This window comes from Marinococcus sp. LNHM5E3-2.1, assembly GCF_056034365.1.
The window spans coordinates 113,172-220,531 of record NZ_JBQLIB010000003.1; the positions used below are offsets into that span (position 1 = coordinate 113,172).

The 107,360-nt window shown below is 46.8% G+C and carries 96 protein-coding genes, 7 tRNA genes and 1 riboswitch (1 of these 104 only partly in view); of the genes, 43 read left to right on the top strand and 60 right to left on the bottom strand.

Annotation, left to right across the window (positions count from 1 at the left end; translation table 11 throughout):
* The 6 genes in view from gvpN to ACTRXH_RS06235 are tightly spaced (at most 27 nt apart) and all read right to left on the bottom strand, a layout consistent with a single transcriptional unit that may run on beyond the window.
* Positions 1-853 carry the 5' portion of a gas vesicle protein GvpN gene (gvpN, locus tag ACTRXH_RS06210; protein ID WP_474278231.1) on the bottom strand. The gene continues 221 nt to the left of window position 1, outside the view, so only the first 853 of its 1,074 coding nucleotides appear in the window; it begins with the start codon at positions 851-853; its stop codon lies beyond the left edge, outside the window.
* Positions 854-858: 5 nt separating this feature from the next.
* Positions 859-1,476 carry a gas vesicle protein GvpO gene (locus ACTRXH_RS06215; RefSeq protein WP_474260945.1) on the bottom strand — a complete coding sequence of 206 codons (618 nt, stop codon included), beginning with the start codon at positions 1,474-1,476 and terminating at the stop codon, positions 859-861.
* 6 nt (positions 1,477-1,482) lie between these two features.
* The gene (gvpO, locus tag ACTRXH_RS06220) at positions 1,483-1,797 is read right to left on the bottom strand and encodes a gas vesicle protein GvpO (RefSeq protein WP_474281284.1); all 315 of its coding nucleotides are present in this window, start codon (positions 1,795-1,797) and stop codon (positions 1,483-1,485) included.
* 27 nt (positions 1,798-1,824) lie between these two features.
* Positions 1,825-2,094 carry a gas vesicle structural protein GvpA gene (gene gvpA / locus ACTRXH_RS06225; RefSeq protein WP_022794406.1) on the bottom strand — a complete coding sequence of 90 codons (270 nt, stop codon included), beginning with the start codon at positions 2,092-2,094 and terminating at the stop codon, positions 1,825-1,827.
* 13 nt (positions 2,095-2,107) lie between these two features.
* On the bottom strand, positions 2,108-3,082 hold the full coding sequence (locus ACTRXH_RS06230; protein WP_474260944.1) for a hypothetical protein: 975 nt from the start codon (positions 3,080-3,082) through the stop codon (positions 2,108-2,110).
* A 25-nt stretch (positions 3,083-3,107) separates the two neighbouring features.
* Positions 3,108-4,103, bottom strand: coding sequence for a hypothetical protein (locus ACTRXH_RS06235; RefSeq protein WP_474260943.1), 996 nt, complete (start codon positions 4,101-4,103; stop codon positions 3,108-3,110).
* Between the two features lie 628 nt (positions 4,104-4,731).
* On the opposite strand from ACTRXH_RS06235, the gene cobA reads away from it, so the two are divergent.
* From cobA to ACTRXH_RS06255, 4 genes are all read left to right on the top strand, one after another.
* Entirely contained in the window at positions 4,732-5,907 is a 1,176-nt protein-coding gene (gene cobA / locus ACTRXH_RS06240) for a uroporphyrinogen-III C-methyltransferase (protein ID WP_474260942.1), read from the top strand.
* A gap of 49 nt (positions 5,908-5,956) precedes the next feature.
* Positions 5,957-8,386 (top strand): nitrite reductase large subunit NirB, encoded by a 2,430-nt coding sequence (gene nirB / locus ACTRXH_RS06245; RefSeq protein ID WP_474260941.1) that lies wholly within the window; start codon positions 5,957-5,959, stop codon positions 8,384-8,386.
* 18 nt (positions 8,387-8,404) lie between these two features.
* A complete protein-coding gene (gene nirD, locus ACTRXH_RS06250) occupies positions 8,405-8,731 on the top strand; it encodes a nitrite reductase small subunit NirD (protein ID WP_474260940.1) in 327 nt (108 codons plus the stop codon).
* Positions 8,732-8,844: 113 nt separating this feature from the next.
* A complete protein-coding gene (locus ACTRXH_RS06255) occupies positions 8,845-10,386 on the top strand; it encodes an MFS transporter (RefSeq protein WP_474260939.1) in 1,542 nt (513 codons plus the stop codon).
* Positions 10,387-10,613: 227 nt separating this feature from the next.
* Here ACTRXH_RS06255 and nasC read toward each other — a convergent pair whose 3' ends face one another.
* Together nasC and nirB (ACTRXH_RS06265) are read right to left on the bottom strand one after the other, a co-directional pair.
* Positions 10,614-12,767 (bottom strand): assimilatory nitrate reductase catalytic subunit NasC, encoded by a 2,154-nt coding sequence (nasC, locus tag ACTRXH_RS06260; RefSeq protein ID WP_474260938.1) that lies wholly within the window; start codon positions 12,765-12,767, stop codon positions 10,614-10,616.
* Positions 12,760-15,120 (bottom strand): nitrite reductase large subunit NirB, encoded by a 2,361-nt coding sequence (gene nirB / locus ACTRXH_RS06265; protein WP_474260937.1) that lies wholly within the window; start codon positions 15,118-15,120, stop codon positions 12,760-12,762. The genes nasC and nirB (ACTRXH_RS06265) overlap by 8 nt, the downstream gene beginning before the upstream one ends.
* Positions 15,121-15,359: 239 nt before the next feature.
* On the opposite strand from nirB (ACTRXH_RS06265), the gene ACTRXH_RS06270 reads away from it, so the two are divergent.
* The 8 genes from ACTRXH_RS06270 (at position 15,360) to ACTRXH_RS06305 (ending at position 22,810) form a co-directional block, all read left to right on the top strand.
* Positions 15,360-16,235: a Cof-type HAD-IIB family hydrolase gene (locus ACTRXH_RS06270; RefSeq protein ID WP_474260936.1), complete on the top strand. Its 876-nt coding sequence runs from the start codon at positions 15,360-15,362 to the stop codon at positions 16,233-16,235.
* A gap of 299 nt (positions 16,236-16,534) precedes the next feature.
* A complete protein-coding gene (cyoE, locus tag ACTRXH_RS06275) occupies positions 16,535-17,473 on the top strand; it encodes a heme o synthase (RefSeq protein WP_474260935.1) in 939 nt (312 codons plus the stop codon).
* A 162-nt stretch (positions 17,474-17,635) separates the two neighbouring features.
* The gene (locus tag ACTRXH_RS06280) at positions 17,636-18,484 is read left to right on the top strand and encodes a DegV family protein (RefSeq protein ID WP_474260934.1); all 849 of its coding nucleotides are present in this window, start codon (positions 17,636-17,638) and stop codon (positions 18,482-18,484) included.
* Positions 18,485-18,561: 77 nt separating this feature from the next.
* Complete coding sequence (locus ACTRXH_RS06285; RefSeq protein WP_474260933.1) at positions 18,562-19,398, top strand: STAS domain-containing protein; 837 nt, start codon at positions 18,562-18,564, stop codon at positions 19,396-19,398.
* Positions 19,399-19,635: 237 nt separating this feature from the next.
* Positions 19,636-20,685 carry a Delta(5) desaturase DesA gene (desA, locus tag ACTRXH_RS06290; RefSeq protein ID WP_474260932.1) on the top strand — a complete coding sequence of 350 codons (1,050 nt, stop codon included), beginning with the start codon at positions 19,636-19,638 and terminating at the stop codon, positions 20,683-20,685.
* Between the two features lie 84 nt (positions 20,686-20,769).
* Complete coding sequence (locus ACTRXH_RS06295; RefSeq protein ID WP_474260931.1) at positions 20,770-21,891, top strand: sensor histidine kinase; 1,122 nt, start codon at positions 20,770-20,772, stop codon at positions 21,889-21,891.
* Between the two features lie 14 nt (positions 21,892-21,905).
* On the top strand, positions 21,906-22,499 hold the full coding sequence (locus ACTRXH_RS06300) for a response regulator (protein ID WP_474260930.1): 594 nt from the start codon (positions 21,906-21,908) through the stop codon (positions 22,497-22,499).
* A 98-nt stretch (positions 22,500-22,597) separates the two neighbouring features.
* Positions 22,598-22,810 carry a DUF896 domain-containing protein gene (locus tag ACTRXH_RS06305; RefSeq protein WP_322526655.1) on the top strand — a complete coding sequence of 71 codons (213 nt, stop codon included), beginning with the start codon at positions 22,598-22,600 and terminating at the stop codon, positions 22,808-22,810.
* Positions 22,811-22,865: 55 nt separating this feature from the next.
* Here ACTRXH_RS06305 and ACTRXH_RS06310 read toward each other — a convergent pair whose 3' ends face one another.
* Both ACTRXH_RS06310 and ACTRXH_RS06315 read right to left on the bottom strand, forming a co-directional pair.
* On the bottom strand, positions 22,866-24,068 hold the full coding sequence (locus tag ACTRXH_RS06310) for a Bcr/CflA family efflux MFS transporter (protein ID WP_474260929.1): 1,203 nt from the start codon (positions 24,066-24,068) through the stop codon (positions 22,866-22,868).
* A 158-nt stretch (positions 24,069-24,226) separates the two neighbouring features.
* Positions 24,227-24,607, bottom strand: a complete 381-nt coding sequence (locus ACTRXH_RS06315) for a DUF1516 family protein (RefSeq protein ID WP_474260928.1) — start codon at positions 24,605-24,607, stop codon at positions 24,227-24,229.
* 177 nt (positions 24,608-24,784) lie between these two features.
* Between ACTRXH_RS06315 and ACTRXH_RS06320 the strand changes: the two genes are divergently transcribed.
* Positions 24,785-26,965: a malate synthase G gene (locus ACTRXH_RS06320; RefSeq protein ID WP_474260927.1), complete on the top strand. Its 2,181-nt coding sequence runs from the start codon at positions 24,785-24,787 to the stop codon at positions 26,963-26,965.
* A gap of 147 nt (positions 26,966-27,112) precedes the next feature.
* On the opposite strand, the gene ACTRXH_RS06325 is transcribed toward ACTRXH_RS06320, so the two are convergent.
* Together ACTRXH_RS06325 and aceA are read right to left on the bottom strand one after the other, a co-directional pair.
* The gene (locus ACTRXH_RS06325) at positions 27,113-27,247 is read right to left on the bottom strand and encodes a protein YhfH (protein ID WP_474260926.1); all 135 of its coding nucleotides are present in this window, start codon (positions 27,245-27,247) and stop codon (positions 27,113-27,115) included.
* 30 nt (positions 27,248-27,277) lie between these two features.
* The gene (aceA, locus tag ACTRXH_RS06330; protein WP_298784703.1) at positions 27,278-28,561 is read right to left on the bottom strand and encodes an isocitrate lyase; all 1,284 of its coding nucleotides are present in this window, start codon (positions 28,559-28,561) and stop codon (positions 27,278-27,280) included.
* A gap of 441 nt (positions 28,562-29,002) precedes the next feature.
* Here aceA and ACTRXH_RS06335 point away from each other — a divergent pair, with 441 nt between their 5' ends.
* Both ACTRXH_RS06335 and ACTRXH_RS06340 read left to right on the top strand, forming a co-directional pair.
* Positions 29,003-30,577: a BCCT family transporter gene (locus ACTRXH_RS06335; protein ID WP_474260925.1), complete on the top strand. Its 1,575-nt coding sequence runs from the start codon at positions 29,003-29,005 to the stop codon at positions 30,575-30,577.
* Positions 30,578-30,711: 134 nt separating this feature from the next.
* A complete protein-coding gene (locus tag ACTRXH_RS06340; protein ID WP_474260924.1) occupies positions 30,712-31,761 on the top strand; it encodes an EAL domain-containing protein in 1,050 nt (349 codons plus the stop codon).
* A gap of 94 nt (positions 31,762-31,855) precedes the next feature.
* Here the strand turns inward: ACTRXH_RS06340 and ACTRXH_RS06345 are convergent, their stop codons facing one another.
* The gene (locus ACTRXH_RS06345; protein ID WP_474260922.1) at positions 31,856-33,460 is read right to left on the bottom strand and encodes an L-lactate permease; all 1,605 of its coding nucleotides are present in this window, start codon (positions 33,458-33,460) and stop codon (positions 31,856-31,858) included.
* Between the two features lie 329 nt (positions 33,461-33,789).
* Between ACTRXH_RS06345 and ACTRXH_RS06350 the strand changes: the two genes are divergently transcribed.
* The 3 genes from ACTRXH_RS06350 to ACTRXH_RS06360 all read left to right on the top strand — a co-directional run bounded on the left by ACTRXH_RS06350 (position 33,790) and on the right by ACTRXH_RS06360 (position 37,973).
* Positions 33,790-34,995 carry an ornithine--oxo-acid transaminase gene (locus ACTRXH_RS06350; protein WP_474260921.1) on the top strand — a complete coding sequence of 402 codons (1,206 nt, stop codon included), beginning with the start codon at positions 33,790-33,792 and terminating at the stop codon, positions 34,993-34,995.
* A 17-nt stretch (positions 34,996-35,012) separates the two neighbouring features.
* Entirely contained in the window at positions 35,013-36,560 is a 1,548-nt protein-coding gene (pruA, locus tag ACTRXH_RS06355; RefSeq protein ID WP_474260920.1) for an L-glutamate gamma-semialdehyde dehydrogenase, read from the top strand.
* A gap of 183 nt (positions 36,561-36,743) precedes the next feature.
* Positions 36,744-37,973 (top strand): dicarboxylate/amino acid:cation symporter, encoded by a 1,230-nt coding sequence (locus ACTRXH_RS06360; protein WP_474260919.1) that lies wholly within the window; start codon positions 36,744-36,746, stop codon positions 37,971-37,973.
* 39 nt (positions 37,974-38,012) lie between these two features.
* On the opposite strand, the gene ACTRXH_RS06365 is transcribed toward ACTRXH_RS06360, so the two are convergent.
* Positions 38,013-38,336 carry a 2Fe-2S iron-sulfur cluster-binding protein gene (locus ACTRXH_RS06365; protein ID WP_474260918.1) on the bottom strand — a complete coding sequence of 108 codons (324 nt, stop codon included), beginning with the start codon at positions 38,334-38,336 and terminating at the stop codon, positions 38,013-38,015.
* Positions 38,337-38,443: 107 nt separating this feature from the next.
* Positions 38,444-39,034 carry a protein-L-isoaspartate(D-aspartate) O-methyltransferase gene (locus ACTRXH_RS06370; RefSeq protein WP_474260917.1) on the bottom strand — a complete coding sequence of 197 codons (591 nt, stop codon included), beginning with the start codon at positions 39,032-39,034 and terminating at the stop codon, positions 38,444-38,446.
* A gap of 201 nt (positions 39,035-39,235) precedes the next feature.
* On the opposite strand from ACTRXH_RS06370, the gene trxA reads away from it, so the two are divergent.
* Positions 39,236-39,550 carry a thioredoxin gene (gene trxA / locus ACTRXH_RS06375; protein WP_322526643.1) on the top strand — a complete coding sequence of 105 codons (315 nt, stop codon included), beginning with the start codon at positions 39,236-39,238 and terminating at the stop codon, positions 39,548-39,550.
* A 51-nt stretch (positions 39,551-39,601) separates the two neighbouring features.
* Here the strand turns inward: trxA and ACTRXH_RS06380 are convergent, their stop codons facing one another.
* Positions 39,602-40,564, bottom strand: a complete 963-nt coding sequence (locus ACTRXH_RS06380; RefSeq protein ID WP_474260916.1) for a bile acid:sodium symporter family protein — start codon at positions 40,562-40,564, stop codon at positions 39,602-39,604.
* A 237-nt stretch (positions 40,565-40,801) separates the two neighbouring features.
* Here ACTRXH_RS06380 and ACTRXH_RS06385 point away from each other — a divergent pair, with 237 nt between their 5' ends.
* Positions 40,802-41,530: a YwaF family protein gene (locus ACTRXH_RS06385; protein ID WP_474260915.1), complete on the top strand. Its 729-nt coding sequence runs from the start codon at positions 40,802-40,804 to the stop codon at positions 41,528-41,530.
* 11 nt (positions 41,531-41,541) lie between these two features.
* Here the strand turns inward: ACTRXH_RS06385 and ACTRXH_RS06390 are convergent, their stop codons facing one another.
* On the bottom strand, positions 41,542-43,014 hold the full coding sequence (locus tag ACTRXH_RS06390) for a phospholipase D family protein (protein ID WP_474260914.1): 1,473 nt from the start codon (positions 43,012-43,014) through the stop codon (positions 41,542-41,544).
* Positions 43,015-43,733: 719 nt separating this feature from the next.
* Here ACTRXH_RS06390 and ACTRXH_RS06395 point away from each other — a divergent pair.
* Positions 43,734-44,726, top strand: a complete 993-nt coding sequence (locus tag ACTRXH_RS06395) for a C40 family peptidase (RefSeq protein WP_474260913.1) — start codon at positions 43,734-43,736, stop codon at positions 44,724-44,726.
* A 73-nt stretch (positions 44,727-44,799) separates the two neighbouring features.
* Here the strand turns inward: ACTRXH_RS06395 and ACTRXH_RS06400 are convergent, their stop codons facing one another.
* On the bottom strand, positions 44,800-45,648 hold the full coding sequence (locus ACTRXH_RS06400; RefSeq protein WP_474260912.1) for a Cof-type HAD-IIB family hydrolase: 849 nt from the start codon (positions 45,646-45,648) through the stop codon (positions 44,800-44,802).
* Between the two features lie 181 nt (positions 45,649-45,829).
* Between ACTRXH_RS06400 and ACTRXH_RS06405 the strand changes: the two genes are divergently transcribed.
* A complete protein-coding gene (locus ACTRXH_RS06405; protein WP_474261137.1) occupies positions 45,830-46,273 on the top strand; it encodes an ASCH domain-containing protein in 444 nt (147 codons plus the stop codon).
* 48 nt (positions 46,274-46,321) lie between these two features.
* Here the strand turns inward: ACTRXH_RS06405 and ACTRXH_RS06410 are convergent, their stop codons facing one another.
* A complete protein-coding gene (locus ACTRXH_RS06410; RefSeq protein ID WP_474260911.1) occupies positions 46,322-46,609 on the bottom strand; it encodes a putative quinol monooxygenase in 288 nt (95 codons plus the stop codon).
* A gap of 173 nt (positions 46,610-46,782) precedes the next feature.
* On the opposite strand from ACTRXH_RS06410, the gene ACTRXH_RS06415 reads away from it, so the two are divergent.
* A complete protein-coding gene (locus ACTRXH_RS06415; RefSeq protein WP_474260910.1) occupies positions 46,783-48,456 on the top strand; it encodes a M20/M25/M40 family metallo-hydrolase in 1,674 nt (557 codons plus the stop codon).
* Positions 48,457-48,498: 42 nt separating this feature from the next.
* Here the strand turns inward: ACTRXH_RS06415 and ACTRXH_RS06420 are convergent, their stop codons facing one another.
* A complete protein-coding gene (locus ACTRXH_RS06420; RefSeq protein ID WP_474260909.1) occupies positions 48,499-48,969 on the bottom strand; it encodes an N-acetyltransferase family protein in 471 nt (156 codons plus the stop codon).
* A 21-nt stretch (positions 48,970-48,990) separates the two neighbouring features.
* A complete protein-coding gene (gene ade, locus ACTRXH_RS06425) occupies positions 48,991-50,730 on the bottom strand; it encodes an adenine deaminase (protein ID WP_474260908.1) in 1,740 nt (579 codons plus the stop codon).
* Between the two features lie 74 nt (positions 50,731-50,804).
* Positions 50,805-50,904, bottom strand: a riboswitch (purine riboswitch).
* A gap of 141 nt (positions 50,905-51,045) precedes the next feature.
* Here ade and ACTRXH_RS06430 point away from each other — a divergent pair.
* Positions 51,046-51,549, top strand: coding sequence for a VOC family protein (locus ACTRXH_RS06430; RefSeq protein ID WP_474260907.1), 504 nt, complete (start codon positions 51,046-51,048; stop codon positions 51,547-51,549).
* A 42-nt stretch (positions 51,550-51,591) separates the two neighbouring features.
* Here the strand turns inward: ACTRXH_RS06430 and ACTRXH_RS06435 are convergent, their stop codons facing one another.
* From ACTRXH_RS06435 to sigW, 11 genes are all read right to left on the bottom strand, one after another.
* On the bottom strand, positions 51,592-53,292 hold the full coding sequence (locus ACTRXH_RS06435; RefSeq protein WP_474281236.1) for a methyl-accepting chemotaxis protein: 1,701 nt from the start codon (positions 53,290-53,292) through the stop codon (positions 51,592-51,594).
* A 134-nt stretch (positions 53,293-53,426) separates the two neighbouring features.
* Positions 53,427-53,954 (bottom strand): D-lyxose/D-mannose family sugar isomerase, encoded by a 528-nt coding sequence (locus tag ACTRXH_RS06440; RefSeq protein ID WP_474260905.1) that lies wholly within the window; start codon positions 53,952-53,954, stop codon positions 53,427-53,429.
* A gap of 19 nt (positions 53,955-53,973) precedes the next feature.
* A complete protein-coding gene (locus tag ACTRXH_RS06445) occupies positions 53,974-54,843 on the bottom strand; it encodes an SDR family oxidoreductase (protein WP_474260904.1) in 870 nt (289 codons plus the stop codon).
* A 144-nt stretch (positions 54,844-54,987) separates the two neighbouring features.
* Positions 54,988-55,944 (bottom strand): calcium/sodium antiporter, encoded by a 957-nt coding sequence (locus ACTRXH_RS06450; RefSeq protein WP_474260903.1) that lies wholly within the window; start codon positions 55,942-55,944, stop codon positions 54,988-54,990.
* A 79-nt stretch (positions 55,945-56,023) separates the two neighbouring features.
* Positions 56,024-56,776 (bottom strand): hypothetical protein, encoded by a 753-nt coding sequence (locus tag ACTRXH_RS06455; RefSeq protein WP_474260902.1) that lies wholly within the window; start codon positions 56,774-56,776, stop codon positions 56,024-56,026.
* Positions 56,777-57,053: 277 nt separating this feature from the next.
* Positions 57,054-58,856, bottom strand: a complete 1,803-nt coding sequence (glmS, locus tag ACTRXH_RS06460) for a glutamine--fructose-6-phosphate transaminase (isomerizing) (protein WP_474260901.1) — start codon at positions 58,854-58,856, stop codon at positions 57,054-57,056.
* 542 nt (positions 58,857-59,398) lie between these two features.
* Positions 59,399-60,745 (bottom strand): phosphoglucosamine mutase, encoded by a 1,347-nt coding sequence (glmM, locus tag ACTRXH_RS06465; protein ID WP_474260900.1) that lies wholly within the window; start codon positions 60,743-60,745, stop codon positions 59,399-59,401.
* A 43-nt stretch (positions 60,746-60,788) separates the two neighbouring features.
* Positions 60,789-62,339, bottom strand: coding sequence for a CdaR family protein (locus tag ACTRXH_RS06470; RefSeq protein WP_474260899.1), 1,551 nt, complete (start codon positions 62,337-62,339; stop codon positions 60,789-60,791).
* Positions 62,332-63,150, bottom strand: a complete 819-nt coding sequence (gene cdaA / locus ACTRXH_RS06475) for a diadenylate cyclase CdaA (protein WP_022794289.1) — start codon at positions 63,148-63,150, stop codon at positions 62,332-62,334. The genes ACTRXH_RS06470 and cdaA overlap by 8 nt, the downstream gene beginning before the upstream one ends.
* A gap of 187 nt (positions 63,151-63,337) precedes the next feature.
* A complete protein-coding gene (locus tag ACTRXH_RS06480) occupies positions 63,338-63,976 on the bottom strand; it encodes an anti-sigma factor (protein ID WP_474260898.1) in 639 nt (212 codons plus the stop codon).
* A gap of 16 nt (positions 63,977-63,992) precedes the next feature.
* Entirely contained in the window at positions 63,993-64,559 is a 567-nt protein-coding gene (gene sigW / locus ACTRXH_RS06485) for an RNA polymerase sigma factor SigW (RefSeq protein WP_474260897.1), read from the bottom strand.
* Between the two features lie 251 nt (positions 64,560-64,810).
* Between sigW and ACTRXH_RS06490 the strand changes: the two genes are divergently transcribed.
* Positions 64,811-65,017 (top strand): aspartyl-phosphate phosphatase Spo0E family protein, encoded by a 207-nt coding sequence (locus ACTRXH_RS06490; RefSeq protein ID WP_474281286.1) that lies wholly within the window; start codon positions 64,811-64,813, stop codon positions 65,015-65,017.
* Between the two features lie 129 nt (positions 65,018-65,146).
* Here ACTRXH_RS06490 and ACTRXH_RS06495 read toward each other — a convergent pair.
* The 10 genes from ACTRXH_RS06495 to ACTRXH_RS06540 all read right to left on the bottom strand — a co-directional run bounded on the left by ACTRXH_RS06495 (position 65,147) and on the right by ACTRXH_RS06540 (position 69,617).
* A tRNA-Ala gene (locus tag ACTRXH_RS06495) sits at positions 65,147-65,222 on the bottom strand.
* A gap of 25 nt (positions 65,223-65,247) precedes the next feature.
* A tRNA-Gly gene (locus tag ACTRXH_RS06500) sits at positions 65,248-65,321 on the bottom strand.
* 61 nt (positions 65,322-65,382) lie between these two features.
* Positions 65,383-65,457 (bottom strand) — tRNA-Gly (locus tag ACTRXH_RS06505).
* A gap of 24 nt (positions 65,458-65,481) precedes the next feature.
* Positions 65,482-65,557: transfer RNA gene (locus ACTRXH_RS06510), tRNA-Lys, on the bottom strand.
* Between the two features lie 7 nt (positions 65,558-65,564).
* Positions 65,565-65,649: transfer RNA gene (locus tag ACTRXH_RS06515), tRNA-Tyr, on the bottom strand.
* Positions 65,650-65,652: 3 nt separating this feature from the next.
* Positions 65,653-65,728, bottom strand: a tRNA-Thr gene (locus ACTRXH_RS06520).
* Positions 65,729-65,775: 47 nt separating this feature from the next.
* Positions 65,776-65,850, bottom strand: a tRNA-Glu gene (locus ACTRXH_RS06525).
* Positions 65,851-66,013: 163 nt separating this feature from the next.
* Entirely contained in the window at positions 66,014-67,225 is a 1,212-nt protein-coding gene (locus ACTRXH_RS06530) for a D-alanine--D-alanine ligase family protein (protein WP_474260895.1), read from the bottom strand.
* A 21-nt stretch (positions 67,226-67,246) separates the two neighbouring features.
* Positions 67,247-68,839: a UDP-N-acetylmuramoyl-tripeptide--D-alanyl-D-alanine ligase gene (locus ACTRXH_RS06535; RefSeq protein ID WP_474260893.1), complete on the bottom strand. Its 1,593-nt coding sequence runs from the start codon at positions 68,837-68,839 to the stop codon at positions 67,247-67,249.
* Positions 68,832-69,617, bottom strand: a complete 786-nt coding sequence (locus tag ACTRXH_RS06540) for an alpha/beta fold hydrolase (RefSeq protein ID WP_474260892.1) — start codon at positions 69,615-69,617, stop codon at positions 68,832-68,834. The genes ACTRXH_RS06535 and ACTRXH_RS06540 overlap by 8 nt, the downstream gene beginning before the upstream one ends.
* A 320-nt stretch (positions 69,618-69,937) precedes the next feature.
* Here ACTRXH_RS06540 and ACTRXH_RS06545 point away from each other — a divergent pair, with 320 nt between their 5' ends.
* From ACTRXH_RS06545 to prpB, 5 genes are all read left to right on the top strand, one after another.
* Complete coding sequence (locus ACTRXH_RS06545) at positions 69,938-71,329, top strand: MFS transporter (protein WP_474260891.1); 1,392 nt, start codon at positions 69,938-69,940, stop codon at positions 71,327-71,329.
* A 70-nt stretch (positions 71,330-71,399) separates the two neighbouring features.
* Positions 71,400-72,056: a GntR family transcriptional regulator gene (locus ACTRXH_RS06550; protein WP_474260890.1), complete on the top strand. Its 657-nt coding sequence runs from the start codon at positions 71,400-71,402 to the stop codon at positions 72,054-72,056.
* Positions 72,057-72,172: 116 nt separating this feature from the next.
* Entirely contained in the window at positions 72,173-73,291 is a 1,119-nt protein-coding gene (gene mmgD / locus ACTRXH_RS06555; RefSeq protein ID WP_474281238.1) for a citrate synthase, read from the top strand.
* Between the two features lie 14 nt (positions 73,292-73,305).
* Positions 73,306-74,733, top strand: a complete 1,428-nt coding sequence (locus ACTRXH_RS06560; protein ID WP_474281240.1) for a bifunctional 2-methylcitrate dehydratase/aconitate hydratase — start codon at positions 73,306-73,308, stop codon at positions 74,731-74,733.
* A 14-nt stretch (positions 74,734-74,747) separates the two neighbouring features.
* Positions 74,748-75,665 (top strand): methylisocitrate lyase, encoded by a 918-nt coding sequence (gene prpB, locus ACTRXH_RS06565; RefSeq protein ID WP_474281242.1) that lies wholly within the window; start codon positions 74,748-74,750, stop codon positions 75,663-75,665.
* Positions 75,666-75,694: 29 nt separating this feature from the next.
* Here the strand turns inward: prpB and ACTRXH_RS06570 are convergent, their stop codons facing one another.
* Positions 75,695-76,552: a M15 family metallopeptidase gene (locus tag ACTRXH_RS06570; RefSeq protein WP_474281244.1), complete on the bottom strand. Its 858-nt coding sequence runs from the start codon at positions 76,550-76,552 to the stop codon at positions 75,695-75,697.
* A gap of 172 nt (positions 76,553-76,724) precedes the next feature.
* Here ACTRXH_RS06570 and motA point away from each other — a divergent pair, with 172 nt between their 5' ends.
* Entirely contained in the window at positions 76,725-77,537 is an 813-nt protein-coding gene (gene motA / locus ACTRXH_RS06575; protein WP_022794276.1) for a flagellar motor stator protein MotA, read from the top strand.
* A complete protein-coding gene (motB, locus tag ACTRXH_RS06580) occupies positions 77,530-78,288 on the top strand; it encodes a flagellar motor protein MotB (RefSeq protein WP_474260885.1) in 759 nt (252 codons plus the stop codon). Before motA ends, motB begins: the two co-directional genes overlap by 8 nt.
* 49 nt (positions 78,289-78,337) lie before the next feature.
* Here motB and ACTRXH_RS06585 read toward each other — a convergent pair whose 3' ends face one another.
* A complete protein-coding gene (locus ACTRXH_RS06585) occupies positions 78,338-79,153 on the bottom strand; it encodes an MBL fold metallo-hydrolase (RefSeq protein WP_474260884.1) in 816 nt (271 codons plus the stop codon).
* Positions 79,154-79,649: 496 nt separating this feature from the next.
* Between ACTRXH_RS06585 and ACTRXH_RS06590 the strand changes: the two genes are divergently transcribed.
* The 7 genes from ACTRXH_RS06590 to ACTRXH_RS06620 all read left to right on the top strand — a co-directional run bounded on the left by ACTRXH_RS06590 (position 79,650) and on the right by ACTRXH_RS06620 (position 85,843).
* Complete coding sequence (locus tag ACTRXH_RS06590; RefSeq protein ID WP_322526611.1) at positions 79,650-80,108, top strand: MarR family winged helix-turn-helix transcriptional regulator; 459 nt, start codon at positions 79,650-79,652, stop codon at positions 80,106-80,108.
* Positions 80,109-80,238: 130 nt separating this feature from the next.
* Positions 80,239-81,471 (top strand): DNA polymerase IV, encoded by a 1,233-nt coding sequence (locus ACTRXH_RS06595; RefSeq protein ID WP_474281246.1) that lies wholly within the window; start codon positions 80,239-80,241, stop codon positions 81,469-81,471.
* Positions 81,472-81,557: 86 nt separating this feature from the next.
* Positions 81,558-82,616 carry a M20/M25/M40 family metallo-hydrolase gene (locus tag ACTRXH_RS06600; protein ID WP_474281248.1) on the top strand — a complete coding sequence of 353 codons (1,059 nt, stop codon included), beginning with the start codon at positions 81,558-81,560 and terminating at the stop codon, positions 82,614-82,616.
* 160 nt (positions 82,617-82,776) lie between these two features.
* Entirely contained in the window at positions 82,777-83,139 is a 363-nt protein-coding gene (locus ACTRXH_RS06605; RefSeq protein ID WP_474281250.1) for a hypothetical protein, read from the top strand.
* Positions 83,140-83,170: 31 nt separating this feature from the next.
* Positions 83,171-84,148 carry a Gfo/Idh/MocA family protein gene (locus ACTRXH_RS06610; protein ID WP_474281252.1) on the top strand — a complete coding sequence of 326 codons (978 nt, stop codon included), beginning with the start codon at positions 83,171-83,173 and terminating at the stop codon, positions 84,146-84,148.
* Positions 84,149-84,154: 6 nt separating this feature from the next.
* On the top strand, positions 84,155-84,463 hold the full coding sequence (locus tag ACTRXH_RS06615; RefSeq protein WP_474260879.1) for a hypothetical protein: 309 nt from the start codon (positions 84,155-84,157) through the stop codon (positions 84,461-84,463).
* A 108-nt stretch (positions 84,464-84,571) separates the two neighbouring features.
* Positions 84,572-85,843: a multidrug effflux MFS transporter gene (locus tag ACTRXH_RS06620; RefSeq protein WP_474260877.1), complete on the top strand. Its 1,272-nt coding sequence runs from the start codon at positions 84,572-84,574 to the stop codon at positions 85,841-85,843.
* A 107-nt stretch (positions 85,844-85,950) separates the two neighbouring features.
* On the opposite strand, the gene dhaM is transcribed toward ACTRXH_RS06620, so the two are convergent.
* The 4 genes from dhaM to ACTRXH_RS06640 are packed head-to-tail and all read right to left on the bottom strand — an operon-like array spanning position 85,951 to position 88,449.
* Positions 85,951-86,352 (bottom strand): dihydroxyacetone kinase phosphoryl donor subunit DhaM, encoded by a 402-nt coding sequence (gene dhaM, locus ACTRXH_RS06625; protein ID WP_474260876.1) that lies wholly within the window; start codon positions 86,350-86,352, stop codon positions 85,951-85,953.
* On the bottom strand, positions 86,352-86,972 hold the full coding sequence (gene dhaL, locus ACTRXH_RS06630) for a dihydroxyacetone kinase subunit DhaL (RefSeq protein ID WP_474260874.1): 621 nt from the start codon (positions 86,970-86,972) through the stop codon (positions 86,352-86,354). Before dhaL ends, dhaM begins: the two co-directional genes overlap by 1 nt.
* 7 nt (positions 86,973-86,979) lie before the next feature.
* Entirely contained in the window at positions 86,980-87,948 is a 969-nt protein-coding gene (gene dhaK, locus ACTRXH_RS06635; protein ID WP_474281254.1) for a dihydroxyacetone kinase subunit DhaK, read from the bottom strand.
* A gap of 18 nt (positions 87,949-87,966) precedes the next feature.
* Positions 87,967-88,449 carry a DinB family protein gene (locus tag ACTRXH_RS06640; protein WP_474260872.1) on the bottom strand — a complete coding sequence of 161 codons (483 nt, stop codon included), beginning with the start codon at positions 88,447-88,449 and terminating at the stop codon, positions 87,967-87,969.
* Between the two features lie 180 nt (positions 88,450-88,629).
* On the opposite strand from ACTRXH_RS06640, the gene ACTRXH_RS06645 reads away from it, so the two are divergent.
* On the top strand, positions 88,630-89,076 hold the full coding sequence (locus tag ACTRXH_RS06645; RefSeq protein ID WP_474281256.1) for a DUF4385 domain-containing protein: 447 nt from the start codon (positions 88,630-88,632) through the stop codon (positions 89,074-89,076).
* A gap of 22 nt (positions 89,077-89,098) precedes the next feature.
* Here ACTRXH_RS06645 and ACTRXH_RS06650 read toward each other — a convergent pair whose 3' ends face one another.
* On the bottom strand, positions 89,099-90,274 hold the full coding sequence (locus tag ACTRXH_RS06650; RefSeq protein WP_474281258.1) for an aminotransferase class I/II-fold pyridoxal phosphate-dependent enzyme: 1,176 nt from the start codon (positions 90,272-90,274) through the stop codon (positions 89,099-89,101).
* Between the two features lie 228 nt (positions 90,275-90,502).
* Between ACTRXH_RS06650 and ACTRXH_RS06655 the strand changes: the two genes are divergently transcribed.
* The gene (locus tag ACTRXH_RS06655; RefSeq protein WP_474281260.1) at positions 90,503-91,441 is read left to right on the top strand and encodes an ABC transporter substrate-binding protein; all 939 of its coding nucleotides are present in this window, start codon (positions 90,503-90,505) and stop codon (positions 91,439-91,441) included.
* A 44-nt stretch (positions 91,442-91,485) separates the two neighbouring features.
* Here ACTRXH_RS06655 and ACTRXH_RS06660 read toward each other — a convergent pair whose 3' ends face one another.
* The 7 genes from ACTRXH_RS06660 to ACTRXH_RS06690 form a co-directional block, all read right to left on the bottom strand.
* A complete protein-coding gene (locus tag ACTRXH_RS06660) occupies positions 91,486-92,664 on the bottom strand; it encodes an iron-containing alcohol dehydrogenase (protein ID WP_474281262.1) in 1,179 nt (392 codons plus the stop codon).
* Positions 92,657-94,180, bottom strand: a complete 1,524-nt coding sequence (locus ACTRXH_RS06665) for a sodium:solute symporter family protein (protein ID WP_474281264.1) — start codon at positions 94,178-94,180, stop codon at positions 92,657-92,659. Before ACTRXH_RS06665 ends, ACTRXH_RS06660 begins: the two co-directional genes overlap by 8 nt.
* Positions 94,181-94,291: 111 nt before the next feature.
* A complete protein-coding gene (locus ACTRXH_RS06670) occupies positions 94,292-94,774 on the bottom strand; it encodes a hypothetical protein (protein ID WP_474260864.1) in 483 nt (160 codons plus the stop codon).
* 12 nt (positions 94,775-94,786) lie between these two features.
* The gene (locus tag ACTRXH_RS06675) at positions 94,787-96,214 is read right to left on the bottom strand and encodes an aldehyde dehydrogenase family protein (RefSeq protein ID WP_474260862.1); all 1,428 of its coding nucleotides are present in this window, start codon (positions 96,212-96,214) and stop codon (positions 94,787-94,789) included.
* A gap of 63 nt (positions 96,215-96,277) precedes the next feature.
* Positions 96,278-97,291 carry a LacI family DNA-binding transcriptional regulator gene (locus tag ACTRXH_RS06680; protein WP_474260861.1) on the bottom strand — a complete coding sequence of 338 codons (1,014 nt, stop codon included), beginning with the start codon at positions 97,289-97,291 and terminating at the stop codon, positions 96,278-96,280.
* A gap of 136 nt (positions 97,292-97,427) precedes the next feature.
* Positions 97,428-99,851, bottom strand: a complete 2,424-nt coding sequence (locus ACTRXH_RS06685) for a Lon protease family protein (protein WP_474281266.1) — start codon at positions 99,849-99,851, stop codon at positions 97,428-97,430.
* Positions 99,852-100,005: 154 nt separating this feature from the next.
* Complete coding sequence (locus ACTRXH_RS06690) at positions 100,006-101,238, bottom strand: Nramp family divalent metal transporter (protein ID WP_474281268.1); 1,233 nt, start codon at positions 101,236-101,238, stop codon at positions 100,006-100,008.
* Positions 101,239-101,500: 262 nt separating this feature from the next.
* On the opposite strand from ACTRXH_RS06690, the gene ACTRXH_RS06695 reads away from it, so the two are divergent.
* Positions 101,501-102,391: a C40 family peptidase gene (locus ACTRXH_RS06695; RefSeq protein WP_474281270.1), complete on the top strand. Its 891-nt coding sequence runs from the start codon at positions 101,501-101,503 to the stop codon at positions 102,389-102,391.
* Positions 102,392-102,475: 84 nt separating this feature from the next.
* Here ACTRXH_RS06695 and ACTRXH_RS06700 read toward each other — a convergent pair whose 3' ends face one another.
* The 4 genes from ACTRXH_RS06700 to ACTRXH_RS06715 form a co-directional block, all read right to left on the bottom strand.
* Positions 102,476-102,865: a DUF4181 domain-containing protein gene (locus tag ACTRXH_RS06700; RefSeq protein WP_474281272.1), complete on the bottom strand. Its 390-nt coding sequence runs from the start codon at positions 102,863-102,865 to the stop codon at positions 102,476-102,478.
* 21 nt (positions 102,866-102,886) lie between these two features.
* On the bottom strand, positions 102,887-104,314 hold the full coding sequence (locus ACTRXH_RS06705; protein WP_474281274.1) for an SLC13 family permease: 1,428 nt from the start codon (positions 104,312-104,314) through the stop codon (positions 102,887-102,889).
* Positions 104,315-104,496: 182 nt separating this feature from the next.
* Entirely contained in the window at positions 104,497-105,423 is a 927-nt protein-coding gene (locus ACTRXH_RS06710; protein ID WP_474281276.1) for a peptidoglycan-binding protein, read from the bottom strand.
* Between the two features lie 90 nt (positions 105,424-105,513).
* Positions 105,514-105,837, bottom strand: coding sequence for a winged helix-turn-helix transcriptional regulator (locus tag ACTRXH_RS06715; protein WP_474260854.1), 324 nt, complete (start codon positions 105,835-105,837; stop codon positions 105,514-105,516).
* A gap of 146 nt (positions 105,838-105,983) precedes the next feature.
* Here ACTRXH_RS06715 and fdhA point away from each other — a divergent pair, with 146 nt between their 5' ends.
* Positions 105,984-107,198: a formaldehyde dehydrogenase, glutathione-independent gene (fdhA, locus tag ACTRXH_RS06720; RefSeq protein ID WP_474260853.1), complete on the top strand. Its 1,215-nt coding sequence runs from the start codon at positions 105,984-105,986 to the stop codon at positions 107,196-107,198.
* Positions 107,199-107,360 lie beyond the last annotated feature (162 nt).

Below are 107,360 nucleotides of genomic sequence, written 5' to 3' on the forward strand. Positions count from 1 at the left end.
TCGCCCAATCCAGTGCTTTAATAATGGTTTCAGCTTCTTTTTCACTGATGGAAGCTCTTTCTGTCAGGATAGAAACCTGGGCTTCCTTATTCGGATCCTCCACCGGAATTGTAATCATTCTATCAAGGAGAGCATCCTGGGATTTATGCACACCGGCATATTCTTCCGGATTGCTTGTGAAAATTGCTTTAAAATTCGGGTGCACGGTAATAAAGCTTTCGTTACGCTGAGTGCCGTAAAGCGGCAGTATACCTTCTTCAAGTACGGAAAGGAATAAATTGTTTGTAGACGGCAGCGAACGCGTAAATTCATCGTAAATGAGCGTGTGGCCATTTTTTACTGCTTCAAGCAGACGGCCGGTGCTCCACCGTTCTGTAATATGGTCTTCGCGTTTATACACTTTCCGGACGTAATTATCGATTAATTTGTCACTGGTATAACCGATTCTTCCGCCGAGAAGGTCCGTATTCGAGAGGCTTTCATTCCCGTTTAACAGCGTGACAGGCTGGTTAAACCGGCGTGCAAGCTGAAACGAAAGGGTGGTTTTACCTACTCCGGCTGCACCTGTAAAGTGTACAGGATATCCAGAGGTTAAATACTTTTCGGAACGTTCTAAAATCGACTGCATTTCTTCAGTTTCTACGATTTGATCAATCGTACGGATCTTTTGCTGCTTTGACTGTTGTTGTTCTTCAGAGGTCGTTTGCTTCGAATTCGCTGTGGCAGGAGCATTGATCTTTTTTGACTGCCCTCTGCTCTGAGAGCTCCCTTTTTGCTGATTCGTTCTGGAGCTCCCCGATGTGTTGGATGACTTTTTCTGAGTCTGCTGCTTTCTTTCGTTAGTAGTCGCCATATTTTTTACCTCTCTTTTTTCTCAAAAGGAGTACTTCTCGGACGAGTGTTCATCCTTTGATAGGAAGTTATTTTTTGATCCTTGTTCATCGTGGCTTCATAAATCCCAATCAGCTGGTCTCTTCCGTATTTTTGCGTATACTCTTTTTCTTCTACTAGTTCTACTTCAATGTTCCAGCCGTCTCCCGCGTCCATAATAGCCGTGATACGGACTGGTGAGTTCATCGTTTCTTCGAAAAATGAACGGATGGTTTCAAACATATCACTTTTAATAGGGGCAAATGATGCCTCGTCTGACTCTTCCTGTTGAGCTGCTTCTTCATCGGCTTCTTTTTTTGTCTGTTTGGTTTTGGCTGTATTTTTCTTGCTGGCGGTCGTGGTATTATTCACTTCGTCACTTTCTCCTTTATCGTCCGTTTTTTCGTTCTGTCCGGATGATTTCTCTGAAGTTTCACTCGAAGAACCTGATTTCGCCGGGCCTTTAATCTGCTCTTTCGGCTGCTCTTCTCCTTCTTCTTCAGAGGAGAAAGGTTTATACGAGCCGCTTTTGCTGGTTTTCAGTTCCTGGCCCTGGTTCTCTTCAGTAGTTTCTTTTGATTTTGTCGTTGATTGTTTGGCCGCCATGGATACCTATCTCCTTTCTGCCGTTTCAACGTGAGCACTTCTCGGTCTCAGATTCACTCGCTCAAACGATCCTACCTGCTGATTGTTGTTAAGCTTCACTTCATAGACACCCAGAAGCTGGTCATGTCCGTACTTCTGCATATACTCATCTTCTTCGATAACTTCCACTTCTGCAAACCAGCCGTACTCTTCTTCGGAAACCGAAGTAATTCGAAATGGAGGTTTTAAATTTTCTTCAAAAAAATCGTTCAGTGATTTCATTACTTCCTTCATAGTGGTCCCCGCTTTCTTCTTCCAATAGAAATATATCCCGCCATGCAGTCATACGCATGACGGGATTAGAGAAATTTAAGCAAAGTTTAACTGCCCGGCACGCTCATTAGAGTCTGCATCTTCATCGATTTCGCCCTGGACATCGTCGCGGAGCAGTCCGACTGCTTCAGCGTAACGGAGCCAAGTGTCAACACTTGCAATAACGATACGTGCTTCAATTGTGATTAGTTCAATTCCTACCACAGAAATGCGGGCGTACAGGTCGATAACGATACCTTTGTCGAGTATACGGTCAATAACCTCTGCCAAGCTGGAAGAATCTGTACTTTTTTCAATTGTTGCCATAATCTTTCACTCCTTAATCATAATGCTTAATATTTTCTGTTCCTTTAATGGCACTGATGCCTTTGATGTCATCGTAGCTTTTCAGCTTCGATTCCTTGTAGCTCTTGATGTCAGATAAGCCTTTTAGTTCGCTTATACCCTTAATATCATCAACGCCCTTGACCTCATCATAGCTTCTTAACCTGGACTCGCTGTAAGTCTTGATGTTCGACGGTCCCTTGATGTCTTCCATTCCCTTTAGATCGCTTAAGCCTTTTTCGGGCAGCGATCGAAGGATTTTACCGCCCCCTTTCCCGGACTTATTGGAGCCGCCCTGGACGTTGTCCTGCAGCTGCCCTGTAGCTTCACCCAGTTTTTCCTGGGCTTCCTGGCCTTTTTCTTTAGCCTGCTCTACAGCTTGCTGCAATTTTTCCTGGGCTTCTTCCCCTTTTCCTTCCAGTGCCTTCTTTGTTTCCTCTACTTTTTCCTGCGCATGTTCTTTTGCCAGACGGGCGCTCTCCAGGGTATTGAAAAACTTTTTGCCCATATAGGCTGCAGCTACGGCATTGGCAGCCTGAGGGTTATTTTTCACCCCTTTTGTAGCTGTTTTTACCAGTTCTTCTTTAGCATTGCCCTGAATCATGTTTTTCGTTGTTTCTACAGGGTTCAAGTCAGAGATTTCTTCTGCGGTGTCTTTAATAGGCTCAATGAACGTATCTTCTGTCTGCTCATCAAGGAATTCTTTCGTTTTATTAAAGGAAACCCATTTAGCAGCTTTTTGGCCACTGCTTTTCACCTTGTCCAAAAATGATTCATCATCCTCGGAGCTCTTTTCTTCATCAGTGGATTGCTTCCCGGATGATTTATCATCGGATGCTGCTTCTTTGGAATAAGAAGAAAAGTGCGTTTTTTTCCAGGCTTCGTCCGGTACGGAGAACGTTTTTCTTACCTTTGGCTTTGAGCCATCGACATATTTTCCGCCTTCAGTTAATAAAATCTTTTTTGCCATAATTTGGTCTCCTCAAACCGAAGCATTATTTATTTCCATCTACCCGCTTATAGGAGGTCACCTCTAAATGATCATCTACCTGCACCTGATACGTTTCTTTTTTAGACTTTCTGCCTTCTTTATTCAACGCTTCGATTTCTACCAGCCAGTGGCCCTCCTGTTTTTCCGTAGAAGTAATCCGCTGTGGCTCGGCTACATAGTTTTTAAAGAAATCGTTCACGGTATCCATTACGTCCGTCAGGCTGTGGTTCATTTTACTTCCGTTTTGACTGCCGGATTGGTAAGCATCCACTTCAGCTTCGTTCATTTCTTCCGGTCGGCGCTCAAGCTCCTGCGTTAGCGTTGACTCTTCCGCATTTTCTGCACCCGGCTCTGCTGAAGCCGCGCTCTGTTCAAGGCCTGTTGCATCCGTCAGCCGGCGCGCGGCTTTTTTAGAAACTTTTTTTGCCTTTTTCGGAGCGCTGCCCGCTTCCTGTCCTGGCTGCTCTGCTTTTTCAGCTTCATTGGCATTTGTTTGGGCGTTTTTTTGGTCCTGTATTTTCATGCCGGTTTTTTCTACTTTTTCGCCGACAGTATTTTTAACTCCATTTATTCTGCCCTTAGTTTCTTTAACCTTTTTATTTCCTTTATAAACAACTTTGCTCGCGTCAGCCGCCTGTTTGGCTCCTTTAGCTTTTCCTGAAACGGCTTCTTTCGCCTGTTCACCCGCATTTTTTGCGGTATCTTCAGCGCTTTTCTTCTTATTTTCCACGGTGCCTTGCAGCTGTCTGCCCGATTCCTTTACGTTATCTTTCGCCTGCTTTGCTTTATTCGCAGGTTTTTTTGCTGTCTGCTTAAGCTTGGGAGCCTTTTTTTCTTTCTCCTGGTTTTCAGCTGGCTCATCAGTATTTTCTTCCTCAGAAGATTCCTCTGAGGATTGAAGTTTATTTTTCGTCCCTTTAGTGATTAGAGGAAGCGCTCCGCCAATAAGGCTGCCAGCGGCCATCAATCCGTACGTAACTTTATCTTTAGCGTCGGTCACTGTATCTCACCTTTCTTAACGTGAAAATTTAATTTATACGCAAAAACCCTCATCCGGCCAAAGGCTTCATGCTTTTCCAATGAATAGCTGGAAATAAACAGTCATGAATTCGCTGGGCTGGAGAGGGTCTTTAATGTAATCATTTGAGCAATTTCTTCTTAAATTAAGGAGAGAATTGCTCCAATCACAACAATAGCTCCAATAACCATTAAAATTGTACGAATCATGACAAACACTCGCTTTCTCATCTGAATTGAATAACTTCTTTAGTTGAAATTACCTTTTACTTCATGGATCTAAACTTTTTAATGAATTTATTTTTAAAAAAAGTTCTAAATACCTATATTTCTGATTCATATTTTTAACGAGCGTCTAAATTTTTCTTTATTCTTTGGGGCTCAGGAAAGCCATTGTTAGATTTACTCACAAGAATAATGTGGTTTTCGCACTTATATTTATCAAATATTCGTCAGTGCACGTATGAAAAAGTTCAGAAGTACGAAAAAAGGAAAAAGTACGTTAAGTTTTCTTTCACATATGCTGAATTACCTTTTGGCTTTACCTAGAATAAAACTCGTAGTCGAAAAATAAATACTGCAGGTACATATTAAAAGGAAAGAGGTGCAGCATGGGCAGTAATCATACTGGAATCGTCTCATTTGTAGGTGCCGGACCGGGCGACCCTGAATTAATCACCGCTAAGGGGCTGCGCAAATTACAACAGGCCGATGTGGTTATTTATGACCGTCTGGCTCATCCCGGGCTCCTGCTGCAGGCTTCTCCTGATGCGAAATTTATATACTGTGGCAAGCAGCCGTGCCGGCACACGCTCCGGCAGCAGGACATTCACCACGAGCTCCGGGTCCATGCCCGGCGCGGCAGCCGGGTCGTCCGTTTAAAAGGAGGGGATCCGGGAGTTTTCGGAAGAGTCGGCGAAGAAGCCGAAGAGCTTCAAAAGCACCAGATCCGCTTTGAAATTATTCCGGGGGTCACTTCCGGAAGCGCTGCTCCAGCTTACGCCGGTGTTCCTTTGACCCACCGGGAACATTCACGCTCTTACACCGTGGTGACCGGCCACGGCAAACAGCAGGACGGAATGCCCGATATTCAATGGGGCGGCCTTGCTGCTGGTTCTGATACGATCGTCTTTTATATGGGCGTCAAACACGCCGGATGGATCGCAGAACAGCTGATCCAGCAAGGCCGCTCACCCGAAGAATCGGTTCTTATTGTGCAGTGGGGCACCTACGGCAGGCAGCAGTCAACCGCCGCTTCGCTCGCCGGGCTTGAAGAAGCCGTTCACAGAAAAAAGATTACAAATCCGGCAATTATTGTAGTAGGCACTGTTACCGGAATGCACTCCAGAACGCAGTGGTTTGACCCGGGTAAAAAAACCGGGCGGAGCATTGCAGCCTTCACCGCCGGACGTCCCGGGCTTCAGAATTTTACAGATTATCTGCAGGACGAGCAGGCCGCCATTTGCCATACGAATCAGCCGATTGATGCCGGAGGCCTTTCATCAAACACCGAACATGCTCTTTCACGACTGCTTGAAGAGGAGCTGATCGATACTATTTTCGTCCCCGATTATGCCTCCTATCAACAGCTGAAGCCAGGCATTGACCGGATGATAAGCGAACAGCAAACCACTGCTTCTCCTGTGTACATTATTTTTGATAAGGAGGCCTTCCCTTCAGATGAAGCAGATGTGTTTTATATAGATCCTTCACTGCTGCCTGAACAAATGACAGACCAGTTAAACAGCCTTAATTCGTTTTCTGTGAAAACACCGGCCGGCATTTAAACCGGTGAAAATGTCAGAATTATTTAAATTATCTGAGGAGGATTCATTCATGAATAAAGAGCGTCTCGTCTTAATCGGCAACGGCATGGCCGGTATGTACACCATTGAAGAAATTTTAAAGCAGGAGCCGGACCGTTTTGAAATTACGGTTTTTGGCAAGGAACCGCACCCAAACTACAACCGCATCCTGCTGTCCTCTGTTCTTCAGGGTGACAGTGAATTAAAAGATATCGTTTTAAATGATTACAACTGGTATGAAGAACATAATATTACGCTTCATACAGGCGATGAGGTCAAACGTATTGATACGGAAAACAAACAGGTGGAAAGCGCCGGGGGGATTGTGTGTACTTACGACCATCTGATCGTCGCTACCGGCTCCAACCCTTTTATGCCCCCTATCCCCGGATCTGACAAAGAAGGAGTAATTGCCTTTAGGGACATAAAAGATACCGAAACGATGATTGAAGCCTCCAAAAAATATGAAAAGGCAGCTGTAATTGGCGGAGGGCTGCTCGGTCTTGAGGCTGCCCGGGGCCTGCTGAACCTAAACATGGAAACAGAAGTAATCCACATTCAGGATCAGTTAATGGAGCGCCAGCTCGACCCGAACGCCTCCAAAATGCTGAAGCGTGAGCTCGAAGGCCAGGGCATGCGGTTCCACATGGAAAAGCAGACAGAACAGATTTTCGGACGCAAACGCGTCCAGGGACTTCATTTCAAAGACGGGGAATCACTTTACGCCGATCTCATTGTTATCGCTGTCGGCATCCGTCCTAATATTAGCCTTGCAGAGAATTCCGGTCTGGATACAAACCGCGCGATTGTTGTGAATGATTATCTTGAAACGAGCGCTCCCGATGTATACGCCGTTGGTGAATGTGCAGAGCATAACGGCATTGCCTACGGCCTGGTAGCTCCATTGTATGAACAGGGAAAAATTCTGGCTGAGCGGCTCGTCTCCAAGGAACCAACCGGGACCGGCTACCGGGGCTCTCTTACATCAACCAAATTAAAGGTTTCAGGTGTGGATGTCTTTTCGGCAGGTGAATTTGGAGAAGCGGAAGATTTAAAATCTGTGCTTGTCCATGACGACTTTGATGGCGTTTATAAAAAAGTGAATATCCGTGATAACAAGGTGGTCGGAGCTGTTTTATTCGGAGATACCTCCGATTCACCGAAGCTTTTGAACCTGATTAATAAAAAAGAAGACATCTCCGACGTTGGCAAAGGGCTTATCCTCCCTTCCGAAAGCAATGCGCCAATGGAGAGTCCAGTCGTAGACATGGCGGACGAAGAAACGGTCTGCGGATGTAACGGGGTCTGTAAAGGCGATATCGTTTCTGCCATTAATGACAAAGGACTGACTTCCGTCAACGAAATCAAACAGCATACGAACGCTTCACGCTCCTGCGGCGGCTGTAAACCGCTCGTTTCCGACCTGCTGAATGCCACGCTCGGCGACGAGGCTTCCGGTTCCGAAGTGGAGCCGCTGTGCGGTTGTACCGATCTCTCTCACGAGCAGGTCACTGAAGAAATAAAGACTAAGCAGCTCACCCATACCCGCGAAGTGATGAATGTTCTGGGATGGAAGGAGCCTGAAGGCTGCTCCAAGTGCCGCCCTGCCCTGAACTATTACCTGAGCGTTTCGAAACCAGAAGAGTATGAAGACGACTACTCCTCCCGTTTTATCAATGAACGTGTGCACGCCAATATTCAAAACGACGGCACCTATTCCGTTGTTCCAAGAATGTACGGAGGCGTCACTAATTCAGATCAGCTCCGAAAAATTGCCGATGTCGCAGAAAAGTATGAAGTGCCGCTGCTTAAGATGACAGGCGGCCAGCGTATCGACATGCTTGGTGTCAAAAAAGAAGACCTTCCGTCCATATGGGGAGAACTCGACATGCCTTCCGGCCATGCTTATGGAAAAAGTATACGCACCGTTAAAACATGCGTCGGTGAAGACTTCTGCCGTTTCGGTACTCAGGATTCCATCGGGATGGGTATGAGCATCGAACAAAAATATGAACGGCTCAACACTCCCCATAAAGTAAAAATGGCCGTCTCTGCCTGCCCGAGAAACTGCGCGGAGTCCGGTATCAAAGACATCGGTATTGTCGGTCTTGAAGGGCACTGGGAAATGTACGTCGGCGGAAATGGCGGCGTTGACCTCCGGGGCGGCGAACTGCTCGGAAAAATGAACAGTGATGACGAGCTGTTGGATTCTATCAGTGCCTTTCTTCAGTATTACCGGGAGTCCGCCCACTACCTCGAGCGTACCTCCCACTGGATCGAACGCGTCGGCCTTGATCATGTAAAAGCGGTCGTTCTCGAAGATGAAGAGGGACGGGCAAACTTAATTGAGCGCATGGAAGTAGCCCTCGAGCATAAAGGGGAAGACCCATGGAAGGAACTTACGTATAACGAAAAGAAAAAGCAGGAGCTGTTTGAACAGCGTAAAGTGGAGCTCGTTTAATATGAGGGAGGAATAGTGATGAATAGCGTAGATAAACAAAAAGAAGTAGCTGTAGCAACTGTCGATGAAATTACGGTCGATATTCCTAAAGAAGTGATTATTGAAGAAACTTCAATAGCCATTTTTAAGACTAAAGAAAACACCATTTTCGCCCTGGAAAATAAATGCCCTCACAAAGGAGGACCTCTTTCCCAGGGGATTGTCAGCGGAGAACATGTCTTCTGCCCGCTTCACGACTGGAAAATCAGCCTAAACGACGGACAGGCCCAGGGAGCGGATGAAGGCTGTACCGCCTCCTATGATATAAGAATTGAAAACAACATGGTTTATCTGCTTTTAAAATAAATCTTCTTTGCCCGCATCGGCGAACTTCCTGAGAAATAAGTATGCGAGTGTCAGCTGTCAATTGTTTTTTGAATAAACCAAAAATAATTACCCCACCTTAGGAGGTTCTCCTTTTGACTATTAAAGACCTTTTCCGCTTTCAGGATGAACGTATTAAAATTCTTCATTTCTGCTGGTTTGCGTTCTTCATCTCATTTTTCGCCTGGTACAACATGGCTCCACTCGCGACCACTATGATGGCTGACCTTGGATGGCTCACAACTGAACATATCGCCGCCCTCGGAATTATGAACGTAGCCCTGACTATTCCGGCCCGGATCATTATCGGCTCACTCCTCGACCGATTTGGCCCGCGGGTCGTCTTTTCCACACTGTTGATTATTATGGCGGTGCCTACATTTATTTTTGCATTCGGCAGCACCTGGGCACAGCTTGCCATCAGTCGGCTTGTACTAGGAAGTATTGGCGCAAGCTTTGTTGTCGGTATCCGAATGATCGCAGAATGGTTCCCGCCTAAGCACGTCGGATTTGCTGAAGGGATCTACGGCGGCTGGGGCAATTTTGGTTCAGCAGCAGGAGCTATTATTCTCCCGTGGCTCGCCATTACCCTTATCGGAGGCGATGACAGCTGGAGATACGCGGTCGCCTTTACCGGGGTTATCTGCTTTATTTATGGTATTGTTTTCTATTTAAATGTCCGCGACACACCGGAAGGTCACACGCTTATTAAACCGAAGCGGTCCGGTGCCATGGAAGTGAGCTCCTGGAAAGACATGGCTCAACTGATGTTTTGGACGATACCTGTCGGCGGTGCCGTAGCCCTTAGCGCCTGGAGAGTCTTCGATATGGGCTTTATCTCCACATCTATTGTATACGGCATTTTCACAGCTGTAGGTATCGTATTAATTTATCAAATCTATATGATCGTCAAAGTAAACGTTCCTATTATTAAACAAGGCATAGCAAAAGACGATCAATACAATTTCAAAAACGTTGGAGCGCTGAACAGTACTTATTTCGCCAACTTCGGTGCAGAGCTCGCGATTGTATCGATGCTCCCTATGTTCTTCCAGCTCACCTTCTCCCTTACACCGTCCACAGCCGGTCTTATTGCAGCTTCATTTGCCTTCGTGAACCTGCTTGCCCGTCCGCTTGGCGGTGTACTATCCGACCGCCTTGGAAGCCGGCGCAAGGTGATGCTCGTTTACATGTTTGGCATCGTGATCGGCATGTGCGGCATGGGCATGATCAACTCCGGCTGGCCGGTAATACTCGCTGTCCTCATGACGGTCCTTACTTCGTTATTCGTGCAGGGAGGCGAAGGCGCCACCTTCGCAATGGTTCCAATGGTAAAAAAACGGGTCACCGGACAGGTGGCCGGCATGACCGGAGCATATGGAAGCATCGGTGCAAGCGTATATTTAACGCTTTATACGTTCGTCACCCCGAGCCAGTTTTTCTTCATTCTGGCCGGCGGGGCTTTCGTAAGCTTTATCATATGCTATTTTACACTCGAAGAACCGGAAAATTCCTTTGCCGACGACTACTACCTCTCGAAGGAGGATCAGCTGCTTAAAGAAAAAGCAAAAGGAGCGGCCCTCCGCTCGAAGGAAGCCGTTTCCTACGCCAGCCAGGTTTCTGATAAAGACCGCTGAGTGAGGGCCCGGTCCTGGTTTACCAGGCCGGCCCGCGGAGCGTTTCTCTATTAGGGATAAACGCTCCGCGGGCTGCAGAGGCCACTGCCTGCCATGTCAGCCACAAACCCCGACCAGCTCCCGTGCCGTTCACAACCGGTACAGGAGCTGGTTTTTTATTTATTAAATAGACACCATTCCGGCACAAAAAAGAACGCTGTCGATTCCGGCAGCGTTCGTTGTATCTATTATACTTTTTGTTTTTGCGCTTCTGCCGGCTTCATGGAGACTGCTGCCAGCTTAAACCCCGGCATCTGGCATACTGGATCCAGTGTACCTGCAATCAGCCGGTTCACGTTCTGTTTGCCTGCCCAGTGAAAAGGCACGAAGATCGTATCCTTCCGGATGTTTTCCGACCATTGATTTCTAACCACAATAGAGCCCTGCAGAGATTCCAGGGTGACAAGGTCGTTTTCCTTAATGCCGTACTTTTCTGCTGTTTCTGGATGAATTTCGACGAATGATTCAAAATAACGGGCATTTAATCTGGCGCTTTTTCCAGTCTGAACCCCGGTCAGGTAATGCGACATTACCCTGCCAGTCGTTAAATACAGCGGTCTCGCTTCCGACAGTCGTTCTTTAATAATTTCTTTACCGTTTTCTGGAGTAAAGCAGCGGGCTCTGCCGCCATCATGTACAAAAGAGTCATCAAACAGGCGCTGCCTTCCTTTTTCTTCCGGGGAAGGGCACGGCCAGAAAACGCCCTCTTCCTTTTTAATCCGTTCATACGTAATTCCGTAATAATCAGCCGGTCCCCCCTTTGAAGCAAGACGCAGTTCTTCGAAAACATCTTCTGCCGAGCAGTAGCTGAACCACTTTTCTTTACCAAGACGCGAAGCAATCAGCGATAAAATCTCCCAGTCGTGCTTTGCCTGGCCAGGAGCCGGGCGCATTCCCTGTCTCCAGGTCACCCGCCCTTCCATATTCGTAAGCGTTCCTTCATCTTCAATATAAGCGGTCGACGGGAGGACCAGGTCGGCGTATTCCGCCGTTTCTGAAATAAATAAATCGACGACCACTAAAAAATCAAGCGCCTCCAGCCCCTGCTTCACAATAGAGGCGTTCGGGTTGGAAGCGATAGGATTGGATCCTACTAAAAACATCCCTTTAATTTCCCCGTTCTGCGTTTTCTGCATCATTTCATAGGCGGAGACACCTTTTCCGGGCAAATCCTTCTCATTCACATTCCAAACCGCAGCTATATGCTCCCTGGCTTTTGGGTCTTCAATCGAGCGGTACCCCGGAAGCTGGTCAGATTTCTGGCCGTGTTCCCTGCCTCCCTGGCCGTTTGCCTGACCGGTAATCGCTCCGTATCCAGCACCTGGTTTACCGATGTGGCCGCAGATCAGCGCTAAATTAATAAAATGGCGGACAGCCTGGTGCCCGTCAATCTGCTGCTCCACTCCCCGCGCAGTAAATACCATGCCTGTACCAGCTTCGGCGAAGATCGTGGCCGCCTGCTCAATGTCGCCGCGGGGCACATCTGCCCGTCTTGCAAGCTCCTCTACGCTGTACTGGCGCACGTAAGCTTCAAGCTCTTCAGCACCTTCTGTACGGTTCTGCAGAAACTCTTTATTCTGCAGGCTTTTATCAAAAATCACTTTTAAAAGCGCGGTTGTCAAAGACCAGTCCTCCCCGGGCTTCAGCTGCAGATGCAGGTCTGCCATTTTAGCTGTCTCTGTCACCCTCGGATCAATCACAATAATAAAGGATCCGTTCTGTTTCGCCTGTTCAAAATACGGCATAATGGTTGGCTGGCATTCCGCAATATTAGTACCGGCGAGTATAATGCATTTTGAGTTTGGAATTTCCTCAATGCCGTTGGTAAAACCGCGGTCGACTCCGAACGTCTTTGTCGCCGCCGAGGCAGCAGAAGACATACAGAACCGGCCGTTGTAATCAATGTATTTTGTCTGCAGCCCAACACGGGCAAATTTGCCGAGCAGATAGGATTCTTCATTCGTAAGCGAGCCTCCGCCGTATACCGATAAAGCATCTTTGCCGGAGGCGTTTTGAATTTCCTTCGTCCGCTGTTCAATAATATCCAGGGCTTCGTCCCATTCAATGGACTTAAACCGGCCGTTCACTTTTTTCATCGGCATCGTAATCCGGTCTTCATGAATAACGTGCTGGTAGGCGGAGTGACCTTTGACACATAACCGGCCGTGCGTGGTGGGGTTATCCACACCTACGGTTTTATATTTAATGCCTTTTGTAGTGATCTGCTCCACTACTTCCTTTTTACACTGCATACTGCAGAAAGGGCACTGAGCCTGATGCCGGTTTTCTTCGAGCACCGCCGGCTCTATTGTTTGTCCGTAATTGGATCCGAAATCATTCATGAACTGTACTCCCTTCTGGAATCGAAAAATGATACGGCAGCGGCTTCTTCAAACAGACACTTAACTGGTGGAGCAGCTGCTCTCTTGTCTCCGGATCAAAGAGTCCTTCCCGTATATGAATAACGGTCATACGCCCGCACCATCCGGCAAATGATTCCTTAAAAAACGCTGTTTCCCGGTAATATTGAAGCAGCGCCCAAATATACTCTTTTATTTCCATAAAGGTAGGGGCTGAGAACAGAAGCACGGACTTTTCCTCAAAATGAATATGAAACTCCCACTTGTCTTCCATTTTAAGCAGTCCGGCGTCAACGTGATTACCTTCAAGAATTGAAAAACCCTCCAGCATGACAAAACGGAGCGTATCGGGAAAAGGAACAGCTTCCACCGGTTCCTCGAGCTCCAGAGCGTACGGTACCATTCCGGGATTGTGACGCTCCCGGATCCGGTCCTTGAATACACTCTGAACAGCCGTCATTTGAAAACCTGGAAAGTTAAGGAGGGGAATATCCAGGCTGTCACATACCTCCACCACATCTTCGTCCTCTACATAAGGGAGCTGTATGCGTCCGCCCGCTGTAATGTGAAAATAGCTCAACTGGTATTTTTCGATAACGGCATTTAAATTTTTGATCAGCTCAGGAGATATAATTCCTGCCTTCATGATCGGCTGCAGAGTATAGGTCCCATCCGCCTCCAGGGAAATGTACGGCGAATATGTAAATGGCAGCGTTTCATTGCTTGAAAGCTCTCCCTGCTTCATTTGGATCATATATAGATAGTACGCAATGGCAGGCCGGCACATTTCGCAGCCTTCAGACGTTTTCCAGTTTAACGCCTCCATCGCTTCCTCCGGCGTCGACGGTTTTACTTCCATCAGCCGGTTAATCAACGTAGGATGGTCAAGCCCCGTGCATCCGCACAGCGCTTCTGCCTTGTTTTCCGCTTCCACCTTCCCTTCACAGGCAAGCTTCAGCAATCCCTCTGCCATGCTGCTGCAGCCCCCGCAGGAGGTGGAAGCTCCTGTACAGGTTTTCACTTCATCCAGCGTGGTCAGTTCTTTCTCCTGAACGACCTGGATAATGGTATTTTTATTTACATTATTACAGGCACACACCGTGTCAGATCCCGGCATTTCCAGTAGAAAACCGGCCGGCTCGCTGCTTGCTGACAGCAGCTGTTTTTTCTCCGAAGCATTGATTGGTTTGTCCGTCATCACCAGGCTCTTTAACAGATCGCTGTTAGTCGTATTTCCGTAAAGCACAGCTCCCTGGACCGTTTTATGACGAAAAACTATTTTTTTATAAAGCTCATTCTCTTCATCATGAAGCACCCATGATTTTGTAGCTTCATCCTCTATCAGAGAGCCGACAGAAAACAACTCCACCCCGGATATTTTCAGCTTTGCTGAAGTACTTGACCCTTTATAGTAGGCTTTATGCTCGCCGCTTAAACGCCGGGCCAGTACATCCGCCTGTTCGTTCACCGGCTGTACCAGACCGTATGTCCGGCCGTCATGTTCTATACATTCGCCTATTGCGTATATGTGCTTGTCACTTGTCTCCATTTGATCGTTCACGATTATTCCGCGGTTCGTTTCAATACCGGATGCCTCTGCAAGCTTCAGCTGCGGCCGGATCCCGATTGCAAATACCACCATGTCTGCTTCCATGTGTGTCCCGTCCCCAAAAGCAATTCCTGATACCTTCCGGAGCCCCAAAATAGAAGTAACGTCTTTACTCAGCAAAAATTTCACTCCGCGCCGTTCCAGTTTTCCCTGCAGCATGGCGGCAGACTGCCGGTCAAGCTGGCGGTCCATAATGTTATCCGCCCGCTGTATGACAGTCACTTCTGCATCGAAGCGGCTCAATCCATTAGCCGCTTCAAGCCCAAGCAGACCTCCGCCAATAACCAGAATCCGGCGTTTACATTCAGCTGCTTCTACAAGCCTGCGGCAGTCTTCAAGCGTGCGAAAAGGAAATACTCCCTCTTTTTCTACACCTTCCACCGGGGGGATGAGCGGCGATGATCCTGTAGCGAAAACTAAATGATCGTATGAGTGTTCTCCGCCAGCCGTCACGATTTTCTTTTCCTCTTTTAACACATGCTCGACCGGCTCTCCCGGATGAAAAGATATATTATTCCGGCGGAACCATTTATTTGTATAGGTTGTTAAGTCGTCTTCTGTTATTTCTCCATTTAAATAGGATGAAAGCTGAATCCGGTTGTATGGGAGCGTTTTTTCTTTACTGAAAATAGAAATATGCACCCGGGCCGCCCGCTCACGCAGCTGTTCCATTAACCGGATCGCCGCAAGCCCTCCTCCTATAATGACTACATGCTGTTTTTTCATGTTAGAAACCGCCCTCCCGCAGAGCGAAATATGTTTTCCGAAATTTTCATAAGCTACTATCAGTCTGTAGAAACCTTACGAATTCTTCAATCACCTTGTAAGATAAGCTGTCGATGTTTTTATAGTCCCAGCGTTCCTGCTGAAAACAAAAAAGTTGATGACTTAGGTGAATTGTTCGATAATAGGAGGTAATAATTAAAACGGAGTCAACAGACCTGGAGCATATCGGAGGAGAAGAAATGAAACTAATTGCAACGGATATGGACGGAACATTGCTGGATCAGAACGGAGAAATCAGTAAAGAGAACGCCGAAGCGCTTCAGGCTGCTTCGGCACAAGGCATTGATATTGTGATTGCCACAGGGAGAACCTACGAAGCAGCACACAGGCCATTGGCGTCCGCCGGTCTGTCCTACCCAATTATCAGTATGAACGGGGCAGTCACTTACAAAAACCGGAAAGAAATACAGCGTTCTGCCCCAATATCAGAAAGCTCCTGCGAACGAATTTTAACCGTGCATCACGCTGCCGGTTCTTATATTGAACTGTTTACCAGCCAGGGAATTTTCGCCCCTTCAAGAGAAGCATATATGAGTATCGTTGTAGGAATGCTGCAGACCGCGCACCCCGAGCTGACAACAGCTGCAGCAGAACAGTATGCCGAGCGCCGGCTTGAGGATGAAAATTTCCAGTTCGCAGACGATTTCTTTTCAATACTCGATTACGAGGGCCTCGATGTGTATAAAATGCTCGCCTTTTCTTCAGAGGCTTCCGTTCTCGAGCGGATGAAATACGAGCTCCGGGGTGATAACGAGCTCGCTCTGACTTCTTCGGGCATGGGAAACCTTGAATTAAATCATGTACGTGCCCAAAAAGGCTTTGCCCTTCAGGAGTTCGCGCTCGGACGCGGAATCTCCCTTGAAGACGTTATGGCTCTCGGGGATAACTTTAACGATTTGAATATGCTCCAAATGGCCGGCCGGAGCGTCGCCATGGGAAATGCCGTTCCGGAGGTTAAGGAGGCATCCGGCTTTTCTACAAAAACGAATACTGAACACGGCGTCGCTCACGCTGTGCATGACATGCTCCATGAATTAAAAACTAAAAGCAGCTGATAATCCTGCCGTCCCCCTGCCGGACGGCTTTTGTACGGCCGGCCGGGAATAAGCGCACACAAAAGCATTTTTATGGACTCCTGTGCCCGGAACACCCGGGAAGTAACACTTGCCAACACGCGGTTAATGTGAGAATATAATTTTGTTTGCTAAAAGTACGAAGTACATATATATATAATAATTTGTCATGAATCGTTCACAAACAATTGACAAGATAGCGAACTTTTTTGTCAATATCTCTAAATTTAACGACATATGTGATACATTAGTATCGGATGAACACGGTTGGGGGGAATAAAATGAAATCGGAAAATATCGAACGCACGGTTCAACAAGGATCCCTCGCTGCCCCGAAACAGGCACTTCGTAAAGTACTGGCGGAAACGATTAAAACCGGGATTATCAAATCCAATTTAATCGTTATGTTTGCAGGGATTACCCTTGCTTTATATATTCACAACATCGCTTTTTCCGAAAAAATCGGAGCGATAGTCCTTGCCACGCTTGGCTCAGGTCTTGTTATCGGCGCTGCCGGCACGTTTAACAACTTATACGACCGCGACATTGATAAGATCATGGACCGGACGAAGAACCGCCCTACGGCGACTGGCCGGATGCAGCTGAAAAATGCACTTATACTGGGAATTGTTATGACACTTGCAGGCTTAGGCTTCTTATATGCGGCTTCACCGCTCGCCGCCTTCTTCGGATTTACAGGCTTATTCTTTTATGTTGTTCCATATACAATGTGGAGCAAGCGGCGCACGATCTACAATACAGAGATTGGGAGTATTTCCGGAGCAGTGCCCCCGCTTATCGGCTGGGCAGCTATTTCCAATGACTTTTTCCACCCGGCAGCTCTCGGCCTTTTCGTTATTATGGTTTTATGGCAGATGCCGCACTTCTATGCCATCGCCATACGCAGACATGACGAGTACAAAGCAGCAAATATTCCTATGCTTCCAGTAATCAAAGGAAACCGGCGGACCTATATTCAGACAAACGTATACCTTGTTCTGTTAACGCTCTCGAGCTTTCTTTTCCTTCCTGTCAGCAGCTTTATCGTTGGCGTTTCCTTCGTATTAAGCGCGGCCTGGCTTGCTGCAAGCTTTATATGCTACCGGCGGATGGACAGTAAAAAATGGGCAACTACTATGTTTATTTTTTCGCTGAACCATATGACGATTTTGTTCACTGTCGTAATTGGATTTTCTCTAATCTCCCCGTTTTTTAATTAAAGCATGTTCTGGCACCCGCATGGGTCCCGGACATGTTTTTCTTTACCCTCGTTTTTATATGGACCTGCGGGGGTTTCATTCGAATTCCCATACAGAAATATGTATAATATATTCAAGACCGGTGAAAACGTTGTCAAATTAACATAAAAAAAGAGGTGGATGATGACACAGCGCATAGCCTGGATTACAGACAGTACCAGTTCTATCGATGCAGAAACGGCCGCAAAATATAATATTCATATTGTTCCCTTATCTGTTGTGTTTGAAAACGAAAGCTATAAAGAAAATATTGAAATTACAACGGATGAATTTTATGAGCGGCTGCCGCATGAAGAAGTATTCCCTACGACCAGCCAGCCATCTGTAGGCAGTTTTTCCGAACTGTTTGAACAGCTGAAGGATTCTTATGATGCAGGAATTGCCATACATATCAGCAGTCATTTAAGCGGCACTCTTCAGACAGCCCAGCTCGCAGCAGATATGACCGGATTTCCGCTCTTCACTGTGGATTCGAAGATGGGCGCCGGCAGCATCCGCCCGCTGCTGACGAGAGGATCGCAATTAGCAGACGAAGGGCACACGCCGGAGAAAATACATCAGCGGTTAACAGAGATGGCCGGGCACGCCAGAGGCTATCTGCTGCTCGGAAGCCTCGAACAGGCACACAAAGGAGGCAGAATCTCCCGCGGAAAGCTGATCCTTGGCACGCTTTTGAAGATCCACCCTCTTCTTACCTTTGATGGTGGCCAGATTGTTCCTTTTGAAAAAATACGAACCCGGAAACGGGCGGAAAGCCGGCTGCTGCAAATTGCTAAAGAAGCCATAGCCTCCTATCAGGTCGAGGACATGAGTATTATTTATACGACAACGAAGGAAAAAGCAGAGACATGGAAAACAGAGCTGCAGAACCTCTCCCCTGACCTCACGATTCACCTTTGCCCTCTCAGCCCGGTAATCGGTGTTCACGGCGGGGCTGAAACGATGGGAATCATGTGGTATGAATACGGATAAAAAACTTGTGACTTTTCCTTCCAGGCTCTATAATTAGACCAATCCGCACCATACTTTCATTTTGGAGGAAAACGACCGTGCAATTTAATCAGGAAAAAGCCGACGGCTCCTTATACGATTATTTGATTGAGCATATAGATACGATGCGTGGCACATCTTCTGCCGATTCTTTTCCCGACCCCCCTTCCGATGATTATACAAGTCAAAAGCTCGAAGAAATGAAAAAAGTCTTTGCCCAGGAGCTTATTCATGTATTTCAGGAGGAAGAAACCCAGTTTTACGAGCACTTTGAAGAAAAAATCAGTGACATTGTGGAGGAAAATAAGGAAATGTGGCAGCCAATGCTGACCATTCAGGAAGAATTTACTTATTACCGCAACGCCATTTTAGAACAGATCCGCCTGTTTGTTCATCAATATGAGGAATCAATTCCCATCGATCACGTGCTCGACTGGCAGCGCAAAGCACTCCAGGCTTTCGATTACGCCGGGCGGGCGTTCATGAAAGAAGCCATTTATCATATGAACGAACAGATGCAGCTGAAAGAGGCAATGATCATGGAGCTTTCCTCCCCGATCATTTTGATTCAAAAGAAAACCGGCCTCCTTCCGCTCATTGGCCATATCGATGAACAGCGGGGACAGGTTATTGTGGAGCATACGTTAAAGCAGTGCACCGAGAGCGAATTAACACGTCTGTATATTGACCTTTCCGGCGTTCGTGACATCACCACATTCGTTGCTCAGCGCATCATGCAGCTTGCCACCGCCTTAAAGCTGGTTGGGGTAAAGACTACGCTGTGCGGCATGCGTCCGGAAATGGCCCAGACGGCTGTCCAGCTTGGCATCAGCTTTAAAGATATCGATATCGTTTCAGAGCTGACCCATGCACTGCGCACAAACTACGCTTTATAAAACATAAGCCTCTGAGCTCCTAAAGTGTTCAGAGGCTTTGGTCTGCCAATTATTTAAGCAAGGCAAAACCATATATACGATGGCCGATTTTATACATATTCCATTTCCTTCCGCTTCATTCAGCCCGTATATGACATTTGTCATTTTTTCTCCCTGACGTCTATGACTTACAGACGGAGTCAAAATTTTATATTCTATTTATAGAGATACACCCCATAAAGCAGGGAGCGATTAACCATGAGCAGACAAGAACAAATGCAATTGAAAAAAAGTGCTGCCCCTTACGCACATTCTGACCATAAAGCAAGTATTATTCAATTATTTAACTCCATTCTTCCTCTCCTGGCCCTCTGGGCGCTTGCATACGGAGCTTATTTCATATCTCCTTTTATCAGTGCAGCCATTGCGATCGTCGCCGGAGGCTTTGTCGTCCGTACCTTTATCATCTTTCACGATTGCACACACGGTTCATTTTTCAAAAGCAGCAAAGCGAATGACCGGATTGGTACGTTAACCGGGATCATTACTCATTTCTCATACGCAAAATGGAAAAGAAGCCATATGATGCACCATTCCACCAGCGGCAACCTCGACAAACGGGGCACCGGAGATGTTTGGGTCATGACCGTCGAGGAATACCAAAACGCCAGCAAATGGCTCCGGCTCAGCTATCGCATGTACCGCAACCCATTCGTGCTTTTCTTTTTAGGGCCATTTTACCTGTTTCTCGTGGAGAACCGCTTCAACCGTAAAAATGCGAAAAGAAAAGAACGCCTGAACACGTATTTCACCAATATTTCTATTGTAGTTATTTACGCTTTGTTAATCTGGCTTGTCGGCTGGGCTGCTTTTTTCACTATTCAGATCCCTATGCTTTTCACAGCAGGGTTTCTCGGCATCTGGTTGTTTTATGTCCAGCACACATTTGAAGACTCCTACTTTGAAAACGAAGACAAATGGGACTTTGTAAAAGCTGCCGTAGACGGAAGCTCTTACTACGAGCTTCCAAAGGTGCTTCAGTGGATTACCGGCAATATCGGCTACCATCACGTGCATCACCTCAGTCCACGTGTGCCAAACTATAATTTGCCAAAAACCCATGAAAACATTGAACCACTGCAGCAGGCTACAAAGATTACTCTTAGGACAAGCCTCACATCCATTCGGTTCCGGCTGTACGATGAAACAAATAAAACCTTTGTCAGCTTCAAGGAAGCAAATATCCGAAGCAAAAGACAGGCAGAGGCTTCTAGAACCTCTCCAGCACCAGCTGATAAAAAATCTTAAAAACAAACCCTTCTCTGTTACAGAGAGGGGTTTGTTATACTTAATATAAAGAAGTGCTACGCCTCATGAAAAAGGAGCCCGTTTATGCATCACTGGTTCGATATATTTCCAAAAAGTACGGGACTCAGCTTGTACGCCTGGATCATTTTCTGTTTACTGCCATTTTATTTTATTATCCGCTCCGCTACGTACTTTGAAATTACCCTCGGTGTCTTTATGATTCTTCTATTCTTTACAACCTATCGTTTATCTTTCATTAAAAAAGGCTGGACGGTTTATTTATCTGTGAGCATTGAAATGCTGATCAGCATCGGAATGACTCTTTATTTCGGTTATGTTTATTTTTCCCTGTTTTTGGCTTTCTTTATCGGCAATATCCAGCATAAAGCCGGTTTTATCACCTTATACGTTCTCCACCTTATCACTACCCTGACCGCTGTTATTATAGGTTTTTACGTCCAAAATGAACTGTTCATGATGCAGCTTCCCTTTATTGCGATCAGTGTTATCGGCGTCATTCTTCTTCCTTTTAACATCTACAACCGGAATAAGCGTGAAAAGCTTGAAACCGAGCTTCACCAGGCTAACCAACGCATTTCCCAGCTCGTGGTTCTTGAAGAGCGGCAGCGGATTGCCAGAGACCTGCATGATACTCTTGGGCAGAAGCTCTCTTTGATTGGTTTAAAAAGTGAACTCGCAGGAAAATTAATAGACACTAAACCTGAGCGGACTCAGGCAGAGTTAACAGACATTCACCAGACCGCCCGAACCGCATTAAAAGAAGTTCGCGAGCTTGTATCAGATATGAAAGGGGCCAAGCTGAGCGACGAACTCCTCCGCGTAGAAGAGATTCTCCAGGCCGCCGGTATTACTCTTCATGTAACAGGGAGCGCCAGCTTTAACGAAGCCCCGCCTCTCATTGAAAACGTGCTCAGTATGTGTTTAAAGGAAGCTGTCACCAACGTTGTCAAACACAGCGAAGCCACAAACTGTTATATTACGATTGATCAATCAACCACCAGTCTTTCACTTACAGTCGAAGACGACGGCAAAGGCATGTCCTCTGATCAGAAATCGTGGTCCGAAAGCGGTCTGCAGGGTATTAAAGAACGCCTCGGTTTCATCAACGGCCAGTTGGATTATTATTCCTCCGGGGGCACAAAGCTTGCGATTCAAGCGCCCCTGGTCGTTCAGCAAATTAAATGAAGGAGCCGCCAGCTATGATAAGAATAGTGATCGTGGAGGATCAACAGATGCTTTTAGGAGCGCTCGGTTCTCTTCTTGATTTAGAAGAGGATATGGAAGTGGTCGGAAAGGCGGAAAATGGACAGGAAGCTTTGACTCTTATTGAAAATGAGCAGCCCGATGTTTGCATTATGGATATTGAAATGCCGGTAAAAAGCGGGTTAGAGGCTGCAGAGGAACTAAAGGAAAGCACGTGCAAAATTATCATTCTCACCACCTTCGCCCGCACCGGTTATTTTGAACGGGCCCGAAAAGCGGGAATCAGCGGCTACCTTTTGAAGGACAGCCCGAGTGAAGAACTGGCTCAGTCTATCCGCATTATTATGAGCGGGAGAAAAGTCTATTCCCCTGATTTAGTGGATCTTGCATATAACACTGCCGCTACACTTACTAAACGTGAAGAAGAAGTACTCGCTTTAATCGCAGAGGGGAAAAGCACTACAGCCATAGCCCGGCAGCTTTCCCTCACCAACGGCACTGTAAGAAACTATATTTCAGTTATTTTCGATAAGCTTGAAGTAAGCAACCGTGTGGAAGCCGTCACTAAATTTCAGGAATTAAAGCATTAAAGGGCGCCTGCTGCTCCGACTTGCATATGCAGCAGGCTTCTGCTATACTACTTTTATACCATATACATGTATGGGTATAAAAAGAAAGGGGAATTCACATGATCGCAACGCTTCCTCGCATTAATGAACTGGCGAGAAAAAAGGTGAATCAGGGACTGACTGTACAAGAGCAGCAGGAGCAAAAGCAGCTTCGTGAAGAGTACCTTCAGATGATCCGCGGATCGATGGAGGCGACTCTGCTTACCACCACCGTGCAGGACCCGGAAGGTAACGATGTAACACCGGATAAATTAAAAAACATTCAATCCTAAAAGACGCCTGATATAAAAGCCGGCACGCTAAATAAAACAGCGTGCCGGCTTATTTTTATTCTTTTTGCGGGCGTTCACTGAGTGTACTGAAGGCTGTGAGTCCAAAAACAGTCGTAATAAACATAATAAACCCCATTGGGACAGCCGTTGTTTCATCAATACCGGCAAGCGGGGAAACTATCGAGCCAATCAAGAGCGGAAGCATACCGAGCAGCGCGCTTGCACTCCCTGCCCGGTGACCCTGTTTGGCAATTGCCAGTGTAAACGAGCTTGTCAGCACCATTCCCATCGCTGTCATATAAATGAAGATGGGAATGACAAGCAGCGCAAGCGGTCCTTCAATGATTGTCATCACGAGAAGAAAAGAACTTGCGCTTACCGCCGTGATTACGGCTGTGCGCAGCAGTTTGCGTTCAGCAATAATGCCTGCCAGCCGGCCTATTAAAAAGCTGCCGGTGATAATCGCGAGACCGTTGATGCCAAATAATACACTGAATACCTGGGCAGAAACCCCGTAGATCTCCTGATAAACAAACGGCGTGCCGGAAACGTAAGCAAAGCTTCCGCCATGCACGAAGCCAAGCGTTAAGGCATAGCCTATAAAAGAACGATCCTTCCACAGATCACCAATAGTGCGGATCGTATATTTGAGTGAACTCGGCGTCCTTCTTTCCTCCGGAAGAGTCTCCTCGAGCCGAAAACCAATCGTAACGACAATGGCAATCCCTACGGCCGCAAGAAAAAGAAAAATTGTCGACCAGTTTGAAAACGGAAGAAGCAAAATAGCTCCCCCGATCATCGGTGCTGCCATCGGGGCGATAGCATTAATAACCATCAATAAGGAAAAGAACTTTGTCAGCTCCCGGCCGCTGAAAATGTCCCTTACCACTGCCCGTGAAACGACAATACCGGCAGAAGCGGTTAAACCCTGCAGCAGCCGAGCAGCAATCAATATGTATATATTCGGTGCGATTGCACAAATAAACGAAGCAGCCGCAAACAATGTGATAGAAACCAGCAGCGGCTTTCTTCTTCCTTTCGCATCACTAATCGGCCCGACAATCACCTGACCAACTGCAAGCCCTACAAGACAGGCAGTTAAACTAAGCTGCACCATAGAAGCGCGGGCGTTCAAATCTTCCGCTATTCCCGGGAAGCTTGGCAGGTACATATCAATATTGAGCGGTCCAAGGATCGCAAGCATACTAAGAATCAACGCCAGCCCGATCCGCTCTTTTCCTTTTGGATTTTGAATCATATATAAGGAACACCTTTCTACTTGAGATAACCGTGCATTCGCATGCAATTTTACATTTTCTGCATACGTTAGTTATTCTATCCCGTTTCCCTGCTCATGTACACCTCATTTCGCCAGCAGCTCTTAAGCGTCAGCATAAGAGCTGCTCATTACTGGTTTTACTCCATAACGGATATACCAACGGGAAACACTATGCCTAATACGATCGTGAACACAATCATAGAATACGTTAGAAAAGCGAACCTGGGGCGGTGTTCACTGCCGATAATATGATTGAGATGAATTTCCATAAAAATAAGGGTTAACAGTCCTGAAGCAGCTTTTAAAAATATTGCCGGAAAATCCGGTGTCAGTCCTATAAGCAGCCCGCCAGAAATTAATCCAGGCAAATATGCACCCCGGAGTGTGTAATGCACTCCTAAAGCAAATTTGTTTCTTCCCGTCTGGTAAAAAATATTCGCAGAAACGAATAACACGAGCAGGAGGACTATCAATGAAAGGTGAGCCGTAACAAGGAATTGCACTATTTGCGGGGTCATTTTCTCTTCCTTTCTTAACTTTAATTCACAGTGCCTCCACTATACTAAAGAAAAATTCGTTTGACGAAGTTTATAATTTTATATAACAGTATTGATATTTACATAACTGTTATAATACAATGATATTATATCCTGGGAGCAGCTTTTTCTGTTCCCTTACTTTGAAGGAGGAATAGTATGACGACGTATCGATCGGCAGGCAGCCTTCATGTACACCCTTCTTTATATCAATTTATTAATGAAGAAGTGCTTCCCGGCTCTGGATTGGAACAAAAACAATTTTGGCAGGACTTCGGACAGATTGTTCACGATTTGACTCCTGAAAACGAAGTGCTTCTGCACACGAGAGATAACCTGCAGAATCAGATTCACGAATGGCACCAGGCTCACTCACGGTGGGACCCGGATCAGTACCGGACGTTTCTCGAAAGTATCGGTTACCTTGAACAGGGGCCGGACGATTTTCAAATTGCAACTGAGCAAACGGACGAAGAAATATCTATGCAGGCTGGGCCGCAGCTTGTCGTTCCCATCAGTAACGAACGCTTCGCCATTAACGCTGCTAATGCCCGTTGGGGGAGTCTTTACGATTCTTTATATGGAAGCGATATCATCAATGACGAAGGCGGGGCAGAGCAGCAGAAAGCCTATAACCCCGTACGCGGAGAAAAAGTCGTTGCTTATGCCAAACAATTTTTAGATGAATACTTTCCTTTGCGCAGCCATTCCCACAAGAGCGCCACCAGCTACTCGATCGAAAATGGCAGCCTCGAAGTTTCTTTTCAGGATGGCAGCAAGGATCAGCTTCAATATCCTGAACAATTTGCAGGTTATCAGGGCGCCAGTGCCCAGCCGGTAGCCGTTCTTTTAAAGCATCACCGGCTGCACATCGAAATTCAAATTGATTACGGCCACCCGGTTGGCAGGACCGATCCGGCCGGAGTAAAAGATCTGGCCGTCGAGTCTGCGCTCACGACTATTATGGATTGCGAGGATTCTGTAGCCGCTGTAGATGCTGAAGATAAAACGCTCGTTTACCGAAACTGGCTCGGGCTCATTAAAGGAGATATTAAAGCCCATTTCCAAAAAGGCGACAAAACAGTGACCCGTATTATGAACCCCGACCGCAGCTACACGTCTCCTGCAGGCGAAGAATTTACTCTTTCAGGCCGTTCTCTCATGCTGAACCGGAACGTTGGCCATTTGATGACGACCGACGCCATATTGAACAAAAAGGAAGAAGAAATTCCTGAGGGCATTATGGATGGGGTCATTACGAGCTTGATCGCCAAACACGACCTGCTTGGGAACGGAAAATACAAAAATTCCCGCGAAGGCTCCATCTATATTGTAAAACCAAAAATGCACGGTTCTAAAGAAGCTGCCTTTGCAGACAAACTGTTTGACCGTATTGAAGACATGCTCCACCTGGAACGCCATACCTTGAAAATAGGTGTTATGGACGAGGAACGGAGAACAACGATTAATTTGAAAGCATGCATTAAAGAAGTAAAAGACCGGGTAATGTTCATTAACACAGGCTTTCTGGACCGGACCGGAGATGAAATTCACACCTCCATGGAGGCTGGACCGATGATCCGGAAAGGCGAAATGAAAACCTCTGCCTGGCTCGGAAGCTATGAAAAATCAAACGTACAGACTGGACTTGCTGCCGGCTTCGAACAGCGTGCTCAGATCGGTAAAGGTATGTGGGCAATGCCTGAGCAGCTGGCAGCGATGATGGATCAGAAAGACGGGCAGTTAAAAGCCGGGGCTTCCACCGCCTGGGTGCCGTCACCAACGGCCGCCACACTGCACGCTCTCCATTATCATCAGGTCGATGTCCCAGAGGTTCAAAAAGATTTAAAGCAGATCTCTGAATCCCATCTTGATTCTATTTTAACTATACCTGTTGCCGACAGGCCAGACTGGTCCCCGGCTGCAATCCAGGAAGAGCTTGATAACAACGCCCAGGGCATTCTTGGATATGTTGTACGCTGGGTTGAGCTTGGCATTGGTTGCTCTAAGGTGCCTGATATCAACAACGTTGCTCTTATGGAAGACCGGGCAACGCTTCGCATCTCCAGCCAGCATATTGCCAACTGGCTTCACCATCATATTTGCTCCAGGCAGCAGGTAATGGATACATTCAAACGAATGGCCGCTGTTGTAGATGAACAAAACGCCCATGACCCCGAATACCGTCCGATGAGCCCGGACTTTGAACAATCAACCGCCTTTCAGGCTGCATGTGATTTAGTATTCAAGGGGTACAATCAGCCAAACGGCTACACCGAGCCTATCCTGCATAAACGCCGTAGAGAAGCTAAGAATCGTTTAAAAGCAGAGACCAAATAACTGCTTTTCCGCCGCCTCGGGACTTCCACTGTATGGAAATCCTGAGGCTCTTTTTTGTTCCCCACTTCAGTTACTTCTTTTACATATGTATACAGCAAAAAAGCCGGCGCCCTGCTGTAACGCGGGACACCGGCCGTATCTTTTCTGTTATTCTTCAGTTTTACTTAAGCAGTGATCGCACTGGATCATTGGTGTTTCCTGATGCTCTGTCATTTCGCCTCCGCAGTCGCTGCAAATCATTGTCGGTATTTCGCTTTGATACTCCATCGTCGTTTCTCTCATTGGAAAAACCTCCTTATGATTTTTTAATACTTACCGGCTGAACTGACTTGATTCTGTAGAGCCCTTCATCGCTGTTGTGGATGATTTTCCGCTTGAGATGGTAGTTGCTACCTGATCGAAGTATCCTGTACCAACCTCACGCTGGTGGCGCGTTGCCGTGTAGCCATGGTCTTCGTTGGCAAATTCCTTTTGCTGAAGCTCGGAATAAGCACCCATGCCGCGCTCCTTATAGCCGCCAGCCAGTTCAAACATGCTGTTGTTAAGAGCGTGAAAGCCGGCCAGAGTAACAAACTGGAACTTATATCCCATCTCGCCCAGCCGCTCCTGGAAGGTTTCAATTTCCTCGTCACTCAGCTTTGCTTTCCAGTTAAAGGAAGGCGAGCAATTATAGGCAAGCATTTTCCCCGGGAATTTTTCGTGAATCGCGTCTGCAAATTTCTGTGCTTCCTCAAGGTTTGGTTCAGAGGTCTCGCACCAGACAAGGTCGGCGTACGGTGCATAAGCAAGACCTCTTGCAATCGCCTGGTCCAGCCCATTATTCGTACGGTAAAAGCCTTCCTCGGTCCGTTCGTTGCTTCGGATAAATGAGTGATCATAGGCATCAATGTCGCTTGTAAGCAAATCGGCCGCATTCGCATCGGTTCTGGCTACGATAATTGTCGGCACTCCCATTACGTCTGCTGCGAGTCTTGCAGAAATAAGATTCTGGATAGCGGTGCTCGTCGGTATCAATACCTTTCCGCCCAAATGGCCGCATTTCTTTTCGGAGGCAAGCTGGTCTTCAAAATGAACACCGGCGGCTCCCGCTTCGATCATCGATTTGGTTAATTCAAACACGTTCAGACGGCCTCCAAATCCTGCTTCCCCGTCGGCTACGATTGGAGCAAAAAAGTTTGTTTCGTCATTTCCTTCAAGATGCTCAATCTGATCGGCCCGCTGCAGCGCCTGGTTGATACGCTGTACTACATGCGGAACGCTGTTGGCAGGATATAAGCTTTGATCCGGATACATATGGCCAGAGAGGTTGGCGTCAGCGGCAACCTGCCATCCGCTTAAATAAATCGCTTTCAATCCTGCTTTCACCTGCTGCACGGCCTGATTGCCGGTAAGTGCCCCAAGCGCCCGTACGAACGGATCCTCCTGCATTAAATTCCAAAGACGATTCGCCCCCATATCAGCGAGTGTATATTCTACTTTAATCGACCCACGAAGCTTCAATACATCCTCTGCTGAATATGGGCGTGTAATTCCTTTCCAGCGTTCCTCGTTCTCCCAGGCTTCTTCCATCTGTTTTACATCTTCCTGACGAATCATATGTCTCTCTCCTTTTTCTTCAGATTAAACAAATTTGAGATGCAGCTGCGTTTTCTGTTATAGTACAATTTGTTTTGTTGAGACTATATTATAACAGTATATAAATTTCGTCAACTGTTTTATAATAATTTTTTGAAATTTTTATTTCCTTTTATATCAAAGGTTCGCAGGTGCCGATTAAAATGAGTTCTTCTTTTTAACAAATAGAGCACTTAAATACTTTCTGTATTAATACAGAAGAACACTTTTTCTCAAGAAGAATGCTTTTACCTTAAAACCTGCTGGTTTTGCAAAACTTACAGCCTTTTTCATTGACGAAACCAACTGGTTCTACTATGATATGTTCTTTGTGTCGGGCTGCTGAAAATCGATTTTTCAGTCCTGACTTTTCTCTGTCCGCATAAATCTTTACTCCATATATAAAAGAAAGTAGGAATATTTGTGTCTTCACAACCCCCGAATCATTGGAAAAACAATGACTGGCCGGTCACGCTTCTCAGCGGTGGACTGTTGATCTTATTTGTCGTTTTTTCTCTTATTAACGCAGGAGCTGTCGGCCAGTTTGTCACGACCACCTTTAACTGGGCTGTTGCCTTTTTCGGAGCTTTTTGGCAGATTCTTTTACTTGCCACTTTTTTCATCGGACTCTATATCGGCTTTTCGAAATACGGACGTGTACGCCTTGGCAATTTAGCAGAACCGGAATTCAGCTATTTTAAATGGCTTTCCATCATTATGTGTACCCTGCTGGCCGGCGGTGGGGTTTTCTGGGCTGCAGCCGAGCCTATTTATCATTTCATGGATCTGCCACCGGTATTTTCCGGGCTGGAAAGCAGTTCCTCCGAAGCAATACAGCCCGCACTCGCTCAAAGCTTTCTACACTGGGGATTTCTCGCCTGGGCTATTCTCGGAACGCTTAGTACTATAGTGTTAATGCATGCACATTACGATAAAGGCATGCCTCTTCGTCCACGGACGCTTCTTTATCCGGTCTTCGGCGAAAAAATCGCTATTCACAGTCCGCTTGGCACGATCGTGGATGTGTGTTCGATCGTTTCGGTAGCTGCCGGCACTATCGGTCCTATTGGCTTTTTAGGTACCCAGGCTGGCTATGGCTTTGAGACCCTTATGGGGATCCCAAACAATTATCCGACACAGTTTATGATTATTGCCGGTCTTGTAGCTGTAGCTTCTATATCCGCCGTCACCGGTATTCATAAAGGAATTCAGCTTTTAAGCCGGTTCAATGTATGGTTTACGATTGTTCTGATTTTATTTATATTGCTTATTGGCCCGGGCGGCTTCATTTTAGACGCCTTTATCTCTTCGTTCGGGGTTTATACGCAGGAATTTGCACAAATGAGCAGCTTTCGCGGAAACAATGAGTGGCTCGGTTTATGGACGATCTTTTTCTGGGGATGGTTTTTGGGCTATGGGCCGATGATGGCCATTTTCATTACGAGAATTTCCCGCGGAAGAACGATCCGGCAGCTGATTCTAGCCGTGTCTATTATCGCTCCTCTTGTCACAAACTTCTGGTTTACCATTGTTGGCGGTACGGGCATCTTTTATGAATTAAACAACCCGGGCTCGGTTTCAGATGCCCTGTTTGAATCGGGCATGCCTGCTTCGATGATGGCAATCGTGCAGCAGCTGCCTCTCGGAACATTTATCGCTTTCTGTTTTCTATTAGTTACTATTCTTTTCGTTGTGACTACGACGGATTCTATGTCCTACACGATTTCAATTGTAGTCAGTGACAGCGAAGAGCCGCATTCTGCCATTCGTGTTTTCTGGGTGGTTATTATGGGAGCCGTGGCTGCCTGCCTGTTGTTTATCGGTGAAGGCAGCGTGGACGCCCTGCAGTCATTTATCGTAGTAACCGCCGTTCCCGTCTCTCTTATTCTGCTTCCAACGCTCTGGCTCGCGCCGAAAGCAGCCAAAGCAATGGCTCAAAAGCAGGGAATTACAGCATCCTCTTCCGTAAATAGTGAAATAAAAAAAGAAGCACAATAATATGCGCAGAGAAAGGGACACCTCCTTTTCTCTGCTTTTTTATGTTTTTTTCAACAATTTCTTTCGGAATCCGATAAAATAGAGAGAACATAAAGCTATATAAGCGTACGTTTTGAATAGGAGGACCTAAGATCATGAATCAATGCTCCAGCTGCACAGCACTGCCTGATTTGGAATCTTCCGGGTATCTGTTGTTCACCCATACAACCTTCAGTGTGCTCCGTGAGCTTCATTATCACATGCTCCAAAACGGTTACAATTCCTACACTCAGGATAATACGCTTCATTATTACTATTCTGCTGTTCAGACACTCGGCCCTTTTCTGGATTTCATTGAACGCACCCTTCCCGGAGACCCGGCCGAGTTAAAGGGCACCTGGACAGGTAAAGATCAGCAGGCCCATGCGAACATGATTAATTTCCACCAACTGAAAGAGCGGATTTCCCGCCCCTCTTTTATGACTGTCATCAATAATGAGCAGTTCACTCATCACATGCAGCCGATTATTCAATTGAACACCGGTGAAGTAATGGGATACGAATTTCTCATGCGCCCGCAGGCAGATGCTGCCCAGTTCCGCCCGGATCAGCTGTTTTCATTTTCCCAGCAGAGCGGCCTGCAGTCGCTTTTAGACAACCGGGCACGCATTGCGTCTATTAAAACCAGTGCCAAATATCTAAAGCCCGGCATCAAACGGTTTATTAATTTTCTCCCCTCTTCGATCTATGATCCGGACCACTGTCTGCTCTCTACATTTGCAACAGCCAAAAGCTGCGGGATTTCTACAAAGGATCTTGTGTTTGAAGTGGTGGAGACAGAAAAGTTTGATGAGCTCGAACACCTGCTCCGTATTTTTCAAGCCTTTCAATCGTACGGTGTACGTGTTGCTTTAGATGATCTTGGAGCCGGCTACTCGACGATTGATGTTATGGAGGAGCTGCAGCCGCATTACGTAAAAATCGACCGTTCACTAGTCGACCATTGCGATCAGGACATTAAAAAGCAGCAGCGGCTGGAAAAAATCGTTTCACGCGCAGGCAGCTACGGTATTATTACGCTGGCTGAGGGAATTGAGCGTTCTGAAGAATTGAACTGTGTGCGCGAAATTGGATTTGACCTGGCCCAGGGGTACCTGATCGGAAAACCAAGAGCAGTACCTGAATCCCCTTCGATTTCGGGCTAATCAGAATAAACCTTTTTATTTCCCGGGCAATAAAAAGGACCGACGCTGAAAAGCCGGTCCTTTTTGCTGTATTTTTTTGTCCCAACAATCCGCTTTAATGAATAAATAAACTCAGAGCAAACGTCCACAGGCAGACAAATAATAGAAGGTACAGGCTGTATTTGAGCGTCATTTTCATTAGTTGCCCTTCCTTACCTGTCTGTCCCACAGCGGCAGTCGCAATAGCGATGGACTGCGGCGAGATCAGCTTCGCCATTACTCCTCCTGCTGTGTTGGCAGCTACCAACAGTGCCCCATCAACGCCAACTCCCGCAGCAGCTGTCGTTTGAATAGAAGCAAACAACGTATTATTATTTACGACCGATCCTGTCATAAATACTCCAATCCAGCCAAGTACAGGTGATAGGAAAGGAAAGATATTCCCTGTCATAGCTGCTGCTTCCCCCATAGCCATCGTTAGTCCACCATAGGTGGCAAGCTTAGCTACTGCAAGAATGGCACAAATGGTGACAATCGGCAGCCACAGCTCTTTTAATGTCTGCATTAATTCTGCATGCGCCCTGGACCAGTTCATGTTTTTGGCAAATAACACTGTCACGAGCACCGCCAGCAGAATAGCTGTACCTGTAGCTCCGATAAAGTTCAGGTTAAATACAATTCCCTGGCCCGCCGAGCTGCTGTACGTTCCCGGCAGAATAAAACCAAGCACCGCAGGGGAAAGTATGCCGCTGTCTTCAAAAAGCGCTTTAAATCCTGGAAAGCTCCATATCATGATAAAAATCGTCAGCAGATAAAACGGTGACCAGGCAAATACTACCGTCCTCCAAGATCCTTTCGCTTTCGGTTCAGCTCGCACATATTCTTTACCATCAAGGCGGAAAATATTAACCGGTTGCCAGAACCGCTGGAGAATGGCAAGAGCTCCCATTGCTGCCAGGGAAGGAATAATATTGGCAAGCTCAGGACCAGCAGTAACCGTAATCACTGCCTGGAGCACCGTATATGTTACAGCTGTTACCAGGATTGCCGGAAGAGTTTCTTTAACCCCCTTTAACCCGTCCAGAAGAAATATCAGTAAAAACGGAATGCTGAAGTTAACGAGCGGAAGCGTGAGTGCAGTCATCTGTGACACATCCATTGCAGTTATTCCCAGCTGAAGTGTATCAATAATACCTACAGGCACTCCGATGGCCCCAAAAGCTCCGGCTGCGCCGTTGGCAATCAGACAAAGCATAGCTGCCTGAAGCGGCTGAAACCCGAGCTGAACGAGCAGCACGGCACAAATAGCTATCGGTACTCCAAACCCTGCAGCGCCTTCCAGAAAGGCATTAAAACAAAAACCTATTAATAATAATTGCACCCGCTGATCTGCGGAAATCGAAGCGATGCTGTTTTGGATCGTTTGAAATTTCCCTGATGCGACCGATACCTTATACAGCCAGACAGCCATGATAATAATATAGCCGATCGGAAACAGCCCCTGCACAATTCCTTCTGTCACTGCCCCGCCGCTTTGAGCAAGCGGCAGGCCGAAAACTCCCATTGCTATTACAAAAGTAACGCCGAGCGTAAGCAAAGCGGCATAGATGCCTTTCATTTTGAACAGTGTCAGGCATACCAGGAACAATAAAATTGGCACTGCAGCTGCCAGAGCAGAAAAAACAATATTTTGAAACGGATCGTACGTTTCCACAAACATGAAAATCCCTTCCTTCTCTTCATCTCTATATGTGAATCATTTCACATATAGAGCATAACCCAGAGAAGCCACTGGCACAATAAATTTGTGAATGTTTTCACATAAAGTTCTAAATTAAAATTTATTCTTTATTTCACCCAGTATTCGGTTTTTCTGTTTGTAATTAAAGCACTTTAATTTTCAAAAAAGTGCAAAAAAATTAATCACTGCATGCAAAATTTTTTTCCTCTCCTCTCTGTTTCACCAGCTGCTTCCTGCTGTAGGCGCCTTCTGAAGTTGGCACGGTTCTTGCAACTTTTACAGTAACCTTACTTTAGGAGTGGGTATGCATGACAGAAACAATGTCTTCGAGTCAGATCATCGATCAAAACGATAAACACGGTGCCCGGAATTACACACCGCTTCCCATTGTTATTACTGAAGCGGAGGGTATATGGGTGAAGGATCCGGAGGGCCGCTCCTATATTGACATGCTGAGTGCATACTCCGCTGTTAATCAGGGCCACCGCCACCCCAAAATTATACAGGCCCTGAAAGATCAGGCCGACCGGGTGACGCTTACCTCACGGGCATTTCATAATGATCAGCTTGCTCCTTTTTATGACAAAGTGTCAGCCTTAACCAACAAGAACATGGTACTCCCCATGAATACCGGGGCAGAAGCAGTAGAAACAGCAGTCAAAGCGATCCGCCGCTGGGGCTACGAAAAGAAAGGGATTCCGGAAGGGCGTGCGGAAATTATTGCATGCGAAGGAAACTTTCATGGACGTACGATGAGCGCTGTCTCCCTTTCTTCGGAAGAGGAATACAAACGGGGCTTCGGCCCGATGCTCCCGGGTATTAAAATCTTACCGTACGGGGATCTCAAGGCGCTCGAAAAAGCCATTACCCCTCATACAGCTGGATTTTTAGTTGAGCCCATTCAGGGGGAAGCCGGAATTATAATACCCCCTGAAGGATTTCTGCAGCAGGCGTCCGAGCTGTGCCAGGCCCATCAGGTGCTGTTTGCCGCTGATGAAATTCAATCCGGTCTCGGACGCGCCGGTAAAATGTTCGCCTGCGACTGGGACGGGGTTACTCCTGATATATACATTCTCGGAAAAGCACTGGGCGGCGGCGTTTTCCCTATATCATGCGTAGCTGCTAACGAGGATATCCTTGGCGTGTTCACCCCGGGATCCCACGGATCTACATTCGGCGGCAATCCCCTCGCCTGTGCAGTGGCGGCTGCTTCTCTTGACGTGATCGAAGAGCAGCAGCTTGCCGCCCGTTCACTTGAACTCGGAGAGCATTTTAAACGCAGGCTTGCCTCTATCATAAACCCTCATATTAAAGAGGTACGGGGCAGAGGGCTGTTTATCGGCATAGAACTCGATATTCCGGCGCGTGCCTGCTGCGAGCAGCTAAAAGACAAAGGAATTCTCTGTAAAGAAACACACGATACTGTTATCCGCTTCGCCCCGCCGCTCGTTATTTCACAGCAGGATCTGGACTGGGCGGCTGAACGAATTGAAGAAGTGCTTACTGAACTTTAATAATAGGAGGCTTTCAAATGTATACAGCGTACCGTCATGAACCCTTTACCGATTTTACGGATGAAAAGAACCGAAAGGAATTTGCAGAGGCAATAAAAGAAGTGGAAAAAAACCTCGGTCAGGACTATCCGCTGATTATTGGCGGTGAGCGGATTATCACTGGGGAAAAGCTTGTTTCCATCAACCCTGCCAATAAAAAGGAAGTCGTCGGAAGTGTTTCCAAAGCCAATCCCGCATTAATTAATCAGGCATTCGATGCCGCAAGCGAAGCGTTTCAGTCCTGGAGAACGACAAGTGCTGATGCACGTGCGGAGGTCATGTTCCGGGCAGCTGCAAAAATGCGCCGGCGGAAGCATGAATTGTCGGCTACGCTCGTGAAAGAAGGCGGCAAGCCCTGGAAGGAAGCAGATGCCGATGTGGCCGAAGCTATTGATTTCGTCGAATATTATGCCCGCCAAATGCTTGAGCTGAAAAACGGCAAAGCGATTAACAGCCGGGAAGGAGAGTACAATCAATATGTGTACCAGCCGCTCGGTGTGGCTGTTACGATTCCGCCATGGAATTTCGCCTGCGCGATCATGGTCGGGACAACGGTCGCCCCGTTGGTGACGGGCAACACCGTTTTGTTAAAGCCGGCCGAGCCGACCCCTGTCATTGCTGCGAAGTTTGTGGACATTCTGATTGAATCCGGCGTGCCGGACGGCGTCATTAACTTCGTACCCGGTGAACCCGAAGAAATCGGCGACCACCTCGTGGACCATCCGAAAACAGCACTCATCAGCTTCACCGGCTCTCGTGCCACCGGCACACGTTTGTACAAAAAAGCCGCCGAGATTCAGGAAGGCCAGCAGCATTTAAAGCGGGTCATCGTTGAAATGGGCGGCAAAGATACAATCGTCGTCGACAGCGAAGCAGATCTCGACACCGCCGCTGAGGCCATCATTGCTTCCGCCTACGGATTTTCCGGCCAGAAATGCTCGGCAGGCTCCAGGGTCGTCGCTCACCAAGACGTGTACGACGAAGTTCTGAGCAAAGTGGAAAAGCAGGCCAAAGCTTTATCCGTCGGGGATCCAACTTCCTATGACAACTACATGGGCCCTGTCGTCAATCAGAAAGCATTTGATAAAATCACCGGCTATATTGATATCGGCAAGCAGGAAGGACGGCTTGTGGCTGGAGGAAAGAGTGACGACTCCAAAGGATACTTCATTGACCCAACCGTCTTTGCCGATCTGGACCCGAAAGCACGAATCATGCAGGAAGAAATTTTTGGCCCGGTCGTCGCTTTTACGAAAGCGTCCTCCTACGAAGAAGCCATTGATATTGCGAACAATACCGAATACGGCTTAACCGGGGCAGTCATCTCCAATAACATCGACCGTCTGGAATACGCCAAGCTGCATTTCCACGTCGGCAATCTTTATTTCAACCGTAACTGCACCGGTGCCATCGTCGGCTACCACCCATTTGGCGGCTTCAAAATGTCCGGCACGGATGCCAAAGCCGGCGGCCCGGATTACCTCATTCAGCACCTGCATCCAAAAACCATCAGTCAAATGCTTTAAAATGGCTAGTTGTGCTGTCTTATATCTTTTACAAAAGAGTTTTCTCCAACGCGGGAAAACTCTTTTTTATCGTTAATCTCATCCCTCACCTGAGCGTTCATTTTGACAGAAGCATCTGTTTGCTTTAGTTTTTATAATGTTGATTAAACCGATAAGAATTTATTAATAAAGGAGGTTCAACTGGTGAAACACTTGATGAAGCGTTACTTTGATGTGTCGCTGATTGCCAAAATCACAACTGCTCTTATTGCCGGTATCGCTGCAGGTTTTATTTTCGGTGAAGACGCCGCCGTGCTCGCCCCTATCGGCGACCTTATGCTTCGGCTGCTTCAATTTATTATAGTTCCGTTGATTTTATTTACACTGATTGTCGGGGTTAATCAGACTACTATTGGTGGTCTCGGCCGGATGGGAGGCAAAGTATTCATTTATTACCTTCTTACCTCTGCTTTAGCTATCGTGGTAGGCACCTCTGTCGCCAGTCTTTTCAACCCTGGCACCGGCACTACGCTGGATGGGAGCGAAAGCTTTGATACACCGGAAAACCCCGGAGTTACAGAGGTTATATTAAATATCGTTCCTGATAATATCGCCGTAGCCTTTACGGAGATGAATCTTCTGGGCATTATTTTTACCGCCTTTGCTTTTGGCATTGCTTTAACTTATCTGCGTTCATCCTCAAGCTATAAAGAAATGGGCGAGCGTCTGTACCGCGGGGCAGAAGCCTTAAACGAACTTACGCTCACCGTTATGAAAGGCATTTTACAGTTCATCCCCTTCGGCATTTTTGCTATTATCGCTGAAATTGTAGGCAGTCAGGGAGCAAATACGCTTCTCTCCCTCGGTAATTTTATACTCGTGCTGTACATTGCCCTTGCAGTACAGCTTGGCCTTTATATTGTCTTTCTTTTAGCTGCCAAAACTAATCTGGGCGCCTTTTTCCGGGAAGCACGCACCCCTATGCTCACGGCCTTCGTCACTCAAAGCAGCTCAGGCACCCTTCCTCTCACGTTAAACGCTGCACGTGATCTTAGATTAAAGCAGAGCCTTTACGGCTTCAGTCTGCCTCTTGGAGCGACGATTAACATGGATGGGGCCGCCATCCGGGTCGCTGTTTCCGCCGTTTTCGCAGCAAACGTCGTAGGCGAGCCGCTCAGCTTTGTGGCCATTCTCCAAATTGTAATTGTCGGCACACTGGCTACGGTTGGTACCGCCGGAGTTCCCGGGGCTGGCATTATTATGATTGCCACCGTTTTTGCCCAGGTCGGTCTCCCGATGGAAGCAGTAGCACTTTTAACCGCAGTTGATGTACTTGTCGGTATGGGAGCAACAGCTTTAAACGTTACCGGGGACCTCGTCGGAACGAAGCTGATCAACAAAACAGAAAAAACGGGCGATGCTGCCGGAAAATAGCATAAAGCCGCGGCCTCATGGAGGATCCGCGGCTTTATTTTAATCCACCGGGCGTCTTCCCGGCTCCATATCAGAATTGGAGGCCGTCATGACTGGTGTTACCGTCAGGTCGGAATACACCCGGTTTTGACAGGAGAGCCTGATATTTTCATCAGTAATGTCTTTGTTTTCGAGAATCGCGGCTTCTGGAGCTTCCTTCGGCCCGAGTTCTCCTTCATTTACTTCACATCTGCAGGTGGTGCACCTGGCGTTCCCGCCGCAGCGGTGCAGAATATCAACACCATTGTCTTCAAGCGCAAGCACTAATTTTTTTCCTTCTTCCACTTCAAATGTACCGTAGCCTTTTACATTAACTGTTGGCATAATAAACCTCCTCTTTGAAATAAAATGCACGTAAAGCGTAACACAATGAAAAACAGCAAGCCTAATCATCCTTTAATCAGCTGCCCCTTTATGCCTTCCGCATTTTATCACGTTTCTTCATCCTGCTTGAGCGGTACAAACGCTACATATTCGACTACAGAGGAGTTCACTTCTCCCTGACTGTTTTTTTCTATAAGCAGCAGTTCCTGCCCCATTCGGCCGCCTACCGGCACGATCATTTTCCCGGGAGCTGCCAGCTGCCCGACCAGGGACTCCGGCACAGTTTTAGCTGCTGCTGTTACCATAATACGATCGTACGGCGCATGCTCCGGCCAGCCTTTACTGCCGTCACCCAGGCGATACTTAATATTCGTAAACCCTGCTTCCTGCAGGCGCTCCCGGGCCCTTTCCTGCAGCGGTAAAATCCGTTCGACTGTATAGATCTGTTCAGCAAAAGCTGCTAATAGAGCCGTCTGGTAGCCGGAGCCCGTACCAATCTCGAGCACCCTGGAAACGGCATCAACGTCCAGCTCCAGCGTCATTTTCAATACAAGCGATGGCTGGGAGATGGTTTGTCCGTGCCCAATCGATAAAGCCTGATCCCAATTTGCAAGATTTTTGTCTGTATCCATATAAAAACTGCGGTCCATTGCCCGAAAGTAGCTTCGTATTTCTTTATCCCTGTCTTTTTTTGACATGGCGGCCTCCTTTCTTCGTATGTTCCCGAATACATACTCTTTGAGAGCTTTCTTGCTTATATTCTTTTCCCGCATGCTTCATTTTCCATTCCTTCTCTTGAAAAAATTGAACGATCCAAGCATACTTTTAGACAAATAGGGTTATTCGTACTACGATTACTCTATACTCGCAATGAAGCGAAATGAAGGAGGTACTCATCAATGGCTATTGTACACGTATCAGACCAGGACTTTTCCGAACAGATTTCCGAAGGTGTCGTTCTAACTGACTTTTGGGCACCTTGGTGCGGACCCTGCAAGATGATTGCTCCGGTTCTCGAAGAAATTAACGAAGAAATCGGCGACAATGTCAAAATTGCTAAATTAAACGTTGACGAAAATCAGGAAACTGCCGGTAAATACGGCGTTATGAGCATTCCAACACTCATGATTTTCAAGGACGGCGAAATGGTAGAACAAATCGTCGGCTTCCAGCCGAAGGACCAGCTTCAGGGTCTGCTTGAAAAACACATGTAATTTTTCTTTATTAAAAATCCCGCGCTCGATATGAGCACGGGATTTTTTCTCTTACTTATAGTGCTTCCACTCTTTTTCCTTTACAGCCTCTTCCCTCTTCTGGCTTTTTCTCCCCCACCAGGACACGAGCAGCGGCCCGGAGATATTATGCCAGACGGAAAAAATAGCGCTTGGAAGCGCAGCAAGCGGCGTGAAGTGGACCGTGGCCAACTGGGTGCCAAGCCCGGAATTCTGCATTCCTACCTCAATAGATACCGCCCTCCGTTTTGTTTCGTCTAATCCCACCAGCTTCGCCGTTACATAGCCAAGGGCCAAACCAAAGCTGTTATGAAGCACAACCGCTGCAAAAACCAATAGTCCGGTTGCAGCAATATTTTCCTGATTTGCTCCCACGACCCCGGCTACAATAGCAATAATTGCTGCCATAGATACAATTGGAAGCGCCTGAACGCTTTTTTCCACTGTTTTTGGAAACAGTTGTTTAATAATTAAGCCGAGCGCGATAGGTATAATAATGACCTGGAAAATGGACAAGAACATTGCCAGCGGGTCCACCGGCAGCCACTCATTTGCAAACACCAATAGAGCAAACGGTGTCAGAAGAGGAGCGAGCAGCGTCGACACTGTCGTCATAGCAACCGATACCGGAAGGTCCCCTTTGGCCAGATAAACCATAACATTCGAGGCTGTTCCTCCCGGACACGCGCCTACAAGTACGAGACCTGCCGCTATTTCCGGCGGAAGCTGCAGAACCAGGGCAATGATAAAGGCCGCAAGCGGCATAATAACGAACTGTGCAATCACCCCGGTCAGCACCGGCAGCGGCTTTTTCGCCACAATACGGAAATCGGAAAGGTTTAGCGTGAGCCCCATGCCAAACATGATGATCCCGAGTAAAATAGTTATGTAGCCGGTAATTCCTACAAATGCATCCGGCAGCAGATAAGCAATGAACGCAACAACTAACACAAAAACAGCAAAATATTTATTTACAAATATATTCAGGCTGTTCATTCTCCCACCCCATTATTTTCTCTAAATTATGAAATATTTAGCATTTTAACGCTATTACACTAATATTTCAATACTTTAGTGTAAAAAAGGAAAAGGAATACTTTGTTTTTCCTTTACACTATTTATTATTGAAACCAGGCCTGCCCCTGGAGTCGTTTGTTTAAAGAAGAGTGGCTGAGGGAATCCTTCGGCAACGTGTTTACTGATAAAAGAAAAACAATTAGGAGGGGATGAAACGTGTGGTGGTGGAAATTTAATCATGACGGTCCAGCCTTTGAACCTTTTGGTACCGGGCAGCTTATGGTATGGCTTTTTCTCGCCCTCGCCTGTATTGGTCTTATACTTTTTCAAAGCTACCTTCGGCGCGAGCCCTTAGCAAGAAAGACGATAAAGTGGTTTATCATTTCCACCTTCCTCCTTGGACAACTGGCCCTGCAGCTTTTTTATATTACAAACGGCATTTGGAACCCGCGGTTTTCACTTCCACTTAAAGTCAGCGATCTGGCCTGGATAGCAGTCGTTATTATGCTTATAACCGGCAGCCGCTTCTGGACGGCATTCGCGTTTTATGCCGGTACCTCAAGCGCCCTGCTTACTATAGTGTTTCCGGACATGGAACGCTACGGCTTTCCCCATTTTCGGTTTCTTCACTTTTTTATTACACATGCGCTGATTGTGGCAGGCGTTGTTTATCAGCTCGTTGTAAAGCGTACGTTTATTTCCTTTCGTTCCTTGTTTGTCGTTTGGGGAGCCTTGAACGTTGCTGCCGTGGCGGCATTTTTGGTAAACCTCTATTTCGACGCCAATTACATGTATTTAATGGAAAAACCAGCGTCTCCTTCCCCTTACGATTTCTTCGGCCCATGGCCCTATTATTTGCTCACGCTTCAAGCGATAGCGTTAACTGCGTTTCTATGCCTGTACGCAGGGTATCGCTTCGTCCTGAAAAAGTTTCTGCTTTTTTAATTTTTCTGTGTTTAAAACGAAGACATTCCACTCCATTCCTGCAGCCGGTAACGCCAATAAAGCAAACGGGAATCATTTTTATATTTTGTGTAATCCAGCGTGTGCGTGCCATTAGAATTATTCCACAGCCGATGATAATAATCCCGTACGCCTTTCAAGGCTTCCGACTCATTACTGCCGGTAACTACAACATCAGTTTCCAAATTGTAATTATTCAAATTTCTTTTTGTCAGGTTCGCTGATCCACCAATAACTACTGTCTCCTCAGCCTTTTCCATCATCATCATTTTGGCATGATACTGTACCCCATCGGCATGATACCAGCGTATGTTAATACGGCCATTTGATTTCTCCACGAGCTCGTTAGCTGCCGGCTGATTGGGTATGCCTATTTTTTCGCTTCCAAAAGCCTCTTCGTTTATATCCATAATAATATCAATATCAGCGCCACGGTCAGCGGCCCCGATGAGCGCTTCGATGACGTCGCGGTCCGCTAAATAAAACATTCCCATACGTAATTTCCCGTCCATGGGTAATTCGCGTATTTCTCTCAGCACCCGCTCTTTAATTTTGCGCTCTGTTAACAGCTGAACCTCGTACTTCCCGTTTTCTTCCGGCACTTCCACTTTAGAGATGAACGAATCGAATTTTTCCCCTGAGCGGCCCGCCATTTCCACTACTTCTTTTTCTGTTTTCAATAAATCCTTCAGCACAGCTCCTCTGACTTCAAAGCCTGTATTTGCATGATATCCGCTGGCATCGTGAGGATTAGCTGAAGTAACCATTCCTGCCTTTTCTGTAACAAGCGTTTTCCGGTGATTGGCTTTAAAGTTTAAAATTTCCAGATAAGAATGAAGCGTTACATCGGGAGCGTTACTCGTGAAAAAGTTAGGTAGCCATCCCCTCCCCTGGTTTTCAAACCACTGAACAAAAGTCCGGTAAAACCATGAGTAAAACGGATTCGAATCCCTTAATGCGTCCAGCTCCGTAAAAATGACTTCAATGCCGCTCCTTTCGAGCCGCTGAAAATGTTCAGGCGTATAAGCCCCGTAAAAAGTGTTAACCGGGTCAGTTATAACCACTATTTCTATGTCCGGCTCCGCTTCTTTTTTGTCGATTAACGCCTCCGACAAACGCCTCGTTAAAGGGAGGAAATCCACTCCCGCTTCATGGTCGCTGTTAAAGTAGAACATGTCCATCACGATAAACTGGTCCGCTTCTTCAATGTTCCGGATCACTGTATCAAATATTTCTTGTTCTGCCACCTGTGACTCTGTGGAGGAAACGTAGGTATGATCCTCCAAAAAAAGAACATGGTCTGTACGATGCTTTCGCCCCTCATAGGAGACATTCGCAGGCAGGGGCTTATTGCTTCCATAAACAGCGGCCGCGACTACAGCTGAAATAGTGCTGAGTAAAGCCACCAGCATCCACTTCTTTCTAAGAGCGTCTCTCTGAAATATTTTCGGAATTTCTCTTTTCATAACAGTGCTCCTTTTATTGGTTTCGCTTCTCCAATCTTTCTTTAACTAAAATTTTCTGCCAACGAACATTACTGTCTGCCTTTCTCTCTGAACCTTCAATTAGTTTCTTATTCCCGACAGGTTAAATATCAAAATGTAGTTTCTGTATATTCTATTTATAAAAAAGATAATTGGATAGCTACTGGATTATTGCAAAAATAAAACATGCATATTTAACACTTATTATGATTATTCATTTTATATTACGAAAACATTACAAGTATATTACTGTTCACCTTCAAAGGTTTTACTCATTTCCCTTAATAATTGCATGAAAAACGTCATATTACAGTTCGCTTCCATTTTTATACATAGTCTTTTTTACCCAAATAACAGCCTTTAGATTCATTTATTAAAAATTCAAAATATTAATAAAGCAATTGAAATTTTTTGCTTTGATTATTTCAGAATTCCTTTTATAAAAGCCTTTTTATTAAAACTATATTACAAAACTTACACATTATTGAATTGTCTCTCACATTCTTATAGAATTGGGTTTATAGAAAAACACATACTAAAGACTCACAAAAATACATTTAGGAGGTGCAGCTTCACTTCGCTACATCCATTATCCTGTCTACTACTTATACTTATAAATTCCAGTATTCATATCGAAAAACTCATCATTATACTCCTACATATATTAAGACAGCGGATGACCAAGCAGGTGAACACACATAATGAAAAAATACTTATTCGGAACAGCAGTAACAGCAGGAGTACTATTCGCAGGCCCCCAGGCAGCGGATGCAGCAATTGATGATCATGGTTCTTTATCCTATGGTGATGTCAACTCCTCCGTAAATGACCTTCAGGAAGCGTTAAAAGAAGAAGGATACTTTGAAGGCTACACCGGCTCCCGTTTCGGCCCTAAAACACTTCAGGCCGTAAAGGACTTCCAGTCTGCAGAAGGAATTTCCTCTCCTGCCGGCAGCTATTATGGCGTAGCGGGACCTTCGACCCAGGGAGCATTAATGGACGTAATTGGTTCCAGCTCTTCATCGAACACATCGAGCAGCTCGAACTCCACTTCCATTGGAAGCCACGGGTCTTTATCTTACGGCGATCGTAATTCTTCCGTAAACGCTCTTCAAAAGAAATTAAAGGAGCACGGCTTTTTCGAGGGCTACACCGGCTCCCGTTTCGGTCCTAAAACACTTCAGGCCGTGAAGGATTTCCAGTCCGCCACAGGTCTTTCGTCTCCTTCCGGCAGCTACTACGGTGTAGCAGGGCCATCTACGCAGAGCGCTCTGATGGATTACGACGGTTCCTCTGCGAGCAGCTCGAGCAGCAATGAACAGGTAGCCGGCGTTTCAACTGGCACTGGTTCAGACATTGTAAGCACAGCGAAGCAGTACATGGGCACTCCTTATGTTTGGGGCGGAGAATCACCTAGCGGTTTTGACTGCAGCGGTTTTATTAACTACGTATATGATAAGCACGGCAAAAGCATGCCGCGTACAGTTGCATCCATTTACAGTGCAAGCACAAAGGTTTCCAGCCCGTCTGTTGGCGACATCGTTTTCTTTGATACACGAGGCGGCGCATCACACGCAGGTATTTATGTTGGAAACAACGAATTTATCCACGCAGGTGCTTCCACCGGCGTTACTGTTTCAAGCATGAATAGTTCCTACTGGGGCCCGCGTTACATGGGCGCCGGCCAAATTTAAACAGTACCAGCACCAAGAGCCAGAAGATCCCTATAGAAGGGTTCTCCTGGCTTTTTATTTTTTTGCTGGATATTTAAAAATAATTTTCAAGAGCGTACGCCACTCCATTTTCCATATAGCTTTTAGTCACGTAATCCCCGGCCTCAATCACTTCTTCCACCGCATTTCCCATCGCAACACTGGTACCGGCGACTTCAAACATTGGCAGATCATTTAAGTTGTCCCCGATAGCTGCTGTGTTTTCGAGCGGCACTCCCATTTCTTCTGCCATACGGCGCAAAGCGTACCCTTTGCTTACGCTTGGGTGGGCGATTTCAAGCTTTGTAATTCCCGAAGACGTCAGAGAAACGTCTGTGCGCGGGGCCAGCCGGTCCCTCAGTTTTTTTAATCTTTTCCGGTCAAAGGACAATACAAATATTTTGTATATTTCTGCCGTTGCCGGGTTCACGTCCCGGTAGTCTTTCATATAGCCCGTGCCGTGCTGGGCATACTGGATGCCCATCTCCTCTTCCGACCAGGCTTCTGTTACCTCTTCGTCCTCTTCCTGTACGTTTCGCACTTCTGCTCTCAGCCGCTCCTTCCCCTCTTTCAGCAGTATTACTCCCTGGTTCGTATATATCTCGTAGTACCATTTTTCATTTTCAAGCTCGGGGAGCAGCTCTTCCGTAATCCCTTCAGGCATGACCAGCTGATCAATGCTCTCCCCGTCCTGGTACGTCCACGCTCCGTTTCCAACCATCATCGGGCAGTCCAATCCAGCGCGCTTCAAAATATCCTCAGTGTCCTGCAGCGACCTTCCTGAGCAGACAGCTACTGTATCTCCGTTTTCCTGTGCGGCCTTTATCGCCTTCACATTTTCTGCACTGATGGAACGATCTTTTTTAATGAGTGTCCCGTCTAAATCAACAGCGATTAGCTTCATTTCTGTTTTCCTCCAATGTAAGAACGATATAAATCTTTCTTATTTACTTTTATCATAAACTTTTAACGGTGTCGCGAATAAATTTACAGGAGGATTCTATTAATATGCTCTTCAAAGTTATATATTCCTGCAGAAGTATGTTTTAATGAAAGAAAGACCATCACAGAAACGGGGAGTTGCAATGAACCAGGCAGCAGATACTTATTGGAAGAATTTTTGGCAGCAGCGAAACGAGGCCCCTCCCGAACAGGTAACAGCCTGGTCCTTTGGCGTGGATCCCGATGAGCTCGCAGAGCTTGTCGTCTCCGGAATCAAAACGGCTACATGTTCTGCTTACATGTTTTATGAGATAGAAAATGAACCTCTTCCTTCGATAGGGGACTACAGCATCGTTTTAAACAGAGCCGGCGATCCGGTATGTATTATCCAAACCACCAGTGTCAAAATTATGCCGATGAACGAGGTGCCCAAAGAATTTGCTGAGGCTGAAGGGGAAGGAGATCGTTCATATGAGTATTGGTGGAATGCACATGAACAATTTTTTACCGAAGCGCTCGAAGAGGTTGGAGAAATATTCCGGGAGGATATGACGGTCGTATGTGAACGGTTCGAAGTAGTGAAATAAGGAAAAACCAGTAAAAAAGAAGCTGTCGGCAAACAGCTTCTTTTTCGTTTATTCTACGGGCTTTAATTTATACACTTCTCTTGATATGACGAGATTTTCTGTGTTTTCCCGATAGGCCTGATAATGCTCGGTCTGAATATGCTGCTGCACGGCTTCTTCATCCTTCCACTGCTCTGAAAAGATAAATACCCCGTCCTGTGCTTCTGATTCATAAAGAACATATTCTATGCAGCCCGCTTCTGCCCGCGAAGGAGCCAGCACCTTTTTCAGCTCTGTTTTCAATGCTTCCTCTTTTCCCGGATCTGCCTGCAGAAATGCTTTAATGGTTACTGTCATACTTTCTCCTCCTTTATATAGTTATTATACGGCTCTCCTGCCTGTTTCTGCACGATTCAGGACTTGAGGCACAAAATAATCTTTCGCAGGAAAATTCACTTCTTTGCTTACTTTGGAAGATTCATACAGTAGAATAAGAAACAACAGCAATTATTGCGGCGAGGTGATCAGCAGTGTACGAAAATTTAAAATCTCTTACCATAGCAAAACAGGCGGAATATCTTACAGAATATCTGGTGGAGTGGAACAGTGTGAACGCTTCAGATGGAGAAGTATCTATCGCCCGGGAGCTCTACCGCATCCTGCGTACGTTTCCTTATTTTCAACAGTTCCCCGAACGCGTCTGGCTGGAGCCGGTTCACGGGGACCCTCACGGACGCCAGAATGTGTTTGCCTTTATTAAAGGACTGCCTTCTTCAGCCCAGACAATTCTTTATCATTCCCACATCGATACTGTAGGCATCGAAGATTACGGAAACATTAAACATCAGGCCTGTTCGCCGAAAGAACTGCTCCCTTACTTTCAAGGCTATACAAATGATCCTGAAGTGCATGCAGACGCCCTAAGCGGGGACTGGATGTTTGGCCGGGGATCTGTTGATATGAAAAGCGGCATCGCCGTGCATATTGTAAATCTGCTTTATTTCTCGGAGCAACCGGAAGAGCTCGAAGGTAATATTCTGCTTTTACTGAATCCCGATGAAGAAAGCGAGCACTGCGGCCTCATCGGCGCGCTCCCTGTTCTTCGTGATTTAAAGCGTTCCCACGGCCTACAGTACCTGCTCGCAATTAATAACGACTTTATCGCCCCTCTGTATGAAGGGGATACTACAAAATATATCTATACAGGAACCGCCGGAAAACTGCTGCCTGCCTTTTTCGTTTTTGGGCGCGAAGTGCACGTCGGTGATACGCTTGCCGGCGTAGACCCCAATTTCGTTGCCGCTAAACTGACGGAGCGCATTCACAACAATTATGATTTAACCGAGCATATTCCCGGGGAACTGATTCTGCCTCCGACATGTCTTTATCAGCGTGATACGAAGGAAAGCTACACTGTTCAGACTGCTTCAGGCAGCCGTGTGTATTTTAATTATTTTTTATACGAAACCACCGCAGAGCAGGTGACCGAACAAATGCTGCAGGCAGCCAGAAGGGCAGCGGAAGAATCGGAGCAGTACTTTGCTTCTCAATACGATAGATACATCGAGGTGACCGGCATGCCTCCGAAAAATATTTCCTGGGAAATAGACGTTAAGACGTATGAAAACTACCGCCTTGAGTTAGAACAAAAGGGACTCGACACGCAGGCAGCCATTCAAAAACGGCTGTCTGAAACAGCAGGCATGGACCTCCGGCTGCGAAGCTTTGAACTAGTGCACGCTCTGCGTGAGCTTGACCCGGATAAAACACCGCAGATCATTTTCTTCTACGCTCCGCCGTTTCTGCCGCACAATTATTTAACAGACACCAATAGCCGGCACCGGAAAATGAAGACATTCCTCTCCTTTATTCTGCAGAACAACTCGGCCAGTACCGGAGAAATATTTGAGATGCGCAATTTCTTTCCCTATTTATCCGATGGCAGCTTTTTATCCATTCAGGAGTCGGATGCGGAGCTGGAGCCGCTGCTGAAAAACTTGCCGGAGGGAGACACTCTTTATCCGGTGCCGGTCAATGCTATAAAACAGCTGAATATCTCCTCCATCAATATGGGTGTTTACGGAAAAGATGGGCATAAATGGACCGAGAGAGTCTACAAGCCATACTCCTTTCACGTTCTCCCCGGCTTGATCCGGGAGACCACTACCCGGATTCTGCGCGAATTTGCCGCTGTAAAAGAATAAATAGCGAAAGCCGGCTCTCCGTAAAAAGAGAGGCCGGCTGTTTTACAGCTGTTTTTCAAAAAGAATGCGATCCTGCTCTTCTCCGTCGTAGTCAGTATGTACCGGAAGCCCGTTCTCCACTTTATCACCCGTCACCAGGTTAAATCCCATCGCCTGATGAAAAGCCACTGAGCCTTCATTATCAGGAGACGTCACCGCCCGGACGATGCGGCGGCCTTCATCAAGTGCGCAGTCAAAAAAAGCTTCGTACAAGCCTTCCGCGATACCTTCTCCCCGGTTATGCGGATGAACACCGGCGAAATGTATATATGCCTCTTTATCTCTTGTCTGAGATAAAAACCCGACAAGAAAACCTGTCATCCGGCCGTTCACTTCTGCAATAAAGCTTGTTTCCTGAAAATGGTCAAACAGAAACTTCGGCAGCTTACCGGCCATATCTCTTCCGCCCCACCATTCGTTAATAACCTGTTTAACCTTATAGTAATCCCTGGTCTGGGCTCTGCGTATGTGCATGTATACCTCCTCCGTTTCAGTTTATGAATGCTCAGCCTCCACCTTCACGTGTGAAAATGAGCGGAAATCAAACAATCCTTTTGCCGTCATTTTCAGCTCCGGAATCACCGGGAGAGCTAAAAAGGAGAGAGTCAGAAATGGATCGAAATCCCGCGGCGCCCCGAGAGAATCAAGAGCCTGATTCAACAGGTTCAGCCGTTCATATACCTCCTCCCACGGTTCTTCTGCCATTAAGCCCGCGACAGAAAGCGGGAGCGAAGCTGATACTTGTTCTTCCTGCACTACAGCCATTCCTCCATTTGACTCTATCACATGTCTGACAGCCGCCAAAATGTCTTTATCTGACGTGCCGGCGGCAATAATATTGTGAGAATCATGGGAAATGGTGGTCGCAATCGCTCCGGATTTAAGATCGAGCCCTTTAACAATACCAACACCGATATTTTCGCTGGCAGTGTGTCTTTCTATGACTGCTATTTTCAGCTGGTCTGCCTCAGTAGAAATACAAAAATGATCGTCTTCCACAGTTACTTGTTCCTTACGCTCTTTAGTCACTATACTGTTTGGTACAATTTCGATTAAACGACAAAAATCCGAAGCAAGCGGCAGAGCGAGATGATTAGCTTTTACTTCACCTGTATTTATTCCCGGAAGCGATGCTGCAGAAGCCCCTCGCTCCGTTTCTTCCAGTGGCCGGACGTTCGCACTAACCACACGCCCTTTTTTGTATACATTATGGATATTGAATCCTTCAAGATCATCCAGCAGCACAAAGTCAGCCTGATACCCCGGTGCTACCGCTCCGAGGTGTTGAAGACCGAAGCATTCAGCGGCGTTTAATGTCACCATCTGCACAGCCGTCACAGGATCAAGCCCTTTACGGACTGCACGCCTCACAATATGGTCCACACTCCCCTCCTCCACTAAATCATCCACCAGCTTATCGTCGGTAACAAACAGGCACCTTCTCGCGTTCCTTGCCGTAATTGCTGGAAACAGCGCGTCTAAATCTTTAGCGACGGTCCCCTCCCGGATCATTAGATACATTCCAAGATCGAGACGCTTTTTTGCTTCTGCAGCTGTAACACTTTCATGGTCTGTGCGAATGCCTGCAGCCATAAAAACATTGAGGCCTTCGGCCGTAAGTCCGGCGGCGTGACCATCTATGGCCTTTCCTTCTGCAGCACCAATAAGCAGCTTCTCCATCATTGCATCCTTTCCTTCTGCCACAGCCGGGAAGTCCATAACCTCGGCCAGACCCAGCACCTCGGGGTTGTTGATAAATGGCAGGAGGTGCTCTGCTTCCAGGATCGCTCCGTTGCTTTCAAACGGTGCTGCCGGGACACATGAAGGAAGCATCACAAACATATCAAGCTCCGTGCGCGCAGCGTCTTCTATCATGTACTCAATGCCACTAGCACCAGCCACATTGGCAATTTCGTGCGGGTCGGTCACTACCGCAGTCACACCGTGGGAGAGCACGACATTTCCAAATTCCCGGGGGGTCAGAAGGGAGCTTTCAATGTGGACATGACCATCAATCATACCAGGAATCATTATTTTCCCCTTCGCATCAATTACTTCCTGTCCATCATAGGAACCGATGCCTGCAAAGTACCCGTCAACGATGGCCACGTCTCCCTCCATCATTTCACCTGTAAACACATTCACGATCGATGCGTTTCTGACGACTGTGTCTGCAGGCTTTTGTCCTCCGGCTACTGCTATACGGTTTTTCAGCATTTCTTTTGTAGTTTTCATTTTTGCTCCTCTCCATTTTGTTTTTTGAAAAAAAGTCCCGGATCCGGCAATAAAAAAATCCTGATCACAAAGACATGCCGGAGCATTTTCTTTGTAATCAGGATTTTACGGTTCCTGGTAGAGACCCCCGTACCATATTAACAGGGTTATACAGTGACTAATTATTACTTATTTTATCCAAAAGGACAGCCGCCTTCAACTCCCCTGCTATATTTTCTGACACCCCTCTTTCTGTACTGCTTTTAACAAAGCAATCGAGAAGAAATACTCCCTCGAGGGGTACGGTATGATTTACGTATAAGGAGGCGAAAGCTGATGACTCAAATCCAAAAAATCACGCCCAATCTTTGGTTCAGCAATAATGCTGAGGAAGCGGTGGACTTCTACACCGGTATTTTTCCTGATTCCAGAATAAAAAGGGTGGCGCGTTATGGAAAGGAAGGATATGACATTCACGGTATGCCCGAAGGCACCGTTCTGACAATTGAATTCGCTCTGGCAGACCAGGAATTCATTGCTTTAAACGGCGGGGACCAGCCATTTACATTTGATGAATCAATTTCTTTTATCGTCAACTGCAGCAACCAGGAAGAAGTGGATTATTACTGGGAGCACCTTTCCGCCGGAGGTGATGAAAAGGCGCAGGTGTGCGGCTGGCTGAAAGATAAATACGGCGTTTCCTGGCAGGTTGTTCCTGAAATACTAAGCAAATATTTAACCGACACTGACCCTGCCAAAGCAGCGAACGTCATGAAGGTAATGCTCCGGATGAAAAAGTTAAATATTCGCTCTCTTGAAAGGGCTTATGAGAATGCGTAAAAGCACCGGAGCCCTGGGCTTCCGGTGCTTCTTTTGCTGATCTTAAACCTTGAATGAGCGTACGGACTGCCCAAGCTCTTCTGCCATATGTGCAAGGGTGCTTGATGCAGATGATATCTCCTGCATGGAAGCGTTCTGCTCTTCAGAGGAGGCAGCAACATTCTGCGTGTGCTCCATGGACTGGTCGGCGATATCAGCGACAGCCTGGACAGAATGCATCAATGCTTCTGCCCGGGCCGTCATCTGCTCTACAGCTGCTGAGGATTCCTCGAGCTGAACCGCGATGTCTTTAGTTGACACTGAAATCGACTGGAAGGCACTCTCCGCCTCTTTTACCTGACGGATTCCTCCTTCTACGGCTTCTTTCCCATCCTCCATCGATGTGACCGATTCCTGGATGTCTGCCTGGATATCTTTAATAAGCGAGCCAATCTGACTCGCGGAACTGCCGGACTGCTCCGCAAGCTTCCGCACTTCTTCAGCTACTACTGCAAACCCCTGGCCGCTTTCCCCGGCGCGTGCAGCTTCAATAGCTGCGTTTAACGCAAGGAGGTTGGTCTGATTGGCGATATTGGTGATCAGCGAAATAATATCATTTATCTGGCCGGACTTGTTTTCCAATTGATGAATAAACGTCGCAGTATAGTTTGTTTTGTCCTGAATCAATGACATCTGCCCAAGCGTCTGTTGTATAACCCGCGAGCCGTTCTCCGCCGTTTCGACATTTATCGACGATGATTCATTAATTGCATGGATATTTCCTGATATACGATCCATGCCGCCGGAAATTTCGGCGACCAGTGATTTTGTTTCTCCCATGCTCCGGGCCTGGTTTTCTGCCCCGCTGGATACTTCCTGGACCGCACGGGACACTTCGTCCGCGGCCGAGCTTGTTTCCTCCGCACTCGCACTAAACTGCTCAGAGGAAGCCGCTACCTGCTCAGAAGTATCTAAAATTTGTTTTACAAGCGCGCTTAAATTTTCCCGCATTTGATTGTATCCTGCTGTCAGTCGGCCTATTTCATCATCTGAAGGGTCTGAAAGCTCTGTGGTGAAATCTCCCTGCCCCGCTGCTGTCAGGGCGCCGGTCACTCGTCCAAGTCTTTTGGATACCCTGCGTGAAAATAAAAATACGCCCCCAATCGCTGCGATGCCGGTGATCATTAAAACAATTAAAAAGGTAATGAGGGCGTTGCCGGTAATTTCATCAAGTATTTCCTGCGAAGCACCTACATACCACATGCCGATAGGCTCTCCCGCTTCATTGTAAATGGGCTCATACGCTGTTTGATAGCTCGTGCCCACTACGTCTGCTTCTCCTGTATACATTGCTTCATCCTGCAGCACCGTTTCCACCACTTCATCTGAAGCCTGCGTTCCGACAGCACGCTCTCCGTCAAGCATCACGTTTGTCGTTACACGTGTGTCATTCATGAAAATAGTTACGGTCCCCCCGGTCATTTCCCCGATGAAATCAACAATACCGGTGTTTCCGCTGATGGTCGTTTCCCCTTTCATTAAATTCCCATCTTCAATACGCCACTCGCCGGGATATTCACTGTTTATGTATTCATAGCCTAAATTTAAATCGGAAACCGCTTTTTCTACAGCTGTTTCTTCCACACCCTTTTTTATCTGATCAAACGTAATAAAACCAATCACAATAGAAAAACCAATCAGAACTGCAGCCATAATTATGTTCAGCTTCGTGCCAAGCTTAAGCTTTTGTATTAATCTTTTCACCATTTTCCTCCTTAAACTAATGTCTTACTATTATTATCGTAATAACCACCGCATAGTTTATAGGGAAAATGGATTTTTATGGATAATTAAAAACCTCCAGCCAATACGGCTGAAGGGATGAATGAGGCATTCGATTAAATATCTTTATGCGTGAAAATATCATGCTCATCAGTGCTCGTCGAGGAGTACTCCGCGGTTACGGCTCCCTCTTCTCCTGCCTGGAACCAATGCTTTGTATTTGGAGGGATCGTGTATTGATCCCCTGCTGTTAGTATTACTTCGCGGGCTGCTGTAAACTGATCTCTGTCCTGTTCCGGGGGCTTCGCCTTTGGATTTGGAGTCGCTTCTCCTTCTACATACAAATAAACGGTGCCAAATTTACAGCGAAATGTTTCCTGCTTTCCCGGATCTCCTGATTCTACTGGCGGATGAAGATGCTCCGGACACGTCTGGCGCGGAAAGAGCACCCATTCTTTAGCGCAGTACCGGTCCGTATTAATATACACGAACAGCTGCAGACCCAGTTCGTCCAGGCGCCCGAGACCGAAATCATTAATCTGAATCTTCCGTATTTCTTCATCTTTCAGCTTAATATCTGCCAACCGGAAGTAGTCATTTACTTTTCTCTGAACTTCAATTTCTGTTAAATCACTCAGCTTCATGCGGTTCCTCCTGATTCTCTTAAGATGATGTGTACATTCCGCCGTTCACATGAATGCACTGGCCGGTCATATAGGAGCCTTCATCCGACGCAAGCAGCACATAAGGACCCATCAGTTCCGACGGCTGGCCCGGACGTCCCATCGGGGCTGAGGTTCCGAATTCCGCCACCGAATCTTCGTCGAATGTAGACGGGATCAGCGGCGTCCAGATTGGCCCCGGCGCTACCATATTCACCCGGATACCTTTACCGACAAGGTTGGCTGCCATACTTCGGGTAAAGCCGTTAATGGCACCTTTGGTGGAGGTGTAATCAATAAGGTTCGGGTTGCCCGTGTATGGATTAATGGAGGTAGTGTTAATGATAGAGCTTCCTTCTTTTAAATGAGGAATCGCAAACTTGGTCATATGAAAGACTGAATATACATTGGTTTTGAACGTTTTATCCCATTGTTCCAGCGAAATGTCCTGCAAATCGCTCGTTGGAAATTGAATCGCAGAATTATTTACAAGAATATCGAGTTTGCCGAATTTATCCAATGTCTTTTCAATCAACGATTTGCACGTCTCTTCCTCCGAAACATCGCCGGGCAGAAGCAAGGCCTGCACGCCTTCGTTCTCAATCAGTTTTTTCGTTTCATCGGCGTCACTCTGCTCTTCCTCCAGATAATTAATCACTACATGGGCGCCTTCCTTTGCATAGGCAATCGCCACTGCGCGGCCGATACCGCTGTCCCCACCGGTGATCAATGCCACCCGGTCTGTAAGCTTTCCGCTCCCTTTGTAATCGAGAGGCTGGATTGGCAATGGGGTCATCTCTGATTCAATGCCCGGCTGTTCCGGCTGGCTTTGCTTCGGCTGTCCACCCAGCTGCTGTTTATTAATATCCATCTATATCAGTGCTCCTTTTCATTGTTAAGGTAATACTTCTTTTAGTTACCTGCTGACAGGAAATAGTAAACATGTGTAACCAGATGCACCTGGAAATGACATCAAAAAACTGCCCGGAACTTCCAGGCAGTTCAACAATTATATTTAGTTTCGAAGAATAATATAAATCAGGTAAATAATATACGCAGCTGCAAGTACCGCTCCCTCCCGGCGGCCAATCCTGAAATTGGTTCTCGAAAAAACGAGCAGCAACACTGTCAGGATAATCATAAGCGAAATGTCCATAAAAATTTTGCTTTCTACAGCAAGTGGAGAGATCACGGAGGCAGCGCCGAGTACAAAGAAAATATTAAAAATATTGCTTCCGACAATATTACCGATCGCTATGTCTGTTTCTTTTTTAAACGCCGCTGTAATCGATGTAATCAACTCCGGCAAAGAAGTCCCAATGGCAACGATCGTAAGACCGACCAGTGTTTCGCTCATACCAAACGCAAGCGCAATTTCAGTCGCGCTGTCGACCACCAGGTCCCCGCCAAAAATGATGGCTGCAAGTCCGCCGACCGTCAGCAGTATATTTTTTGTCCACGGGGCAATTGGGGAGATCGTTTGGTCAACTGTCTGAGCAGCCCGGTTTCTTCTGGCAACTTCAAATATATAATATAAAAACACGGTAAAAAACAGCAGGAACACAAAACCATCACTGCGTGTAATGACATTTTCACTAAGTGCCTGAAGGGCAGTGTCACTCATTAGAATAAGAAGCGCGACCCCTGCAAGCAGTGTGAAAGGAATTTCTTTTCTCACTGTTTCATTCTCGACAGCGAGGGGGGCGATTAAAGCAGTAACGCCAATCACCAGCGTAATGTTAAAGATATTGCTTCCAATTACGTTACCAAGGGCGACGCCAGCGTTTCCGTCCAAAGCAGCAAGTACACTCACCGTCGCTTCCGGAGAGCTTGTGCCAAAGGCAACAATCGTCAGCCCGATTAAAAGCGGGGACACTTTTAAATTACCGGCAATTTTCGAGGCACCGTCCACAAAAAAGTCGGCTCCTTTAATCAATAGCGCAAAACCAATAAGTAAAAACAAATACGACAACCGCTTCACCCTCATCTCGATGTACTTAATAAAAATTTACTATATCGTCCGCAGAGACTTTTAGTTTCACCAGCCGCTATTATCTTTCGGGAAAAAGAATGTCTATTTCTTCATTCAAATTCTCATGCTGAAAAACCTCTTCTTCGTCCTCTATTATATCAAATGCCTCTTTCACATTTTCGGGAAACTCCCGGTTTAACATGTAGTACTCAAGCAAATCTGCATCCTGGTCGTAATAATACTCTTCAGCTGCAAAACTCAGCTGATCTGAATAGTCCAACAGCTCTGTCAACGTATACTGATAGGCCGAGTGAAATTTTTCATAGCCCTGAGGCTCGTAAACGATCTCTTGTGCTTTGTTTAAAGCTCCGTCGAGAGATAATAATTCTTCATTCGCCCGGTGCCAATAGTCTGAATTTTTATTTTGATTCAACGCTTTCAGCGCTTCTGTAGTTGAAGAAAGCTGAATGCTGATGTATTCCATTTCTTTTAAGATTTCCTGTTCGTAGGCTTCGTTCACCTCGGAGCTATTCAAAGCCCCTGATTCTACAGCAGCAGTTTTAACGTTTTCTTTTTCACTTCTTATTTGACGAAGATCTGCCGCCCCTGACTCAGCCGTTTCTTCTGCAGAGCCCAATGAGACCTTTTCGAGATAAACCTTACTGTCCTGCTGAATTAAGTAGTACATACTGGATCCGCCTATAAGGAGGCCGGCTGCCATCAAAGAAACGACGATTTTTCTTTGTACTGCGATCAGTAAAATAATGCAGGAGGCAACTAATATAAAACCAAAAGCGGTACCAACAACCGGCAGTATCGAAGCTATTTCCACAGTCTTTCCCCCTGAATATGATATTTTCACAGCAGTATATTGTTTTCCCATTTTTGTACATCACTTCAATAGCAGCGGTTAAGTACAATATATCTTCCTTATTATACCTAATACCAGTAAAATTTCCTATAAATTATAGTTATTTCAGCCTAGGTTGATTCAGACTCACATTACCGTTTGTTTTTCTGTGTTATTCAGCATTTCCTTTAAAAAAAGGCCCATTGGATGTCGTCCAATGGGCGCTTAGTGTATATTTGCTATCCTGCCAAACTTTTAGCTATTCGACAGTTACGCTTTTTGCCAGGTTGCGCGGTTTGTCTACATCGCAGCCGCGGTGCATCGCTGCGTAGTAAGAAATAAGCTGCATTGGAATGACCGAAACGATCGGAGTCATCACTTCATGCATATCCGGAAGCACAATATTATCGCCTTCCTGCTGATTGGTTTCCGAAGCAATAACGCACGGTTTCGCGCCGCGGGCCACCACTTCCTGCAGGTTGCCACGCGTGTTTAGGTTCACGTGGTTCTGCGTCGTTACTGCAATGACCGGCGTGCCTTCTTCAATTAACGCAATTGTGCCGTGCTTCAGCTCGCCGCCGGCAAACCCTTCAGCCTGAATATACGAAATTTCTTTCAGCTTTAATGCACCTTCAAGCACAACGTGATAGTCGAGCGCGCGGCCGATGAAGAAGCAGTTGCGGGTTTCACTCAAGTATTCTTTCGCAATGCCTTCCATAACATCTTTTTGGTCACAAAGAGTCTCCATGGCGTTGGCCGCGAGCCCCAGCTGCTGAATAGCATTGAAGTCAGATTCAATACCGCGGGCACGGGCAATGTCCATAGCAAGGATCGACATTACAGCCATCTGCGCAGTGTATGCTTTCGTTGAAGCAACTGCAATTTCAGGACCGGCATACGTATGAAGCGTAAAGTCTGCCTCCCGGGAGAGCGTCGATCCAGGAACGTTCGTAATTGTGATTGACGGATGCCCCTGTTTTTTCACGTTTACAAGCACACCACGGCTGTCTGCGGTTTCCCCGCTTTGGGAGATAAAGATAAACAACGGATTTTCAGAAAGAAGCGGCTGGTTATACAAAAACTCGCTCGCAATGTGTACTTCCACCGGCTTCTGCCCAATTTTCTCGATCATTTCCTTACCTACAAGCCCGGCATGATAGCTTGTACCTGCTGCCAGAATATAAATACGGTCCGAATGATTGATCGCCGCACGAATATCTTCTTCAAGCTTAATGTCTCCATCTTCATCCTGGTATTTCTGGATGATGTTGCGAATAACAAACGGCTGCTCATCAATTTCTTTTAACATAAAATGGTCGTACGTGCCCTTTTCTGTATCGGACTCATCAATGTCTGTCACAAAAGGCTCGCGAGTCTGAACGGTTCCTTCCAGGTCTTTTACCTGAACAGAGTCACGCGTCACAATAACGACTTCTTCATCCATAATTTCAATAAACTGCTTCGTCGTATGAAGCATTGCCATCGCATCCGAAGCAATAACGTTTTTCCCTTCTCCTAAACCAACGAGGAGCGGGCTCTTATTTTTTCCGACATAGATGGTTTCTTCATCATCGTTGTCGATTAATGCCAAAGCGTAGGATCCTTTTAGAAGAGCCAAAGTACGCCGGAAGGCAGCTTCTGTTTTGAGCCCTTCCTGGCTGAACTTCTCTACAAGCTGCACGATAATTTCCGTATCAGTCTGGCTGCGAAGAGACACTCTGTCAAGGTAATGCTGCTGAAGCTGCTGATAGTTCTCAATGACACCATTGTGTACAAGCGTAAAGCGGCCGCTGATGCTTTGATGCGGGTGCGCATTGTCCCGGCTCGGTGCTCCGTGTGTCGCCCAGCGCGTGTGGCCGATGCCTATCGTTCCGGAAGCCTGGCCGTTTACCGTTTCTTCAAGAGCGGCAATACGCCCTTTTTCCTTGTATACACTAACTCCGTCGTTGTCCACTACCGCTATACCTGCAGAATCATACCCCCGGTACTCGAGTTTATGAAGTCCCTTTAACAAAATGTCCGACGCCTGCTCATTTCCAATATACCCTACAATTCCACACATACGTGGATACCCTCCTAATAATCGGCGGGGCATAAGCATATGTCGCGGGACATTTACTGATGCCCCACTCGTCTCGTTTAATTTTTTATTGATGTTATCTTCACGGGTGCTCATTCACAATTCTATTTACCAGTTTTATGCCTGTGTCCTGGCCTTTAGCCACGAAGTCGCCTTCATGATTTGAGCCAGTACTTTCAGCTGAGACATGCAGCCGGGAGGCATCCGCCGATTACTCGATAAACCTCCACCTCGTCAACTGTTTTGTTGTTCGTTCCAAAACAGTCCAAGCGCTTTCAATAATGAAACTTTACTCCTGCTCCTTTCTTCACTAGATTTATACATAATAATACGCTATCTGCTTGCTGTAATCAATTGTGAAATTGTGAAATTTTTTCATGCAAATATGTATATTTCCTATTTTTAAGAAACACTTAATATTAGTCGCAATCTGCATAAAAAAGTTACGTCCCCATATCAACGTTGCCGGAATTAATTTGTTTTAAACGTAAAAAAACACCGGGGGCGGCCCCGGCGCATTATAATTATTTATCCAAGCCCATTTCTGCCTGGACTACGTCAGCAATTTCTTTTACGTAATTGTTGCACAGCTCTTCTGTTTCAGCCTCCGCCATCACCCGGACGAGCGGCTCGGTGCCGGAAGGACGCACAAGAATTCTTCCTTTGTCCCCGGTTTCAGCTTCAATCCGGTCTATCACTTCTTTAACCTTTGGATTATTTTCCACCTCGTATTTATCCGTTACGCGGACATTAACCAGCTTTTGTGGAAACCTCGGCATTTCAGCGGCAAGCTCCGATAATTTTTTGCCTGATTTCTTCACCATATCCACGAGCTGCAATGCGCTCAGCATTCCATCTCCTGTGGTGGTTAAATCAAGGAAAATCAGGTGCCCGGATTGTTCTCCGCCCAGGCTGTATCCGTTTGCCCGCATTTCTTCCATGACGTGACGGTCACCCACCTTTGTCTGCACCGTTTCAACATCAACCTCCCGAAGAGCTTTATGCAGGCCGATGTTGCTCATAATCGTCGTTACTACCGTGTTTTTATTCAGCATCAGCTCCTGCTTCAGATGCTTGCCGCAAATATACATAATCTGGTCCCCATCAACAATATCGCCATTCTCATCTACAGCAATCAGCCGGTCCGCGTCGCCGTCAAAGGCAAGACCGAGGTCCGCGCCTTTTTCAACAACGAAAGCAGCCAGAGCTTCCGGATGTGTGGAGCCGACACCCTCGTTAATATTAATTCCGTCCGGGTTGTTTCCAATGGTAGAAATATCAGCCTCAAGGTCTGCCATTAAATGCGGAGCTAAAGAAGAGGCTGCCCCGTTTGCACAGTCGAGAGCAATATGCAGACTCGAGAAGTCCTCACTGACTGTATTTTTCAAAAACTGGAGATACTTCTGACGGCCTTCAAAATAATCATTGACGCTTCCAAGCTGTCCTCCAACCGGGCGAGGCATCTGGTCGTCTCCTTCAAGATAGCGCTCGATTTCCGCTTCCTGCTCGTCATTCAGCTTGAACCCATCTGCTCCGAAAAATTTGATGCCGTTATCTGCAACCGGGTTATGCGAAGCAGAAATCATAATTCCTGCCTGAGCACTGACTGCCTTGGTTAAATAAGCTACTCCGGGAGTGGTAATGGTTCCCAGGCGCATCACTTCCACCCCAATGGAAAGAAGCCCGGCCACCATCGCCCCTTCAAGCATTTCCCCGCTGATCCGTGTATCCTTGCCTATTAGCACTTTTGGTTGTTCGTGATCTTTCGTTAACAAATAGCCGCCCGCACGCCCAAGCCGGAAAGCAAACTCCGGTGTAAGCTCTGTATTGGCAACACCCCTGACTCCATCTGTACCAAAATATTTCCCCATGGTTAAATCTCTCCTTTATTCTTACACAATTCCCTGATGGTGTTTACTGCTGTTCTTCGTCTGTTTCATTATTTTCGTCCGCAGGAGCTTCCTCTTCATCTTCTGCAGGAGGTTCTTCTGTGTCTCCGGTTCCGTCTTCTTCTGTGTCCCCAGTATCTGTTTGCGGATCTGTTTCTGTATCCTGTTCATTTGATCCGCTTCCGTTTTCTGCACCTTCTGTCGAATCATCCTGACCGGAAGAGCCGCCGTCCCCTTCATTTTGACCAGACTCTCCGGGGTCATCTGTATTTTCGTTTTGCTGCTCTTCCGGCGCCTCATTTTCCGGCTCTGTTTCTTCTTCCGTTTCGTCTCCGCTTTCTTCCTGCTGAAGGGTTACTTCCACATTCTCCCTCGCTGGAGAAATCTGCACTCCTTGCGGTCCGCCCGCTTCCACAGGAAGAATATAGGACTCTTCATTCGAAGAGCCGCTGCCGCTCCAAAGAGCCTCCAGCGTAATATCTTCAGCGCTTACACCTTCAAGTGCCCCCGCATCTCCATATATTTGTACATCCATTTGCCCTGACGAAGGGTTTACCCAGCTCGTCGATGCCCCTGAAGGCAAATTCACAATAGAAATAGGCACATCTTCAAGCGTAGCCTGTTCTTCCCCCTCTATCGTCACAGATGCACTTAAATTTTCAGGATTTGTCCGCTGGATGCCATCCGGAAGCTGTACATCCAGTTCATACGTTCCGCTTTCACTGATTTCATTCAAGTCGAGAGCCGCATTAATGCTTTCTGTACTCTGCACTGCTTCCTCGCTGCCGTAAATAGTTACTGCTTCATCGGAAACCGTGACTTCACTAATTGCTGTATCTGCACTCAAACTTCCCGTTCGTTCGACGTTCACAGGCACCTCTTTTGAAGGAGCATCAGCAGACAACTCCACTGATGCTTCCTGCGGTTCTATATTGACGTCCAGTTCATTGCCTTCCGTATCGAGCGCCACTATCGGGAAGTTTCCATTGATGTCCCCATCTGCTTCAGATACATCCACCTGGGCAACCACCCGGTCAATTTGTTCGATAATTGTTCCGGCCCCGCTCACCGTCACTTCCTCGGGGCTGACGGTCGGGTTCCCAAAAGAAAACTCTTGATTCTGCTCTTCATTCAAAATTTGTGTTTCAAGCGGAAAGGTCGTTTCCTGCTTTTCCTCAAGCGTCACTGTCGCGTACTCCGGTGACGGAGTCACTTCCAGGTCTGTCGGAAAATCCCGGTGGCTTACCTGAACGTTGTGTGTTCCGGCGCCCAGATTCTGCATATCTAAATATAATTCATAACTGTCCGACCGGGAGAGACGAAACAGCATAATAGCCGTCTGTGAACCGGCGAGCGTAACATCTGCGTTCTCAGTCATATTTGTAACAGCATATTCTTCTTCATTGTACTCCGGGGTAATGTTCACATCTTCGATTGTATATGTTTGATCTTCCCCGTCCGGCACGACCCCGGCATTATTTACCGTAGGATCCATATTCACAATTAAGTAAAGCATCACGGCAAAAGCAAGAGAGATAAAGCGGACAAACCACTTGTTTGCAAAAAGCTTATCCATCTTTTTTCCCTCCCCACTGCCAGATACTCGATGAATTGTTTTCTGCCATCAAATCCTTTTCAAGCATTTTACGGAGTGTTTCCTCATCAACATCACGGTGAAGATCTCCGTTTTTAGTAATGGATATGCTGCCGGTTTCTTCCGACACAGCCAGCGTAAGTGCGTCCGTTACTTCACTCACCCCGAGAGCGGCACGGTGCCTTGTGCCCAGCTCTTTTGAAATAAAGGGGTTTTCTGACAAAGGAAGGTAGCAGGCAGCGGCGGCTATTTTGTTCTCTCTCATCACTACCGCCCCGTCATGAAGCGGAGTATTCGGAATAAAAGTATTAATCAGCAGCTCTGATGTAATGTTTGCATCCATGGAAATGCCGGTTTCAATATAATCATTCATTCCTGTTTCGCGTTCGATGGAAATCAGCGCCCCGATACGCCTTTTCGCCATATACTTTGTTGATTTCATAATGGCATCAATAGTTTTTAACGTTTCGTCTTCTTCTACATAAGAAGCTCTCCCGAAGAGCCTTCCCCTGCCGAGCTGTTCAAGGGCACGCCGGAGCTCCGGCTGAAATATGATAATAATTGCAAGCAGTCCGTATGTAACCGAGTTCCCCATAATCCATTGAAGCGTCCGCAGACCAAAAAAACTGCTTATAAACCAAACAGCTAAAATAACAGCAATGCCTTTTACCAGCTGGACGGCCCGAGTGCCCCGGATAATCGTGATTGCTTTGTAAATGACATACGCCACCAGCGATATGTCTACGACAATTCGTATGATGTTAAGTAAATCGAAATCTTGTCCAGCAAACATGGCACTTCCTCCAATTGATTCTATCGCGTAAGCAAAGTAACGGTTATATTATATCACAATCACTTCTATTCTCTGCGTGCTTTATTTGGATTTTCGGCAAATTTTATTATACAGTTTGTCTCCGGAATAATATGCAAACAGCAGCACGCTCTGCCGAAAGCCTGCTGCTGTTTTATAAACGCCTGTATTATGACGCTTCTTCGTCATCCATATGCCAGGCTTCCTGACTTATTCGTTTCGTATGGTACCAGATCCACTCAAGCACCTGGTCCACTTCCTCAATATTGCCGGAAACGCTGCCCGCCGAAGCCATGTACGGCTCCCCATTAATCACCGTAAGATCCCCATTTACGTTCCCATGCACATCAACCTCTCCGTTTCGAACGGTTAAATCTCCCTGCACTGTTTCATCCTCCGGTATGATTACTGCGTTGTTATCATAATCAATATTTACGTTCGCCCGGTCGCCAGTGACCGTCATTTCAGCTCCCGCCTGATCATTCCAGGCAAAAAGCACACTTGAAGCCATCAGCACAATAAACATGGAAACTGCAACCAGCACAGGATGCTGCCTGGACCATGTTTTCCAGGCTGTCCGTTTTCTTTTCTTAGGCAGTTCTTTCATGACGCTGTCAGTAAAAGTCTCCGGAGCCCAAACGTGCGAAGCTCCCTGCACTATTGTCACTGTCCGCTTCAATTCCTGGAGACGGTGCGCGCATTCTGGATTTTTTTTGATGTACGTATGGAACTTTTCTTTTTCGCGTTCATCCATATCGCCGTCAATGTAGCGCTGGATATACTCTTCCTCCCGCTCGTTTAAAGCCATGGTCCCACCCCCTCATTCACGTGTTTCCCAAATGTTTTCTTAAAGCTTCGCGCCCCCTGTGCACATGCGTTTTCACCGTATTTTCGGGAAGATCCAGTATGTCACTGATTTCCTGAATGGAAAGATCTTCAATGTAGCGAAGGACGATAGCTGTCCGGTATTTCGGCGGCAGCTTCAATATCCCTTCCTGCACCCACTCCTGCATTTCCATTGTCACAACCTGTTCATCCGGCAGCTTGTCCGGCGAAGAAAGCTGCGAATATCCATCGAGCCCTTCCGCTCCGGGTATTTCTGCGTCCAGGGAATAGTCCGGCTTTTTCTTACGGAGACGATCGATGCAAAGATTTGTCGTAATACGGAAAAGCCAGGTGGAGAATTTTCTTTTTTCGTCATAGCTCTCAATGTTGGCATATGCTCTCAAAAATGCTTCCTGAGCCATATCCTGAGCTTCGTAGGCATTGCCCACCATCCGATAGGCGATTTGATAAACCTTGTCCTTATACAAATCAACCAATTCCCGAAAAGCTTCCTGATCTCCGTCTTTTTTCACTTCTTTCACTAGCCGTTTCACTGTTGCATCCATTTGGCGACCTCCACCTCGTGGGACTATACATACGTTCAATAAGTCTATCCGTTTCATTTATTCAACAGCCTTCGGCTGCTTAAGACATATTTACTATGGTAATTTTTTCAATTCATCCAATTGTAACACGGTTTTCATCCCCTATCTTTATCCATATTACTATTTATGCACCCTCTAGAACCATAGTCACATTTTGGAAAATATGGCATAAATACCTTTGAAAATGAGTTAAAATGGGTAATAATGTAAACATGAACAAAATAGGAGGTGAAGAACGTTTGTCTCAACAATATTTACGGCAGGAAATAGAACAAACAAGAGACAGACTCCATCAACTGACTTCCACTCATACGGCTTCTCTGGTTTCGGATGATGTCCTGGCTTTAAGTAAGGAACTGGATGTTCTTTTAAATAAATATGAGCTTATATCCCGTAAAACTCTTATGCACTCTTCGTAAATGCATAAGAGTTTTTCTATGCCCGCGTATTCTACCATGATTCTTTCAGACATTCACCCCCGAAGGGTTAAAAGCCTTAAAATTGACATAAAAAAAACAGCCCTTCAGGCTGAATGCGTTCATGTTGTTTGGTGGAGCCTAGCGGGATCGAACCGCTGACCTCCTGCGTGCAAGGCAGGCGCTCTCCCAGCTGAGCTAAGGCCCCCTGAGTATATTTGATTTAACAAAAATGGAGCGGGTGATGGGAATCGAACCCACGACATCAGCTTGGAAGGCTGAGGTTTTACCACTAAACTACACCCGCATAATCTATATATAAATCAATACTGTTCATACTATCACTGCTTATCCTGCTCGTCAAATAATGGAGCGGAAGACGGGATTCGAACCCGCGACCCCCACCTTGGCAAGGTGGTGTTCTACCACTGAACTACTTCCGCAGTTCAAAGCATGGATAATTACAATGGTGAGCCATGGAGGATTCGAACCTCCGACCCTCTGATTAAAAGTCAGATGCTCTACCAACTGAGCTAATGGCTCGTATTAATGGTGGAGGGGGACGGATTCGAACCGCCGAACCCGAAGGAGCGGATTTACAGTCCGCCGCGTTTGGCCAACTTCGCTACCCCTCCACGTGGTGCCGGCCAGAGGACTTGAACCCCCAACCTACTGATTACAAGTCAGTTGCTCTACCAATTGAGCTAGACCGGCGCGTGGAAAACTCACTACATGCCTTTCGGCAAAAGCAGCTTTATGTATGGTGACCCGTACGGGATTCGAACCCGTGTTACCGCCGTGAAAGGGCGGTGTCTTAACCACTTGACCAACGGGCCGTAAGCTGAATTAAAGTTTTCTTTCATTGCTACAATAAAGTATTCTAAAGCATTTTTTCCTCTCTTGCAACCAAATTACTATATTCAAAAAAGTTTGATATTTTTATATTTTGCTTTGTCAGCATATAAAAAGCCGGCCTGTCATCACAGGCCGGCTGAACAATTATTGTCGATTGGATGCAGAGCCTGTTTTTGTGCCGCCTTTACTTCCCTGGCCGCTTTGAAGAGAAAACAGGTTGGAATCGATTGAAAACGTCAGTCTTTCTCTTTCCCGTTTCCGCTTTAATGCCAATTGAATTAACTGGTGAATCAATTCGCTGTAGCTTTTCCCAGCCGGATCCCATAGATAGAAGGAAAGCGAGCCCGGGATCGTATTGATTTCATTTACAAATACTGTTTCGGTGCTGTCCTCAATCAGGAAATCGATTCGGGAGACGCCGCTGCAGCCGAGAATTTGGAACGTATCCTTGGCCAGCTCCCGTACTTCGCCTGCTTTTTCCTCTGTGATGGGCGCCGGGATTTCCCGATCTGTCGCTTCCATCCCCTTGGATGAACTACCGTTTTTACCGCCCTGATATTTGTCTTTATAGCTCAATATTTCATCTGTTTTGAGCACCTTTTCAATCACTGATGCTTCTACGTCCTCGTAGTCGCCAACAACAGAGCAGTTCACCTCTGTCATACCTTCAAGCATTTTTTCCACGAGAATTTTCCCTGCGAATTCAGTGGCTTCTTCCACCGCCTGCTCCAGTTCTTCCCGATTTTTTGCTGTGCCGATACCGACGCTTGAACCAAGGTTAGCCGGCTTTACAATTACCGGATAAGGCACACTTTCTTCAATCATAGCAATGACACTTTCGGTATCCTCTGCCCAGTGGTTGCTGTAGAACCAGACATCATTTAGTACTGGCAGACGGGAGTCTCTTAAAATCTGTTTCATCATCACCTTATCCATGCCTACGGCCGAAGAGGCTACGTCGCAGCCGACGTAAGGCAGGCCGTAAAGCTCAAACAGCCCCTGAAGCGCTCCGTCTTCGCCGAACGTTCCGTGAACAATTGGAAAAGCAACATCAATGGCTGCCACTTCTTTTTTACCAAATTTAGGTGCGGGCTTTTTCTGAAGGACAACATTGTCTTCTTCTCCGTACGTAATCAGCACCTGCTGAGCCTCGTTCAATAATTTCGACATATCTTTGTAGGCTTCAATGTCTCTTAAAATATCGCCGGTATACCATTTTCGTTCTTTATTGATATAAATCGGAACAATTTCGTAACGGTCTTCATCCATGGATTCCATAGCCTGTACAGCTGAAATGACAGAAACCTCGTGTTCGACAGAAATGCCGCCGAAAAATACTCCTATTCTCGTTTTCATATTATTCCACTCCCCATGTCTTTACTCGTTGAATGAATCCGGAAGGTCATTTTCAAGCAGTACCACAGATGGCCGGGTGGCAATTTCGTTCATTTTTGCCAAAGCGTCCTGAAGATCTGAGGCAACGTACAGCTGCTCTTCCGGATAATTTTTTTCTTTTAATCCGTCCTGAAGCGGTACAGTCTGTTTCTTCCCGACCAAAATAATGAAATCACACGCATCTGCCATGTAAGTACCGAGCGCTTTATTTAATTCGTATTCTTTTTCCCCAAGCTCAACCATTCCCGGTGTTATGGCAATTTTGTATTCCGGCATATGACTCAATACTTCCATAGCCATCTTAGAGCCAACCGGATTGGAGTTAAAGCTGTCATCAACAATCGTAATGTTCCCGTTCGTTTTCTTAAGCTCCAGACGGTGTTCCACCGGCTGTGCCTTCCGCAGCGCTCTCGCTATTTTTTCAAACGAGATGCCCTTCTCGGACCCAATGGCCACAGCAGCTAAAATATTATAAATATTATGGCGGCCGAGCAGTTTGGTCTGAATCTCTGCAGTGGTGCCGTCGTATTTTACCACGGTAAACGACGTCCCTTTGGAAGAGTATCCAATATTTTTGGCCCGGTAGTGCAGATCTTCGGCATCGATGCCGTAGTAAATCGTACGGCATTGATTCTGCTGCTCGTAGCTCATAATGTTTTCATCGTCTTTATTTACAAAGGCAGTACCTTCCTGCGGAAGCGTTTCGACAATTTCAAATTTGGTTTTTTTGATATTATCGAGCGTTTTGAATGTTTCGAGGTGCTGCTCGCCTACCGCCGTTAAAACGCCGTACCGCTGGTGCACAATGTCACAGATTTCTTCGATGTCTCCCGGCCTTTTCGCGCCCATTTCAGCAATAAAGATTTCATGGTAGGGCTTCAGCATCGTACGGATCGTTTTCGTCACACCCATCGGTGTATTGTAGCTTTCCGGTGTCATGAGCGTATTAAATTCAGAGGAAAGAACTGTTTCAAGCATATGCTTCGTGCTTGTTTTCCCGTAGCTTCCCGTGATGCCTATAACTTCAAGATCCGGCATCGATTTAATAATTCGTTCTGCATCATTGACGTAGTGCTGACTGATTTTCCGTTCCATTGGATAATTAATATAGTTTGCGCCCATTGTAATAAAATACGTAAGAATCGTCGCAATGACTGTTAAAAACACGAGCCACCCAAACGTATAAAATAAAGCCGTGTTACCCAGCAGAAGCCCTGCTGCAGTAAACAGCGCAAAAAGAACACTGATGGTGATAAACAACCGCTTCACCCGCGCCGTGATTACCAGTGCCTTTTTCTCCTGCAGCTGCGGCATGGTCAGGGCCATAAAAAGAAAATAAAGGAAGCCAATAATCAGCCCTAATGCTTCTGCTCCGAAAAGAAACGGCACAACAGCTACAAGGCCGATCGTGTTCCGGATCGGAAATGCTCTCGAAGCGTGCCCTTTAATCCATCCCCAGAAGCGCTCGTTCTTGTAGGAATTCTGCTGAAGCATATGTGTGCTCCGTTTCGTAAAGCGCACCGTGTAAAAAGCCCAAGCCGCAAGGTATAGAATTGCTAATATAGTGTTAATCATGCTGTGCGGCCTCCTGATTTTCGTTTCTTAAAAAGTGATCAATGATGATTAAAAACTCATTTAAATTGTCAATGTACGAATAATGGCCGGCCCCGCGCAGCACGACAAGGCCCGCATTTGGCATTTTCTGCTCCATGATCCTGGCGTCCGATACAGGAGTGGCCTCGTCATTTTCTCCCCATACGAGCAGTACTGGAGACGTAACATGCTCAAAATGGTGCTGCAGGTCTTCATTGACGACCTTCACCATAGTCTGCTGCATCACCCCGGAAACATTTTGGTAATCTGCCGATCCGACCCGGCCTTTGACCTTGTTTAGAATTTCCTGCTCACGATTTTTTAATCCCGGCAGCTTCAGCAGCTTTTTAAAGGTTTTATACGTATATACTTTTACGTAATATTTCAGCTTTCGTTTTGGCTTAACACCCGCGCTGTCCACCAAAATAATTTTTTTCACCGGATTGCCCGCCGCTGCGTACTTAATCGAAACCCGGCCTCCGAAGGAGTGGCCGATGAGAATCGGGTTCTCTATACCGGTTTTCTGCAGCCATTTTTTCAGCATTTCAGTGTAGTCACCGACCGTCCAGGATTCGGGCGGCTCTCCGCTTTGACCAAAGCCTGGAAAATCAATAGACCAGACCCGGAAGTTCTTTTCCAGCGATTGATGCACCGGGGCAAATGCTTGAATGTTTGCGCCCCATCCATGTAATAAGACGACATCCTCCCCTTCGCCGGAAACATGGTAGTTCACGTTAATCCCATCTATATCTATATACACAGTGAGACTCTCCTATTCTAATTTTTCTATATTCTGCTCGGTGCAGACCTGCCATTTATAGCCGTACTCTATGTAATAAGTCTTTAAAACACAGTAAAAGTCAGCTGAGATACACTTCCCAGTAATTTTTCATATACACAAATCCACCACTTTATATTATCACATAATCTTAAAGACGAGAATGACGACTTTGTGATTCGTCGAAGTGTCTGGACATCCTCGTTCATTATATTTGTTTCCAGGTTTTGTTTCAGTTAATATATGATAGTTCCATACAAAAACAACTTCCCTGAAACTAATAATAGAAAGCGTGAAATTTTATGACGAATGAGTCTTTACACGTCGGCCCGGCTCAGAAAAAGAAGCTTATTTTTCTGGTAGCTTTGATTTTAACCATCGCAGTTATGAACGGCACCATGTTTAACGTAGCTATTCCGGATATCCAGTCGTATTTCGGCATTCCTTCCTCCCAGGTCAGCTGGGTGCTTACCTCGTACATTATGGTCTACGCTATCGGGGCCTTGATGTATGGAAAATTAGCAGACTTTTATTCCATTAAAGCTCTGCTTACCTTTGGCATCATCCTTTTTGCCGCCGGTGCAACGCTCGGCCTTTTTTCTCAAAGCTTTGTCATGCTTCTCGTCGCCCGGGTGCTTCAGGCGGCAGGCGGAGCAACCATTCCCGCACTCGGGTTTGTGATACCTGCCCGCTTTTTCCCGGAGGATAAAGGCCGCGTCTTTGGTCTGATTTCTTCTACAGTAGCCTTCGCTTCCGGCGTGGGGCCAATTGTTGGCGGGCTGCTCGGAGGATGGCTCAGCTGGCGTTATTTGTTTTTATTCTCTATTCTATCGCTTTTAGCCCTGCCTTTTCTCAGAAAATGGCTGCCGGATGAAGAAAAACGCTCCGGGTTTATCGATTATTTAGGAGCCGCGCTTTTCGGAGCAGCCATCGCCGGAATTTTACTGTTTGTGACTACTCTTCAATGGATCTTTCTATTTATGTTTATTGTCTTTATGGCTGTTTTCTCTGTTCGGACGGCGAAAGCGGATGATCCTTTCATCCGCCCGTCCCTGTTGAAAAACAAATATTATACCGTCACCATTTTGACGAGCTTTCTCGGAGTGTGCAGCATGTTCGGACTTTTGTTTATCATTCCGCTTATGACTAGAGAGCTGTATGAACTTTCCACTACGCAGATCGGCCTTGTTATCTTTCCGGGAGCAATACTTGCCGGCTTTCTCGGACGCACCGGGGGCGACCTTGCAGACCGTCACGGCCCAAAAGTAGTCGTTATCGCCGCCCTGATTTTCATTGCTTTTGGAACAATACTGCTTTCCGGGTTTGCCGGCGTTTCCGCGGTCGCTGTCTCTGTTGTTCTAATCATCGCCTATATAGGCTTTCCTCTTATCCAGAGCTCGACCGCCAATATTTTGTCTTCTGTTCTTAAAGAAAATGAAACAGGCGTCGGCATTGGCATGTTCAACCTGATGAACTTTATGGCTGGAGCCTTCAGCAGCGCAATCTTTGGAGCTGTGCTGGAAATTCAGGGCGTAACCACTTCGTTGAACCCGTTTGCTTCCGGAGGCAGCAGTGCCATTTATTCTAATGTTTATCTCGCCCTGACCCTGATTTCTCTGTTCGCCCTTGCAATGTTTACGTACACCTTCCGTGCCTTCCGGGTCGCACCACAGTCGGAGAAGAATACTGAATAAAGAGATCGGCCCAGTGCCGGTCTCTTTTTTGCTATAATAGACAAAATCAAACCGAAGGGAGCGGTGACTTGTGCAGAGACGCCGTGTATCCGTAAGCGATTTAGCTTACGAGGCTTTAAAGCAAAACATTATTGAATTTCATTATTCTCCAGGGCAGGCGCTTCGCGAGGAACAGTTAACTGAAGAAATCGCAGTAAGCCGTACGCCGCTCCGTCAGGCGCTCTACCGTCTCGAGCTCGAAGGATTAATTGTAAAAAAAGCGAATGGACGTATGGAAGTCCAGGCGCTCAGCATTGAAGAAGCCGTCGATATTTTTGCCGTCCGGGAAGCGCTCGAAGGACTTGTGGCTAAAGAAGCTGCCATGCGGGCATCCTCTGAGGCTGTAGCAGCTATGAAAGAAGCACTTCTGCATATGGCTGAAGCAGATGAACGATTCACTTCCATTACGTATGGCAGCCGCTTCCATCATTTATTATATGAACACGCTTCGCCTACGGCGGTTCAGTTTTTAAACCAGCTGAACAGCCGCCTTGAAAGATACCGGCGACTCAGCGGATACCGGCACCCTGATTATACAATCGACACTCCAGTATCTGAACACGAAAAAATCCTCTCTGCTATCGAACAAAAAGATGGCCCGGCGGCCGAGCATTACATGCGTGCCCATATTCGCAGAAGCTTAGCCTCTACGAAAGAAACGCTTGAATTTCATATTTCTTCTTTCTAGCAGCACGTCGAAAAGGGTTTTGCCTTTTTCCAAATAATTGTATACAATTATACAAAGAAACAGCTTATATTTTTAACCGTTTTTGAAAACGCTTTAAAAATAAAGGAGGCACCACTATGTCTGCAGAGAACGAGTACAGCCCCGGACTCGAAGGTATTATTGCCGCCGAGACGTCGATTTCCTATCTTGATGTCGATCAGGAACAAATTGTTATACGCGGATACGACCTGATTGAATTAGCAGAAAACCGTCATTTTTTGGATGTTGCTTATTTGCTGCTTTACGGCTCTCTTCCAAACGCAGCAGAGAAAGAGTCTTTCCAGGACCGCCTTTATCAACAGCTCGAACTGCCCGAATCTCTGACTTCTTCCTTTTCATTATTTCCTGCTTCGATGAGCGCCATGGATATGCTCCGTACCGGCATTTCCCTGCTTGCCGGCTCCGAGAAGCATATGCATGACCATTCCCCAGAAGCAAACCAGGAAAAAGCGGTTAAACTGCTCGGTGCTATACCTGCCATTATGGCGGGCAGCTATCGTACACAGCAGCATGAACCGCTAATTTCTCCAGACCCTTCAATGTCTTTTAGTGCCAATATGCTTCACATGCTCACCGGGAAAACGCCTACAGCATTGGAAACCGAAGTGTTTGATCAGTCTCTTGTGGCTTACATTGAGCATGAAATGCCGAACTCTACCTTTGCAGCCCGGGTGATTGCTTCCACCCAGGCCGATATGTATGGTGCCTTCACGGGGGCGGTAGCTTCTCTGAAAGGTCCTTTGCATGGGGGAGCCAACGAAGCCGTTATGCATCTATTGCTGGAAGCCGGCACCCCGGACGGAGTCGAGCGGCTCTTCCGGGAAAAACTGGCCAACAAAGAACGGATCATGGGATTTGGCCACAGGGTATATATGAAAAAAATGGACCCGCGCGCCCAGTTGATGAAAAAATCGCTGCACCGACTCGCGGAAAAGCAGGATCGCATGGACCTGTATGATATGTGCGTACGCGGCGAAGAGCTTATTGCAGAAGAAAAAGGACTGCATCCAAACCTGGACTATTATGCAGCGCCGGTGTATTATCTGCTCGGCATCCCCATTGACCTGTATACGCCTATCTTTTTTGCATCTCGGGCAGCCGGACTCGGGGCCCACGTGATCGAGCAGCACAGCAATAACCGTTTGTTCCGTCCGAGAGTCAATTACACCGGGCCGCGGGGCATTACGTTAACCTAAAGGAGGAAATGAGAATGAACCAGACGATGCAGCAGACAGATGCTTTACTGACCGATATTGCCGACTATGTATACGATCAGGAAATCTCAAGCGGCGAGGCATATGACACCGCCCGCTATGTATTAATGGATACGTTAGGGGCAGGGATTCTGGCATTAAGATATCCAGAGTGCACTAAGCATCTGGGTCCTATTGTTCCAGGCACAATCGTCCCAAACGGCGCCCGCATGCCGGGCACCCAGTTTGAACTCGACCCGGTACACGCTGCCTTTAATATTGGCTGCGCGATCCGCTGGCTCGATTATAACGATACCTGGCTTGCCAAAGAATGGGGTCACCCTTCAGATAATCTCGGGGGCATCCTTGCCACCGCAGACTATCTAAGCCGGCAGCGCGTGGCCGAAGGCAGGGAGCCTCTGACAATGAACGACGTTTTAACCGCCATGGTGAAAGCCCATGAAATTCAAGGATCCATCGCTTTAAATCACAGCTTTAACCGGGTCGGGCTCGACCACGTGCTTCTCGTTAAAGTAGCTACGACAGCAGTGGTCACCCATATGCTTGGCGGCAGTAAACAGGAGATGATCAACGCGGTTTCCAACGCCTGGGTGGATAACTCCAGTCTTCGTACGTACCGCCATTATCCTAACGCCGGCTCCCGTAAATCCTGGGCCGCCGGTGATGCCACGAGCCGCGGAGTCCGCCTCGCTTTAATGGCTGTCAAAGGCGAAATGGGATATGCTACAGCTCTTTCTGCCAAAGGCTGGGGCTTTCAGGATGTAATGATGAATGGAGAAGAGCTGTCTGTGCCAAAAATGGATGCCTACGTGATGGAGCACGTCCTGTTCAAAGTCTCCTTCCCGGCTGAATTCCACGCCCAAACCGCTGTGGAAGCCGCTATTGAACTGCACCGGGATGTAAAAGAACGGCTGCAGGATATTGAACGCATCGACATTGTTACTCACGAAGCTGCTATCCGTATTATCGATAAAACCGGCCCGCTGCAAAATCCAGCGGACCGGGATCACTGCCTGCAGTATATGACAGCCGTCGGCTTGATCTTCGGCCGGCTTGACGCTGATCACTATGAGGATTCCGCTGCTGCAAATCCGGTAATTGATCAGCTCCGGAACAAAATGATCGTGAAAGAAAACAAACAGTACACTGAAGATTATCTGGATCCGTCTAAGCGTTCAATTCCCAATCAGGTGCAGGTTCATTTTATGGACGGCACGAGCACCGCTCCAGCAGAAGTGGAATACCCGCTTGGCCACCAGCGCCGCCGGGAAGAGGCCAAGCCGCAGATTATCGAAAAATGCCGGCAGAATCTGAATGCTCACTACCCTCCGAAACAGGCCTCCCTGCTTCTGGAACAAATGCTCGACCATGACCGGCTGGCGGAAACTCCTGTTCATCACTTTATGTCAGACTGGGTTTACTAAAAGGAGGAAATACATTGAGTTGGTTAACCGAAGAACCTGTTTCCCAAAAAGAACTCGCCCAATTATTTCGTGACCGTATTACGCAGAAGCCGGCGGTGAAGATTCCCGGTGTTCATGACAGCATGTCTGCACTGATCGCCAGAAACACCGGCTTTGACATTTTATATCTATCCGGCGCTGCCTATACAGCGAGCCGGGGCCTGCCGGATCTTGGCATCATTCATTCCCATGAGGTTGCTGAACGGGCCCGGGATATTGTCCGCGCAGCAAAGCTCCCGCTGCTCGTTGATATTGATACCGGCTTTGGGGGAGTGCTTGATGTGGCACGCACCGCCCGGGAAATGACCGAAGCCGGTGTGGCCGCCGTCCAGATTGAAGATCAGGACCTCCCGAAAAAATGCGGGCATTTAAACGGCAAAAAACTGGTATCGGCCGAAGAAATGGTTCAAAAGATTAAAGTTATTAAAGAAGTAGCTCCGACGCTAGCCGTTATTGCCCGTACCGACGCCAAAGGTGTGGAGGGGATGGAAGCAGCTATGGAGCGGGCAGCCCTGTACCGGGAAGCGGGCGCAGACGGTATTTTTCCGGAAGCTCTCTCCACAGAGGAGGATTTCCGACTGGCCGGAAAGAGCCTCTCCAGCACGCCGCTGCTTGCTAACATGACCGAGTTTGGCCGCACCCCGTATTATCATGCTGATCAGTTTGAATCCTGGGGATTTAATATGATCATCTATCCGGTTACTTCCCTGCGGGCCGCTGCCAAGGCAGTTGAACGGGTTTTTCAGGAAATTCATGACAAAGGCACCCAAAAGGATATGCTTGAGGATATGCAGACACGCGAAGAGCTGTACCGTACTATTTCGTACTACGATTACGAAGCGTTGGATGAAAAAATCGCAAAAACCGAGCTGCCGACAATTGATGAAGATTAAAAAATAAAGCCTGGGGGCACACCCCGGCTTTATTTTTCTTCTTCGCTGTTTGATGACTCTTCTTCAAGCTCTTCTCCGTAATACTCTTCCAGCACCCAGTCATTTTCGTGAAGCGTTCCGGCCAAATCCTCTCCTACATATCGCACGTGCCAGGGTTCATACTGATAGCCGGTAATATCCGTTTTATCTTCCGGATAGCGTATTACAAAGCCATACTCATGCGCATTTTCTTCAAGCCACTCCCCTTCTTTTGTGTCACCTAGATCTGTCGTTAACGAATAGCCGACGGATGAAGTGCTCACGTCCATAGCCAGCCCGCTTTGATGCTCACTTTCTCCGGCCCTTGCGCTATATTTGTTCGCTTCCTCCTCCCCGTCTTCTTCCGCGTTGGCCGCAAATATACTTTCCTGGCGGTCATACGAACGGTATCCCGACACAGCCGAAAGCTCAATTTCCTCTTCTTCAGCCTCCACGAACATGCTTTCAAGCTGCGCTGCGGCTTCCTCTCTCATATACTTTTTCTGGGGTTCTCCCTCAAATGGAAAAGCCACATCCGGTATTACTAAGTTTTCCGGCTCATAATCTGACGGCAGGTGGTATTCCCGGTTAATTAATGCGTCTGTAGCCGAGGGATTCTCCAAATCCCCCTCTTCTCCTCTCTCAGGTGGCTCCTCTCCTGCATCTGACTGTTCGTCATTCTCTGCCTGCTCTGTCTCCTCTTCTGCATCGCTCTCTGTTTCTTCCTGACTCTCTTCGTTACTTTCCTCAGGAGCGTCCGAAGAATTTTCTTCAGCTTCGTCACTCCCGCTGTCTCCGTTCCCGTTATTTGCACAGCCAGCGCTGACCAAAAGCCCTGACATTCCTGCAACGATCATCCATTTTTTCATCATGCGCATCCTTTCTCTGCCATTCAAGGCGGTCTTCATGCTTTCGTATTTACGAGACCGTCTGCCTAGTTAATTATTCCTTACTTCCTTAAGAATTTTTCCATCCGTCTTTATGTTAGCATCTCAAGCGCCGATATAAACAATAGAATCAAACATAAAAGGATTGATACGTATGGATAAGGCATCAATCATCGGTATTATAATAGCATTCGCAGCTATCATGAGCGGTATCGCCATAAAAGGGATGGAGCTTATCTCTTTGCTGAACCCGGCCGCTCTATTAATTATTTTTGGAGGCACGATTGCCACTGTAGTAATTGCTTTCCCTGGTAACGAATTAAAAAACGTCCCGAAGCTTTTCGGTGTTTTATTTAAAAACCAAAATGAATGGAGCGTCGCGCAGCTTGTTCCCATGTTCTCCAGCTGGGCACAGACGGCAAGAAAGGAAGGCCTTCTGGCTCTTGAAGGCGACGTACAGGACATTCAGGATCCCTTTCTCCGCAATGGTATGACAATGGCGGTGGACGGACAAAATTCGGACTTTATCCGTGACATTATGAGCGAAGAGCTCGAAGCCATTGAATCCCGTCATCAAACAGGCGTTTCTATTTTTACCCAGGCAGGAACCTACGCCCCTACACTCGGTGTCCTGGGCGCTGTGGTCGGTCTCATTGCGGCGCTTGCCGACATGTCTGACATTGATAAACTCGGAGAAGCAATCAGTGCTGCCTTCGTAGCCACCCTTCTGGGTATTTTCACCGGCTACGTACTCTGGCATCCTTTTGCCAATAAACTCAAGCGCAAATCCAAGCACGAAATCCATGTCCGCAGTGTCATGATTGAAGGTGTATTATCGGTTCAGGAGGGCCAGCCCCCAAAAACGATTGAACAAAAGCTTCTAATGTACGTTCCGGCGAAGGATCGCGAAAAGATTATGGAGGCAGCCCAGGAAACCGAATGGAAAGAAGGTACCGAAAATGGCTAGGCGGCGGCAGCGGAAAAAAGAAGAGGAAGAGCACGTCAGTGAAGCGTGGCTACTCCCATACGCAGACCTCTTAACCCTGCTGCTTGCGCTGTTTATTGTGTTGTTTGCATCAAGTGAAGTGGATGCCCGGAAATTTGATCAGATCTCCGATTCCTTTAACTCGGTTTTCACTGGCGGAAGCGGCATTAATGAATCCGGAAGCTCTGTCGAAGAGCTGAATGCCGAAGATAATATCGATGAAAGCCCTCCAACAGCAATCGAAGAGGCTGAAGACCAAAACGAACTTGCCGAGCTTCAGGAAAGAGTGGAAGGCTTTATTGATGAACGGGGGCTTGAAGGCCAGTTTACGACCCGCCTCTCCGATGATGGCCTGCTCCTTTCCATCAAAGACAATATTTTATTCAATGTTGGTGAAGCTGAAATACGCGAAGAAGCTCTTGAAACGGCTGAGGATATGTCCGAGCTGCTTGTATTAAACCCCCCTCGCAACATTATTATCAGTGGCCATACGGATGACACCCCTATCGCGAATGCGGACTTCAGCACAAACTGGGAACTCAGTGTCATGCGGGCGGTCCATTTCATGGAAATTGTGCTCGAAAATCCTGACCTCGATCCAAGAGATTTCAGCGCCAAAGGGTTCGGCGAGTTTGAGCCGGTTGCTTCGAATGATACCGAAGAGGGCCGTGCCCAGAACAGACGCGTGGAGGTTTTGATTCTTCCGCGTAACCAAACCGAATCCTCCGAATGAGAAATATGAAATCAAAAACTGGCTGCCCTTCTACAGAGCAGCCAGTTTTCTATCTTTCCGTTTTTAATTGTTCTTTATTCTCTTCGTGGACATGCTTTAACGGTTCTTCAAATTTATGACGGTCAATAAATGCAAAAATGGCGCTCTCCACATATGGATCTTCCAACGATTTTTTCGTATTTTCAATATACCATTCTGAATCCCGGAGACGCTTCTCTATTTCTTCCGGCTTCGAAGCAACCAGGCCATGTCCCGGGACCACGGTATTGTATTTGCCGTCTTTCCATAGCTCATTCAGCTTCTTTAACGTAAACTGGTAGGACTCGCTGTTATATTCAATAATCGGGATCTCTACATTGCTTAAATAGTCCCCGGCGATACAAAGACCGAGCGGCTCTACGACCGCCGCCAGTCCATCCACGGTATGACCCGGCGCCAGGTAGAACGTAATTTTAGTTTCTCCTTCTGTAAGCACCTGCTCATCCGAGTCAACAATGATATCCGGTTTCGGATACATGGCTTCATAGCTGCGTTGAATATAGTATGCACTGTCAAACTCTTTCATTTCCTGCACAATTTCTTCTTTATCCGACCTGGCATTAAATCCACGGGAAGCAATGATGGTTGCTTCCGGGAAAGCACCGGCTCCGATAATGTGATCGAAATCCGAATGAGTCAGCAGCAGATATACCGGCTGGCCCTTTTTTCGTTCTTCGACAAAATTCCTTATTTCCTCAATTTCGGCTGGAAGCCATGTAGGATCTGTGATTAATATTAAATCATCTGTCACTACGACAGTCGTATTCGTCTGATAGAGCTCGCTTTGAAATACGCTCCATTGTTCACGGTCTAATCTTTTTGCCACACTGATCACCTTCTTATTAGTCTTCATTTACAGTTTCTTTCCCGAAAATGAAAGTTTTCATTCATAAATTAAAGTATTATTTTATTGAATAATTATATAAATTCATATAAAAGCAGAGTGGCCGCTTTTTGCTTTTTATAAGCAAATCGTTCGCATTCACCCTCCCTTTCTCTTATCGTAAACATACATCCTAATACAAAAGGAGGGAATTTTATTGCTGAAGCAATGGATAAAAAGCCTCTCTTTCTCAAAACGCTGCTACTACTGCAGATCAAAAACTTCTTACATGCGCCCGTACTTCACAAAACAGGATGAAAAAGTCTTTGTCTGCGAAAAATGCCTCGAATACGCTGAAAGAAGGGCTATGCAGCGAGCGGACTAGGAAAAAACGTACGTCATTTTCGTTTTATATATATCGTTTTACGCTTATCTCTTTTTTCGGTCCTGATCTATATTACAATAGAGAAAAAGAACGATTGGAATTGGAGGGGCCCCGATGAACGAACATGATAAGGAAATGCTCGAACTAATTGAAACTGGCGTGGTAACGTTAATGCGCCGGGCGGATTTTAAACGGACGCTTGACAGTCAGGCAAGCAGCCTGGACCGTTCCGCATATTTGATCCTTCAGGTACTGCACCAGCAGAGCCCCCGTTCTGCACGTGAGCTAGCTGATCACTTTCTCCTCGATATTTCGACGCTCAGTCGTCAGATTCACTCGCTGGAGAAAAAAGGTTTTGTCTCCCGCCGCCCGGATCATCACGACAAACGGGTCAACCAGATTTTTATTACGAACGAAGGGATTGAGGCAATCAATACGCTGAAGCAGGAACGGATTCATATGTATGACAGCCTGTTGGCTGACTGGGACAAGGAAGAGCGCGACCAATTTGCCCAGCTGCTCGAGCGATTTAATAACACCCTCGTACAAAAAAGGGGGCTTCCTTCTTCATAATGCATATGCCGGGCCCTGGACCAGGGCCTGATTTTTTATCAAAAACAAGAACGTTTGTTCGTTTAAAATATTTATTTTGAGGTATACCCTATAGAAAGAAACAATTGTTTCACCAAAGGAGGGCTGGGCCGTGGAGCGTGTTATTTTCCTTATCGACATGCAGTCGTTCTACGCCAACGTTGAAAAGCTGTATTATTCCAGCCTTCAGCATAAACCAACAGCTGTAGCCGGAGATCCGTCCATCCGGAGCGGGGTGATTCTGGCTGCCTGCCCTATTGCTAAACGCGAAGGAGTGAAAACAGCCGAAACACTTGGAGAAGCACAGCAAAAGTGCCCAGGGCTTGTTGTCATCCCTCCGCGCATGGAGCTTTATTTAAGAATTTCTGTACAAATTGCCACAGCGCTTGAAGCTTACACTGATAAAATAGAACCCTACAGCGTGGACGAGCTGTTTGCAGATATGACGCATACATACAAACATACGGCTTCCACGCCGGAGCAGGCGGCTCTGTTCATCAACAGGCATCTTCTTCGGGCGTTCGGCGTCTATCCCCGGACCGGCATTGGAGCAACCAAGGTTCTCGCCAAAATGGCCTGTGACCATTTTGCCAAAAAATCGGCCGATGGGATTTTTACTCTGAAGCAGGAACAGCTGGCTTCCACCCTTTGGCCTCTGCCTGTAAATCATCTGTTCGGAGTCGGGCGCCGGATGGAAAAGCACCTGCGGCAGATGGGGATTCGAAAAGCCGGCCACCTCGCTGCCTACCCTGTGGAAGAGCTGCGGCACCGCTTTGGGCTGAACGGAGAGCTTCTATGGCAGACAGCGCACGGCATTGACCCTTCCCCTGTCTCTCCCGGCACTCATACGCATCGAAAGGCTGTCGGCCACCATATGACCCTCCCCCGTGATTATTCGAGCTGGGATGATATCAGCGTCGTGCTTCGCGAATTGAGCGAAGAGGTCGGACGCCGGGCCCGGGCGGAGGGCTGCAGCGGCTGGACAGTCACCGTAGGAGCCGAAGGGCATGATAACGGAAATTCTGTTCATTTTCAGCGGCAGGCCTCCCAGGCCGAGCCGATTAATGACGGCAAAGCCATCTACGAAGCCGCCGCCTCCCTGTTTCGTAAACATTGGACACACTACCCGGTCCGGGGACTGAGCGTCAGCCTGCAGCAGCTTGAAAGCAATCAATTTATGCAGTTGGATTTGTTTTCCGAAAAAGAGCACCGGGAAGATTTAAACAAAACGATCGATGCCCTCAAAGACCGGTACGGACCGGCAGCTGTGCTCCAGGCCTCATCGCTTCTTCCCGGCGGCCAGGCCCTTGCCCGCGCAGAAAAAATCGGTGGTCACTACAAGTAGGTCCCGACTCCTTCAGGAACAGGAGTTGACGGCAAAGCCGAAAAACGGGATGCTGTAATAAATTGTACTTTCAAGGAGGAGAACTTATGAAGGAAACATCTGAACAGTTTTTATACGACCTGCTCCAAACTCCCTCTCCATCCGGCCACGAAATGGCTATTCAGCGTAAGTGGCTTCAGTACGTCTCTCCGTATGCGGATGAAGTTCACACAGACACGATAGGCAATGCCTGGGGCACCATCAATCCGGAAGCCCCGTTTCATGTGCTTTTAGCCGGTCACTGTGACGAAATCGGCTTTCTTGTAAAGTCTATCGACAGCAGCGGCTTCGTAAGGGTGGAAAAGCTCGGCGGCATCAGCCAGGCTCCTGCACTGGGAATGAAAGTGACCTTTCAGGGCAGGCAGGGACCTATCACCGGCGTTACGGGCGTCAATGCGGAACACAAGGGCGGCAGTAAAAAAGATTTCGCCTTTTCCGATTTGTACATAGATTTTGGAGCTAATAGCAAAGAAGAAATGGAAAAGTATCTTTCCATCGGCGATGCCGGCGTTTATGAGCGCACGCCCGAAAAGCTGTTAAACAACCGTTTCAGCGGACGGGGACTCGACAACCGGACAGGTGCCTTTATTACTGCAGAAGTTCTGCGCCGGCTGCAGAACAAACGCCCGGCGGTGGGCGTCTATGGCGTGAGCACGGTGAACGAAGAAACAAACATGGGCGGGGCTCATTTTGCCGGCGCCGGCCTCCGACCAGATTTAGCAATTGCCCTCGACGTTACATTTGCTTATGATTACCCCGGGTCCAATCCGAATCAGGAAACAGAAGTAACACTCGGCGGCGGACCCGTCCTTGCCAAAGGGGCTCCGATTCACCCGACAGCTAATGAAGGACTGGAGCAGGCAGCCAAAAAAGCCGGCCTCTCCGTGCAATACGAGCTCACTCCGCGGGTGACCGGTACTGACGCTGACCGGCTTCGTCTCGCTGGCAACGGTATTCCAAGCGTTAATGTATCTCTTCCACTACGGTACATGCACGCCCCTGTGGAGACAGCCAGCATGGACGATATCGAAAATGTTATCGAGCTGTTGGTGGAATACATTTGTTCCCTGCAGGAAAATGAAGACCTGAGGCCTATCCGTCCGTAATTTACTTTTATGTATCTTTGATTTCACGCTCTCTTCTTTTTCAGGAAGAGAGCTTTTATCATTTGTACTTTTTTGATTCAAGGCTGTTCATTTGAAGCTAAAACCGCTACGATACAGTTATGAATATTTGTATCTACATCACTTAAAGGAGCTGCAGCCAATGGAAGAACGCTTAGCAGAATTCGGACAAATCATCGATCAAATTATTTCCCGGGTGCCAGGCACCTTCAGCGAAAATATCGCTGTATTTGTTCTCGCTATTTTATTGTATCTTTTACTGCGTCCTATCTTTTTTTTATGGAAGCCGGCAGCGGCCCGGCTGTTAAAAATGCTGTGGTACGCAGCTCTCGGTTATGTTCTGCTGCAGGAAGCCGGATCCATTTTCTTCATTCTTGGCTTTGCAGCTGCTGTGGAGGCATACGACCAGTTTTTTCTCTTTTTTGAAGAACGAAAACGGCGGGCTTCCATCCCAAAGGCGGAAGCAAAAACACGGACGAACCGGAAAAGAAAAGGAAGCTCTTAGGATCAGCTGACATTTAAGGAGGTTTAACATAATGAATTTTGCCACCGTGGGAACAAACTGGATCACCGAAGCGTTCATTCAGGCCGGCAGTTCGCTTGAAGACTTTCAGCTGCAGGCGGTATATTCGCGGAATATGGAGCGTGCCCAAACGCTTGCGGATCAGTACGATGCGCCTTCGGCTTACGATGATTTAGAAGAGCTTTGCCGGGACACAAACGTTGAAGCGCTGTATATTGCAAGCCCTACGAGATATCACTTTTCCATAGCTATGGCTGGTATCCAGCACGGCAAGCACATCATCTGTGAAAAGCCGATGTGCTCTAATGCGGAAGAGGCAAAGCGGCTTCTTGCCGCTGCTTCAGAATACGGTGTCACTATTATGGAAGCGATCAAAAACATGTATTTCCCGGCCTGGGAGACTGTTTTGAACCACCTTGACGAAATCGGAAAACTCCGCCGGGCATCGATCTCCTATTGTCAGTATTCAAGCCGTTACGACGCCTACCGCGAAGGGACTGTGCTCAACGCTTTTAAGCCTGAGCTTTCCAACGGGGCCTCAATGGATATTGGCACCTACTGCCTCCACCCCGCCCTTGAACTCCTAGGCATGCCGCATACAGTACAGGCGCACGGCTATCTGCTTGAAACCGGAGCCGACGGTCAGGCTGCCGCTCTTTTAGGCTATCCCGAAGCCCAGGCTGTTGTCAGCTATTCAAAAATTTCTGCTTCCACCCAGCCGGTGGAGCTGCAGGGCGAAGACGGCACGATCACCATCGACCATATTAACCATATGCACCGGGTGACCCTCACAAAAAAAGATGAAACGACTATCCTCTGGGAAAACAATCAGGAGGACTCCATGGTTCACGAAATACAGGCCTTTATTCAGCTGTGCGCCGATGAAGATGTGCGGCACATTCCTATCGAACGCTCCATTCAAGTACTGCAGGTGCTTGATGAAATACGTGCACAGATCGGCGTCCGCTTTCCTGCAGATACTGAGGAGTAGCGGAAGGTGATGAATCTTTCCTTTTTTTCCTTAATAAATGAAGGGTTAAGTGCTGTATTTGCCGTAGACTTGACTCAGGAATATGTATTTTTCCTGTTCAGCTTTGCATTTTTTCTTCTCTTCCGGCCGCTGTGCTTTTTATGGATGCCTCCGCTTCAGCACCTGCTTCGATGCTCGTGGTACGTAATTATTGCTGTAGCCTTTTTTCAGGAATGGGCCGGAGCGCTTATTATTATTTTTTTCGCTCTTGCTGCAGAATGCTGGCATCTGCTGTTTGCGGCTATGGAAACAAAATCCGGGAAAAGTCCGTCTTAAAAACGGGCTTTTCTTTTTATATGCCCTATGTTAGAATCCTCTCTTGTGTGCAAAAAACAGACGTGTCCTATAATACATAAATCATTTAACAAGGGAGTAGATTTTATCATGAGTTCCACACAGGCGGTATCGTCTAAAAAACGGCTCGGCCTGGCTATTCTGCTGGGCTCACTGGCTGCATTTGGTGCTTTGACTATTGACATGTATTTACCCAGCTTCCCTTCTATAGCACAGGATCTTGATACAAGTGCGTCACTTGTGCAGCTTAGTTTAACAGCCTGCCTGCTCGGCCTCGCCTTTGGCCAATTAATCGTCGGTCCTATGAGCGACGTGAATGGAAGAAAAAAACCGCTATCCGTTTTCTTATTTATTTATATTGCCGCTTCTATTTTATGTATATTTGCCCCGACCATCTGGATTCTGATTGCCTGCCGTTTTCTGCAGGGATTTTCAGCTTCGGCCGGCATCGTTATTTCCCGGGCAATTGTCCGGGACATGTATTCCGGGAAAGAAATGACAAAATTCTTTTCCCTGTTGATGCTTGTAAACGGCCTTGCGCCAATACTTGCTCCAGTGCTTGGCGGAGCCATTCTTAACTTTACGACATGGAACGGCGTCTTTGCCGTACTAAGCGGGATAGGGATTATTATCTTTATTATTGTTTTATCCCTGCTTCCGGAAACCCTCCCGGAAACTAATCGTTCCGACAGCGATATAAAAGAAACCGTACGTACCTTTGGGAGCTTATTAAAGGACCGTTCGTTTATGGGCTTCGCCCTTGCCCAGGGATTGAAAATGGCCGGCATCTTTGCATATGTTTCCGGCACGCCGTTTGTTTATCAAGGCATTTACGGAGCTTCGCCGCAAACATTCGGCTTTTTATTCGCGCTTAACGGAATCGGCATTATTATCGGATCGCAGACTACCGGCCGGCTCGCCGGCATTGTACCGGAACGAAAAATACTCACCTTCGGACTCGGGCTGACCCTCATTTCAAGCTCCGTCCTATTAACAATGACTGTGATTCAGGCACCGCTTGCTGCTATCGTCATTCCAATGTTTTTCGTCGTTTCAAGCCTCGGGCTTGTAAATACAGCTTCGTTCTCTCTTGCGATGGAAGAACAGGGCCACCGGGCCGGCAGCGCTGCTGCATTAATCGGGCTGCTTCCATTTTTATTCGGAGCGGCTTCGGCCCCGCTGGTTGGCATCGCCGGAGAGCATACAGCGGTCCCAATGGGAATTGTGATTTTTGGAGCAGACGCTGCAGCAGTACTCAGCTACGTGTTACTAGCTCGCGCGTCGAAAACACCTTCTGCCGAAAAAGAAAAAACCTCGCAGAGCTCCTATTATAAAAATGCAAGACCAAAAACAAGCTCATAAATGGAAATGCCCGGAGTCCTGGAGCCTCCGGGCATTTCAAATTTTTGTATAAAACTCTATATCAACGAAAACCCTGCAGCCGTAAGCCTGGCTGCAGGGTTTATTCATTAATTCTCGATTTTTTTCCATTCCTTTGCCGATTCTGCTGCTTTTTTTACTTCTTCAAGCGTTTTTCCCATCCCTGCTTCGACCGCAGCGATGTACGCTCCTTCCACAAGCGGGGCATCAGCTATTGTAATACGGCCTTCGAGCTCCGGCAGCATTTCAAGAGCCATTTCCGCATTCATTAGTGCACTGCCAATGTCAAACAAAAGCAGCACGCCCTCTTCTGTCGTAACCGATTCCACAGCGCCGGTGATCCGGTCTACACTTGTGCCGATTTCTCCGTCTTCAGTTCCTCCGGCTGCAGCGATTGCAACATCCTCCTGCTTCGTCTGAGATACGAGATCCACGATGCCGTCGGCGAGCTCTTTACTGTGCGAAATAACAATGATGCTGACTTTAGCCATTAAGAGGCCCCCTCTTTATACACTTCTGCCAACGCTTCAAAAACGAGCTGCGATGAAAAGGCTCCAGGGTCCATATGGCCCTTCGAACGCTCGCCTAAATAGGAAGCCCTTCCTTTTTTAGCAATTCGGTCGATGGTAGCTTCTGCTTCGTTTGCAGCCGTTTTGGCAGCCTTCTCTGCGTCTGCGCCGTGCTCCTTCATTTCATCCCGCACAGGAATCCATACGTCGAGCATTGTCTTATCCCCGAGGGAAGCCTTGCCTCTCGTTTCGATACCGCCGACGGCGGCCTCGATGCCTTCGACCAACGCTGCGCTGTCAAGCACGTCTTTACCCTTCCATGCATTGGCGGCTTTAAGAAATGCCGTACCATATAATGGCCCCGACGCTCCTCCCACCTTCGAAATGAGTGTAGAAGCCACATCTTTATACAATGCGCCAATGTCCTCGTAGGAAGCGTCTTCCACTTTCTTGGCTACTTCCTGAAAGCCGCGGGCCATATTATGCCCGTGATCTCCGTCTCCGATGGCCTGATCCAGCTCGGAAAGCTTGTCCTTATGCTCCTGCATTTTTGCATTGATTCTTAGTGCCCATTGCTTCATTACTGCTGCGCTTAGTTCCATGAAAGCTTCACTCCCTGCCGGATAGTAACAGTTGTTTCCGTTCTTCATCCAGGTTTAAAATCGTTACCGAGCATCCTGTCATTTCAAGCGACGTCATATATTCTCCTACAAAGGTTTTCTTTACGTGAATACCACGGTCTTTCAACAGCTGAATAGCCTTTCTTGCCACAATATAAAGCTCCATTAAAGGCGTCGCTCCCTGGCCGTTGATCATTAACGCTACTTCGCTGCCATCATTTAGGTGCATATCATCGAGCACGTGCTGAACCAGTTCTTCCGTCACGGCGTCTGCCTGCATCAGTTCGCGCCGCTCTACGCCCTGCTCGCCGTGAATGCCGGTCCCGATTTCCATCTCGTTCTCATCGAGGGTGAAGCCGGGTTTGCCGGAAGCCGGAACGGTACACGGAGAAAGGGAGACTCCCATCGAACGCACATTGTCAGCCACGCCCTGGGCAATTGCTTCCACCTCGTCCAGGCTCTTTCCCTCAGCCGCTGCTGCCCCTGCAATCATATGCACAAGGGTCGTTCCTGCTACACCGCGGCGGTCCTCCGGATTGGCAATCGCTACGTCGTCCCGTATAACGACCTGTTTGACCGTAATATCTTCTGCTTCTGCGAGATCGGCCGCCATATCAAAGTTCATGACATCCCCGCTGTAGTTCTTGACGATCAAAAGAACTCCGGAGCCGCTGTCGACAGCTTTAATCGCTTCAAGCACCTGGTCAGGTGTCGGAGAGGTGAATACTTCCCCGCTCACTGCCGCATCGAGGAGCCCTTCCCCGACGTATCCGGCATGAGCAGGCTCGTGTCCGCTGCCCCCGCCGCTGATCAGCGCCACCTTGCCCTTGACTGGAGCGTCTGCCCGCACAATGACATTTGTGTTTTCAATCGCCCGGAGCTTATCAGGATGAGCGGCCACCAATCCTTCCACCATTTCAGAAACAATCTGATCCACACCATTAATGAGCTTCTTCATTTCTTTTCCTCCCTCAGTCTATAATCTTGCTTTTATATCTTGGATTTGAGCAATATGACGCTCTTCGTGGAGACCGATCATTTCCAGCCACTGATGAAGAGGCATGGGCCCAAAATTGGGATGCGAAATGGAACGTGCTGCTAATTCCTCACTGGTATGTTTTTCCTCCAGGTGACGGATATAGTCTCTTGTTTCCTTCAATTCCTCCAGCAGGCTCTGCTTGCCATATTCCATGTCCTCCGGCTGGAGCTCCTTCGGGGCTTCTGCCGGACGGCGCCGGTATTTCATCATTTGAATCGGCTTTTCTTCCGCCCTAGTGGTAGGTTCTGTTTCCAGGGCACTTTTCATACTTCTTCCTACAAAGGCTTCAAACAGCCGTAGGTGTTCGACCACCTGGGCCACGCTCCAGTCAGTGGCGTCTGTTTTTATGTTCCAATCTGCTTCCGGCACTGGTTCGATTTCTTCCAGAAGCTGGCTGCGTACATTTTCAATATATTCCATCTTAAAACCTCCATCTAACACAAGGATTCGATGTGTATGTTCAATAATCCTTCTTTCTTCCATGCATACTGTTTATTCCCCTTTTCAAGAAAAATAAATCCTGAACAAAGGTGCAGTTTCACACATAATTATCATCATTTTCGGGCAAAGAAAACAAAGGCAAAAAAGGAGAGAATGCTTATGAGTTTTAACTATGAAGAAGATTTTGACCGTATTAATTTTCGTGAAAAGCCAGAAAAGTACCGTGTAGGACGCGGGGAACAGGGCGTTTTAATGGTGGAACCGTACAAAAGCGAAATTCTGCCGTACTGGAGGTTTAAGACCCCGGACATTGCCGGGGAATCTTCCCGGCAGATTTACGAATTATTTCTGGAGTATAAAAAGCAAAAGGATTTCGTCGGAATGGATATGGCAAGAAAATTTCTGCAGATGGGCTACACGCGCTCACGCCGGTACGCCAATTATAAAGGTGGCAAAAAATACGACAAAGACGGTAACGTGAATGAACGTCAGATCAATGAAGAAAAAGCTGAATCCGCCCGGATTTTTGAAGAAAAATGGATCAAAGCCCGGGAGGACGAAACCTATTTATCATGGAAAAAAGACCATCAGCAAAAGTATGGATAAATAAAAAAGTTAAACTGCTTCTTTATTTCACCTTTGCGGCCACACCCGCGATCCGCTCAGCTGCTTCTTTTAATCGCTCTTCCTCTTCGAGCAGACCAATGCGGACGTACCCTTCTCCCATGCTGCCAAAGCCGTGGCCCGGAGCGACTACTACACCCGCTTCTTCGAGCAGCTCTTCGGTAAACGAAGCGGAGGTATAGCCTCCCGGCACTTCCATCCATACAAAAAAAGAACCCCCTGGTGTCTGAACCGCTACGCCGTGATCATGAAGCGCCTGAATAAATACATTTCTTCTGTTTTCATAAACAGCCAGTATATCTTCAGCCATCTTTGCCCCGTGATCAAACGCATACGCTGCTGTTTCCTGAACCGCGCCAAACAAACTTACATACAAATGATCCTGAATTTTATTGATCATCTCTATAACTGAAGCATTTCCCACTGCCACAGCTGCACGCCATCCGGCCATGTTAAACGTTTTTGAAAGGGTGTACATCTCCACACCGACTTCCTTGGCCCCGGCGGTCTGAAGAAAGCTGGGCGGTTTTTCGCTGTCGTAGCCAAGCGACCCATAGGCAAAATCGTGAACGACACAAATGTGGTGCTGTACAGCAGTCCGGACCGTTTCTTCAAAAAATTCTGCCGTAGCGGTACCGGCAGTCGGGTTGTTAGGATAATTTAAAAACATCATTTTTGCCCGGTTCAGCACATCTGCTTCAATCTGCCGAAAATCAGGGCGAAAACTATTTTCTTTTTTAAGCGGCATAAAAGCCGTTTCTGCATTGGCCAGAGCTGTTCCCGAAAGATAGTCAGGATAACCCGGGTCCGGCAGTAAAGCAGTATCCCCCGGGTTGAGGAGACACTGGCTGATCTCCACAAGCCCTGTTTTTGCACCGAATAAAACCGCCACTTCCGTTTTTGGATCCAATGTCACACCGTATTCCCGCTGATAAAAATCAGCCGCGGACTGCTTCAAAAAATCGTAGCCCCGAAATGGGGAATATTTATGATATTCCGGCTTTTCAGCAGCACTCCTCATTTTTTCCACAATAGGTGCCGGAGTCGGCTGATCAGGGTTTCCCTGTCCCAGATTGATTAAATCCCTGCCTTCTTCTTTCAGTGTCTGGACTTTTCTTGAAAGCGAAGCAAAAAATTGTTCCGGCAGTCGTTCGATTTGTTCAGACGGTTCAAATCGCATAAAATTTCCTCCTGTACGCAGAGTTTCCCTCGTATGTTTTACAATCGTAAAAACAAAGTACCCTCAGTTTAACGTTAAATAAATAAAAGCACATCCCTTCCATTTTTATAAAAAATATATGAACAACATTTTTTGCTTAGTTCCAAAGGTTTACATTGTAATTATAAAATGAATACCATATAATAGTGATGCAAATGATTATTATTATCAACTGGGAGGATTTACATATTGGTTAAAAAGTGGATTTCTTTATTTGCAGTAGGTTTCGCCTTTTTGTTTGTGCTTGCCGCCTGCGGCAACGGATCATCCGGAGATTCTGGAGAAAGTGAAGACAGCGGGGAAAATGCAGAAGCAGAAACAAGAACAGTCACGGACCCGACCGGCCGGGAAGTAGAGATTCCGGCAGATCCGCAAAACGTCGTAGCCCTGCAGAATGTGGCAGACATGCTGATACTTGATGAACAGCCGATAGGCACCTCTGAGTATTACCTCGATACGTACGGCGATCAGCTTGAAGGAGTGGAAAGCGTTGGCGGGGATACGCCAAACGTAGAGCAGATCAACGAGCTTGACCCGGACATGATTCTTTTGTCGGATTATCAGTCTGACTCTCTCGACCAGCTCGAACAAATTGCTCCGGTATATATGACTTCTTTTGATGATACACCGGAAGAACAGCTTCAGAATACTGCTGATGCATTAAATGAAGAAGACGCAAGCGAAGAATGGCTGACCCAATATGAACAACAGGCCGAAGAAGCCAAACAGACACTTGCAGACAATGACGTGCCGGAAGATGCAACTGCAGCTGTCGTCCAATTTATCGGTAAGGAAGTGTACGTGCACGACCAATCCGTCTTCGCCGGTTTGTATGAAGGCGCCGGGCTTGAACCAACAGAAGGTGTCGAAGAAAATACAGAAACCCAGGCCATTTCTCTTGAAACTGTGCCTGATTACGTAGAAGGGGCAGACTATCTGTTTGTCCTGACCGATCAGGGAGAGCCGACAGAACAGTCCCAGGAGCTGGTGGATGATCTGCTTGCTGATACACAAGCCGTTCAAAACGAACAATTTTATTACGTAAATAATACAAAATGGAGTGACTTCACACTGCTTGGCCGTGAGTACCAGCTCAACGATTCAGTAGAAAAAATTACCGGCGAATAAAACAGAGGCCCGTTCTTTTATAAGAACAGGGCCTTTTTTGTGACTTACTTGTTAATTTCTAAAGTACCTGCGTAAGCTGCTTCATACCTTTCTAAAATATCCTGATAAGAATACGGCTTCGGACTTCTTGCTAAAAGTCTTGTCTGCTTTTCTCCACTTTCAGCCAGCTTCACGAGATCACTTTCTTTAATCCCGAATTGCTCCAATGTAGAAGGAATTCCTACATCTTCAACAATACTTTTCAGCTCCCGCACACCCGCTATTGCGGCTTCCCTTTTTGATAATCCTTCAGTATTCGCCCCTATCCGCTCTGCTATTACTCCCATTTTTTCCATGCAGGAAGGCCAGATGTAATCAAAGATGTAGGGAAGAAGTACAGCATTCGATTCACCGTGAGGGATTTTAAATAACCCCCCTAACGGATAAGCTAAAGCATGTACACCAGCAACACCTGCGTTATAAAAGCTTAATCCTGCAGTCATACTCCCCCAGCTCATTTGTGCACGCGCCTCTTCATTACTGCCGTTCCATACAGCTGTACGAATGTTTTTCGCTATTCTTTCCATTGCGTCCAAAGCGAGAGCATCTGTCAGCGGAGTGCTGTTAACAGAAATATATGCTTCCACCGCATGAGTAAGAGCATCTACTCCTGTAGCAGCAGTAATCTTAGGCGGCACCGTCATCGTTAGATCCGGATCTACCACAGCAACGTCTGCCAGTAAAAATTCATGGGTGATAACGTCTTTAGTACCTTCGAGCGAAAATACGCTTATATCTGTTACTTCTGCCCCCGTACCGGCAGTTGTTGGTATTAAAAGCTTTGGCAGCCCTCGGCTTGTAAGAGTTTTATCTCCTGAAAGGTTTAAATAATTCTCAATGGACCCTTCGTTACCATGCAGTACAGAAACTGCCTTTGCGATATCAAGGGAGCTTCCTCCTCCGATTCCGATAACAAAATCTGCATCAAATGATTTTAATGCCTGCAGGGCATTCTTCCCAATTTCTACAGGTGGCTCCGGCTTTAGATCGGAATATATTTCATGTATCACCCCAGCCTCTTTTAACTGGTCTTCCAGAGGGGATGCGATGCCGGCATCCAGGACCCCCGGGTCGGCAAATACCATCACCCGCTCTGCCTGATAAGACTTCAGTAAAGCTGGTATTTCATTCACTGCTCCTTTACCTGAAACAATTCTGATTGGTGAAACAAACGATTTATACATTTTTCCCACTCCTTGTATTTGGTTTTTGTTTTATATCTAAACCACTTTCCTTCGGGGATTCGGTAGTAGCTATAGTTACAATAAACATCGTGAGCATACCGACGATGACTCCAATACCAGCAGCCCCAAACGGATTAGAGAAATTAAGTCCAATTGGCAGATACACAAACCAGTATACAACTGTTGCTGCTATTAAAGATGAAATAGCCGCTGTTTTATTTGCGCGGTCCCATATACCGCCAACGACGATAGGTCCCGCCGTAGCTGCCATGATTCCGCCGATACCGATCCACATGAAGACTGCGAGGAACTCCGGTGGAGACCAGGCGAAAAATATTGCTGCAATTATCACTAAAAATGTACTGTAGCGACTGATGATTAATTCATACCGTTCCGCTTTTGCTTTTGAAATATTAATTCTGGGTACAATCGTTTTACGATACAAGTCGTTAGCGAGTAGCTGGGTCAGTGATACTATCAGACCGTCCGAAGTCGACATTACAGCAGACAGCACAGCAATTGCCAGAAATGCTGCAATTACTGGCGGAAATATTTCACTAAAAAGGACCGGGATTATCTGGTCGGGACTAATACCTGCGTCTGCACCGACCACGGCCACTCCAAGCATTCCGCCCAACGCCATTAAAGGCAGGATTGTAGCAAAAATAGTACAATACATAATCAGCTTTCTAATATCTTTACTGCCTTTGACAGCCATAAACTTGTTACCAAGGTGTGGCTGCACGGAAAAAGGCAAGTGAGCTACAAATAGTAAAGCCACCAGCCAAAAGGCTCCGTACGTATTATCCCCGGGAAGAAACAATTGATTAAAGCCGCCCTGGGGATTTTCATTACTCACTGTGTTCAGCATATCAGTAAAGCCACCATTAACTCCTACGCTCGTCATAAAGCAAACAAATACTGTAATGGCTACTATCAGCATTAAAAGTCCCTGTACAGCATCGGTAATAATATCTGAGTGGGAGCCTCCCATAAATACATACACAGCAAGTACTGCTGCTGTGATAATTAAACCAACCCCGTAATCAACACCCATCATAGTTTGAAACATTGTCGCAGCAGCAACAAATTGAGAAACGACGTAAAAAATAAGCAGAATGGAAATAATCGTCAATGCAATGCGCAGAAAATCACTTTTGTATCTTTCGCCAATAAATTCCGGAATCGTTCTTGTACCGAATTCATCGCCATATTTCTTTATAACCTTAGCTACAAAAAGCATGCCAATGACAGTAGCTATAGGGTAAAGTAGCGGATACCAGAGACTCGGGGTCCCGATACTGTAAGCAAGTCCCGGCATCCCCATAAATGTGGAGCCGCTGGATATGCCCGCTGCAATTACTAACGCGATTACTAATGGACTATAGCTTGACCTTGCGGTAGCAAAATCCTCTGACGTTTTCGTTCTTTTCATTCCAACCCAGCCGAAATAAAGCATCATTAGTATAAATAAGGCCATAAAAATCCAGGAATAGGTTACAATTTGTGTATTCATAGAATCCCCCCCTATTCTTTTTCTTTTAGAATATTTGTTTTCCAAAGTGTCAGGGCCATTCCGACCCAGGTGCCAACTATACAAACGGCCATAATTATCAGGAAGTTCATTTTATTCTCTCCTTTCTTGATAAAATTGCTGAATAATAGGAAATTTTTCTAATTTATCGTACGATTCTGAACTTACCTCGTATAACATTACTTTCACTTTATCGCTGTTAAGTTTTTTTGCACTTTCAACCTGGTAAGGGGCATAAAAAGTATACGTCTTCTCCCGCTTTACCACAGGAACTTTCCAGGAACGGCGTTGATATAAAAAGTATTTTCTTAATGTCTCTTCTCCCTGCTCCTGAAATTTTTGCTTTTCGATTTCATATGGAATAATTTCTTCGTTCTGCACCTCGATGGTTTCACAGACCGGCAGGCCGTCTATAATTCCCTGCTGATTTGTTATCCCGTCTCCCGCGGTAACAATTTTTTCTGTTCGTTCGCCGAACAGGGTCTGAAACGTCACAATCCATTCGGCTGCGTATTTAGGATAATAACAAGTAAACAAATACTCTTTTTTCTTTCCTTTCATTGTCTGTATTTGCATACTACTCTCTCCTTAACGGTATTTTATACTTATCATTTTTAGTTCCGTCATTTCTTCGACAGCATATTTTACCCCTTCCCTTCCATAGCCGGAATCCTTCACTCCCCCGTAAGGCATATGGTCGAAACGGAGAGTGGGTACATCGTTAATGAGAACCTGCCCGGCTTCTATGCGATGCGCCATATCAACAGCCTGTTTCAGATCATTTGTAAACACCCCCGCATTCAAGCCGAACCGGCTGTTATTCATTTGCTCCAGAGCATCTTCAGAGTTTTTCACTTTGTTGATGATCACCACCGGCCCAAAGGCTTCTTTGCAGGATATAGAGGATGCAGAAGAAACATTGAATAAAATCGTTGGCTCTAAGCCATTACCAATTTTCTCTCCTCCTGTCAGAACCTCCGCTCCCTCTGCTTCCGCTTCTTTAATCCATTCATACAGACGCTGCTGTGATTTTTTATTAATCAGGCTTGAGACCTCCGTACTTTCTTCCAAAGGGTCTCCGAATTGAAGCAGAGCAGTTTTTGCTGAGCATTCCTGTATAAAATCATCAAAAATTTCTTCATGAACATAAATACGCTGAGTACTTAAACAAACCTGTCCATTATAAGCGAATGCTCCCTTTACTGATTTCTCAGCCACTTCACTGATTTCCCCGCGGCATGATTGATCCACATACATCGGCGAATTACTTCCTAATTCAAGAGTCATTTTTTTCAGGCCGGCTTCTGCTTTCAACAGCTTTCCTATTTCCGGGCTGCCGGTAAAAGATATTTTTTTAATCCGTTCATCCTTAAGCATTACCTCTCCTAATGTTTTTCCATCTCCAGGAACTACGGCTATTGCTCCTGCAGGAAGACCTGCTTCACTTAATATCTCTGCCAGCAGCAGGCTTGAAAATGGCGTCTGCTCCGCTGGTTTAACCACTATAGTGTTCCCTGCCGCTATTGCCGGTCCGACCTTGTGAGTAACAAGATTTAATGGAAAATTAAAAGGGGTAATTGCTCCTACCACTCCGATTGATTCATGAAGTGTATAGGCATCCCGTCCTTCGCCGCCTTCTGCAGCGTCTAATTGTAAGTATTCTCCGTTCATTCTTTTTGTTTCTTCACCCGAGAACTGCAGTGTCTGAATCGTCCGTTGGACTTCTGTGCGGGCAGCGGTGACCGGTTTACAGGCTTCCTGAGAGATAATCCTCGCAGCTTCTTCCTTTCTACCCTGCAGGATCGTTGCAGCACGGAATAAAATCCCAGCTTTTTCGTTTGATGTTAACGCTTTCATTTTTTTGTAAGCTTCATCTGCTTTTTCTATTGCTTCGCTCATCTCGGAGGGCATGCCGTCAGCTGCTTCTCCAATCAAATCTTCCGTATGGGGATTAAAAACTGGATAGTAATTTGCAGCCGCCTTATCCTGTGCTAATAAAAATAAACCTTTTTTCATCCTTCATCCTCCTAACAATATTTGTGAATACGTATTCTCGGAAGCGGAATTAAACCGCTCAGTTTATACTGAGCCTGGTTTAAGAGGTCCCGTCGTCTTTCTTTGATACAGAGCAGGCTCCAGGGTAACCTGGATTGGGGACATATTTTCTTTTCCGGCTTCAATGGAATTAATAAGGTGTTCAATTCCAAGCCTTCCTAAATTTTTATTGGACTGGGCACCGATAGTGGTTAATTCAAATCCGTGATGCCGGGCCATGCGTACATTATCCACCCCGCAAATACTAATATCTTCAGGGATCCGGTAGCCGAGCTCCATGAGTGTATCCATGGCAGTAATAGCTATAGCATCAGTAGCAGCAAATATTGCTGTTGGACGTTCTTTTCGCCCCATCATTTTAAAAATGGCATCTGCTATCGCTTCTTCACTGGTGTCAGTTTCGTTTAAAAATACTTTACCAGTCTTCATGGTTTGTTCTGCTATGCCCTCTGTAAACCCTAAATATCTGCCGTAAAAAGTGGATGTATACATCGGCCCTCCAATAAAGCCGATATATTCGTGCCCGAGCTGATACAAATGATCCGCAGCCATCTTTCCAGCCTGATAATTATTTAATTCAACAAAATTCCCACCTTCATTATGCTTACGGTTAAACATTACATAAGGTATTTGAGACGCCTGCAGTTCTTGAAGGATAGGGTCATTCATGAACACTGAAGACAAAATAATACCGTCCACCTGCATAGAGAGCACCGTTTCATATACAGCCATATTGTCTCCGTTATTTTCAAAAAAAACGTTTGTGTTGTACCCCTTCTCTTTCGCGTAGTTCACAATGGACGAAGTTGTTTCTACAAAGAAGGGATTGTGCAATGGCCCCGATATAAGCGCTATTGTTTTGGAACGCTTACTAACCAGAGATCTGGCTATAGCGTTCGGCCTGTAGTTTAACTTTCTCATTGCTTCTGTAACTTTTTCTACGTTTTCCTTGCTTACCTTGTTTGAATTATTCAGCACCCTGGACACTGTCGATTGGGATACTCCCGCTTCTCTGGCAACTTCTTTGGAAGAAATCATTTTTTAACTCCTGGTGAATACGTATTCATGAACAACTTGTTTTTTATTATGAAACCGCATACATAAAAAGTCAAGAATAATTTCCCTCATTTCTATAAAAAACACAGCCATGCTTCCAGGCTGTGCTCTCCGCTTATTATTCCATGCCCTGCTGCCTGAACTCCATCTCATACATCCGGTTAAAACGGGCTTCTGTGCGGGCAAACACCGAGCCTTCCGGATAGGTTCCATCCTCGCGGCGTACGGCCCCTGCCCGTTCACCGGTCAGGATTTCTATACCTTCAGAAATATGGCCGACTGCCCATACATGGAAGCTTCCTGCTTCCGCCGCTTCCACAACCTCCGGATCGAGCATCAAATTGCGGGCATTCTGCTTCGGAATAATTACCCCCTGCCTGCCGTTCAGCCCTTTTTCCCGGCAAATATGATAAAAACCCTCGATCTTTTCATTCACACCGCCGATTGGCTGAATCTCTCCCCACTGGTTGACCGACCCGGTGACTGCTATGCCCTGGTAAATAGGCACTTCTGCCAAAGAGGAAAGCAGTACGTACAACTCTGTGCTTGAAGCGCTGTCGCCGTCGATCAAACTATAGGTCTGCTCGAAAGTAATACTCGCTGATAAAGGAATAGGACGGTTTTTAGCAAACTGGCCGGAAAGAAACCCGGTCAAAATCATCATGCCCTTGTGATGAATCTGACCGCTGAGAGACGTTTCCCGCTCAATGTTCATCAACCCGCTTTTTCCGACGTACGTCTGAGCCGTAATTTTCGTTGGAATGCCAAACATGGAGTCTCTTGTGCCCATAACGGCCAGTCCGTTAATCTGCCCGACCCGGTAGCCTTCCGTTTGAATCATAATCGTTTCATCGTGAATTTTCTCCCGGTACTGTTCAGGGATGTGACTTGAACGCCTGTATTTTTCTTCGAGTGCCCGGAAAATGTGCTCCGATCTGACATAAGCGTTTCCCTCCTGCAGCGCGTAATGGCTGGATTCTACGAGCAGCTTTGTAATATCCTGAAACCTGGTGGTCATCTTCCCCTGTTCATCTATTAACCGGGAGCTGTAGTCAATCACTCTGGCTACAGCTTCACGGTGAAACGGGAGCAGGCCCTCTTCCTGAACGTAGTTTTTCACGAACTTGGCCATTTTCCAGCTGTTTTCATCGTTTTTAGCCATGACTGTGTCGAATTCTACTTTGACTTTAAACAGCTTATCAAACTCCTCATCAAGTCTCGACAACAGGTCATAAACATAATAGGAACCAATGATGATAACCTTTGTCCGGAAGGGAATAGGTTCCGGCTTAAGTGCACTAGTTGGCAGCAGTCCCCGCTCTTCATAGGAATTTTCGATATGCACGTGTCCGGTCTGAAGCATCCGTTTTAACCCTGGCCATGCGCCTGGGTGCTGCAGCAAATCTGCGGCCTGAAGAATCAAGTAGCCGCCGTTCGCCAGATGCACCGCTCCTGGTTTAATGAAAGTAAAATTTGTCACCAGGCTGCCAATCTGTCCCTGGTATTCCACCTTGCCAAACAGATTGTGATACGTCGGATTGGATTCGTAAATTACCGGGGCCCCGTTTAAATGTTTGTTGTTGACGAGCAGATTCACCACGTACCGCTGGTACTGTTTTTCCCTCATTCCTTCAAGCGCCCCTGCTGAACCCTCCTGCCCCTGGCCTTCGGCAAAAAAGTAAAAATGCTCTACAACGTCCCGTTCGTATGCGGTTAAATACGCCTCAACCTTTGGCAAATGCCCATACTGCCTGCGGAGCGGCTCAAATAATTTTTGTACCGCGGCTGAAGCTGTATTTGTCATAAATAACTGCACGTCTTTGCGGAAGGTTTCCTCCATTTTGGCGATACGCCGGAGAGCATCCTGCACTTTTTCTTCTACGATTTTTTCGTTCGCCCTCAGCTGTTCCTTTTCTGCTTCAAGCAGGTGCTGATACGTCTCCCGGTTCATTGGCTGACCTCGTTGAAGGGGAATTTTATTAATGCCATTCTGCATACGCTCGAGTTTAAAATGGTGCTGTACCGCAAACTGGTCGGTTTCTTTCCATAGCTCGTCCATCTCTGTGCGCAGCTGTTCAAACATCTCCCGCTTCTGTCTTTCATGACTGTCGCTTGAGAAGGCTGTCTTTAGTTCCCGCTCGATGTTTATCAAAAGCTGTTCGATCCCGCGCCGGAAGCGCTGGCCTTCGCCGGCCGGAAACGAAAGCATTTCCGGACGGTCCGGATTATCAAAATTGTGCACGTAGCACCAATCATCCGGCTGCTTCTGTTTGCGGGCCAGATTTTCCACACTGTGCTGGGTGTAAGTCATTCTCCCTGTCCCCGTCGGACCGACTACAAACAAATTATACCCCGCCTGGCTTACTGAAAGACCAAACTCCATGGCCCGCTCGGCCCGTTCCTGGCCAATCATTTCATATGGAAAGTCCCTCATGTCCTCTGTCGTTTCAAATGAAAAGATTTCAGCATTGAATTCCAGGCGGAGCTCTGCTGGAGAAAGTTTATGCAGAGCAAGCCTTTTTTCATAATCATGATGGTTCATAAAACGCCCCTCCCTTCACGGTTATCCCGTCTTCTGCTACATTTTTGGCGCTTTCGTTCAGATCAGAGCTACGTATCGATTAGTACTATCTATTCCCGTTCTCGTCACTCCTATGCTGTATTCTTTATATTTTCCTGAGAGAAGAACAGTCGGTTTACGAGGTGATGCTCACAATCGCATCTACAATGCTGTAGATACCAAGAAATATGCAGACTAAAACGATAACTCCGCCTGCCAAATTCATCTTCCAATGGTTCACATAATGGCCAAGCCGGTTTTTGTTATTCATAATAACTAAAAGCATAATGGAGACAAAGGGAAGAATAAGGCCATTCAATGCCTGAGCAAAAAGTAAAACATCGAGCGGCTCGAAGCCAAGTCCGGAGGAAATAATTCCAATGGCCATCACGGACAAAAAGACCAGTTTAAAGCGAATGTTCTTCATCCCGCGCTCCCACTTCAATACGCTGCTGACGGTAACCGCTGCTCCGAGCGGTGATGCAAGCGCGGAAGAAAAACCGGCGGCGAATAAGCCTATACTGATAAAAGCGGTAGCCCAGCTTCCGAGCAGCGGTTCAAGCTGTAAAGCAAGGTCTGCCACGGACTCCACTTCCAGTCCGCGGATTGTCGCACCGGATGTGATTAGAATCGCAGCTGTAATTAAACCACCCAAACCAATTGACAAAAACACGTCCAGACGCGCTTCCTTTAAATGTCGCGGCTCACTCCAGCGTTCCTTCACGTTCTCTGAATGAAGGAATAAATTATAAGGAACAACTGTGGTGCCGACAATGGCAATCACTGTAATAATGGCTCCCGTTGGAATAGAGGGAACAAAGGCTCCCTGAAACAGCTCTCCCGGATCAGGCTGGGCCGTGACCATTGTGGTCACAAACGTTACACTCATGACCGCAATCAATACTATCATGACCCGTTCAATCAACTTGTAGCTGCCACTCAGGCCGATCAACAAAATAACGATTCCTACGACCGGTCCGATCGTATTTTCAGAAACGCCTGTCAGGGTCGTTAACCCTAACGAAGTACCAAGTAAGTCACCAGCTATATAGGCAGCACAGCCGAATACAATGGCAATAATCATGAGCCACATAGATCCGTATTTCAGCAGCGGGTTTGTGAACTGGTCTCTTATTGCTGCTCCCAGACCTTTTCCTGTAATAATTCCCAGCCGCGAGCACATTTCCTGAAGTATGATGGTTGTGACAATCGAAAAAACTACTGCCCATAGCAGGGCAAAGCCAAAAGAAGCTCCAGCACCTGTAGCCGTCGTTACCGTTCCCGGGCCTATAAACGACGCTGCTACAATTACTCCCGGGCCAAGCACCCTTACTCTTTCTCTCAACGGCCTCTTTTCTGCTTTTTCCATTGTTCGACCCCCCTTTTTAAAATTGTAGCCATATGAATAATCGCAATATTCATTTTATTAAAAATATTACAGAGACTGAAAATGATCCTCTCTTTCCTCCCGCCGTTTTCACCTACATTAACGAGGAAGTAATCATTAATTATGTCCTATTTTATAATTAACGTTATTAAAACGTAATCTGGATGAAACCTCCCGTATTTTTCTGTTTGTTACACTTACTCGTGGTTCGATAAATTGATTTATACCACGAGGAGGAACCTGAATGTTTAAATCCAACAGACAAGCACCAAAATATATATTATCCTCTGCCGTCGTAACGGCTTTAGCTCTAACACCGGCTTTAAGCGGAAACGCTGATGCCTTCGCTGACCCTGAGTCAGACGAAAGCAGCACTTCCAGCCAAAGCGACTCTTCTGATACAGCAAACGAAACTGAATCTAATGAGGACACTCTGCTTTATCTTGGTGATACCGGCAGCAGTGTAGAATCTCTTCAGTCGGCTTTAAGCGATCTTGATTACTATACCTCCGAAGCTGACGGTACTTATGATGATGAAACTGTACAGGCTGTAGAAGCATTTCAAACAGAAAATAATTTAAGCATAGATGGCATCGCAGGCCCTGAAACAATGGGAGCATTGGATGAAGCAGAAGACTCCTCCGGGGCCAGCAGTGACACAGAAGAAAGCAGCAGCGGGAACAGCGATAATAATAATGAAAGCGAAGAAGTTGCTTCCGCGTCTTCAGAAGAATCTTCGGAGCCTTCCACTGAAAGCACATCAGCCAATGCCTCTGATTCCGGCCTTGTCGATTCCGCGGAAAGCGTACTAGGCACTCCTTATGAATGGGGCGGAACTACGGCAAGCGGCCTGGACAGCAGCGGCTTTATCAATTACGTGTTTGAAGAAAACGGCACAGACGTTTCAAGAACCCATGAAGGCATCTGGCAGAACAACGGGGACTTCGTAGAAGAGCCAAACGTTGGCGACGTTGTCTTTTATGAAGGCACGTATGACACAGAAGGCGCTTCGCACAGCGGCATATACATTGGAGACGACCAAATGATCCATTCCGGCTCAGGCGGGGTGGAAACAGCCGATACCACCAGTGACTACTGGGAAGAGCATTACATCGGTGCAAAATCAATCGATTAATACCCTCATATTTTAAGTAACCGCCTTTCTGCATGCTTGCAGAGGGCGGTTTTTTAATTGAACTGGATATTGACCTTTCAGAAGTTAGTAAAGGAACACAAGCGCCCGGGAAATCAGAGCTGCAGTAAATACTGCCCCTAAAAACGAATGCCAGTGGGCTTTCGATTCCGGTACATTTTCCCGCTGCTCCATTCCCTGAATTAGTTGTACTAAAGCCAAAGGCATCCCGAGAAAAATCAAATGCCATATTAAAAAGTCTCCTGAGCTAATGGTAAAAAATAATACAAACGCCGTCCCTGTCCATTCCAAAAGCTTCTCTGCTATAATTACTGATTTACTTCTTCGACGCTTCGGTTTATTTTTATAAGGCAATTTGGTTTTCCGCCGCAGCAGCCCGTCGAATATGAACCAAACAATCAATATAAGCACAAATGGAAAAAGCAATTCTACGATACTCTTATCATACGTGTACATAAAATAACCCTTCCCAGCCGATTAATAATTCAATACGACCGGCTGCCAGAAATAAACAAATGCCACGATAACAAAAATAGCGACAATGTTCATCCAAAATCCGGCCTTGACCATATCATCGATGGTTAAATAATCTGAACTGAAAACCGCAGCGTTAGGTGGAGTCGATATGGGAAGCATGAAGGCACAGCTGGCAGTGAGAGCCACGATCCCCATAATGGCGTAAGGGTCTACCCCAATTCCCATCGCAAGGCCGATGCTGATCGGCATCAGCATGTTCGATACGGCCGTATTGGACATGATTTCTGTCATAAATAATACAATGGCAGCAAGAACTATTAAAATTAATACAAAAGGAAGCACTTCAAGTCCCCCCAACAGCTCCCCAAACCATCCTGTTAAATTCGAAGATTCAAACGCAGCCGCGAGAGACAAGCCGCCTCCGAAAAGCAGAAGCAGGCCCCACGGAAGCTCTTTCATATCCTGCCATACCATGAGCCCGCCTCTCTCCTGTTTAGCCGGAAGCAAAAACATCGACGTGGCTCCAATAATTGAGATGGAAGTATCAGACAGACGATAGGCTTCGGGAATAAATCCGCTTGTAATCCAAAGAAAACCGACAATTGTAAAGATTGTCAGCACCGATTTTTCTTCAAACGACATCGGTCCCAGATCTTTTAGCTGGTTCCTGGCAAAATCTGTTGAAATGTCCTTTTGCGCTTTCACACGGAACTGCATTTTCGTTAAATAAAAATAAAGACCGGTCAACAAAATAACCGTTAAAGGAAAACCAAACAAAAACCATTCGGCAAAGGTAACCGTACGATCCAGATTGGAAGAAGCTACGGCTGCAAAAGCAGCATTGGGCACTGACCCTATTAATGTCGCCAGCCCGCCGATAGAAGCCGCATACGCTACTGAAAGAAGCAGTCCCTTAGCAAAACGGTTCAAGGATACTTCATCAAAGAAATCTTTATCCTTCACCTCTTTAATCAGCGCCAGTGCAATCGGCAGCATCATTAACGCCGTCGCAGCATTTGAAATCCACATGGAAAGCAAAGCAGTCGCCAATATAACGCCCAGCACAATGCGCTGACTTCCAGTACCGACAAACGAAATAATTGTCATCGCGATCCGTTTATGTAAGTTCCATTTTTCAATCGCAAGAGCAATGGTAAAACCACCCATATACATAAAAACAATAGGGTCGGCATACGCCATGGTTGCTGTCTCTTCATCCGCCCCTCCTGTGATTGGCAGCAGAAAGATAGGCAGCAGAGAGGTAGCCGGTATCGGCAGGGCTTCTGTAATCCACCAGGAAGCTACCCAGGCTGTAACAGCAAGTACGGCTCTCGGTTCGCTTTCAAGACCGGTAAGCGATGGAATGAAAAAAAGTAAAGCAAATAAGCCCGGTCCCAGAATCAGCCCGATTTTTTTCCTTCTTGGCATAGTTGCACTCCCTTCAATTAAAAATGCATGCGGTGTCAAAATCTGATCGGAATATTCTGTTTTTTTACCGCCGCATAATGCCCATTATATAGATAAAAGCTATTTGTTTGGATATATATTATAAAAAAAGAAAAAATAGGAAAAAAGGTGGATACTCTATGGCACCCACCTCCCAAACATTTTTACTTCACCTGTACATAGCCTGGATGAGCAGTGATATACAAACCTGATTTTAACCGGAACATTTCAGTACTGCTTCCGTCCACCTTCACTTTTTCCGTGATGGTGAATGCTTCTCCCTGACTGACCGTTCCCGCTACGGCGTCAGCATCAAAGGATGGACGGGAGCGTACATTCAGCACCTCGGCAAGGACTACCGCAAGTTTTCCTTTCACTGCAAAGTTTTCGAGAGCTTCCCATGTGTTCGGGCCAACAATGCCGTCTATGGTTAAATTTTGCGAATCCTGGAAGGAACGGACTGCGTTTTCTGTTTCGTCTCCAAAATTTCCGTCTGTGCCGTACAGCGGCAGTTTTTCTCCTGCATCAAGCAGCATCTGCTGCATCCGGGCGACTGCCGGACCGTTGTCACCGGGACGAAGCGTCGGAGTTAAGTCTTCCCCTAGTGGATGGCCCTCACGCACCGCCTCCCTTACACTATCCATATCGATGCCCGGGCAAGTGTTTGAGGAGTGGCCGGGATATTCCCGGTGTCCTTTCATATTACTGATGGAAACACCGACTCCTTCTGTCCCCCGAAGTGCTGACTGAAGATCAAAAAACGAACGTTCCTGTGCTTCGGTAAACGAACCGCTTCCCACCAGGCAGATACCTATTAACGGCGTATTGTTGTTTCCCACATGATATGAAATCCGGTCAATTCCATTGGCCCATTGAATCGTCCCGTCTCTCGTAATTACAAAATGATAACCAACGCTTGGCCAGCCGAGGGAATCCACATGATAATTGGCAAAGGAAAAAGCATCACCACTTGTGGTTGCTGAATGGTGTCTTGCGATTCCTGTAATCTGTGATAGCGACCGCTTCTGGTAAGAACCATTTCTTTTCACGCTTCCCCTGACGTCGACGAGCTGAGGCAGTTCTTGAAACATTAAAACATCCCCTTTTTCATATAGTCAGCCGGTATATTGCGGCTTCTATATATAAAAGGGGATGCTAAGCTGTATTTTACAACCAATTCACTAAATTTTTTTCGTATAGCTTTGAGCCCATCTTTCCATCGCTTCTAAAATCGGGAGAAGACCCATTCCGGCTTCCGTAAGCTGGTACTCTACCCGCACCGGCACCTCTGGATAAATGGCACGTGTCAAAATACCCGCATTTTCGAGTTCACGCAGCTGATTAGTCAATATCTTCGGGGTAACTTCAGGGAGGTTTTTCTGAAAAAAGCCGTATCTGCGTGGAGTACCATCGGAGAGTATCCGAACAATGTCTGCTTTCCATTTGCCACTAATTACAGCCAGCGTCACTTCCATCTCGCAATGTGCCTGGAATGGATCCATCATATGAAAGCGCTCCCTTTTTTATACATAGTATCATAGCGGAAAGCAACAAACAAGAAAGTGCCTACTTTCTTGAAAACGTTTTATCAAATACACTGGGGATAGGGCGTAAGCGCTCCTACTTCACTACTATGAGGAGGAATCAAAGGATGAGCAACAAAGCAGTGGTTTATCAAGGTGCTGGTAACGTTGAAATTCAAGACATTGGCTATCCTGATTTAGTACTTCACGAAGGCCCCGGAGTCCCGCCGTCCAACGCAGGACGGAAATGTGAACACGGTGTTATTCTTAAGATTGTGACGACAAATATTTGCGGAAGCGACCAGCATATGGTGCGCGGCCGTACAACTGCACCTAAAGGACTGGCTCTTGGACATGAGATTACAGGGGAAGTAGTGGAAGTGGGACGCGACGTAGAGTTTATTAAAAAAGGCGATCTTGTTTCTGTACCATTTAACGTAGCGTGCGGCAGATGTAAATTATGTAAAGAACAGAAAACTCATATATGTTTGAACGTAAACCCTGAGCGACCGGGCGGCGCTTATGGTTACGTAGACATGGGCGGCTGGGTAGGCGGTCAATCTGAATATGTTATGGTTCCTTATGCAGACTTTCAGCTGCTCGCCTTCCCGGATAAAGAACAGGCGATGGAAAAAATCATGGACCTGACCATGCTTTCAGATATTTTCCCAACCGGCTTCCACGGAGCCGCTTCTGCAGGTGTACGTCCCGGTTCGACTGTGTATGTCGCCGGTGCAGGACCTGTAGGACTTGCAGCCGCTCACTCAGCACAGCTTCTCGGTGCCTCCGTTGTTATTGTCGGTGACCTTAATGAACAGCGCCTGAAGCAGGCAGAAAGCTTCGGCTGCGAAACTGTAAACTTAACAAAGCATGACAGTCTTGGCGAGCAGATTGAGCAGATCCTCGGTATACCGGAAGTAGACTGCGCCGTTGATGCCGTTGGCTTTGAAGCATCCGGCCACGGGCCCGACGCGAAGGAAGCCCCGGCGACCGTGCTGAACTCGATCATGTCGGTCACCGAAGCCGGCGGGCAGTTGGGTATCCCGGGGCTGTACGTGACAGAGGATCCAGGTGCTTCTGACGATGACGCCAAGCAGGGCTCCCTGAAAATCCGTATCGGCTTAGGCTGGGCAAAGGCCCATACGTTCGTTACCGGACAAACTCCGGTCATGAAATACCACCGCAATTTGCTGAAATTGATTCTAAGCGATAAAGCGCAGATTGCCAAAGCAGTAAATGCCACGCTGATCTCGCTGGATGACGCACCTAAAGGCTACCAGGACTTTGATAAAGGGGCGGCGAAGAAATTCGTTATTGACCCTCACGGCTCTGTCCGGTCTTAAGCAAATAAAAACGAGCAGAAAGTATCTGCTCGTTTCAGACTGTCGACAATGGCTCTAATTTTAGAGCGTGTCGGCAGTTTTTTTATGCTATGATAAAAAGAAATAGCCTGGAAAGGGGTTATGGCGCATGATGAAGCGGAATGCGGAAGAAGCTCGTTACCG

What these genes read in the sequence shown, in the direction of transcription:
- ACTRXH_RS06640 (WP_474260872.1), bottom strand. Translation starts at nt 88,449, where the DNA reads ATGGAATATATTGAAAATGTACGCAGCCAGCTTCTGGAAGAAATCGAA.
- mmgD (WP_474281238.1), top strand. Translation starts at nt 72,173, where the DNA reads ATGTCTGCAGAGAACGAGTACAGCCCCGGACTCGAAGGTATTATTGCC.
- ACTRXH_RS06670 (WP_474260864.1), bottom strand. Translation starts at nt 94,774, where the DNA reads ATGCAAATACAGACAATGAAAGGAAAGAAAAAAGAGTATTTGTTTACT.
- ACTRXH_RS06665 (WP_474281264.1), bottom strand. Translation starts at nt 94,180, where the DNA reads ATGAATACACAAATTGTAACCTATTCCTGGATTTTTATGGCCTTATTT.
- ACTRXH_RS06560 (WP_474281240.1), top strand. Translation starts at nt 73,306, where the DNA reads ATGAACCAGACGATGCAGCAGACAGATGCTTTACTGACCGATATTGCC.
- dhaK (WP_474281254.1), bottom strand. Translation starts at nt 87,948, where the DNA reads ATGAAGAAGCTCATTAATGGTGTGGATCAGATTGTTTCTGAAATGGTG.
- ACTRXH_RS06370 (WP_474260917.1), bottom strand. Translation starts at nt 39,034, where the DNA reads ATGTCAAAAAAAGACAGGGATAAAGAAATACGAAGCTACTTTCGGGCA.
- ACTRXH_RS06530 (WP_474260895.1), bottom strand. Translation starts at nt 67,225, where the DNA reads ATGAAAACGAGAATAGGAGTATTTTTCGGCGGCATTTCTGTCGAACAC.
- ACTRXH_RS06420 (WP_474260909.1), bottom strand. Translation starts at nt 48,969, where the DNA reads ATGCACATACGCAGAGCCCAGACCAGGGATTACTATAAGGTTAAACAG.
- desA (WP_474260932.1), top strand. Translation starts at nt 19,636, where the DNA reads ATGAGCAGACAAGAACAAATGCAATTGAAAAAAAGTGCTGCCCCTTAC.
- ACTRXH_RS06445 (WP_474260904.1), bottom strand. Translation starts at nt 54,843, where the DNA reads ATGGATATTAATAAACAGCAGCTGGGTGGACAGCCGAAGCAAAGCCAG.
- cobA (WP_474260942.1), top strand. Translation starts at nt 4,732, where the DNA reads ATGGGCAGTAATCATACTGGAATCGTCTCATTTGTAGGTGCCGGACCG.
- ACTRXH_RS06650 (WP_474281258.1), bottom strand. Translation starts at nt 90,274, where the DNA reads ATGCGATTTGAACCGTCTGAACAAATCGAACGACTGCCGGAACAATTT.
- gvpA (WP_022794406.1), bottom strand. Translation starts at nt 2,094, where the DNA reads ATGGCAACAATTGAAAAAAGTACAGATTCTTCCAGCTTGGCAGAGGTT.
- ACTRXH_RS06280 (WP_474260934.1), top strand. Translation starts at nt 17,636, where the DNA reads ATGACACAGCGCATAGCCTGGATTACAGACAGTACCAGTTCTATCGAT.
- ACTRXH_RS06325 (WP_474260926.1), bottom strand. Translation starts at nt 27,247, where the DNA reads ATGAGAGAAACGACGATGGAGTATCAAAGCGAAATACCGACAATGATT.
- fdhA (WP_474260853.1), top strand. Translation starts at nt 105,984, where the DNA reads ATGAGCAACAAAGCAGTGGTTTATCAAGGTGCTGGTAACGTTGAAATT.
- ACTRXH_RS06705 (WP_474281274.1), bottom strand. Translation starts at nt 104,314, where the DNA reads ATGCCAAGAAGGAAAAAAATCGGGCTGATTCTGGGACCGGGCTTATTT.
- ACTRXH_RS06490 (WP_474281286.1), top strand. Translation starts at nt 64,811, where the DNA reads ATGAACAAAATAGGAGGTGAAGAACGTTTGTCTCAACAATATTTACGG.
- ACTRXH_RS06350 (WP_474260921.1), top strand. Translation starts at nt 33,790, where the DNA reads ATGACAGAAACAATGTCTTCGAGTCAGATCATCGATCAAAACGATAAA.
- ACTRXH_RS06430 (WP_474260907.1), top strand. Translation starts at nt 51,046, where the DNA reads ATGACTCAAATCCAAAAAATCACGCCCAATCTTTGGTTCAGCAATAAT.
- ACTRXH_RS06685 (WP_474281266.1), bottom strand. Translation starts at nt 99,851, where the DNA reads ATGAACCATCATGATTATGAAAAAAGGCTTGCTCTGCATAAACTTTCT.
- ACTRXH_RS06680 (WP_474260861.1), bottom strand. Translation starts at nt 97,291, where the DNA reads ATGATTTCTTCCAAAGAAGTTGCCAGAGAAGCGGGAGTATCCCAATCG.
- ACTRXH_RS06305 (WP_322526655.1), top strand. Translation starts at nt 22,598, where the DNA reads ATGATCGCAACGCTTCCTCGCATTAATGAACTGGCGAGAAAAAAGGTG.
- ACTRXH_RS06535 (WP_474260893.1), bottom strand. Translation starts at nt 68,839, where the DNA reads ATGATTAACACTATATTAGCAATTCTATACCTTGCGGCTTGGGCTTTT.
- nirB (WP_474260941.1), top strand. Translation starts at nt 5,957, where the DNA reads ATGAATAAAGAGCGTCTCGTCTTAATCGGCAACGGCATGGCCGGTATG.
- glmS (WP_474260901.1), bottom strand. Translation starts at nt 58,856, where the DNA reads ATGTGTGGAATTGTAGGGTATATTGGAAATGAGCAGGCGTCGGACATT.
- ACTRXH_RS06400 (WP_474260912.1), bottom strand. Translation starts at nt 45,648, where the DNA reads ATGAAGCTAATCGCTGTTGATTTAGACGGGACACTCATTAAAAAAGAT.
- ACTRXH_RS06600 (WP_474281248.1), top strand. Translation starts at nt 81,558, where the DNA reads ATGAAGGAAACATCTGAACAGTTTTTATACGACCTGCTCCAAACTCCC.
- pruA (WP_474260920.1), top strand. Translation starts at nt 35,013, where the DNA reads ATGTATACAGCGTACCGTCATGAACCCTTTACCGATTTTACGGATGAA.
- ACTRXH_RS06470 (WP_474260899.1), bottom strand. Translation starts at nt 62,339, where the DNA reads ATGGATAAGCTTTTTGCAAACAAGTGGTTTGTCCGCTTTATCTCTCTT.
- ACTRXH_RS06710 (WP_474281276.1), bottom strand. Translation starts at nt 105,423, where the DNA reads ATGTTTCAAGAACTGCCTCAGCTCGTCGACGTCAGGGGAAGCGTGAAA.
- nirB (WP_474260937.1), bottom strand. Translation starts at nt 15,120, where the DNA reads ATGAAAAAACAGCATGTAGTCATTATAGGAGGAGGGCTTGCGGCGATC.
- cdaA (WP_022794289.1), bottom strand. Translation starts at nt 63,150, where the DNA reads ATGTTTGCTGGACAAGATTTCGATTTACTTAACATCATACGAATTGTC.
- ACTRXH_RS06340 (WP_474260924.1), top strand. Translation starts at nt 30,712, where the DNA reads ATGAATCAATGCTCCAGCTGCACAGCACTGCCTGATTTGGAATCTTCC.
- ACTRXH_RS06715 (WP_474260854.1), bottom strand. Translation starts at nt 105,837, where the DNA reads ATGATGGATCCATTCCAGGCACATTGCGAGATGGAAGTGACGCTGGCT.
- ACTRXH_RS06365 (WP_474260918.1), bottom strand. Translation starts at nt 38,336, where the DNA reads ATGCCAACAGTTAATGTAAAAGGCTACGGTACATTTGAAGTGGAAGAA.
- dhaM (WP_474260876.1), bottom strand. Translation starts at nt 86,352, where the DNA reads ATGGCTAAAGTCAGCATCATTGTTATTTCGCACAGTAAAGAGCTCGCC.
- ACTRXH_RS06405 (WP_474261137.1), top strand. Translation starts at nt 45,830, where the DNA reads ATGAACCAGGCAGCAGATACTTATTGGAAGAATTTTTGGCAGCAGCGA.
- ACTRXH_RS06380 (WP_474260916.1), bottom strand. Translation starts at nt 40,564, where the DNA reads ATGAACAGCCTGAATATATTTGTAAATAAATATTTTGCTGTTTTTGTG.
- motB (WP_474260885.1), top strand. Translation starts at nt 77,530, where the DNA reads ATGGCTAGGCGGCGGCAGCGGAAAAAAGAAGAGGAAGAGCACGTCAGT.
- ACTRXH_RS06315 (WP_474260928.1), bottom strand. Translation starts at nt 24,607, where the DNA reads ATGACCCCGCAAATAGTGCAATTCCTTGTTACGGCTCACCTTTCATTG.
- motA (WP_022794276.1), top strand. Translation starts at nt 76,725, where the DNA reads ATGGATAAGGCATCAATCATCGGTATTATAATAGCATTCGCAGCTATC.
- ACTRXH_RS06320 (WP_474260927.1), top strand. Translation starts at nt 24,785, where the DNA reads ATGACGACGTATCGATCGGCAGGCAGCCTTCATGTACACCCTTCTTTA.
- ACTRXH_RS06700 (WP_474281272.1), bottom strand. Translation starts at nt 102,865, where the DNA reads ATGTACACGTATGATAAGAGTATCGTAGAATTGCTTTTTCCATTTGTG.
- ACTRXH_RS06230 (WP_474260944.1), bottom strand. Translation starts at nt 3,082, where the DNA reads ATGGCAAAAAAGATTTTATTAACTGAAGGCGGAAAATATGTCGATGGC.
- ACTRXH_RS06310 (WP_474260929.1), bottom strand. Translation starts at nt 24,068, where the DNA reads ATGATTCAAAATCCAAAAGGAAAAGAGCGGATCGGGCTGGCGTTGATT.
- ACTRXH_RS06645 (WP_474281256.1), top strand. Translation starts at nt 88,630, where the DNA reads ATGAGTTTTAACTATGAAGAAGATTTTGACCGTATTAATTTTCGTGAA.
- ACTRXH_RS06440 (WP_474260905.1), bottom strand. Translation starts at nt 53,954, where the DNA reads ATGAAGCTGAGTGATTTAACAGAAATTGAAGTTCAGAGAAAAGTAAAT.
- trxA (WP_322526643.1), top strand. Translation starts at nt 39,236, where the DNA reads ATGGCTATTGTACACGTATCAGACCAGGACTTTTCCGAACAGATTTCC.
- ACTRXH_RS06590 (WP_322526611.1), top strand. Translation starts at nt 79,650, where the DNA reads ATGAACGAACATGATAAGGAAATGCTCGAACTAATTGAAACTGGCGTG.
- ACTRXH_RS06480 (WP_474260898.1), bottom strand. Translation starts at nt 63,976, where the DNA reads ATGGCTTTAAACGAGCGGGAGGAAGAGTATATCCAGCGCTACATTGAC.
- glmM (WP_474260900.1), bottom strand. Translation starts at nt 60,745, where the DNA reads ATGGGGAAATATTTTGGTACAGATGGAGTCAGGGGTGTTGCCAATACA.
- cyoE (WP_474260935.1), top strand. Translation starts at nt 16,535, where the DNA reads ATGAAATCGGAAAATATCGAACGCACGGTTCAACAAGGATCCCTCGCT.
- ACTRXH_RS06390 (WP_474260914.1), bottom strand. Translation starts at nt 43,014, where the DNA reads ATGAAAAGAGAAATTCCGAAAATATTTCAGAGAGACGCTCTTAGAAAG.
- ACTRXH_RS06545 (WP_474260891.1), top strand. Translation starts at nt 69,938, where the DNA reads ATGACGAATGAGTCTTTACACGTCGGCCCGGCTCAGAAAAAGAAGCTT.
- ACTRXH_RS06605 (WP_474281250.1), top strand. Translation starts at nt 82,777, where the DNA reads ATGGAAGAACGCTTAGCAGAATTCGGACAAATCATCGATCAAATTATT.
- ACTRXH_RS06620 (WP_474260877.1), top strand. Translation starts at nt 84,572, where the DNA reads ATGAGTTCCACACAGGCGGTATCGTCTAAAAAACGGCTCGGCCTGGCT.
- ACTRXH_RS06215 (WP_474260945.1), bottom strand. Translation starts at nt 1,476, where the DNA reads ATGGCGGCCAAACAATCAACGACAAAATCAAAAGAAACTACTGAAGAG.
- ACTRXH_RS06270 (WP_474260936.1), top strand. Translation starts at nt 15,360, where the DNA reads ATGAAACTAATTGCAACGGATATGGACGGAACATTGCTGGATCAGAAC.
- ACTRXH_RS06660 (WP_474281262.1), bottom strand. Translation starts at nt 92,664, where the DNA reads ATGTATAAATCGTTTGTTTCACCAATCAGAATTGTTTCAGGTAAAGGA.
- aceA (WP_298784703.1), bottom strand. Translation starts at nt 28,561, where the DNA reads ATGATTCGTCAGGAAGATGTAAAACAGATGGAAGAAGCCTGGGAGAAC.
- sigW (WP_474260897.1), bottom strand. Translation starts at nt 64,559, where the DNA reads ATGGATGCAACAGTGAAACGGCTAGTGAAAGAAGTGAAAAAAGACGGA.
- ACTRXH_RS06675 (WP_474260862.1), bottom strand. Translation starts at nt 96,214, where the DNA reads ATGAAAAAAGGTTTATTTTTATTAGCACAGGATAAGGCGGCTGCAAAT.
- ACTRXH_RS06695 (WP_474281270.1), top strand. Translation starts at nt 101,501, where the DNA reads ATGTTTAAATCCAACAGACAAGCACCAAAATATATATTATCCTCTGCC.
- nasC (WP_474260938.1), bottom strand. Translation starts at nt 12,767, where the DNA reads ATGAATGATTTCGGATCCAATTACGGACAAACAATAGAGCCGGCGGTG.
- ACTRXH_RS06570 (WP_474281244.1), bottom strand. Translation starts at nt 76,552, where the DNA reads ATGAAAAAATGGATGATCGTTGCAGGAATGTCAGGGCTTTTGGTCAGC.
- ACTRXH_RS06395 (WP_474260913.1), top strand. Translation starts at nt 43,734, where the DNA reads ATGAAAAAATACTTATTCGGAACAGCAGTAACAGCAGGAGTACTATTC.
- ACTRXH_RS06300 (WP_474260930.1), top strand. Translation starts at nt 21,906, where the DNA reads ATGATAAGAATAGTGATCGTGGAGGATCAACAGATGCTTTTAGGAGCG.
- ACTRXH_RS06295 (WP_474260931.1), top strand. Translation starts at nt 20,770, where the DNA reads ATGCATCACTGGTTCGATATATTTCCAAAAAGTACGGGACTCAGCTTG.
- ACTRXH_RS06610 (WP_474281252.1), top strand. Translation starts at nt 83,171, where the DNA reads ATGAATTTTGCCACCGTGGGAACAAACTGGATCACCGAAGCGTTCATT.
- ade (WP_474260908.1), bottom strand. Translation starts at nt 50,730, where the DNA reads ATGAAAACTACAAAAGAAATGCTGAAAAACCGTATAGCAGTAGCCGGA.
- dhaL (WP_474260874.1), bottom strand. Translation starts at nt 86,972, where the DNA reads ATGGAACTAAGCGCAGCAGTAATGAAGCAATGGGCACTAAGAATCAAT.
- ACTRXH_RS06410 (WP_474260911.1), bottom strand. Translation starts at nt 46,609, where the DNA reads ATGACAGTAACCATTAAAGCATTTCTGCAGGCAGATCCGGGAAAAGAG.
- ACTRXH_RS06345 (WP_474260922.1), bottom strand. Translation starts at nt 33,460, where the DNA reads ATGTTTGTGGAAACGTACGATCCGTTTCAAAATATTGTTTTTTCTGCT.
- ACTRXH_RS06690 (WP_474281268.1), bottom strand. Translation starts at nt 101,238, where the DNA reads ATGGAAAAAGCAGAAAAGAGGCCGTTGAGAGAAAGAGTAAGGGTGCTT.
- nirD (WP_474260940.1), top strand. Translation starts at nt 8,405, where the DNA reads ATGAATAGCGTAGATAAACAAAAAGAAGTAGCTGTAGCAACTGTCGAT.